The 114953-nt window shown below is 55.2% G+C and carries 105 protein-coding genes, 1 tRNA gene and 11 pseudogenes (2 of these 117 cut by a window edge); 54 read left to right on the top strand and 63 right to left on the bottom strand.

Annotation, left to right across the window (positions count from 1 at the left end):
- The 4 genes from JCM25354_RS04000 to aroE all read left to right on the top strand — a co-directional run.
- On the top strand, window positions 1–7 hold the end of the coding sequence (locus JCM25354_RS04000) for a cupin domain-containing protein (protein WP_243443879.1). The gene continues 497 nt to the left of window position 1, outside the view; the window shows 7 of its 504 coding nt (coding positions 498–504); its start codon lies beyond the left edge, outside the window; it ends in the stop codon at window positions 5–7.
- A 57-nt stretch (window positions 8–64) separates the two neighbouring features.
- Entirely contained in the window at window positions 65–748 is a 684-nt protein-coding gene (locus JCM25354_RS16485; RefSeq protein WP_243443878.1) for a LacI family DNA-binding transcriptional regulator, read from the top strand.
- Window positions 682–1083 (top strand): substrate-binding domain-containing protein, encoded by a 402-nt coding sequence (locus JCM25354_RS22125; RefSeq protein WP_369345722.1) that lies wholly within the window; start codon window positions 682–684, stop codon window positions 1081–1083. Before JCM25354_RS16485 ends, JCM25354_RS22125 begins: the two co-directional genes overlap by 67 nt.
- Before the next feature lie 95 nt (window positions 1084–1178).
- On the top strand, window positions 1179–2036 hold the full coding sequence (gene aroE / locus JCM25354_RS03990) for a shikimate dehydrogenase (protein WP_025885051.1): 858 nt from the start codon (window positions 1179–1181) through the stop codon (window positions 2034–2036).
- Window positions 2037–2086: 50 nt separating this feature from the next.
- Here the strand turns inward: aroE and JCM25354_RS22120 are convergent, their stop codons facing one another.
- On the bottom strand, window positions 2087–2467 hold the full coding sequence (locus JCM25354_RS22120; protein ID WP_243443877.1) for an MFS transporter: 381 nt from the start codon (window positions 2465–2467) through the stop codon (window positions 2087–2089).
- A complete protein-coding gene (locus tag JCM25354_RS16480) occupies window positions 2428–3384 on the bottom strand; it encodes an MFS transporter (protein WP_243443876.1) in 957 nt (318 codons plus the stop codon). The genes JCM25354_RS22120 and JCM25354_RS16480 overlap by 40 nt, the downstream gene beginning before the upstream one ends.
- A gap of 640 nt (window positions 3385–4024) precedes the next feature.
- Here JCM25354_RS16480 and JCM25354_RS03980 point away from each other — a divergent pair.
- A complete protein-coding gene (locus JCM25354_RS03980) occupies window positions 4025–4432 on the top strand; it encodes a hypothetical protein (RefSeq protein WP_025885050.1) in 408 nt (135 codons plus the stop codon).
- A 102-nt stretch (window positions 4433–4534) separates the two neighbouring features.
- A pseudogene (locus tag JCM25354_RS16470) lies at window positions 4535–5859 on the top strand (UDP-glucose dehydrogenase family protein).
- Between the two features lie 132 nt (window positions 5860–5991).
- Here the strand turns inward: JCM25354_RS16470 and JCM25354_RS03970 are convergent.
- Window positions 5992–7281 (bottom strand): DEAD/DEAH box helicase, encoded by a 1290-nt coding sequence (locus tag JCM25354_RS03970; RefSeq protein ID WP_025885049.1) that lies wholly within the window; start codon window positions 7279–7281, stop codon window positions 5992–5994.
- 386 nt (window positions 7282–7667) lie between these two features.
- Window positions 7668–8774 carry a phage shock protein operon transcriptional activator gene (gene pspF / locus JCM25354_RS03965; RefSeq protein ID WP_025885048.1) on the bottom strand — a complete coding sequence of 369 codons (1107 nt, stop codon included), beginning with the start codon at window positions 8772–8774 and terminating at the stop codon, window positions 7668–7670.
- A 134-nt stretch (window positions 8775–8908) separates the two neighbouring features.
- Here pspF and pspA point away from each other — a divergent pair, with 134 nt between their 5' ends.
- The 10 genes and pseudogenes from pspA to JCM25354_RS03915 all read left to right on the top strand — a co-directional run bounded on the left by pspA (window position 8909) and on the right by JCM25354_RS03915 (window position 19941).
- Window positions 8909–9595 (top strand): phage shock protein PspA, encoded by a 687-nt coding sequence (gene pspA / locus JCM25354_RS03960; protein WP_025885047.1) that lies wholly within the window; start codon window positions 8909–8911, stop codon window positions 9593–9595.
- Window positions 9596–9635: 40 nt separating this feature from the next.
- A complete protein-coding gene (gene pspB / locus JCM25354_RS03955; protein WP_025885046.1) occupies window positions 9636–9881 on the top strand; it encodes an envelope stress response membrane protein PspB in 246 nt (81 codons plus the stop codon).
- A complete protein-coding gene (locus JCM25354_RS16465) occupies window positions 9878–11197 on the top strand; it encodes a hypothetical protein (RefSeq protein WP_025885045.1) in 1320 nt (439 codons plus the stop codon). Before pspB ends, JCM25354_RS16465 begins: the two co-directional genes overlap by 4 nt.
- Window positions 11194–12387, top strand: coding sequence for a DUF4097 family beta strand repeat-containing protein (locus JCM25354_RS03945; protein WP_025885044.1), 1194 nt, complete (start codon window positions 11194–11196; stop codon window positions 12385–12387). Before JCM25354_RS16465 ends, JCM25354_RS03945 begins: the two co-directional genes overlap by 4 nt.
- A gap of 61 nt (window positions 12388–12448) precedes the next feature.
- Window positions 12449–13852, top strand: coding sequence for a DUF4097 family beta strand repeat-containing protein (locus tag JCM25354_RS03940; protein WP_148301366.1), 1404 nt, complete (start codon window positions 12449–12451; stop codon window positions 13850–13852).
- A gap of 98 nt (window positions 13853–13950) precedes the next feature.
- Window positions 13951–14736: an MlaE family ABC transporter permease gene (locus JCM25354_RS03935; RefSeq protein WP_025885042.1), complete on the top strand. Its 786-nt coding sequence runs from the start codon at window positions 13951–13953 to the stop codon at window positions 14734–14736.
- Entirely contained in the window at window positions 14733–15521 is a 789-nt protein-coding gene (locus JCM25354_RS03930) for an ABC transporter ATP-binding protein (protein ID WP_025885041.1), read from the top strand. The genes JCM25354_RS03935 and JCM25354_RS03930 overlap by 4 nt, the downstream gene beginning before the upstream one ends.
- A 75-nt stretch (window positions 15522–15596) precedes the next feature.
- A pseudogene (radA, locus tag JCM25354_RS16460) lies at window positions 15597–16978 on the top strand (DNA repair protein RadA).
- Between the two features lie 140 nt (window positions 16979–17118).
- Window positions 17119–17721, top strand: coding sequence for an IMPACT family protein (locus JCM25354_RS03920; protein ID WP_025885040.1), 603 nt, complete (start codon window positions 17119–17121; stop codon window positions 17719–17721).
- Window positions 17722–17859: 138 nt separating this feature from the next.
- Entirely contained in the window at window positions 17860–19941 is a 2082-nt protein-coding gene (locus JCM25354_RS03915) for a M3 family metallopeptidase (protein WP_243443888.1), read from the top strand.
- A 161-nt stretch (window positions 19942–20102) separates the two neighbouring features.
- Here the strand turns inward: JCM25354_RS03915 and JCM25354_RS16455 are convergent.
- Window positions 20103–22478 (bottom strand): annotated as a pseudogene (locus JCM25354_RS16455) (TonB-dependent receptor).
- A gap of 329 nt (window positions 22479–22807) precedes the next feature.
- Complete coding sequence (gene zapE / locus JCM25354_RS03905; protein ID WP_035446680.1) at window positions 22808–23938, bottom strand: cell division protein ZapE; 1131 nt, start codon at window positions 23936–23938, stop codon at window positions 22808–22810.
- A gap of 246 nt (window positions 23939–24184) precedes the next feature.
- Here zapE and sdhC point away from each other — a divergent pair, with 246 nt between their 5' ends.
- Genes sdhC through JCM25354_RS03885 form a run of 4 tightly spaced genes read left to right on the top strand, consistent with a single transcriptional unit; the run spans window position 24185 to window position 27641 of the window.
- The gene (sdhC, locus tag JCM25354_RS03900) at window positions 24185–24646 is read left to right on the top strand and encodes a succinate dehydrogenase, cytochrome b556 subunit (protein ID WP_148301365.1); all 462 of its coding nucleotides are present in this window, start codon (window positions 24185–24187) and stop codon (window positions 24644–24646) included.
- Window positions 24643–25047 (top strand): succinate dehydrogenase, hydrophobic membrane anchor protein, encoded by a 405-nt coding sequence (gene sdhD, locus JCM25354_RS03895; protein ID WP_025885036.1) that lies wholly within the window; start codon window positions 24643–24645, stop codon window positions 25045–25047. The genes sdhC and sdhD overlap by 4 nt, the downstream gene beginning before the upstream one ends.
- Complete coding sequence (gene sdhA / locus JCM25354_RS03890) at window positions 25047–26849, top strand: succinate dehydrogenase flavoprotein subunit (protein WP_025885035.1); 1803 nt, start codon at window positions 25047–25049, stop codon at window positions 26847–26849. The genes sdhD and sdhA overlap by 1 nt, the downstream gene beginning before the upstream one ends.
- A 12-nt stretch (window positions 26850–26861) precedes the next feature.
- Window positions 26862–27641: a succinate dehydrogenase iron-sulfur subunit gene (locus JCM25354_RS03885; RefSeq protein WP_025885034.1), complete on the top strand. Its 780-nt coding sequence runs from the start codon at window positions 26862–26864 to the stop codon at window positions 27639–27641.
- Window positions 27642–27950: 309 nt separating this feature from the next.
- Here JCM25354_RS03885 and JCM25354_RS03880 read toward each other — a convergent pair whose 3' ends face one another.
- The 6 genes from JCM25354_RS03880 to JCM25354_RS03850 form a co-directional block, all read right to left on the bottom strand.
- The gene (locus JCM25354_RS03880; RefSeq protein ID WP_148301364.1) at window positions 27951–29513 is read right to left on the bottom strand and encodes a hypothetical protein; all 1563 of its coding nucleotides are present in this window, start codon (window positions 29511–29513) and stop codon (window positions 27951–27953) included.
- Between the two features lie 28 nt (window positions 29514–29541).
- Window positions 29542–33285, bottom strand: a complete 3744-nt coding sequence (locus JCM25354_RS03875) for a glycosyltransferase (protein WP_084294624.1) — start codon at window positions 33283–33285, stop codon at window positions 29542–29544.
- Window positions 33286–33310: 25 nt separating this feature from the next.
- Window positions 33311–33871 (bottom strand): tetratricopeptide repeat protein, encoded by a 561-nt coding sequence (locus JCM25354_RS03865; RefSeq protein ID WP_025885030.1) that lies wholly within the window; start codon window positions 33869–33871, stop codon window positions 33311–33313.
- Between the two features lie 814 nt (window positions 33872–34685).
- Window positions 34686–35648, bottom strand: coding sequence for a tricarballylate/proton symporter TcuC (gene tcuC, locus JCM25354_RS16450; RefSeq protein ID WP_243443875.1), 963 nt, complete (start codon window positions 35646–35648; stop codon window positions 34686–34688).
- Window positions 35649–36085: 437 nt separating this feature from the next.
- A complete protein-coding gene (gene gmk / locus JCM25354_RS03855; protein WP_025885029.1) occupies window positions 36086–36715 on the bottom strand; it encodes a guanylate kinase in 630 nt (209 codons plus the stop codon).
- Between the two features lie 159 nt (window positions 36716–36874).
- Entirely contained in the window at window positions 36875–37939 is a 1065-nt protein-coding gene (locus tag JCM25354_RS03850; protein ID WP_025885028.1) for an SDR family oxidoreductase, read from the bottom strand.
- A gap of 100 nt (window positions 37940–38039) precedes the next feature.
- On the opposite strand from JCM25354_RS03850, the gene JCM25354_RS03845 reads away from it, so the two are divergent.
- On the top strand, window positions 38040–38414 hold the full coding sequence (locus JCM25354_RS03845) for a winged helix-turn-helix transcriptional regulator (RefSeq protein WP_025885027.1): 375 nt from the start codon (window positions 38040–38042) through the stop codon (window positions 38412–38414).
- 3 nt (window positions 38415–38417) lie between these two features.
- Here JCM25354_RS03845 and JCM25354_RS03840 read toward each other — a convergent pair whose 3' ends face one another.
- From JCM25354_RS03840 to JCM25354_RS23300, 3 genes are read right to left on the bottom strand one after another with little or no spacing between them, the layout of a single operon-like run.
- On the bottom strand, window positions 38418–39401 hold the full coding sequence (locus tag JCM25354_RS03840) for an aldo/keto reductase (protein WP_025885026.1): 984 nt from the start codon (window positions 39399–39401) through the stop codon (window positions 38418–38420).
- A 40-nt stretch (window positions 39402–39441) separates the two neighbouring features.
- Entirely contained in the window at window positions 39442–39651 is a 210-nt protein-coding gene (locus JCM25354_RS23305) for a cupin domain-containing protein (protein WP_243443887.1), read from the bottom strand.
- Window positions 39651–39830, bottom strand: a complete 180-nt coding sequence (locus tag JCM25354_RS23300; protein WP_243443874.1) for a hypothetical protein — start codon at window positions 39828–39830, stop codon at window positions 39651–39653. Before JCM25354_RS23300 ends, JCM25354_RS23305 begins: the two co-directional genes overlap by 1 nt.
- A gap of 128 nt (window positions 39831–39958) precedes the next feature.
- Between JCM25354_RS23300 and JCM25354_RS03830 the strand changes: the two genes are divergently transcribed.
- On the top strand, window positions 39959–40852 hold the full coding sequence (locus JCM25354_RS03830) for a LysR family transcriptional regulator (protein ID WP_025885025.1): 894 nt from the start codon (window positions 39959–39961) through the stop codon (window positions 40850–40852).
- Window positions 40853–40872: 20 nt separating this feature from the next.
- Here the strand turns inward: JCM25354_RS03830 and JCM25354_RS03825 are convergent, their stop codons facing one another.
- The 3 genes from JCM25354_RS03825 to JCM25354_RS03815 all read right to left on the bottom strand — a co-directional run bounded on the left by JCM25354_RS03825 (window position 40873) and on the right by JCM25354_RS03815 (window position 43067).
- On the bottom strand, window positions 40873–41613 hold the full coding sequence (locus JCM25354_RS03825; RefSeq protein ID WP_025885024.1) for an SDR family oxidoreductase: 741 nt from the start codon (window positions 41611–41613) through the stop codon (window positions 40873–40875).
- Window positions 41614–41615: 2 nt separating this feature from the next.
- Window positions 41616–41945, bottom strand: coding sequence for a carboxymuconolactone decarboxylase family protein (locus JCM25354_RS03820; RefSeq protein WP_025885023.1), 330 nt, complete (start codon window positions 41943–41945; stop codon window positions 41616–41618).
- Between the two features lie 147 nt (window positions 41946–42092).
- Window positions 42093–43067, bottom strand: coding sequence for a phytanoyl-CoA dioxygenase family protein (locus JCM25354_RS03815; RefSeq protein WP_025885022.1), 975 nt, complete (start codon window positions 43065–43067; stop codon window positions 42093–42095).
- A 115-nt stretch (window positions 43068–43182) separates the two neighbouring features.
- Between JCM25354_RS03815 and JCM25354_RS03810 the strand changes: the two genes are divergently transcribed.
- Entirely contained in the window at window positions 43183–44052 is an 870-nt protein-coding gene (locus JCM25354_RS03810; RefSeq protein WP_025885021.1) for a helix-turn-helix domain-containing protein, read from the top strand.
- A gap of 168 nt (window positions 44053–44220) precedes the next feature.
- Here JCM25354_RS03810 and iolG read toward each other — a convergent pair whose 3' ends face one another.
- The 5 genes from iolG to iolE (JCM25354_RS03790) all read right to left on the bottom strand — a co-directional run bounded on the left by iolG (window position 44221) and on the right by iolE (JCM25354_RS03790) (window position 48538).
- A complete protein-coding gene (gene iolG, locus JCM25354_RS03805; RefSeq protein ID WP_025885020.1) occupies window positions 44221–45222 on the bottom strand; it encodes an inositol 2-dehydrogenase in 1002 nt (333 codons plus the stop codon).
- Window positions 45223–45250: 28 nt separating this feature from the next.
- Window positions 45251–45787 (bottom strand): Gfo/Idh/MocA family protein, encoded by a 537-nt coding sequence (locus JCM25354_RS21570; protein ID WP_051537198.1) that lies wholly within the window; start codon window positions 45785–45787, stop codon window positions 45251–45253.
- Window positions 45784–46266 (bottom strand): Gfo/Idh/MocA family protein, encoded by a 483-nt coding sequence (locus tag JCM25354_RS21565; RefSeq protein ID WP_051537197.1) that lies wholly within the window; start codon window positions 46264–46266, stop codon window positions 45784–45786. The genes JCM25354_RS21570 and JCM25354_RS21565 overlap by 4 nt, the downstream gene beginning before the upstream one ends.
- 51 nt (window positions 46267–46317) lie before the next feature.
- The gene (locus JCM25354_RS03795; RefSeq protein WP_025885019.1) at window positions 46318–47493 is read right to left on the bottom strand and encodes a Gfo/Idh/MocA family protein; all 1176 of its coding nucleotides are present in this window, start codon (window positions 47491–47493) and stop codon (window positions 46318–46320) included.
- Between the two features lie 118 nt (window positions 47494–47611).
- Entirely contained in the window at window positions 47612–48538 is a 927-nt protein-coding gene (gene iolE / locus JCM25354_RS03790) for a myo-inosose-2 dehydratase (RefSeq protein WP_025885018.1), read from the bottom strand.
- Window positions 48539–48673: 135 nt separating this feature from the next.
- On the opposite strand from iolE (JCM25354_RS03790), the gene JCM25354_RS22930 reads away from it, so the two are divergent.
- Window positions 48674–49240, top strand: coding sequence for a substrate-binding domain-containing protein (locus JCM25354_RS22930; RefSeq protein ID WP_051537196.1), 567 nt, complete (start codon window positions 48674–48676; stop codon window positions 49238–49240).
- Window positions 49237–49686 carry a substrate-binding domain-containing protein gene (locus JCM25354_RS22925; protein ID WP_051537195.1) on the top strand — a complete coding sequence of 150 codons (450 nt, stop codon included), beginning with the start codon at window positions 49237–49239 and terminating at the stop codon, window positions 49684–49686. Before JCM25354_RS22930 ends, JCM25354_RS22925 begins: the two co-directional genes overlap by 4 nt.
- A gap of 16 nt (window positions 49687–49702) precedes the next feature.
- On the opposite strand, the gene JCM25354_RS16430 is transcribed toward JCM25354_RS22925, so the two are convergent.
- Genes JCM25354_RS16430 through JCM25354_RS19840 form a run of 4 tightly spaced genes read right to left on the bottom strand, consistent with a single transcriptional unit; the run spans window position 49703 to window position 53275 of the window.
- A complete protein-coding gene (locus tag JCM25354_RS16430) occupies window positions 49703–49915 on the bottom strand; it encodes a cytochrome c (protein WP_035446679.1) in 213 nt (70 codons plus the stop codon).
- A complete protein-coding gene (locus tag JCM25354_RS16425) occupies window positions 49891–51120 on the bottom strand; it encodes a c-type cytochrome (protein WP_051537194.1) in 1230 nt (409 codons plus the stop codon). Before JCM25354_RS16425 ends, JCM25354_RS16430 begins: the two co-directional genes overlap by 25 nt.
- Before the next feature lie 3 nt (window positions 51121–51123).
- Window positions 51124–52734, bottom strand: coding sequence for a GMC family oxidoreductase (locus JCM25354_RS03775; protein ID WP_025885017.1), 1611 nt, complete (start codon window positions 52732–52734; stop codon window positions 51124–51126).
- Window positions 52735–52741: 7 nt separating this feature from the next.
- The gene (locus JCM25354_RS19840; RefSeq protein ID WP_025885016.1) at window positions 52742–53275 is read right to left on the bottom strand and encodes a sugar dehydrogenase complex small subunit; all 534 of its coding nucleotides are present in this window, start codon (window positions 53273–53275) and stop codon (window positions 52742–52744) included.
- A gap of 200 nt (window positions 53276–53475) precedes the next feature.
- Between JCM25354_RS19840 and JCM25354_RS03765 the strand changes: the two genes are divergently transcribed.
- Window positions 53476–54516, top strand: a complete 1041-nt coding sequence (locus JCM25354_RS03765) for a LacI family DNA-binding transcriptional regulator (RefSeq protein WP_025885015.1) — start codon at window positions 53476–53478, stop codon at window positions 54514–54516.
- 10 nt (window positions 54517–54526) lie between these two features.
- Here JCM25354_RS03765 and JCM25354_RS03760 read toward each other — a convergent pair whose 3' ends face one another.
- The gene (locus JCM25354_RS03760) at window positions 54527–54895 is read right to left on the bottom strand and encodes a VOC family protein (RefSeq protein ID WP_025885014.1); all 369 of its coding nucleotides are present in this window, start codon (window positions 54893–54895) and stop codon (window positions 54527–54529) included.
- Window positions 54896–54949: 54 nt separating this feature from the next.
- Window positions 54950–55657 (bottom strand): helix-turn-helix transcriptional regulator, encoded by a 708-nt coding sequence (locus JCM25354_RS03755; RefSeq protein ID WP_025885013.1) that lies wholly within the window; start codon window positions 55655–55657, stop codon window positions 54950–54952.
- Between the two features lie 15 nt (window positions 55658–55672).
- Between JCM25354_RS03755 and JCM25354_RS23295 the strand changes: the two are divergent.
- Window positions 55673–57045: pseudogene (locus tag JCM25354_RS23295) on the top strand (tyrosine-protein phosphatase).
- 108 nt (window positions 57046–57153) lie between these two features.
- On the opposite strand, the gene JCM25354_RS22095 reads toward JCM25354_RS23295, so the two are convergent.
- The 13 genes from JCM25354_RS22095 to JCM25354_RS03680 form a co-directional block, all read right to left on the bottom strand.
- On the bottom strand, window positions 57154–57315 hold the full coding sequence (locus tag JCM25354_RS22095) for a catalase-related domain-containing protein (RefSeq protein ID WP_243443885.1): 162 nt from the start codon (window positions 57313–57315) through the stop codon (window positions 57154–57156).
- On the bottom strand, window positions 57315–58487 hold the full coding sequence (locus tag JCM25354_RS16415) for a catalase (RefSeq protein WP_279379538.1): 1173 nt from the start codon (window positions 58485–58487) through the stop codon (window positions 57315–57317). Before JCM25354_RS16415 ends, JCM25354_RS22095 begins: the two co-directional genes overlap by 1 nt.
- 1193 nt (window positions 58488–59680) lie before the next feature.
- Window positions 59681–60178: a hypothetical protein gene (locus tag JCM25354_RS03730; protein ID WP_025885010.1), complete on the bottom strand. Its 498-nt coding sequence runs from the start codon at window positions 60176–60178 to the stop codon at window positions 59681–59683.
- Entirely contained in the window at window positions 60157–60693 is a 537-nt protein-coding gene (locus JCM25354_RS16410) for a sigma-70 family RNA polymerase sigma factor (RefSeq protein WP_159103438.1), read from the bottom strand. Before JCM25354_RS16410 ends, JCM25354_RS03730 begins: the two co-directional genes overlap by 22 nt.
- 338 nt (window positions 60694–61031) lie before the next feature.
- Window positions 61032–61868, bottom strand: a complete 837-nt coding sequence (locus tag JCM25354_RS03720) for a TIM barrel protein (RefSeq protein WP_025885009.1) — start codon at window positions 61866–61868, stop codon at window positions 61032–61034.
- A 102-nt stretch (window positions 61869–61970) separates the two neighbouring features.
- On the bottom strand, window positions 61971–62360 hold the full coding sequence (locus JCM25354_RS03715; RefSeq protein ID WP_025885008.1) for a tautomerase family protein: 390 nt from the start codon (window positions 62358–62360) through the stop codon (window positions 61971–61973).
- A gap of 57 nt (window positions 62361–62417) precedes the next feature.
- Window positions 62418–63539 (bottom strand): Gfo/Idh/MocA family protein, encoded by a 1122-nt coding sequence (locus JCM25354_RS03710; RefSeq protein ID WP_025885007.1) that lies wholly within the window; start codon window positions 63537–63539, stop codon window positions 62418–62420.
- Window positions 63540–63555: 16 nt separating this feature from the next.
- Window positions 63556–65022 carry a sugar porter family MFS transporter gene (locus tag JCM25354_RS03705; protein WP_243443873.1) on the bottom strand — a complete coding sequence of 489 codons (1467 nt, stop codon included), beginning with the start codon at window positions 65020–65022 and terminating at the stop codon, window positions 63556–63558.
- Between the two features lie 171 nt (window positions 65023–65193).
- Window positions 65194–66207, bottom strand: a complete 1014-nt coding sequence (locus tag JCM25354_RS03700; RefSeq protein WP_025885005.1) for a Gfo/Idh/MocA family protein — start codon at window positions 66205–66207, stop codon at window positions 65194–65196.
- 24 nt (window positions 66208–66231) lie between these two features.
- Window positions 66232–67032: a 5-deoxy-glucuronate isomerase gene (gene iolB / locus JCM25354_RS03695; RefSeq protein ID WP_025885004.1), complete on the bottom strand. Its 801-nt coding sequence runs from the start codon at window positions 67030–67032 to the stop codon at window positions 66232–66234.
- Window positions 67029–67928: a myo-inosose-2 dehydratase gene (iolE, locus tag JCM25354_RS03690; RefSeq protein ID WP_025885003.1), complete on the bottom strand. Its 900-nt coding sequence runs from the start codon at window positions 67926–67928 to the stop codon at window positions 67029–67031. The genes iolB and iolE (JCM25354_RS03690) overlap by 4 nt, the downstream gene beginning before the upstream one ends.
- Before the next feature lie 52 nt (window positions 67929–67980).
- Window positions 67981–69837, bottom strand: a complete 1857-nt coding sequence (gene iolD / locus JCM25354_RS03685; RefSeq protein ID WP_025885002.1) for a 3D-(3,5/4)-trihydroxycyclohexane-1,2-dione acylhydrolase (decyclizing) — start codon at window positions 69835–69837, stop codon at window positions 67981–67983.
- Between the two features lie 17 nt (window positions 69838–69854).
- Window positions 69855–71780, bottom strand: coding sequence for a bifunctional 5-dehydro-2-deoxygluconokinase/5-dehydro-2-deoxyphosphogluconate aldolase (locus tag JCM25354_RS03680; RefSeq protein WP_035446678.1), 1926 nt, complete (start codon window positions 71778–71780; stop codon window positions 69855–69857).
- Window positions 71781–71981: 201 nt separating this feature from the next.
- Between JCM25354_RS03680 and JCM25354_RS03675 the strand changes: the two genes are divergently transcribed.
- Complete coding sequence (locus tag JCM25354_RS03675; RefSeq protein ID WP_025885000.1) at window positions 71982–72830, top strand: MurR/RpiR family transcriptional regulator; 849 nt, start codon at window positions 71982–71984, stop codon at window positions 72828–72830.
- A 106-nt stretch (window positions 72831–72936) separates the two neighbouring features.
- Here the strand turns inward: JCM25354_RS03675 and JCM25354_RS03670 are convergent, their stop codons facing one another.
- The 4 genes and pseudogenes from JCM25354_RS03670 to JCM25354_RS03660 all read right to left on the bottom strand — a co-directional run bounded on the left by JCM25354_RS03670 (window position 72937) and on the right by JCM25354_RS03660 (window position 78683).
- The gene (locus tag JCM25354_RS03670; RefSeq protein ID WP_025884999.1) at window positions 72937–73665 is read right to left on the bottom strand and encodes a glycosyltransferase family 25 protein; all 729 of its coding nucleotides are present in this window, start codon (window positions 73663–73665) and stop codon (window positions 72937–72939) included.
- Window positions 73666–73865: 200 nt separating this feature from the next.
- Window positions 73866–75004 (bottom strand): annotated as a pseudogene (locus JCM25354_RS23290) (TonB-dependent receptor domain-containing protein).
- Between the two features lie 62 nt (window positions 75005–75066).
- Complete coding sequence (locus JCM25354_RS23285) at window positions 75067–76965, bottom strand: TonB-dependent receptor plug domain-containing protein (RefSeq protein WP_369345721.1); 1899 nt, start codon at window positions 76963–76965, stop codon at window positions 75067–75069.
- 374 nt (window positions 76966–77339) lie between these two features.
- Window positions 77340–78683, bottom strand: a complete 1344-nt coding sequence (locus JCM25354_RS03660; protein WP_084294620.1) for an MFS transporter — start codon at window positions 78681–78683, stop codon at window positions 77340–77342.
- Between the two features lie 531 nt (window positions 78684–79214).
- Between JCM25354_RS03660 and tkt the strand changes: the two genes are divergently transcribed.
- From tkt to JCM25354_RS22920, 3 genes are all read left to right on the top strand, one after another.
- Window positions 79215–81236, top strand: a complete 2022-nt coding sequence (gene tkt, locus JCM25354_RS03655; protein ID WP_025884997.1) for a transketolase — start codon at window positions 79215–79217, stop codon at window positions 81234–81236.
- A gap of 64 nt (window positions 81237–81300) precedes the next feature.
- The gene (locus JCM25354_RS16400) at window positions 81301–81915 is read left to right on the top strand and encodes an SDR family NAD(P)-dependent oxidoreductase (protein WP_199899895.1); all 615 of its coding nucleotides are present in this window, start codon (window positions 81301–81303) and stop codon (window positions 81913–81915) included.
- Entirely contained in the window at window positions 81896–82066 is a 171-nt protein-coding gene (locus JCM25354_RS22920; protein WP_279379540.1) for an SDR family oxidoreductase, read from the top strand. Before JCM25354_RS16400 ends, JCM25354_RS22920 begins: the two co-directional genes overlap by 20 nt.
- Before the next feature lie 145 nt (window positions 82067–82211).
- Here JCM25354_RS22920 and glf read toward each other — a convergent pair whose 3' ends face one another.
- On the bottom strand, window positions 82212–83354 hold the full coding sequence (gene glf, locus JCM25354_RS03645) for a UDP-galactopyranose mutase (protein WP_025884996.1): 1143 nt from the start codon (window positions 83352–83354) through the stop codon (window positions 82212–82214).
- 349 nt (window positions 83355–83703) lie between these two features.
- Here glf and galE point away from each other — a divergent pair, with 349 nt between their 5' ends.
- Window positions 83704–84690 carry a UDP-glucose 4-epimerase GalE gene (gene galE / locus JCM25354_RS03640; protein ID WP_025884995.1) on the top strand — a complete coding sequence of 329 codons (987 nt, stop codon included), beginning with the start codon at window positions 83704–83706 and terminating at the stop codon, window positions 84688–84690.
- A gap of 193 nt (window positions 84691–84883) precedes the next feature.
- Window positions 84884–84960 (top strand) — tRNA-Asp (locus tag JCM25354_RS03635).
- A 106-nt stretch (window positions 84961–85066) separates the two neighbouring features.
- Here JCM25354_RS03635 and JCM25354_RS23695 read toward each other — a convergent pair.
- Both JCM25354_RS23695 and JCM25354_RS03625 read right to left on the bottom strand, forming a co-directional pair.
- Window positions 85067–85830: pseudogene (locus JCM25354_RS23695) on the bottom strand (ABC transporter ATP-binding protein).
- Between the two features lie 2 nt (window positions 85831–85832).
- Window positions 85833–86684, bottom strand: coding sequence for an ABC transporter permease (locus tag JCM25354_RS03625; protein ID WP_025884994.1), 852 nt, complete (start codon window positions 86682–86684; stop codon window positions 85833–85835).
- A 184-nt stretch (window positions 86685–86868) separates the two neighbouring features.
- Between JCM25354_RS03625 and JCM25354_RS22915 the strand changes: the two genes are divergently transcribed.
- Entirely contained in the window at window positions 86869–86994 is a 126-nt protein-coding gene (locus tag JCM25354_RS22915; protein ID WP_279379537.1) for a hypothetical protein, read from the top strand.
- A gap of 37 nt (window positions 86995–87031) precedes the next feature.
- Here JCM25354_RS22915 and JCM25354_RS22080 read toward each other — a convergent pair whose 3' ends face one another.
- Both JCM25354_RS22080 and JCM25354_RS22075 read right to left on the bottom strand, forming a co-directional pair.
- On the bottom strand, window positions 87032–87523 hold the full coding sequence (locus JCM25354_RS22080) for an MBL fold metallo-hydrolase (RefSeq protein WP_243443870.1): 492 nt from the start codon (window positions 87521–87523) through the stop codon (window positions 87032–87034).
- Between the two features lie 23 nt (window positions 87524–87546).
- Complete coding sequence (locus JCM25354_RS22075) at window positions 87547–88032, bottom strand: MBL fold metallo-hydrolase (protein WP_243443869.1); 486 nt, start codon at window positions 88030–88032, stop codon at window positions 87547–87549.
- 269 nt (window positions 88033–88301) lie between these two features.
- On the opposite strand from JCM25354_RS22075, the gene JCM25354_RS03610 reads away from it, so the two are divergent.
- The 7 genes and pseudogenes from JCM25354_RS03610 (at window position 88302) to JCM25354_RS03570 (ending at window position 94101) form a co-directional block, all read left to right on the top strand.
- Entirely contained in the window at window positions 88302–89234 is a 933-nt protein-coding gene (locus JCM25354_RS03610; RefSeq protein WP_159103436.1) for an aspartyl protease family protein, read from the top strand.
- Window positions 89235–89320: 86 nt separating this feature from the next.
- Window positions 89321–89962: a 7-carboxy-7-deazaguanine synthase gene (queE, locus tag JCM25354_RS03605; protein ID WP_025884992.1), complete on the top strand. Its 642-nt coding sequence runs from the start codon at window positions 89321–89323 to the stop codon at window positions 89960–89962.
- Window positions 89962–90663: a 7-cyano-7-deazaguanine synthase QueC gene (gene queC, locus JCM25354_RS03600; RefSeq protein ID WP_025884991.1), complete on the top strand. Its 702-nt coding sequence runs from the start codon at window positions 89962–89964 to the stop codon at window positions 90661–90663. Before queE ends, queC begins: the two co-directional genes overlap by 1 nt.
- A pseudogene (locus tag JCM25354_RS16385) lies at window positions 90650–91197 on the top strand (6-pyruvoyl trahydropterin synthase family protein). Before queC ends, JCM25354_RS16385 begins: the two are co-directional and overlap by 14 nt.
- Before the next feature lie 430 nt (window positions 91198–91627).
- On the top strand, window positions 91628–92248 hold the full coding sequence (locus tag JCM25354_RS03580; RefSeq protein WP_025884990.1) for an exonuclease domain-containing protein: 621 nt from the start codon (window positions 91628–91630) through the stop codon (window positions 92246–92248).
- A gap of 393 nt (window positions 92249–92641) precedes the next feature.
- Window positions 92642–92977, top strand: coding sequence for a hypothetical protein (locus tag JCM25354_RS03575; protein WP_148301362.1), 336 nt, complete (start codon window positions 92642–92644; stop codon window positions 92975–92977).
- Between the two features lie 407 nt (window positions 92978–93384).
- A complete protein-coding gene (locus tag JCM25354_RS03570) occupies window positions 93385–94101 on the top strand; it encodes an MgtC/SapB family protein (protein WP_025884988.1) in 717 nt (238 codons plus the stop codon).
- A 15-nt stretch (window positions 94102–94116) separates the two neighbouring features.
- Here JCM25354_RS03570 and JCM25354_RS16380 read toward each other — a convergent pair whose 3' ends face one another.
- The 5 genes and pseudogenes from JCM25354_RS16380 to folP form a co-directional block, all read right to left on the bottom strand.
- Entirely contained in the window at window positions 94117–94704 is a 588-nt protein-coding gene (locus JCM25354_RS16380; protein ID WP_279379536.1) for an SMP-30/gluconolactonase/LRE family protein, read from the bottom strand.
- Window positions 94705–94706: 2 nt separating this feature from the next.
- On the bottom strand, window positions 94707–95276 hold the full coding sequence (locus tag JCM25354_RS22910) for an L-dopachrome tautomerase-related protein (protein WP_279379535.1): 570 nt from the start codon (window positions 95274–95276) through the stop codon (window positions 94707–94709).
- Between the two features lie 67 nt (window positions 95277–95343).
- Window positions 95344–95894 (bottom strand): annotated as a pseudogene (gene folE / locus JCM25354_RS16375) (GTP cyclohydrolase I FolE).
- Window positions 95895–95995: 101 nt separating this feature from the next.
- Window positions 95996–96874, bottom strand: coding sequence for a 2-amino-4-hydroxy-6-hydroxymethyldihydropteridine diphosphokinase (gene folK / locus JCM25354_RS03555; protein WP_025884987.1), 879 nt, complete (start codon window positions 96872–96874; stop codon window positions 95996–95998).
- Complete coding sequence (gene folP / locus JCM25354_RS03550) at window positions 96871–97776, bottom strand: dihydropteroate synthase (RefSeq protein WP_025884986.1); 906 nt, start codon at window positions 97774–97776, stop codon at window positions 96871–96873. Before folP ends, folK begins: the two co-directional genes overlap by 4 nt.
- A gap of 110 nt (window positions 97777–97886) precedes the next feature.
- Here folP and JCM25354_RS21555 point away from each other — a divergent pair, with 110 nt between their 5' ends.
- Window positions 97887–98198, top strand: coding sequence for a hypothetical protein (locus tag JCM25354_RS21555; RefSeq protein ID WP_025884985.1), 312 nt, complete (start codon window positions 97887–97889; stop codon window positions 98196–98198).
- A 51-nt stretch (window positions 98199–98249) separates the two neighbouring features.
- Here the strand turns inward: JCM25354_RS21555 and JCM25354_RS03540 are convergent, their stop codons facing one another.
- Complete coding sequence (locus JCM25354_RS03540; protein ID WP_025884984.1) at window positions 98250–99347, bottom strand: branched-chain amino acid aminotransferase; 1098 nt, start codon at window positions 99345–99347, stop codon at window positions 98250–98252.
- A gap of 184 nt (window positions 99348–99531) precedes the next feature.
- On the opposite strand from JCM25354_RS03540, the gene panB reads away from it, so the two are divergent.
- The 5 genes and pseudogenes from panB to JCM25354_RS16365 all read left to right on the top strand — a co-directional run bounded on the left by panB (window position 99532) and on the right by JCM25354_RS16365 (window position 104479).
- Window positions 99532–100350: a 3-methyl-2-oxobutanoate hydroxymethyltransferase gene (panB, locus tag JCM25354_RS03535; protein ID WP_025884983.1), complete on the top strand. Its 819-nt coding sequence runs from the start codon at window positions 99532–99534 to the stop codon at window positions 100348–100350.
- Window positions 100347–101173, top strand: a pseudogene (gene panC, locus JCM25354_RS16370) (pantoate--beta-alanine ligase). Before panB ends, panC begins: the two are co-directional and overlap by 4 nt.
- A 111-nt stretch (window positions 101174–101284) precedes the next feature.
- Window positions 101285–102013 carry an SDR family oxidoreductase gene (locus JCM25354_RS03525; protein WP_025884982.1) on the top strand — a complete coding sequence of 243 codons (729 nt, stop codon included), beginning with the start codon at window positions 101285–101287 and terminating at the stop codon, window positions 102011–102013.
- Between the two features lie 216 nt (window positions 102014–102229).
- Complete coding sequence (locus JCM25354_RS03520; RefSeq protein ID WP_148301361.1) at window positions 102230–103492, top strand: PepSY-associated TM helix domain-containing protein; 1263 nt, start codon at window positions 102230–102232, stop codon at window positions 103490–103492.
- A 127-nt stretch (window positions 103493–103619) separates the two neighbouring features.
- Window positions 103620–104479 (top strand): annotated as a pseudogene (locus JCM25354_RS16365) (glucose 1-dehydrogenase).
- Window positions 104480–104501: 22 nt separating this feature from the next.
- On the opposite strand, the gene JCM25354_RS03510 reads toward JCM25354_RS16365, so the two are convergent.
- Window positions 104502–105437 carry a helix-turn-helix domain-containing protein gene (locus JCM25354_RS03510; protein ID WP_025884980.1) on the bottom strand — a complete coding sequence of 312 codons (936 nt, stop codon included), beginning with the start codon at window positions 105435–105437 and terminating at the stop codon, window positions 104502–104504.
- Window positions 105438–105695: 258 nt separating this feature from the next.
- On the opposite strand from JCM25354_RS03510, the gene JCM25354_RS03505 reads away from it, so the two are divergent.
- Genes JCM25354_RS03505 through JCM25354_RS03495 form a run of 3 tightly spaced genes read left to right on the top strand, consistent with a single transcriptional unit; the run spans window position 105696 to window position 108866 of the window.
- Window positions 105696–106661, top strand: coding sequence for a thiamine pyrophosphate-dependent dehydrogenase E1 component subunit alpha (locus JCM25354_RS03505; protein WP_025884979.1), 966 nt, complete (start codon window positions 105696–105698; stop codon window positions 106659–106661).
- 30 nt (window positions 106662–106691) lie between these two features.
- Window positions 106692–107720, top strand: a complete 1029-nt coding sequence (locus JCM25354_RS03500; protein ID WP_025884978.1) for an alpha-ketoacid dehydrogenase subunit beta — start codon at window positions 106692–106694, stop codon at window positions 107718–107720.
- A gap of 3 nt (window positions 107721–107723) precedes the next feature.
- Window positions 107724–108866, top strand: a complete 1143-nt coding sequence (locus JCM25354_RS03495) for an acetoin dehydrogenase dihydrolipoyllysine-residue acetyltransferase subunit (protein WP_025884977.1) — start codon at window positions 107724–107726, stop codon at window positions 108864–108866.
- An 86-nt stretch (window positions 108867–108952) separates the two neighbouring features.
- Here the strand turns inward: JCM25354_RS03495 and JCM25354_RS16360 are convergent.
- From JCM25354_RS16360 to JCM25354_RS16355, 3 genes and pseudogenes are all read right to left on the bottom strand, one after another.
- Window positions 108953–109818 (bottom strand): annotated as a pseudogene (locus JCM25354_RS16360) (sugar phosphate isomerase/epimerase family protein).
- Window positions 109815–110030: an alpha/beta fold hydrolase gene (locus JCM25354_RS22070; protein ID WP_243443868.1), complete on the bottom strand. Its 216-nt coding sequence runs from the start codon at window positions 110028–110030 to the stop codon at window positions 109815–109817. The pseudogene JCM25354_RS16360 and the gene JCM25354_RS22070 overlap by 4 nt, the downstream one beginning before the upstream one ends.
- Window positions 109979–110623 carry an alpha/beta fold hydrolase gene (locus JCM25354_RS16355; RefSeq protein WP_243443867.1) on the bottom strand — a complete coding sequence of 215 codons (645 nt, stop codon included), beginning with the start codon at window positions 110621–110623 and terminating at the stop codon, window positions 109979–109981. The genes JCM25354_RS22070 and JCM25354_RS16355 overlap by 52 nt, the downstream gene beginning before the upstream one ends.
- Window positions 110624–110766: 143 nt before the next feature.
- On the opposite strand from JCM25354_RS16355, the gene JCM25354_RS20545 reads away from it, so the two are divergent.
- Entirely contained in the window at window positions 110767–110949 is a 183-nt protein-coding gene (locus JCM25354_RS20545; RefSeq protein ID WP_084294618.1) for a DUF2256 domain-containing protein, read from the top strand.
- Window positions 110950–111026: 77 nt separating this feature from the next.
- On the opposite strand, the gene rpsI is transcribed toward JCM25354_RS20545, so the two are convergent.
- Both rpsI and rplM read right to left on the bottom strand, forming a co-directional pair.
- Entirely contained in the window at window positions 111027–111512 is a 486-nt protein-coding gene (gene rpsI, locus JCM25354_RS03480) for a 30S ribosomal protein S9 (RefSeq protein WP_025884976.1), read from the bottom strand.
- A 5-nt stretch (window positions 111513–111517) separates the two neighbouring features.
- A complete protein-coding gene (gene rplM, locus JCM25354_RS03475; RefSeq protein WP_023977905.1) occupies window positions 111518–111994 on the bottom strand; it encodes a 50S ribosomal protein L13 in 477 nt (158 codons plus the stop codon).
- Between the two features lie 232 nt (window positions 111995–112226).
- Between rplM and JCM25354_RS03470 the strand changes: the two genes are divergently transcribed.
- The 3 genes in view from JCM25354_RS03470 to JCM25354_RS03460 are tightly spaced (each overlapping or abutting the next) and all read left to right on the top strand, a layout consistent with a single transcriptional unit that may run on beyond the window.
- Window positions 112227–113636: a hypothetical protein gene (locus JCM25354_RS03470; protein WP_025884975.1), complete on the top strand. Its 1410-nt coding sequence runs from the start codon at window positions 112227–112229 to the stop codon at window positions 113634–113636.
- On the top strand, window positions 113633–114538 hold the full coding sequence (locus tag JCM25354_RS03465) for an SDR family oxidoreductase (RefSeq protein ID WP_025884974.1): 906 nt from the start codon (window positions 113633–113635) through the stop codon (window positions 114536–114538). Before JCM25354_RS03470 ends, JCM25354_RS03465 begins: the two co-directional genes overlap by 4 nt.
- A protein-coding gene (locus JCM25354_RS03460; protein WP_025884973.1) for a hypothetical protein crosses the window boundary here: on the top strand, window positions 114535–114953 show its 5' portion. It continues 67 nt past the right edge of the window; 419 of the gene's 486 nt are visible here — the first part of the coding sequence; the start codon lies at window positions 114535–114537; its stop codon lies off the right edge, out of view. Before JCM25354_RS03465 ends, JCM25354_RS03460 begins: the two co-directional genes overlap by 4 nt.

Genomic DNA, 114953 nt, shown 5'->3' with positions numbered 1-114953 from the left:
TTACTGAACTTTCCTGCCCAAGACTGCGATCGCATCGCACGCTTTGTCATGGCATCATGAGGCCATGACAAAGCGCGTGATCACTTCCATAGATGTCGCCCGTCTGGCAGGCGTATCGCAATCGGCTGTTTCCAGAGCGTTTTCTGCAACGGCGAGCATTGCGCCAGCCACCCGGGAACGCGTTCTCCGGGCGGCCGAGGCCCTGAATTATCGCCCTAACCGCATTCCCTCGATCATGCTGACGGGGCGCTCGGGAATGATCGGCATCATTGTCGGCGGAATGCGCAATCCGCTTTACGGCACGGCTCTGGAGCATCTGTCCTCCGGCCTGCATGATGCCGGATTTCAGGTCCTGCTTGTTCAGGTTGTTGATTCTGTAACCCTTGATGCGGCATTGGGGCAGCTTGCCGGGTATCGTGTCGATGCCCTGATAACAGCGCTTGCCATCGGCTCGGAAGAGACTGCTTCTGCACTCTCTGCTCTTTCTATCCCGATCATCGCCTTCAATTCCGTTATGACAGGACCTGGCATCTCGTCCATACAATCAAATAATCGGAAATCCGGTCGCCGCGTTGCAGAGATGATGGTGACAAGGGGTGTCCAGCGACCGTTCTGGCTCGCCGGCCCCAGCCAGAACGCTGCATCCCGGGCCAGGGAGAAGGATTTATTGAAGGCTGTGCCATGGCTGGCATGCATGTCACCACCCTTGAAGGGGACGACACCTATGAGAGCGGTTTTCAGGCAATGAAACAGAGCCTGCAGATGGGCCATCGTCCCGATGGGCTTTTCTCCAGTAATGATCTCATGGGGTGTGGCGTACTCGATGCCCTAGGTGAGAACGATGGCCTCTCCTGCCCTGAGGATGTGATGGTGATCGGATATGACAATATTCCGCAATCTGCCTGGCAGGCCTATCAGCTCAGCAGTTTCGACCAGCGTTCTGATGCCATGGCAGCAGCAGCACTGGACATACTGGGTCGTGCCTTCGCTTGTCCCGATGAGCTGCCGTCAGAAACCATCATGATCGAGGCGAGCCTGGTCCTCAGGCGCAGTACGGAAAAACCGACACGTCCTTCGGCCTGAAACAGGACCGGAACGCAACCATTGTCTGCTCCGACTCTTTGTTGCATAGCAATGCAACATCAAGGGATCGTGCTTGTGCACCTTGGAGGCCCCGTATGACAGATCGTTCTTTCCGCTCCATACTGACAGGATCGTTCTCGACACCCTGCGCTGAAAATCCAACGGTCGTGATGATGGAAGCCGGTTATGCAAAGGCCGGAATTGACGCCCGCTATATCAATTGCGACGTCAAACCTGCCCATCTCGCCGATGCCATCGCAGGCGCAAAGGCCATGGAATGGGCCGGTTTCAATTGCTCAATACCGCATAAAATCGCTGTTATTGAGCATCTCGACGACCTGGCTGAATCCGCGAGGATAATCGGCGCAGTCAATTGCGTTCAGATTCGCGACGGCAAGCTGACCGGCAATAATACCGACGGCAAAGGTTTTCTTGCCTCGCTACGCAAGCTGACCGACCCGAAGGATAAGACTGTTTTCCTTCTTGGTGCCGGTGGCGCCGCCCGTGCCATTGCGGTCGAGCTTGCCCTTGCAGGCGCACGCCACATCACCATTGCCAATCGCAGCATCGAAAAGGCACAGGCTATTGCCGATCTCCTGGCAAAAAATACCCGATGCAGCGCGGATGCCCAGGCATGGCCTGAAGGACTCCATATCCCCGAGGGAACTGACATCCTTATCAACGCGACATCAATCGGACTCGGCAACCGGGATGCCCTCCCCCCGATCGAGACTGACTCATTGGGTAATGCCACCATCGTCGCCGATGTCATTCCCAACCCACCCATGACGAAACTGTTGCGCGAGGCAAAGGCGCAAGGGTGCAAAACACTCGATGGGCTTGGCATGCTGGTCAATCAAGGCATCATCGGGGCCGAACTGGTGGTAGGCGCCACGCTTTCCGCCGAGATCATGGAAAAAACTCTCGCTGATATCTTTGGTGTGCAGGACTGACCGCATGACCATAACAGGGCGCCAGCCAGGTTCGGGCTGGCGCCCTGTTCCTACATGTCACGATGCGGCATCTCGCGTTTCTCGGCAGCACGACGCCAGAAATTGCACAGTACCATACCGAGAATACCGGCAAGCATGCCAAAGGCGGTCGAACTCAGCTTTGTCGGCGGGAGCAACGCCATGAGAATGCCGCTTGACCCACCAATGGCAAAAGCCATTGTACCAAGCAGAGCGGAAGCCGCTCCTGCCTGATGGCCGTGATGGGTAAGCGCCAGCACATTTGCATTCGGACCAATGAAACCAAGAGTGAAAGTGGTGGTGATAATAAGCGCACAGAGCGGCCAGGGGTCATTCTGCCCGACGATATGACTCGCACTGACCGCCAGCAAAATCAGCCCGGAAACCAGACAGGCCAGAAGACCTGCCTGCATGACGGAGGTGAACTTGAAGCGATGCGACAGACGCCCGTTGATCTGCGTCGCCAGAATGAACCCCCCCGCATTGATGCCGAAGAAGATTGCAAAGCGCGTGGCGTGAAGCCCAGCAGATGCTCGAACAGAAGCGGTGCATTGGAAAGATAGGCGAACATCACAAACGTACTGAAACTTGAAAGTGTGGCCGAAGACATGAAAACCGGCTCACGCACCAGACTGATATAGCGCCGCAGGATTTCGATGGGGGGTAAAGCGTAGCGTTTTTCTTCCGGCAGTGTCTCGGGCATGACCACCAGCCAGAGACCTGCCAGAAGGGCAGCAGCCACGGCACCCGCCCAGAAAATCAGTCGCCAGCTTCCGAATGCGAGAAAGACACTCCCCAGGCTTGGCGCCAGAATGGGACCGACCCCGAAAACAAGGGTCAGCTGGGACATCAGTCTTACCGCCTCATGACCGGTTGCCACATCACGCACAATGGCGCGCGGAATCACACTCGTAATGGCGCCACCCAGAGCAGCAACCAGACGCAACAGACAGAATGACCAGTAGGATGTCGTTGTGGCCAGTGCGATCGTGGCCAGAACATAAATGGCGAGCCCCACCACCATGGGCTTGTGTCGTCCGAAACGATCGGAAAGCGGCCCCAGACAGAATTGTCCGATCGCGAGGCCGATGAACCAGGCTGCCAGTGTAAGCTGTGCCGAGCCGGGCCCCTGCCCGAGATCGCGCTCAAGCTGGGGAAAAGCAGGCAGATACATATCGGTCGAAATCGGACCGATAGTACTGACAAGTCCGAGCAGAATGATCTGTCCGGTCGAAAACCGTATGGCAGGATGAGGCGAAGAGGTCAGCACGAGAGAACCAGGTCCAATCAGTCTTGTCCATCGAGACACGGAAACATGCCGAACGCGCATGGCACACGCTGGTCATCACCCGGAAAAGAGCGGAGCCCGGTTTCTCAGGGGGAGTCGTGTCTGTCAGACATATAAATCCTTTCTCCTCCTCCCCTGCCCGAAAGGCAACTGGCGTTTTTGCCCTGACCTTCCATGCACCTGCTTATAACGGGTTTGTGTGACGCCTTCTTTCCGCAGCCAAGCGTGTCGGACCCCGCCCCCGATGACAGAGCTCTCTCGACAACGCGACCGTATATGAACGCCTGTCAGTATCGATGCGCCTCATTATGGATTTCAAAACTCGGCCACCCACAGTTTTAATCATATATTAGAAAATTTATAATCTTATGTTAATTTCTCAATGTGTTGGATGTATTTTTATATTATTTTACTTTAGAATCTGAAAAAATTATTCAGTAAGCTTTATATAATGAAAATATTCACACCCACTATTGCGGCAATCATGATGGCTATTACAGGAGTGTCGGGCCATGCACGGGCCAATCATTTACCCTACTGTACCAATTCTCAAGAAGTTCTGTCCGGTACCCGACTGACTATCGGTAACGCTGAAGGATATTTCGACTAGGAAAGCACACGTGAGTTCTTCAGATTCAGGCCCGTCTTCCATCTCGATTTCGACTCCTGCATTCCCGATATTGTGTCGATCAATGCTGGCACGTTTGTCACGCGCGACCAGCAGGTCCTCGAACTCAGCCCGCAAGGATTAGTGCATCGAGGGATCGGCAGGGCCTTCAATCCCGCATTCGATGATCACAGTGAAAAGAGGCGTTGCGATCATCTCTCGACAACAGCCGATATCTGCCTTGAGCGCAGTGCCGACAACGCCATTGTTTTCATCAAAAACCATCGGCCGGCCATGCAGCGCATTCCGCTTGTTATCTCCAGAACAAAACCAGTGCAGAGATTCGCGTTTCTCCCCTCACCCGACTCTCCATCGGGCCTCGTCAGTCTGATGATCGACAGGCGCACCGGCTTTGATTTTATCATGTTCGATGTCTGGCATCTGCCAGAGCAATTAGGTTCCGGCCCAGCGCATGCGCAGTAAACCAGACAGACCTTCATCCGCTTTACATCCCGCAAGCTTTATCCCGCGCCCGGTTTGGGCTACGCCGTGCACGAAGAGAGTTCGCACAGGATTGAAGATTACATGCGCATAGCGATGATTGGCGGCGGTTATGTCGGACTGGTTTCCGGCGCCTGTTTTGCAGAATTCGGCACCGAGGTCGTCATCGTCGAGGCCGATCATGACAAGCTCGCTGCGCTCAAGGCTGGGTCGATCCCTATCTACGAGCCTGGTCTCGACAAGATCGTCTCAACCAATGTCACGGCAGGACGACTGAGCTTTACCGATGCGCTGGCAAGCGCGATTGATGATGTCGATGCCGTGTTCATAGCCGTAGGCACACCAACACGCCGTGGCGATGGTCATGCCGATCTGACCTATGTCTATGAAGCAACCCGTCAGATTGCCCGCCATGCCCGCAAAAATCTTCTGGTGGTCACAAAATCGACGGTGCCCGTTGGCACCGGTCGCGAAGTAGCGCGAATTCTGCGCGAAGAACGTCCCGATCTCTCTTTTGGTGTGGCATCAAACCCGGAATTCCTCCGTGAAGGCAATGCGATTGGCGACTTTATGCGTCCTGACCGCGTGATCATCGGCATTGACGATACCGCCGCCGATGGCGGCGCCCAGGCCCGCGCCTGATGCACCAGCTCTATCGCCCGCTCTATCTCATCGAGACCCCCATTGTCATGACAGGGCTCGAGACAGCAGAACTGACCAAATATGCCGCCAATGCTTTTCTGGCGATGAAAGTAACCTTCATCAACGAAATGGCGGATCTTTGCGAGAAAGTGGGTGGCAATATCCATGATGTGGCGCGCGGCATGGGACTGGATCAGCGTATCGGCCGCAAATTCCTGCATGCCGGACCGGGCTATGGCGGCTCGTGCTTCCCCAAGGATACACGTGCCCTGACTGCCATTGCCCGTGATGCAGGCAGTCCTTCCCTTCTGGTCGAGGCAACGGTTGCCATCAACGAAGCCCGCAAGTCCGCCATGGCCGAACGCGTGATCGCTCTCTGCGAGAGCTCGGTTCGGGGCAAGACCATCGCCATTCTGGGTCTGACATTCAAACCCGATACCGATGATATGCGCGAGGCCTCCTCGCTTCCACTGATTCATCGTCTGGTTGAGGAAGGCGCCATAATCCGCGCCTTTGACCCTGAGGGCATGAAAGCGGCTCGTCCGCTTCTGCCCGAAAGCGTGATCTATACAGGCTCTGCTCAGGAAGCCGCCACAGGGGCGGACGCGCTGGTTATATTGACGGAATGGAACGAATTCCGTGCCATTGCGCCCGATAAACTGAAATCAGCCATGCGCGGCTCTGTCATCGCCGATTTCCGCAATATCTGGGATCCTGCTGCCTTGCGCACAGCTGGCTTTACCTACCGCTCAATCGGGCGTCCCTGAGGATTCCGGGGTAAGCACCGGTAGGGCCTGAGATATCGGCCCTACCACGTCCAGATAATCACCGTTGCACCAGCTCTTGTTGTCCTGCCCAATTGGGCGAACAGCTTTCGGCTGGTGCCGGGACAGAATGGCTCAGTTCGCGCGGTTTGCCGTGGCAGCAGCGCGGGCAGCGGCCTTTTCCTCCTCGGTCCAGACCTTACGCTCACGTATTTTGGGCACCTTGATCTGCTTGACCGGTCCACCACCCAGGACAGGCGCACGTGCCGTAGAATGACGCGCCTTCTCGCAATGCCATTCATGATTTTCATGCACGGTCAGTGCACGGCCGATCGTGCGCTCTACATCATGCAGCCAGGCGCGCTGCTCGGCATCGCACAGGGTGATGGCCCGACCGCTCCGTCCTGCGCGACCTGTACGGCCAATACGATGAACATAGGCTTCAGGCAGGCTGGGCAGATCATGGTTGACCACATGGGTCACTGTATCGACGTCGATACCACGCGCAGCAATATCCGTAGCAACCAGAACGCGTGCACGGCCCTCGCGGAATGCTTCGAGCGCGCGCTCGCGCTGACCTTGCGACTTGTTGCCATGCAGGGCCTCGGCAGTGATGCCTGCTTCGGTGATGTGAGAGCAGACCTCGTTGGCAATGTTCTTCTGTAGCGTGAACACCACGGCCTGCCCGACATCGGGCGCACTCAGAAGCGACAGCAGAGCCGCCTTCTTGTGCTCTGCATCAAGGAACATGACCGTCTGCTCGATGCGATCAACCGTTGTGGAAGGCGGTGCGATTTCCACCTTTGCCGGATCACGCAAAAGACTGTCGACAAGAGCAGCAATCGATTTCGGCATGGTCGCCGAAAAAAGGATCGTGTGCCGTTCAGTCGGCGTAGCAGCGACAATCTGCTCGATAGGCTTGGCAAACCCCATGTCGAGCATCTGGTCGGCCTCATCCAGCACCAATGCCTCGAGGGTCGACAAGTCGCAGAGCCCCTGCTCAACCAGATCCAGCAGACGGCCCGGCGCAGCAACGATAATATCAACACCTTCTTTCAGCGCATTGACCTGATGAAACTGGCTGACGCCGCCGAAAATCGTGGTAACGCTGAAGTTCAGATAACGGCCAAATGCCTCGAACCCGTCAGCAATCTGGCTGACGAGTTCGCGCGTCGGCGCCAGAACAAGCACGCGGGCACCATTCTTCGGTGCAGGGCGTGGATCAGCCGCCAGACGATGAAGGAGGGGCAGCGCAAAAGAAGCCGTCTTGCCTGTACCCGTCTGAGCCATTCCCAGCAGATCGCGACCCTGCAACAGCAGAGGGATTGATTGTGCCTGGATTGGCGTAGGTGCCTTGTAGCCAGCCTCGGCAAGAGCCTTGAGAACAGCAGGCGCCAAAGCAAGGTCGTCAAATGTCATGGTCATGATAAAAGAGCGCCTCCGGCGCATAAAACTGGTTGCGCCTTGGCGGGCATTCAGACTGTGGGAATGCCCTTTTGGGGGCGAATTGATTTCACGTCAACGTGAACACAAACGCGTGCCCTGATAGCGATTCATTGTGACCACAAAAATGCTCTGGGGAAACACAACAAGCGCCGACGGGGCCTTTCTCAGAGCAAAAAAGCCAGCTGGATTTCAGGGGCAAAGATATGGAAACGGAACAGGCGCCCCAACTATTACAGATTGGCGTATTTTTCCATTTTTTATGAATAAGCGCCATATTGGGTGTGAGGGAGAGGCTACCTTTCTTTACTGCCAGGGTTTGGCACGGTTTTTGCACGATAGTGCTCATGCACAGCCTTTCGCCTTTCTCAGCCTTGCAGATCAACCGCCCTTCGCGCATTGCGATCGGCAAGGCCGTGTTGCCGCAGCAAATGCCGGAACTGATAATAGGTCAGACCGAGAGCTTCAGCCGCCTGCTTCTGGTTGAAGCGGGTGTCGCGCAGAGCCATTTCGAGCAGACTTCGCTCATAGGCGCGCGTGACCTCGGTAAAATTGAAACCTGCGGGCAGGGTTTCAGGCGGAACACTAGACAGGGCACCGGGCGCGACCTGAGAGGATGGAGCTTCACGCGCAGGCAGCGCAGCACGTTCAGGCTCGGGGGCCACGAGCGGTCGCAGCCAGTCGGGACCATTCCGGAACGGGTCGAACACGATGTCGTCGAGCGGTTTTTCGGGCCGCTCCATGCGGTAGACACTGCGCTCAACGACATTGCGCAACTCGCGCACATTGCCGGGCCATTCATAACGCATGAGACGGTCACGCGCGCGGTCGGAGAACCCGGCGAACACTTTGCGGCCAAGGCCTGCTGTCATACGGGTCGCGAAATGCTCGCACAGGATCAGGATATCCTCATGACGGGCACGGAGAGGCGGCAGCATCACTACATCAAAAGCAAGACGATCAAGCAGATCGGCACGGAAATCGCCTTTGCGCGCCATATCGGGCAGATCGGCATTGGTAGCACCGATGATACGGACATCGACATGGATGGTCTCATTGCCGCCAACGCGCTCGAAGCTGCCATATTCGATCACGCGCAAAAGCTTTTCCTGAACGGCCATGGAGGCCGAGGCAATCTCGTCAAGAAAAAGCGTTCCACCATGGGCCTGCTCGAAGCGCGAAAGCCTGCGGCGCTGCGCGCCTGTAAAGGCACCTGCCTCATGACCAAACAGTTCGCTGTCGAGAAGACTGTCCGGCAGAGCCGCGCAATTGAGCTTGATAACCGGCTTGTCCCAACGCGGCGAGAGAAGCGCCAGACGGGCGGCCACAAGTTCCTTGCCCGTTCCACGCTCGCCGATGATCAGGGCCGGCCGATCAAGCGGAGCCAGACGCGAAATATGATCGAGCATCTCCAGAAAGGCAGGAGACTGTCCGATCGGTGTCGGGTTTTCTTCACTTCTGGGGGATCGTGCCATTTTATGGCCTGTCTCGCATCTCACGCCTCGGGAGCACCATGTTTCTTCCCGTATTGCGTCGCTGACAAGAGAAGCTGGTGTTCTCCTGCGATCATTTCCTGTTAAAATCGTTTCAGCAAAGAAAGAGCATCACAATGGGTATCTTTTCCCGCCTTGCGGATATCGTGAATTCCAACCTCAATTCCATACTGGCCAGCGCTGAAGACCCGGAAAAGATGATTCGGCTCATCATCCAGGAAATGGAAGACACACTGGTCGAGGTACGCAGCCAGGCCGTAAGCATGATCGCCGAGCGCAAGGGGCTGGAGCGCCGCGCTCGCGTCATGGTGCAGGAAGAGGATGAATGGCTGCGCAAGGCCGAGCTTGCCCTTACCCGCGATCGTGAGGATCTGGCCAAGGGCGCGCTCGCTGCCAGGGCAACCGTCGAACAGTCACGCAAGACGCTTGAGCAGCAGATCGCGCAGGTGAATGAGAGCCTCGATCAGCAGCATGACGATATAGGCAAACTGCAAGCCAAGCTGGCCGATGCGAAATCACGCGAGAAATCCCTTTCCCTGCGTCACAAGGCCGCGACCAACCGCATCAAGACGCGCGAGCGACTTTACGACACACGCGTCGAAAATGCCTTCAACCGTTTCGAACAGGTTGAGCGTGCGCTTGACGCGCTCGAGGGGAAAGCTGAATCCTACGAACTTGGCCGCGGTGCGGGTGCTACGCGCAAACCGAGCCTGCAGGAAGAACTGGCAGGGCTTGAGACAGATGTGGCCGTTGAGAACGAGCTTGAAGCCCTTCGCGCCAAGATCAGAAACCGCCAAGGATGAATAAAACCATGAAACGCGTTGAAAGCAGGGGTGACCGGTCATGAATCATGGTTCGAGTATTGATCTGGTTGGCCTTGCGGCTGTCGTCCTGTTCTTCGTGACCATCATGTATATTACGACAATACGTGCCCGCTCGCGCATGACGGCCAGCAAACTGCAGGAATCCGATCTGGCAGCACTCAACATGGCCCACGTGCAGGCTCGTCGGCTTGAGGAACGCGTGGACCAGCTGGAACGGATTCTCGATGAAGACGTCCCGGGATGGAGAACGCGGAGCTCCTCATGATGTTAGCCAGCCTGTTCACACGTCCTCCGCGTCGGATCGCTCTGGCGACACTGCTCTTTTCGGGCCTCACCATTGCCGCACCGGTTTACGCCGCACCGCAGGTTGTGGATGCCGAGGATCTCGATCTCAGCGTGCCCTGTCTCGGGCGCTTCGAGATTACGGTCGATCCGGCCATGAGCGATGGCGTATCGGTTGACAGCTCCTCGACGGGAGGGGCGCATCTCACCGTGCGCACAGGCAAGACACAGGGATCATCCAAGGTCCTGATCACGAGCAAGAGCTGCGCCCCTGCAGCAAAAGTCTCTATTCTGATCGCACCCAGTGTTGGCGTTCTGATTCATGACAGCCACGACACGCATATCGTGATCAACGGTACACTGGCCTCACTTGAAGCCAGTCTTGAAGCCGGACAACTTGATGCAGACACTATCCAGTCGCTTGATCTCAGCCTCCGTGGTACCGAACAGGTACATATCGCCCATCTCAACCGCGCCGCTCAGGTCGTTGAAACAGGCGCTTCGGGACTCGTTGTTGATCATGCCGATCTCGATGCGTTTTCAGCCCAGCTTTCTGAAACCAGTCACCTTGCCGTAACCGATGGACGCTTTGACGTCCTCACCCTCATGGTCGAAAACGCTGCAAGCGTCCGTCTTGGCGGAACAGTCAATACGGCAACGGTCTCGGCCAGCGGTACGGGGCTTGTCGCAATCCCGACAGTCAGCGGTGTATTGACGCGCACCGGCACCGTACAGGTCGGACCAGTCCCGGCTGGCGCACAAACGCCCGTTTCACCCCCTCCGACCGCGACTCAACCAGCGTCGCCGCCCCGATCTGCGGATGCACAGCTACAAACAGGCCAGTCCCCGCCTGCACTGACGCAGGCACCCGCTGCGCCGGTCCCCCCTTCGGCATCCGTCAAGCCGACAGTAACGTCGCCTACCATCCCGGAGACCGACGCGAAACAACAGGTGCCTGCCGCATCATCCGCCCCGGCTGTCCCGGAGCCCCCTTCGACACCGGGTCAAGGACAGTCCTTCGCTCCAGCACCTGCTGCATCTGCGATTACCAATCCGACACCGTCACCCCAGTACGGATCGACGCAGAACGGACCCTCTTCAAATCCGGCTCCAGCGGCACCGACCACACCAAACGAACAGCCATCGGCTGGCGCGCCTGCGCGGAAGAACACCGCTGCCGTGAATATTCCTACGATACAGAACACGCCCACGGCAGAGAAAATGCAGCCTAATGCCTCTTCTGCGCAGACAGTGATTACCGTTCCGCCTCAGGCGGCAAAGGGAGATCCGGCAAGGTGATACGGCTAAGCCTGAGCCTCACGCTCGTCATCAGCACACTGCCGACACTCGCTCTCGCCAGCCCGGACACGCCTCAGGCGGCTCTGAAAGCGGCACCCTTCACCCTGATACTCAATGCGCCCTGCGCTTCGAGCATCACAGTCGATGGCGTTCAGGGACAGGAAGGCGCGGTCCTGGTACAGGAGGACAGCCAGACGCAGGCCGGACTTTCCTTTACCACAGAAGGCAAGACCGCCCGCCTCGAAGGTCAGAGTTGCGACGCCAACGCCCATCTGCATGTACAACCCGGAACAGCCATCATTGCCACCATGGCGCGTTTCAGCTCACTGCATCTCTCAGGCATCAACGGTCCGCTCTCCCTGACCCAGCGGAGCAGCAGCGATGTCACCGTCGATCAGGCAACCGCTCTTGTTCTTGATGAGAAAGGTTTTGGCTCTCTCAAGCTCGGCTGGCTCAATGGCCCTGCGTCACTGATACTTGGTAGCAGCGGGAATGTCGCAATAGGCCGCGTCGATGCCCCGCGCCTGACGGCGTCCTCGACCGGATTTGGCAATATTACCCTGTCCAATGGCAGAATCGGGGACCTTGAGGCCCGTATCCACAGCTCAGGCAATTTCTCGTTTGGCGGCATTGCGCAGACGGCAACACTCGAAGCGGACAGCTTCGGCAATATCGTGATTGAGGAAGTAACAGGCAGGGTTCGAAAGCAGGCCTTGCGTTCAGGCTCGATCACCATAAGCCACGAGACAAAACCACATCCAAGACATGAAACCGCCCCTTCGCTTCTCACCCTGCCCGATGGAACGGTTATTACGGCGCATAATCTCGTCAAACCTGATGGCACCGTAATTGCTTTCGACGACACCCAGTCCGACAACGACGAGACAACCGATGCGTCTGAAAGGCCTCACCGCCGCAGCCACATCTTCCGCTGGTTTCTGCTTTTATGCGCAATCCTCTTTTTCGTCCTGCGTCGCAGGCTTGCGCCTTATGTTTCAGGTATCACACGACCTTTTGGCCCTGCCACTGCCCCGGGAAACGCCCCCGGAGACAATCAGTCTCAGATCATGGATCTGACCGAACGCCTCAGGAAACTGGAAAAGCGCGTGGGAGAGGTGGAGCATTGTGTAACCTCTCGTGATTTTCACCTGCATCGCGAGCTGAATGCTCTCAGCCGCCGCGTCGGGTGAAACGCATGACGAAAGCGCCGATCCCGCGGGAACCAGAAAAAACAAAAGAAGGGAAAACGACATGAGCCGGTTCAGCCTGGGTGTTTTTCCTCTTGTTCTGGTCGTAGCCCTGCTCCCGAGAGCTGGCCTGGCACAAGGCAGCCCGACAGAAACTGTCGCCTCTGCCACGCCAGAGACTGTACTTGCTGCAGCCCCCTATACACTGCATGTCGAAACCAGCTGCGCCGCCAGTATTCACATACAAGGTGTCCCCGACCTCAAAAACCATGCCGACATGCAGGATGTTCCAGCGGGACTCTCCTTTCGTGCCGATACGCATGAGGCCTGGCTGACAGGGAGTGCCTGCCCTGAAGATGTAACCATTCAGCTCATACAAGGGGCCGCCATCGTTTCGACCTCCATGAATTATGACGAGCTGGTTGTTAAAGAGGTCGGGGGCCCGCTTTCACTCCGTCAGGGACGCGGCGACATTCTTGTCGACAGGGCGAGTGCCCTTCTTTATCGCGGCGACGGGCCTGGCGATCTGGCTCTGGACACTCTGGGTGGGCCTTCAATCATTGCCACTGCCGGACCGGGCGACGTCCATATTAATGCGATAACCGCGCCTTTTCTGGTGATCGGCACAACCGGGCCGGGCGACGTTGTAATACGCGGTGGCACGATAGATCAGCTGGCAATCAGCCTTTCTGGCCCCGGTGACGCCCTTTTCGACGGCATCGCGCGCAAGGCCGTGCTCCGGAGCAACGCATCAGGTGATATTCGTGTGCATCAGGTTCTGGAGGATGAACACATCCACTCCAGCGGCAGCGGCACGATAGAAATCACACAGAAAGCAGAGCATGGCCCTGCCACAGCCGTATCTGACCAGACCCGGCACGCAGATGGGGATACCAGCAGCCGGAAAGGCGACATAAGCCTGCCAGACGGAACCCGTATCAATGCCCATCGCATGATCAGGGCTGATGGCACGGTGATCGATTTTGACGCGTTGCACCATACCGGCAGCAACGTCCCACCCACACCGCCAGCGCCTCCCAGACCACCTGAACCACCAGCTCCGCCAGGCAGCACAGCCCAGATCCCGGATACGGAGCACACCGCGCACAAGCCCCCCAAGACCACCATAACCATTGAGGCATCCTCTGACGGTGGCGGTTTCACGTCCGGTACAATCGTTCTCATCGTACTGGCCATCGTCCTGCTGCGCCGCCGTATTATCCCGAGACTGATACCATTGCTTCACAGGACCAACCCGGCTCTCGCAAAGCGGCTGGAACCTTTCCTGCAATCCCTGATGGCTCGCGTCAGCGTCCCCATGCCGGAAACACAACTGCCCCAGCTTCTGGACCTGACACAACGTCTGCAGAAACTCGACAAAAGGGTAAGTGCGGCTGAAGCCTGCGTCACCTCGCGAGACTTCCATCTTCATACGCAGTTTCGCGATCTGAACCGCCATAGCGACTGACGCCTTCCGCTCCTTCCTGACCGGACGATGGCTTTGACGTGAAGCCCCAGTCAGGCTAGGGCTTGTGTCATGATCCTCCCTGATGGCGGCTGCTGACCGTGAACTTAATCCTCGATCCTGTCGCTGCCATTGGGCGTGCCTTTCTCGGCATTGTACGCAAGGCCGGTGCGCTAGCACTTTTTGCGCTGGCAGGGCTGTCTCATCTGCTTCGCCCCCCTTTCTACTGGGGTGTGTTCTTCAACAGCCTGATTGAAATCGCGTTCTACTCCCTGCCCGTCGTGGCACTCACTGCCATTTTTTCGGGCGGTGTCATTGCGCTCCAATCCTATGCCGGGTTTGCCCAGTATCACGTGCAGAGTGCCATTGCCGGTATCGTCGTGCTGGCCGTGGTACGCGAGCTTGGACCAGTTCTGGCCGGGCTGATGGTAGCAGGTCGTGTAGGTGCCGCCATGTCAGCTGAAATCGGCACCATGCGCGTGACCGACCAGATCGATGCCCTGCGTACGCTTTCCACCGACCCGATGAAATATCTGGTCACGCCGCGCCTTCTGGCAGGCACGCTGGCTCTGCCCTTTCTTGTGCTGATAGCCGATATTCTCGGCGTGCTGGGCGGCTTTACTGTTTCCGTCTCCAAGCTCGGTTTCGATCCGCAGAACTATATCATCGCCACATTCAACGCGCTCAAGCCGCTTGACGTCATGGTGGGCCTTTCGAAGGCTGCCGTATTCGGCTTCATCATCACTCTCATGGGCTGCTATCATGGCTATACAAGCCGGGGCGGCGCCGAGGGGGTGGGCTCTGCCACTACCGCCGCCGTCGTTGCAGCCTCGATCCTGCTTCTGGCTTTTGATTACCTCCTGACGGATCTGTTCTTCGCCTCATGAGCGCCCTGCCCAAGATCCGCATTCGCGGCCTGACCAAATCCTTCGGCTCAAAAACCGTGCTGGACGGCATCGATCTTGATGTCGAAGCTGGTACATCCTTCGTGGTCATTGGCGGATCGGGAAGCGGCAAGTCCGTGCTTCTGCGCTGTATCCTCGGACTGATTACGCCAGACTCCGGCACAATCGAAATCGATGGCGAGAATGTCCTTACCGCATCACCGGCACGGCGCATCGCACTGATCGAACAGATCGGCATGCTGTTCCAGAATGCGGCCCTGTTCGACAGCATGAGCGTGGCTGACAACATCATGTTCGGTCTGCGCGCCAAGGGGCGCAGCAAGGCGCAGCGCCTGAGCAAAGCCCAGGCACGCGAGCAGGCCGGTGAAATTCTCAAACAGGTGGGACTCGACCCATCGGTAGGCGCCCTTGCGCCTTCCGAACTCTCTGGCGGCATGCAGAAGCGTGTTGGGCTCGCCCGCGCCATTGCAGGAACACCCAATATCCTCTTCTTCGACGAACCCACGACCGGGCTGGACCCGATCATGGGTGCTGTCATTGACGGTCTTATTGTCGATTGCGTGAAACGCCTCGGTTCGACGGCCATTGCCATCACCCATGACATGGCCTCGGCCCAGCGTATCGGCGATCAGGCTGCCATGCTCTATCACGGCAAACTGGTGTGGAAGGGGCTCGCTTCCGAGCTGATGGACAGCGGTAATGCGATGGTCGATCAGTTCACTCATGGGCGCAAGGACGGACCGATCGGGATGGAACTGAGAAAATAAAGGGCTGACGTTCTTGTTACGTTTCCCCCTTTACCCTATCTTTCAGGCAGCCCCTCTCGCCTGAAAGACCTCCCCATGGCCAAGCGTCCCACTGCCCGTTTTGTGTGTCAGGCCTGTGGTTCGGTCACAAGCAAATGGTCAGGGCGCTGTGATGGCTGCGGCGAATGGAACACAATCGTTGAGGAAGCCGTAGAACCTACCAACCGCGAAAGCCGCAAGCGCGCAGGCAAACTGACGCTCATGCATCTTGACGGTGATCTGACACCCCCTCCTCGCGTAGAGACCTCGATTGCGGAATTTGATCGCGTTCTGGGCGGGGGGCTTGTACCCGCTTCCGTGGTACTGGTGGGCGGTGATCCAGGTATCGGCAAATCCACGCTCCTGCTGCAGGCGACCTGTGCTCTGGCAAAAGCCGGACGACGGGTGCTGTATGTCTCGGGGGAAGAAGCGGTGGACCAGATCCGCCTGCGCGCGCGTCGCCTCAAGCTGGATGCGCCGACACTCGATCTCGCAGCCAGTATCAATGTATCGGAAATTGCCAGCTCTCTGGAGCAGGACCGCGAACACAACGTGGTGGTGATCGACTCTATCCAGACCATGTGGCTGGAGACCATCGAAAGTGCTCCGGGTTCGGTGGCACAGGTGCGCGCCTGCGCCTTCGAGCTGATCCGCCTTGCCAAAACGGTCGGGTTCTCACTTGTTCTGGTAGGGCACGTGACGAAAGAAGGCGCTCTGGCCGGCCCGCGTGTGCTGGAACACATGTTGATGCCGTCATGTATTTCGAAGGCGATCGCGGGCATCAGTTCCGTATCCTGCGCGCGGCCAAGAACCGTTTCGGGGCAACGGACGAGATCGGCGTGTTTGCCATGACCGATACAGGCCTCACCGAAGTGCCCAATCCCTCTGCGCTGTTCCTGGCAGAGCGGCGCGGCAATATTGCAGGCTCGGCGGTGTTTGCAGGGATGGAGGGAACGCGCCCTGTTCTGCTGGAAATTCAGGCGCTGGTCTCGCCCAAGGCGGGAGAAGGCGCGGCAAGACGTGCCGTAGTGGGCTGGGAGACTGCAAGGTTGAACATGCTTCTGGCTGTTCTGGAGGCGCGATGCGGCCTCAAGATGGCCGGGATGGACGTGCATCTGAATATTGCAGGAGGCTTGCGTATCAGTGAGCCTGCCTGCGACATGGCTGTGGCTGCAGCACTGATTTCAGCCGCAACCGGCGTACCGACTTCGTCGGGTGCCACCTATTTTGGCGAGGTCGGATTATCGGGTGAGGTGCGTCAGGTCTCACAAACGGATCTCCGTTTGAAAGAGGCACAGAAACTCGGTTTTGCGCAGGCTATATTGCCCCGGCGTGTCGCCAGCGGTACCGCCCGCCCCAAACCTCCTGAAGGTCTGACACTCAAGGAGATCGGCCATCTCAATGATCTGGTGGAACTTTTCCAGCCGGTTGAGGACTGAACGACCAGAAAGACCCCCTCTGACAGCAAAGCTGTCCAAGCGGGTGGCGTCTGCTTGCAAAATTACGGCAATGCTGCTTCCTGACCCGCAGATTCAGTATCTCAACAAGATCCGCAAAGGACAATGGCAGGAGAAACCTCATGACCCAGACACTGGTCGCCGAAACGCAGCTGGATACGGTCGTGAAAAAAAGCCTGTTCCGCGTACATGCCACGCCAATAGCGCATGAAGATGATGCCGCCGCGTTCTTCGCCCGTATAAGCGTCCCCGATGCCACACATAATTGCTGGGCCTGGCGGCTTGGCGGACGCTATCGAAGCTTCGATGACGGAGAGCCCGGCGGCACGGCAGGACGACCTATATTGCAGGCGATCGATTCACAGGAATTCGATCGGGTCGCTGTCATCGTTGTACGGTGGTTCGGCGGAATCAAGCTCGGTGCAGGAGGGCTGGTGCGCGCTTACGGAGGCGCTGCAGCCTCATGCCTGAAACAGGCAGAAACGGTCGAGATCGTACCCATGCGGCGCATCGGCTTTCATGCCTCTTTTGGTATCCTGCCGATCATTCAGGCGCGATTGACCGAATGGGGCGCGACACAGGAAAGCTGCCAGTTTGACGAAAACGGTGCAGCTCTCGAGATTCAGGTGCCTGCGGGCAATCTGATCCCTGTCACCGGCAGCTTGCAGGATCTGCTGCGCGGCGCGACATTGCGGATGCTGGATGACGATGAAGCACAATCATAACAACCAATCGAAGAGGGAGCGTAACGGACGGGTTTGACGCTCTCGCCTTTCCTACCTACGGTAACGTATCATGTTACGATCGTAGGATCCCTTTTCATGTCCGTTTTCAAACATGCTGCCGCGCTGGCAGCTGTTGCCATGCCTCTTCTTGCCTCTACTGCTCTGGCCGCTCCGGGCAATCCGTTCTATCAGGCGAGCCCCCTTCCCTATCAGGCTCCTCCCTTCGACAAGATCAAGGACAGCGACTATGTGCCAGCCTTTGAAAAAGGCATGGCAGACCAGCTGAAGGAAATGCAGGCGATCGCCAACAACAAGGCGGCGCCGACCTTCGACAACACGATTGTTGCCATGGAGCGTTCGGGCCAGTTGCTGGACCGCGTGCAGAACGTGTTCTCCGGCGTCTATTCGGCTGACAAGGATGACGCCATGGACGCCATCGACAGCAAGGAAGCGCCCAAGCTCAGCCAGCATTCGGACGAGATCTTTCTCAACCCGAAGCTTTTCCACCGCGTGAAGACTCTTTACGACAACCGCGCCAAGCTGAACCTGAACCCCGAGCAGGCGATGGTGCTTGAGGTGACCTATCAGCAATTCGTCCATTCGGGCGCCGAACTTTCTCACCCTGACCAGCAGAAGCTGCGGGCAATCAACACCCAGCTCTCGAAACTGGAAACGGCCTATAACCAGAAGCTGATCGCCAGCGCCAAGGCTGGCGCCCTTGTGGTCGACAGGAAAGAGGCTCTTGCCGGGCTTGATGACGGCGCCATTGCCTCCGCCCAGAAAGCCGCCGAAGGCCGCAAGCTGAGCGGCAAATATGTTCTACCGCTGCAGAACACGACCCAGCAGCCCGATCTGGCTTCGCTGAGCGATCGCAGCACGCGTGAAGCCCTGTTCAATCAGAGCTGGACACGCGCTGAAAAAGGCGATGCCAACGATACGCGCCAGACAATTGCAGAAATTGCCCAGCTGCGCGCTGAAAAAGCCGCGCTCTTCGGCTATTCGAGCTATGCCGCCTATACGCTGTATGACCAGATGGCCAGGACCCCGGCGGCTGTGAACAGCTTCATCCACCAGCTCGTTCCCGCAACCGCAGCCGAGCAGCATCGCGAAGCCGCCGAGTTGCAGAAGGCGATCGGTGAGGATCATCAGAATTTCACACTCAAACCCTGGGACTGGGATTTCTATGCCGAGCGCGTGCGCAAGCAGAAATTCGACCTCAACCAGAATGACGTAAAGCCCTATTTCGAGCTGCACACCGTGCTGACTGACGGCGTGTTCTATGCAGCCAACCAGCTTTATGGAATTACTTTCGAACCGCGCAAGGATATCCCCGTCTATAATCCGGATGTCATGGTCTTCGAGGTGAAGGACAAGGATGGCTCGCCGCTCGGCCTGATGTATTTCGACTATTTCAAGCGCGACAACAAATCGGGTGGCGCCTGGATGTCGAATTTCGTGGGTCAGAGCGACCTGCTGAAGACGCGCCCTGTGATCTATAACGTGGCGAATTTCACCAAGGCGGCTCCGGGCCAGCCGCAGCTCATCACGTCTGATGACGTGACGACCATGTTCCATGAATTCGGTCACGCACTGCACGGCCTGTTTGCCAGCCAGACCTATCCGTCGCTTTCGGGCACGGAAGTGGCACGCGATTTCGTGGAATTCCCGTCCCAGTTCAACGAGAACTGGGCGATGGACCCGAAAGTGTTCGCGCATTACGCCCGTCACTACAAGACAGGGGCCCCGATGCCGGCCGAACTGGTCGAAAAGATCAAGAAAGCCGCGCATTTCAATCAGGGCTATGCGCTGGGTGAAATTGTGGCGGCTGCCCAGCTCGACATGTCATGGCATGGTCTGTCAGCAGACGCACCCCGTCAGGATGTTGATCAGTTCGAAGCCAAGGCGCTCAACGACACCGGTCTCGACGTCGCCAATGTGCCGCCGCGCTATCGTTCCAGCTACTTCCTGCATATCTGGGGCAATGGCTATTCAGCCGGTTATTACGCCTATCTCTGGACCGAGATGCTTGATCAGGACGTATTCTCCTGGTTCAAGGCTCATGGTGGTCTGACGCGCGAAAACGGCCAACGCTTCCGTGACATGATCCTGTCGAAGGGCCACACCATGGATTACGGCCCGATGTTCAAGGCCTTCTATGGCAAGGATCCGGAGATCGGACCCATGCTCGCTCATCGTGGCCTGCTGCCCGACGCGAAATAATATCAAAAGGCCTGCCTCCCGTCCTACAAAGAGGCAGGCCTTTTTTCCGCTCTCTATCCGCCCCTATGCCGGATGATCACTCAGCCGATAATCGGGAGGGGATCCCGCACTGCCCGATCATGAAAACCGGAGATTGCGGGTGCTTAAGAGAACCCCTCTGTTCAGTAGGTAGCCGCAATGTTGAACAGAAACGATCTGCCTATGCTTGGTGTCACACGATTGCTGAACAGATTACTGTAATTCAGGCGATTGCCCAGATTGTACCCGTTCATGGCGATCTTCCAGTGCTTGGAGATCGTATGCGAAATCACGGCATCGAAATTAACTGTCGCTGGGACACGCGCCGTATTGGCTGCATCAAGCCAGACACCCTGACGCCAGGTAATACCACCACCCACGCTGACATTATAAGGTGTTTGCGGCGCGATATCGTAGGTAGTCCATAACGTTGCGGAATTCTTGGGCACATATTGAATGCGTTTACCAAGATTGGCTGGCGTGTTCGACCCGGTAACGCTGCTGTCATAGAGCGCATAGGTCCCGATCACACTCCAGTGTTTGGTAATATTCCCTGATGCGCTCAGTTCGAGACCCTGGTTGCGCTGCTGATCGGATGAAGACGACACATCGCCAGTCGTCGGATCAGTGAGCGTCGCATTGCTTTTCTCCAGACGGAAAAGCGCCGCTGTAAAGCCCATGCGGCCATTGAAGGCGTTGTATTTCGCCCCTAATTCATAAAGTCTGCTGCGCTCGGGTGAGAAGCCGTTATCTGTCAGATAGGGCGCATTACTATTGGTGACGTACAGGCTTGTCGGAGTGGTTGATTCCGCCCAGTTGAAATACACCATAATGTCATCATTCGGCGTGTACATGAGGCTTACAGTCGGGTTCACGGTCAGTTCGGACTGTGAAAAATGACTGTCTGGCGTCGTCTTCACCCCACCTGTCGCAGAGTAGTCACTCCACCACTGATCGAGACGGAAACCGCCTTTGACCGAAAACCATTTCGTGAGCCAGATCTGATCAGAAAAGAAAAAACCGATATCCGTCGCGGCACCATGCTTGTAGCATTTCTTGCCGACACCGTTCGGTATATTGGCGAGCCCGGCAGGATTTTGCGCACAATTCAGACGTTCCAGCCTGGTACGATTGCCGACGGATCAAGCAGGTTCGTGCCGCCGCGGGTCATGTTATAGGGGTAATTCTTTCGATGATCCTCAACATGCTCGATATCAAACCCGCTGATCAGCTCGTGCCTGATCGAACCTGTCCTAAAACGCGCGACCCCTGAAAAGACATTCTGGATCGACCAGTCACTTTGCCTGTAAGGATTGGGACCGCCCAACCCGCCATTACGGACAATTTTTGCTGTCTGCGGCGCATCAGAGAAAAAGGCACGCGTACAGGCCACATTGCAATTCGACTGCGATGCGGAAAAATAGCGATGATAAATGCCGCCCTTCGTATCGTTGCTAAGCGTCAACCAAGGCAGAACCTTGGCGGTCAGACGACCCGTGATCATATCAGTGCTGATATTATCCTTGTCGAAAGTCGTACCGTACCAGTTGGTCCGCGGCAGCCCGAATTCTGTAAGGGGGCGACCTATCGACGTTCCCGGTTTTGTCACAACCCAGACACCATAATCCGGGATACGATTATCATTCTGATGAAAGTAATCGAGTGTATAGGATATTTTCTTTCCCACTCCGAAAGTGATCGAGGGCGCAATACCCCAGCGATGCGAAAACACGGCATCACGCCCGACAACGTCATTGCTGTTTCCCATGGCGGAAAGACGGACGGCAATCGTTTCAGTCAGCTGGCGATTGATATCAATCGTGCCGCGATAATAGGACCCTGTCCCACCCGAAAAATTCGCTGCATAGCTGTTGCCGCTATGCGGGGCCTTGGTCACAATATTGATGGCGCCGCCAGTGGTTCCATTGCCGAACACTTCGGATGACGGGCCTTTTATCACTGCCACATGATCGTAATAGAAGCTGTCACGCGTATAGACACCGAAATCGCGCAGACCGTTCTCATAAATATCGTTCTGCGCCTGAAATCCACGGATCAGGAACTGATCACCCGACATGCCGCCTTCACCCTCACCGACCGAGGCCGTGATACCGGGCACATTCCGGAGCGCCTCATCGAGCGATTTGACATTCTGCTGTTCCATCAAGGCCTGAGGCACGACATTGATGGTCTGCGGCGTATGCATCACATCCTCAGGCATACGACCCAGCCCGACAGGCTCCCGCAGAATGTTCATTCTGCTCCCGGTAACAAGGATATGTTCCTCCCCTGAAGGAACGGAGCCTTTATCCAGACTCCTGGTATCATTCAATGACCGGGCGTGGGTTATATCCTGAACTTCTTTGCCGGAACCCGCTTCCGGTTCTATACGCGGCTTCTGTTTTCCGTCGGACAAATCATTCGATGACGCAGCCTCAGCGGACGAAAGATATGAACCACTACAGAGAAACGTAAGACCAGCGACAACTGACGCCGATGATCGGAGTCGGATACGGGATTCCATTTTTACGGCCTTCATGAAGAAGATTTACCGCATCTTTACTTCGAGATGCGAAGGTGTATCATTCTCATCTATAAAGAGACCGTGACAAAAAATGTCACTTCAATTTCGAGTGTGAAAATATGCGGTCTTACTGCCGTGCCAGTCGTGTCGCCTGACCTGGACTAAAACAGACGATACGCACAAGCAGCAGCACCCCCATTCCCTGAGCAGGGTCTGACTGCAGAAACGGACCCTGAATAAAAACGCACGGTTTTTCTGGTAAATGTTCCGCCGAGACAGGGTCTAGGAATTCATGCGAGACAGGAATCGTTCAGACTTGCGTCCCTATTCCGTCTCCCGCCAGCCACTCGATCGCATCTCTTCAAGACGCGACACCGTGCGTTCGAAAGCCTTTGCATTTTCACCGCTTTGATAAAGTGTCTCGGGCTGGGAAGCTGCGGTCGCAAACAGGATCGTATGATTTTCATACATCACATCGATCAGATTGATAAAACGTCGCGCCTTGTCGAACTGATCAGGCACAAGCGCGGGAATATCATCAACAAACAGCGTACTGAAGCGGGCGGCAATTGCGAGATAATCCGCAGGTCCAAGCGCGGCTCCACAGAGATCCTCAAAACTGAACCAGGCAATGTTGCGGGAGCAGGACGGCACGACCACACGGCGTGACCCTATCATGACAAAGCCAGGCTCGGCTTTTCCCTCAGTCAGGACTTCAAATCGCTGACGCAGATGCGCGCTGTTTTCTTCTGAAAGCGGCGCAAGCCATCTCTCACTATCCAGTTCGCGTCCACGGCGATAATCACGCGCCGATTGCAGCGTCAGTACCGTCATATGCGCCGAAAACGCCTCCAGATAAGGCCTCATGGTCGAACGGTTCTGTACCTGGTTCTTCATGAGGTCAGCAGGCGCGGTATTTGATGTCGCCACCACGACCGTACCGAGCTCCATGATCATATCAAGCAGACGAAGCACCAGAACCGCATCTGACATGTCATTGATCTGGAACTCATCAAAACAGAGCAGGTCGTTCTGTTCATGAACCTTCTGGGCCAGTTCCCTCACAGGGTCTTCGCGGCGCTGCCCCTGCGTCTGCCCCTTGTGCAGAGCGCGCAGGACTTCCTGCATGAAGACATGAAAGTGAATACGCCGCTTTTTTGAAACGGCAACTTCCCGACAAAACAGATCCATGAGCATGGTCTTCCCACGCCCGACCTCGCCCACCAGATAGAGACCTCTGATCGGCGCCGGGCGCCGCCTAGAAAGTCGCGAGAACAACCCGTCCCTGCTCTCATGCCGCGTCTGCAAGGCCTGAGCCAGATTATCAAGCGCCTCGGCTGCACGTCTCTGGGCTGGGTCTGCCTCGATCTGCCCCTGCGCTATCAGGCGCTGATAAGCGCGAAATACACCGCTCGAAGTACCAGGGATTGCCTCGGCAAGATTCAGTTCTGACATCAGCCTCTCTCTGTCATCACGCAATTCAGCTTTCAACCTGTCCTATCACGCAAGATCGTAACGCGCGCCCGAAAAGGCGTCACGCCTTGGTGAGAGGTTTCAGATGCGAATGCGCCGAAATTGCATGATATATAAGACAAAATCAGTGCCGATTCTCACATCAATATGCACATGACGAACCACCCCAATGCGACTATGTGGGGTAAGTTATCGCTTGGATCGAAGACAGAATACCGAGGTATCGCCATGGCTTCCGACGGACGTGAAGCGTTCTATCACGGCACCGACACTGAGGGGCAGGCCATTCGGCGTCCCATGTCTCCCCATCTGGATGTTTATCGTTTTCGCCTTTCCATGGCGCTTTCGATAGGCAATCGCATGGCGGGCGTCGTCTCCTCTCTTGGTGCAGGACTAGCCGTTACGTGGCTGGCTGCCCTTGCACAGGGGCCGCGCGCCTTTTCCCGTGCGCAGCGGGTTGCGACCAATCCTCTCGGCCGTCTCATCTTTCTGGGCTGGGGCGTGGCCACAACCTATCATTTCGTTGCCAGTATCCGCCATCTGATATGGGATAGCGGCTCACGCTTCGAGAAAAAGGAAATTGACGCGGATGGCCGACGCTCGGTTTTTGTGACCGCCGGGCTCTGCGTCTTTCTGACCACAGCATTCGTGACCCTCACCCGGCTTCGTAACAAGGGAACTCGCGCATGAACCGCCTTTCCGATATGCGCACGCCTCTGGCGCGTGCCAAAGGGCTGGGTGGCCTGCCTGATGGGGCCGAACACTGGACGGCAGAACGTGTCTCTGCCCTGCTTCTGGGGCCGCTCTCAATCTGGGGGGTGGCGCAGATCCTGCGCCTTGCCGGGCGTGACCGTGAAGCTATTCTGGCCTGGGCAGGACGCGTGCATAACGCGGCTCCGCTGGGCCTGCTGATCGGGCTTACTGGCCGTCACGCCCAGCTTGGACTTGAGGTTATCGCCTCCGATTATTCACGGGGCTGGCGTCGTGTCTGGCTACGTCTGATCATTCGTCTGAGCACGCTGCTTTTCGTGGCTCTGGGCTGTGCCTCACTGGCCCGCATCCTCATGACCCGTACGCCGGAGGCAAAATAATGAGCGCGGATACCGCCAAGAACTACCGCATTGTCGATCATGCCTATGATGTGGTGGTGGTCGGCGCGGGGGGCTCCGGCCTGCGCGCGACACTGGGCATGGGTGCGGGTGGTCTGCGCACAGCCTGCGTAACCAAGGTATTCCCGACACGCAGCCATACGGTTGCCGCACAGGGTGGCATAGGCGCCTCTCTGGGTAACATGTCAGAGGATAACTGGCGCTGGCATATGTACGACACTGTCAAAGGGTCGGACTGGCTGGGTGATCAGGACGCTATCGAGTTCATGTGCCGTGAGGCCGAGAGCGCTGTTATGGAGCTGGAGCATTTCGGTGTGCCGTTCTCGCGCACCGAAGATGGCAAGATCTATCAGCGTCCCTTTGGCGGCCATATGAGCGAATACGGCAAGGCACCGGTTGCCCGTGCCTGCGCAGCGGCTGACCGCACCGGTCATGCCATCCTGCACACGCTCTATCAGCAATGCCTGAAACATCGCGTCGATTTCTTCGTCGAATATTACGTGCTCGACCTGATCATGGATGAGGAGGGCGCCTGTCGCGGTATCATGGCCTGGTGCCTTGATGACGGCTCGATCCATCGCTTCAACGCCAAGACGGTCGTGCTGGCAACGGGCGGCTATGGCCGTGCCTTCCAGAGCTGCACCTCGGCCCATTCCTGCACGGGCGATGGCGGCGGACTGGCCATGCGTGCCGGGGTACCGACACAGGATATGGAATTCGTCCAGTTTCATCCGACCGGTATCTTTCCGGCAGGGTGCCTGCTGACAGAAGGCTGTCGTGGCGAAGGTGGCTATCTGACCAATTCGGAAGGCGAACGCTTCATGGAGCGCTACGCTCCGACTGCCAAGGATCTCGCCTCACGTGATGTCGTGTCACGCGCCATGACCATCGAGATCAATGAAGGGCGTGGCTGTGGTCCGAAAAAGGATCACATCATGCTGCATCTGGAGCATCTTGGCCCTGAATTGCTGCATCAGCGCCTGCCTGGCATTTCTGAGACCGCGCGTATTTTTGCCGGTGTGGATGTAACAAAGGAGCCGGCTCCGGTTCTGCCAACCGTGCATTACAACATGGGCGGTGTGCCGACCAATCTGCACGGTGAAGTGCTGAGACCGACCGAGGAAAATCCCGAACAGGTCGTACCGGGCCTGATGGCCGTTGGTGAAGCGGCCTGCGTTTCGGTGCATGGCGCCAATCGACTGGGCACCAACTCGCTGCTTGATCTGATCGTGTTCGGGCGTGCGGCAGGCAAACGCGCAGCAGAGATCATTGATCCGACCACACCTGTCCCGCCTTTGCCGAAAAATGCGGGCGAGGCCATTCTCGAAGCCTTCGACAAGACACGCTACGCTTCAGGTAAATTCACTGTGGCAGAGCTTCGTGAAAGGCTGCAACGTCTTATGCAGAGCCATGCGGCCGTTTTCCGCAATACGAAATCGCTCGCAGAAGGGTGCGAGAAGATCCATCAGCTCTGGGAAGACGCACAGCACATGGGTGTGTCCGATCGCTCGCTCATCTGGAACAGCGATCTGATGGAAGCCCTCGAATTCGCCAATCTTCTGGCCAATGCCACGGTCACTATCGAAAGCGCTTATGCCCGTCACGAAACACGTGGCGCCCATGCGCATGACGACTACCCTGAGCGCGATGACGAACACTGGATGAAACATACCGTCTCCTATCTCGGTAAGGACGGTACGGTAAACCTGCTTTACCGGCCGGTGCGGATGCAGACCCTGACGAATGATGTCGAGGTTTTCCCGCCCAAGAAACGCGTTTACTGAGGGAGCTGTATCATGGTTGAACTTCGCCTGCCCAAAAACAGTACGACCCGCCCCGGCAAATTCTATCCGGCTCCTGCAGAAGCCAAACGCAAGGCGACTTTTCAGGTCTATCGCTGGTCGCCCGATGACGATTCCAATCCGAGCCTGGACAGCTACGAACTGGATCTCGACAAGATCGGCCCGATGGTTCTTGATGCACTGCTGTACATCAAGGACCATATCGACGCGTCACTGACATTCCGGCGCTCATGCCGCGAGGGGATCTGTGGATCCTGCGCCATGAACATTGATGGTGAAAATACCCTCGCCTGCCTCAAACCGATCAGTTCAATCAAGGGAACGGTCAGGATCAACCCGCTGCCGCATATGCCGGTCGTGAAAGATCTCGTCCCCAATCTGAATGGTGCCTATGCGCAGCTGGAATCAATCCAGCCCTGGCTGAAAAGCGACACACCACCACCGCCCGACACCGAACGTCTGCAAAGTGTGGAAGAACGCGAAAAACTGGACGGCATGTGGGAATGCATTCTGTGTTTCTGCTGCAGCACGTCCTGCCCGTCCTATTGGTGGAATGGCGACCGCTATCTTGGTCCCGCCACACTTCTGGCCGCCAATCGCTGGATCATGGATAGCCGCGACGATCACAAGAGCGAACGTCTCGAGGCCTTGGACGATTCCATGAAGCTCTATGCCTGCAGAACGATCATGAACTGTACGCAAACCTGCCCGAAGGGCCTGAATCCAGCAAAAGCGATCGCCAACATCAAGAAGCTCCAGGTCGAACGCGAATAATCATTATCCGCTCGATCTTGAGGGATGAGGGGGGCTATCAAAGCCCCCTTATTCGTCAGAGCAACTACAAGCATTCGACCGGAGCCAACCAGCTGTTTTGATACAATGTTTTTCAAACAATCAGGACACTGACGTAAAAAGTCTGAGCCTAACGTTCTAATACGCAAGCGGACAGTGAAATAAGCTAGTTGGAGCTACCTGTTTGGAGAGCTTTCTACAACCTCAGATAGAATACCCTTGCTATTCAATCGAACTTAAACAAACAGAGGTTGATTAAATATATATTTTGTCAGCTATTCTTATATGCTTTTACTGAAAAGATGATTGCCAAAACATATGAATGCTTTCTTTGCTAGGCCGTGTCAAATTTACCCGGAAACTCGATGACGTGATCTGATCAACATACCAGTTGCCGTCAATTGCTGTGGCAGGTGTCAGGGTCACAGCACGGGGAGGACCTGCTAGGTGGTGATATACGAGTGTAGTCTTTTGCCCTGGAGATAACTGAAGAACGCCACTAGAAGCTGTATTATATCCGACAACATCCGCAATTTTGGCCTGCTCTGGATCACGACCAAAATAAATACCACTTTTTCTGCTGAAACTTACATCGCTCGCAGTGATACTTACCCCCTTTCCGCTTATAAAGCAGAAGCCTCCTGCTTGCAGGCCAGAAAGCGGATTAGCATTCAAATTCCCTGATCGTGTTGCAGAGATAACAGTGCTCGTTCCTATTCTTCCGTTTTCTCCATTGTACCCACAAAGCCCATCGTTGACGATAGCGTTTCCGTAGAGTGTAGCCCCGGAAATGAGAGTGTGATACGCGCCGCTTGCAATTCCTGACTCACTGGAATGGGAAACAAGCGTATCGGATATGTGTATATCGGAGACATTTGTCGTAGCTACTATGCCACGCCCTTTATGGGTCGGTGCAAGGTGAAAACCACGCCCTGTCGCATGCTGCCCTGCTTCCTCCACGAAGGTTCCGCTACCGACTTTTATGTAGCCTGAGTACGTATCAAAGAAAATTTCGTCTCCTCCATCACTCGAAAATACGCCGGCCTCTATCGTAGCGCTGACAATGTAGCCACCATGTGAATTACCTGACATACGAACCCCACCGAGACCATTGGCGAAAGTTTCGTCATTGATCCAAGGGAGCAAAATAAGAGGATGGTCGCCAGACTCAACATAGAAACCATATCCGTCATTCGCCTGGCTCAGAGAATTTGTTATGGTCCATTGTGCAGGTTGTGTGGAATTCCTATTCGTTATGTAAAAACCATTCCCTGAGTTCTCTTGGGAAATGGCATTATTCAACCTTCCAAAAGCAATTGACCCTAGACAGAATCCATTCCCGCTTCTGGTAGATTCTATACCATCCAGATCTGCAAATATTTCATCATTACCTACGACGATTCCACAGATGCTCGAACTTGCAGCCTCCTGCGTTCGCGTAATCTTGACTCCTCTCACAGAGAAATTTCTCAGCCCCGCGGCGACTTCAATTACAGGTTCGGACGGCGACGAGATTTCTATCGTGGTTGAGGCCAGGCCATCACCGATAATGGAAGTCCCATTCACAGAGATATGGAGTGTATGCTTAATCTGGCAAGCACCACCGCGGTTCGAAATACGAATGCTATAACCATCGCGCAACAAAGCATTAAGCGATTCAGTCTCGTCGTGTATCCCATCACAAATCACTACGTGACTGGTGTCAGCCTCTTTCTTCGTATGTATCGGAGAAAGAGGACCAGACGACGATGCTTGGGCCGGCAATGTATCAAGCATCGTCCCTGTAAACAATGCCATGAGCAAGTGTCCAAATCTTGTTACGGTCTTACGGATTTGGGCACTTTGCTCAACCATTATGATGTTTTTTCCTTTTTGTTAGGGCTTATGACTGATAGGGCTTACTACTGAAGATTTTATCTAAAAGAATCTCCGTAGACTTCTGCCAAGTAATGGTCGTGGTATTGCGCGGATGCGGTGACCGGCCTTTTGCGTGAAGTTTGACCCATTCCTGTAACTCTACACTAATATCAACAGGTGTACGGCCTTTGAAATAAAATGCTCCGTCCCCTGCGACCTCACGAAAAACCGGAATATCGCGCGCTATTAGATGACTCTTATGGAGAGCTGCTTCTACGAGAGGAAGACCAAAGCCCTCGCCTTCAGATGCCGCAATTAAAGCAGAAGTCTCCTCATACAGACGATCCAAAAATTCGTCTGATATTCCCGAGAGCCAATAAAGCTTCTTATTATACTCTGGATCGGCTTCGATTTCAGCGCAGAATTCGTCCATCATCCAGCCCTTCTTGCCGACGAAAATTAGGATTTCGTCCCCCCCCTTGCGCCATAATATTCTCATGGCATCAAGAATGTCACGATAACCTTTTCGCGGCTCAATGGTACCAACCATTAGAAAGGACGTTTTAGTTTTCAGCCTGCGAAGAATCTGGTTTCCGTTTGGCGGAATTCCCTTTGACGGTTTGCTACTGGCGAGATCAGCGGCAAGCGGGAAATGATCAAGAGCGATTGGTCTAGCAGGCTCTACATCCAACGCATTCGCAAAGAATCCGACCATATCAGCAGTTGTACGCGAGACACAGACGATCTGAGACGCGACTCTAATAACACACTGGAACCAGCGCTCAGTAACTGTTTCCATAAAATCAGGAAAATATTGTGGGAGCTCAAGAGGGAGGAGATCATGGACACAAATCACGACCTTGCCACCCACTCGACGCAAGTCAAGAAGTACTTCTTCAATATTTACAAGCCTATCCGGCACCCAGTCGACTGACAGGTAAATATCATCCTTATCCATGTCGACCGGACAATCCGGATAAACCCAAGTAGGTGCATCAAAAACGTGAGTCGAGAATTGTCGTGCGTAAATAAGTCTATTTCCCTCCATCCGAACAGGCTCAATACGATACCCTTCAGGCGGGGCAGCGAAAAGACTTGCTAGCACCCCGCGTACAACGCGCTGAATACCTGTCTTTGCGTCCGATTCAGCAAGAACTGTGACATCGTACAGAATCTGCCGCTGCCGAATGGCAGGCTGCTGGAAGGTGAAAGCATGCGCAGTACGCTCCCAATCGTCTCTGTCAGGGCTTCTGGATGCAGTAAAATCTGCGAGCGCAGCAAGTGCGACAGCAGCACTACCGCCAGGCAAGGACGGAAAAGTATCTAGGAAATCTCGCATCTGATTGCCAACGTCGACCCCCTGATGAGATTCCAGGATCCTAGCTCTGCCTTGCTCGCCAAGAGCCTTGTAATCATTAGGCGCCAAGGCAACTGCATCGAGGACGCTTTTCAGCGTCTTGTGCCGGGCGTCAGAGCCGAAAGTAAGCGCTTCGTCAGGTGACATCTCAGAAAATGCGCCGTCGCCCTGAACAATCACAGGGACGCCGGATGCCATGCAATCCAAGATCGTGCCGGAGGTTTCTCCACGAGATTCCTTACGAAGCTGAATCGCAAGATCGGCTGCATCCACATAGATCTGATAGAGCGAGTCCGATGCATATCCGGTGATGAGAATATTATTCTCACGGCAGAGAGCGCTTATCTGGTCTCCAAGTGGTGAGCATTCCAGCTCTCCCACAAAGACAAGTCTAGCATTTTTGCGTTTGGGAAGATTCGAACTTATCCAAGCGTTAATGATTTCTTCAGGGCGCTTACGACTTTGGATATAGCCAAATGTGCAGACGAGATAAACGTCGTCGTCAATTTTGAGCGCTTGACGTGCTCGCGCACGTGCCAGACGGTCTCTTGTCTCCTTCAGATGAGGGACAACCGCAATTCTCTCTCGCATTACATCGCCATAAAGCGAGATCGCCTGATCACGAGCCCAACTGGAATGGACTATAATTCCTGCCGCATTTTCGAAAATTTCCGCATTACAAGGAAATTTGGTGACAGCATGATTTCTGCCTAGAGACCTCTCCTCAAGAAGCGCACTAATACCATTGGTCTTATACAGAACACGGAAAAAGTCTTCTTCAGGGAGCAGGCCTGTTGAAGATAAAAAATTATATAGGTCGGAAAGATAATAATCGTGCAAAATAACAGTGCCCGTTATTTCTTTAATAAGCTTAATGATATAAAAAGAATTCTCGTTGTTTCCGACGGAATATAATATTTTATTATATCCGTTTGAGTTTCTCTCAAAAAATCCGACATCCCGAATAACAAAATTGGCCAATATCCATTCATCAGATATTGTTTGTCCGGGAAGCGGAACGCACTCGATTTCGTAATGACAAGCAAGCTCTCGAAGTAGTTTTCCAGAGTACGTTGCAATTCCGGAATTTACTCCCGGAAGCGGTGAAACGAATGCGAGCTTGGGTTTCTGGCGCAAGAGGGGCACAGGTCTGACATACTGCCCTTTCCCGCTACGCAGTCTCGATGAACGTTCATAATGAAGTTTCTCGAACGCCTCCAAAGCAATATCGGCCGAACGCTCCCATGTCAGTTCTGTAGCTCGTGCTATCCCGGAAGACTTGAGTGTCTTACTGTATTTCGGATCATGCAGAAGGCGAGAGAGTTTCTTTCCCAGATCCTGAGGATCATAAGGATCAAATGTTTGTTCTGCTGATCCGACGACCTCGGGAAGGCTTGTGGCATTCGCAACGAAGGTTGGAGCCCCCGCTGCCATCCCTTCTAGAGCAGGCAGACCAAAACCCTCGTGGGTAGAAGGGAATACAACTGCAGCACACATCTGATAAAGCGTCACAAGATCAGTTTCGCTGACAAATTGACAGAAAACCAATCGTGACGAGTCCAGACCGCTTCGTACCGCCGCAAGTCGAAGGCGACTGACTTCTTCATCGAAAAGACGACCAACAAACGCGACCTGATAAGCGTTTTGATCATCTTGTGGCAGAGTAGTTAAAGCTCTGAAAATGTAGTCAACATTTTTTCTCGGATCAACAGCACCCACATGGAGGATGAAATTGTCGCGTAGCTTGAATTTCCGGCGCAGGATTTCATGCTCGATTGTAAGAGTGGTCGCAGGAACGAAATCCTGTGTTGCGCCCGCCATCATTACAGCAATTTTTTCTGCCGGTATACCAAGCCATTGAGTGGCCTCTTGCTTTGAGTATTCTGATACTGAGAGCAGGAGATCGGCTCGTTTGAGGAATTGTGCTCGTCGCAGCCAGTGTCTTCGGGGACGAAGTTCTGAAAGATAACGTTCAGGGTCGACAATTGGTATCAGGTCGTGAAGTGTAACAGCAGTAAGAAAATTCGTATCAAACAAGCCAACCGAAGTTACTGCGTCATCGACATAACCCTCAAAAAGAGAGCCAAGGTGTACGACATCGGGTGCAAGTTCAGCAATAAACCGTTCTCGAATCAACTCGGCTGCACGGGTGCGCCAAGCATTCTCCTCATAGCGCTCTGCAGTGCCTCCGGGGGGCATAAAAAAGTGGACATTCTCTGGAGCAATCAACGAGGCGTACTTCTGGAAAAGCTTTTCACGCCCGTCCGTCAGCCTATGATTGAAAACTATGTGGATGTCGTGTCGATTACGCGAGCGTTCGATAATGGCGTCGGCAAGAGCAATATTCTGTCTGCCAATGCCACGAAGGCGGCTCTCGGTCTGAGCGCCCTGCAGGTCGAGAATGATCTTCACAAATAACGTTCCATAATTTCAGGTTTCAGGCGCGACGGAATTTTAGCTTAAGGTGCAATTGACGCAGGATCATCTGATCCCGGAAGTTTGTCGAATCCGTCGGGTGCATTACACGCTCAATAGTAGGACTTTCATGGTGCGTTTTCACAACTTCCAGGTCCTCAGCTTCCAGATCATCACTCCCAGGAACACCCCGGAGAAATGCTTCCAAGCTAGCATGCTCGGCATGAGCAGGGTTATCATCTGCTTGATCAATAGAAATCGAACGTTGATACCATTCGAGAGCTTTTTGCAGATCACCCCGGGTTTTCATTAGATGACCAAACTGAAGTGCGACATCAGCATTTCGGGCAGGACCATCCCAGACTCGCTGATAGATAACCTCAGCCTCATCGAACGCCTCAGAATCTTTCAAGGCATTTCCAAGCTGCATAAGCAGGCCAGGTGTCTCCCCCCATCTGTCAACAACTGCCTTGTAAAGCACTGCCGCCTGCGCAGGATCACCATTATCCCTTGCATTATCAGCGTGGGAGATACTTTGTCGACGCCGCTGCCCAAAGACAGCATTATGAAATAGTTTGAGCATTTAGACTTAATTCACACTTTGGGTGGCAAATGTTTCGTTCGCTCTCCATCATACTCGCGGTTACTCCAAGAAGCTAGGGTCTGTGAGATCCTGAAAAAGTATTTGTGTTGCATCGCTTTCTGCAATGAATATCATGTAATTTGTAATTTCCGATAATAGACGGCGATCGTAACTACTCTCAACCGAAACCGTGCGTCCCAAGGAAAAATACCATCACGCAACTTACGTTCGAGGGCCACCCATATTCTGGCGTAGGTTGCGTAGTGCAAATGCTACTTTACTATATTGCATCTTGACTCGCATTGAACCCTGACTCAAATATTCACTTTTTGGATGAAACCTGGAGTCTGCAAGACGCTCTCCCAGACAATTACTTGGATATAATAATAATCCTTGTTAATATAAGTAATATTAAATAGAAATATAAGGTATCATGGGATAACCTATTCATATTAATTTCTATAATAATATTATAATCCGAAAATTGGCGTAGATGTACAGTCTGTTTTTACAATAATATGATTGTACATTTTTTTGTAAATATAACCTTTGTTTAATAGGGATTTATATATAAAGTCTGTAAATTCTGTTGATTTTGTAATTCATTGCTTTATACTTCCATTTTCTTTCGTAGATAAAATTAGACCAAATGCATAAAGATACATCCGCAACTGAAAACTCAATCAGCGCCCGGCCAAGCTCCTTTCAGCTGTTGCCGTGTACTTCCATTTCGCGATAGGGACGAGCAATAAACGCCGCGACCAGACCACATACTGCCGCGACACTCAGCCATATGGCAGGCATGGCGCGGTTATCAGTGATGTTTATCAGCCAGGTACAAACAGTTGCTGAACCCACCGATGCAGGTTGCAAGACTATAAGCGAAGGAAAATCCGGTTGTCCGGATACGCGGCGGTACAATCTCGGTAAGCCAGGCAATCGCCGCACCGTTATAGGCACTATACAACACGGCAAGCCAGATTTCGGCCGCCATAAGACGCCCCATATCAGGAGCGGCCACCAGCCAGTGCATGAGCGGATAAGCCGAACAGATCGCCAGGATCGTCGCGCCTTTGAGAAGCACACGACGACCGATACGATCGGACAACGCGCCAAATGCCGGGACGAGAAGGCAATTCACCAACCCGACGCAGAGTGTGACGAACAGGCTGTCCAGCCGATCAAGTTTCAGGATGCGCGTGCCATAAGCCGGCGTGTAAGCGGTCAGAACATAAAACGAGACCGTACTCATTATAGCTGTCAGCACGCCAATACCGCCCAGACGCCAGTTGACGTGCAAGGTAGTGAAGATTTCCCGCAGATCAGGGTGATTTTTCTCTGCCTCGAACGCCGCCGTTTCCTGCAGATTGCGGCGCAGAAACAGCAGTACCGGCACGATGAGGCAGCCAAAGAGCAAAGGCAGACGCCACCCCCACTCCGACATGGCCTTTGTGCCGAGCCAGGAGGTCAGACCAAACCCTACCGCCGCCGCAACAACAACCGCGAGCTGAATCGACGCTGACTGAAAGGAGACGACAAAGCCGCGATTCTTTTCAGTAGCAATTTCCGAAAGATAAACCGAGCTGGACCCGACTTCGACACCAGCAGAAAATCCCTGGATCAGCCTACCGCACAGAACGATTAGTGGTGCAAAAATACCAATCCTGTCATAGCCGGGTGTCAGGGCAAGAGTGATCGTACCAATCGCCATCAGGGTCAGCGTAAGGATAAGTCCCCGACGTCGTCCCAGACGATCGACATAAGCACCCAGAATCAATGCTCCCAGAGCGCATCAGAAACCCTGCCCCGAAGGTTGCAAAAGACAGCATCAGTTCAGCCTGGGCATTACCTGAAGGAAAAAAGGCCCTGCCAATATCTCCTGCGTAATAGCCGAAGACCATGAAATCGTACATTTCGAGCATGTTGCCGCTCGTGACCTGCCCGATGGCCTTGATCAACCCCGGCCTGGGAATTGTCTGTGATCGGGATACAGTATCACACAAGGCATTTTTCTGATCGGTACCAGTCATTTCAAGTTCCTGCTCCTTGCGACACTGTCAGGCAAGCCAGTACCTCTGCTCTGCCGTACAGACCTGTAGTCTGGTCACAAGTATGAACTATTTGCAATTTTTCTTCCTGATATCAGATCACCTCTCAGGCATCATCAGCGGAAAAACGGCAACTTCCTCTGAAATCACCGTTCACATCGCGACTTCAATGAGCCTCGTATTCTTTCATGAGCGCTGCCAGACCATGCTGGCGTCTGGTACGCAGTCTTGCCGCGATCAGAATTGACTGAGCTTCCCTCACTGCACGGTCAAGTTCCTCATTGATGATCACATGGTCAAACTCGCTCCAATGAGAGATCTCGGCAAGAGCTGCGCCCATGCGCTTGTCAATCTCAGCTGCATCATCCGACGCGCGCGAGCGCAATCTGCGGTCCAGCTCTTTCATCGACGGGGGCAGTACAAACAGACTCACCACATCATCAGGCAGCGCATCGCGCAACAGACGATGTCCTTGCCAATCGATGTCGAACACCATGTCGCGACCGCTCGCCAAGGCTGCCTCGACCGGTGCGCGTGGCGTCCCGTAGCCACGACCAAAAACTTCAGCCCACTCCAGCAATTCGCCCCTCTCCGCCATCGCCCGGAATTCTTCGAGGGAGCGGAAATAGTAATGCACGCCCTCTTTCTCCCCGGGACGAGGCGCACGCGTGGTTACTGAAACCGAATGTACGAGACTGGAATCTCCCGCGCGCAGGGCATTGGCAATAGTTGATTTGCCCGCACCCGATGGAGCAGAAATCACGAGACAGACGCCACGTCTTGGTACGGTCGTCATGTCATCCCTCCATCATTGTTTTCACGCGTCGTGTTGAGCCATAGCCGTTCGAACGTCTTTTGAAAACAGTCCGTCAGGCCAGACCAGTCGCATGACAGGAGGTTCCGCGCTCCAGCCCCGTCAGCAGAGAAACATCGTCGGTCTCATTCGAGATCGCCTTCAGGGAATATAGCGCTGAGCCCGCAGCAGGGTGAAGAGGTCGAAAAACGAGTTCCGCGTCGACTGATAGCCCGTAAAGCCCATTTCCCGGCTCTTGCTCATATCCGTAAGGCACTCGACCGGACGGCCAAGGTCAGCATCTGTGTGCCAGGCTGAGGCCAAACGATGAAGACCGGGTTCGACGAGCCCTGCTTTTTCGGCCAATGCCGCCCATTCATCTCCTTTATCTGCCAACACTGCCTCAAGCGAGCCTGCCTCTCCCGGATAAGGCGCAGCCTCGATACCGAACCAGGCAGCAAGTTCCGGCCAGAGTACGCTCCATCGAAAAACGTCGCCGTTGACAATATTGAAGGCTTCGTTCCGTCCCGCAGGACTGGTTGCCGCCCAGAAAATCTGTCGCGCCAGCTGTCGCGCATCCGTCACATCCGTCAAACCCGACCACTGAACGGGTGAACCGGGGAAGACGAAAGGCAAGCCGGTTTCACGGCAGAGTGAGGCATAGACCGCGAGCGTCGTACCCATATTCATCAGATTGCCGATTGCATGACCGATAATCGTATGCGGACGATGCACACTCCAGGAAAAACCGTGCTTTCTTGCGGCGTCAAACAGGACGTCTTCCTGCGCATAATAGAAATTCTCGATGTCGAGGCGCGGCAGGGTCTCACGGAACGGCGTCTGCGGCAGCACACCTTTGCCATAGGCCTCGAACGGCCCGAGATAATGTTTGAGCCCGGTGACGAGCCCCGCGTGAACAATCTGTTCCGGGTGTGGCAGAGTTTCGAAAACGTTGCGAAGCATGGCGCTGTTGGCGAGGATGTTCTCACGCTCCGTATCACGGCGTGTCCAGGTGGTGAAGAACACATGGCTTGGCGCAAGATCGACCAGAGCCTCGCGCAGGGCGACAGGATCGAGCGTATCGGCCTTGATGGGCAGCACGCCCGAAGGCAGCGTCTCGATCCGGCGTGCCAGACCGTATACGGCCCAGCCTTCAGCCACCAGACGATTTGCGAGATTTTGACCAACCATGCCGGTCGCGCCGATAATAAGAGCCTTATGGGTCATGTGACCCTCCAGATGTCGTTTGCGTCTCTCCGAAGCTGGGCAGTATGGAGATAAAACGCAATCCGGCACTTTCTGGTGCCCTGGGCACCAAAAGGGAACCATGACCGACAAGAAACCCGATCCTCTCGGCCGCTATCGTAAAGGCCCTTACCTTGAAGAATGCGCTCCACGTCGCCTGCTGCGCCTTTTTTCCGGCAAATGGGTGACAATGATCCTTCATGCCTTGCATATGCTTGGCGGTGCTGCACGACCCGGTAATCTGCAACGCAATCTGCCAGGTATCTCGAAAAAAATGATGACCCAGACTCTGCGCGAATTGCAGGATCTGGGAATCATCGAACGTATTGTGCTTCAGACTATGCCACCAGCGGTGGAATACCGCCTGACACCCCTTGGCCAGCGTTTCATAGAACCGCTCGAAGCGCTCTATTGCTGGGGTGAAGAAAACAGAACGCTGCTCGACCAGCTGGGCTGAGGATCAACGCCCGGTCCGCTCGCGCAGATGGGCCGGATAGCGTTCACCCACCACATCTATATGCTGCAAAGCAGCCTCGATACGCGCCAGCGCTCCGGAAGAAAGATGCTGCGTTGCCGCTCCGAGATTTTCCGTCAGGCGGGCCGGTTTTGTCGTGCCAGGTATCGGGGTGATCCAGGGTTTGCGCGCCATAAGCCAAGCCAGGGCTATCTGTGCCGGGGTGGCATCCATCTCGACGGCAAGCGCCTTCAGTGCCTCGACCAGAGCCTGATTGGCCGCAACGGCTTCAGCCGCGAAACGCGGGACGCTGCTGCGGAAATCATCCTTGCCGAACACGGTTTCAGGCGTGATTGCGCCTGTCAGAAAACCCTTGCCGAGTGGGCTGAACGGCACAAACCCGATCCCGAGTTCCTCAAGCAGTGGCAGGATTTCCTTTTCCGGCTCGCGCCACCACAGCGAATATTCACTCTGAAGCGCGGTGACAGGCTGTACCGCATGAGCCTTGCGAATAGACCCTGCACCGGCCTCGGACAGGCCGAAATGGCGCACCTTACCCTCCCAGATCAGCTCCTTGACCGCTCCGGCAACATCTTCCATTGGCACGTCAGGGTCGACGCGATGCTGATAGAACAGATCGATTGTATCCGTACGCAGGCGTTTGAGGGCTTCTTCAGCCACCTGGCGTATACGTGCCGGGTGGCTATCCATACCCTGTGCAACCTCGCCATTCCTGAAGCCGAATTTGGTCGCAATCACCACGTCCTCGCGGAACGGTGCCAGTGCCTCACCCAGCAGATCCTCGTTTTCAAACGGGCCGTAAGCTTCGGCCGTATCGAAAAATGTAACACCCTGTTCATAGGCGCTGCGCAAAAGGTCAATGGCGGCACCACGCTCGATGGCCGGACCATAGCCATAGCTCAACCCCATGCAGCCCAATCCAAGGGCGGAAACCTCGAGACCATTCTGGCCAAGACGACGCTTTTCCATCTGCACACTCCGTTTCTGATCGTTTAGAAAAGGATCCGGCTCAACGACGATATTGCGCGTCGCTAACCTTCTCCATCCAGTCGGTGGATTTGCCATCCTGCGTTTCAGTGATGGCGATATGGGTCATGGCGCACTCGGCCGAGGCCCCGTGCCAGTGCTTTTCGCCCGGTTCGAACCACACAGTGTCACCAGCCTGAACCTGCTCCACCGGCTCGCCATCGCGCTGCACCCAGCCAAGGCCGGTCGTGATCAGAATGGTCTGCCCCAGGGGGTGACTATGCCACGCCGTACGGCGCCTGGCTCGAATGTGACTGTGGCACAGGCCAGAGCGCCACTTCCGTTAAAAGGGCAATCAATACGCACTATGCCAGTAAACCAGTCTGACGACCCCCTGGCAGAGGGGGTAGAACCCGGATGTCTGATTTCCATGAAGAGGCTCTTTGTTCGAATTGAAGGGGGCAAAAAACAGAGCCCCATAGACTTCTGACAGAAGACCACAGACAGGATCATGAGATTAGATGCTATGATATGCACAAACCCATGTCGGAAATTCATGAATGCAACGCGAAGAACTGGTCGATCTCAGTGCCTTTCTGGCCGTGGCCGAAGAGCAAAGCTTTACCCGTGCCGCCGCCCGGATCGGTACCTCACAATCTGCCCTGAGTCATACAGTCAGACGACTTGAAGCACGCCTGGGCGTGCGTCTTCTCACCCGCACAACGCGACGCGTTTCGGCGACAGAGGCGGGAGAGCGTCTGCTCCGCACCCTTTCGCCGGCGCTGAGCAGTATCGCAGAGGAAATTGCCTCGATCAGCGAGTTATCTGAAAGACCCTCCGGCACTATAAGAATTACGACATCCGAGCATGCCGCCGCCAGTCTGCTCTGGCCCAAACTCAGAAGCCTGCTGCCCGATCATCCTGATGTTCATATCGAACTGTCGCTGGATTCCGGCCTGACCGATATCGTCGCTGACCGGTTCGATGCGGGGGTAAGACTGGAGGAGACCATTGCCCGCGATATGATTGCCGTGCCCATTGGCCCGCCCCTGCGCATGGCTGTTGTGGGATCGCCGGAGTATTTCTCAAGCAATCCCAGGCCTTTGCGCCCACAAGATCTGGCTCGGCACTGCTGTATCAATCTGCGTATGCGCAGTTCAGGGGGTATCTATGCATGGGAGCTGGAAAAAGGCCGACGCGCCCTGCGTGTCCGGGTGGAAGGACAGGTAACGTTTGACAGCGCCTCAATGGTGCGTCAGGCGGCGCTTGACGGTTTTGGTCTGGCCTGCGTGATGGAAGACCAGATCAGAGATCATGTAGAAGCAGGACGCCTGATCCGCGTTCTTGAAGACTGGTGCCCACCCTTCCCCGGTTATCATCTTTATTACCCGAGCCGCCGAAACGCTTCTGCCGCCTTCCGGCTCGTGGTCGAGGCGCTGCGTTATCGCGGCTGAAGGACCAGGGTCATTCGTCTTCAGTATTCCTGGGCAGTAGGTCGAAACAGGATCTCGTTGATATCAACAGCTTCTGGCTGGCTCATGGTGAAAATTACCGTATCCGCAAAGGACTCGGGCGGAATGGCCACCTGTTCGTAAAATGCCTTCATGCGCTGTGCGGTATCAGCATCCGTCACGCTACCGGTAAGTTCCGTTGCAACCGCACCAGGCGAGATAATGGTGGTACGGATATTATAATTCTTCACCTCCTGACGAAGTCCTTCTGAAAGGACGCGTACAGCAGTTTTGGTAGCGGAATAAACCGCGCCACCCGGCCCGACCTTGTGACCGGCAACAGAGGCCACATTGATGATATGTCCGCTCTTCTGACGCTGCATCTGCGGTAGCACGGCGGCAATACCATAAAGAGTACCTTTGAGGTTGATGTCGATCATTGCGTCCCAGGCAGCAATATCCCGCTTTTCAAGCGGTGAGGATGGCATAAGACCGGCATTGTTGATCAGCACGTCCACACGATCATACAGAGTGATGGCCCGGTCAACGAGCGCCTGGACCTGATCCACCTGGCTGACATCGGTCTTCACGATCGCCGAACGTTCGAGGCCCAGCGAGTCCGCCAGTGCTTCAAGTCGATCCATGCGCCGTGCACCAATCACAATCCTTGCACCTTCTGCCACCAGACGGCGCGCCACGGCCTCACCAAGGCCGCTGCTCGCGCCGGTAATGACAACAACTTTTCCGGCAATATTCTGTGTCATGATCAGGATTCCTTTTCGTCTGCGAAAACCTGCCTCGCAATGGCGAGCGCAGAAGAGGCTGTGGGCCAGCCTGAGTAGAAAGCCAGATGGGTAATGATCTCGATGATCTCATCTTTCGTCACACCGGTGTTCAGTGCTTTGCGCAGATGAAAACCCAGCTCATTGCCGCGATAAAGCGCAATCAGACAGGTGATGGTCACCATACACCGCTTACGTGGCGTCAGACCGGGCCGCTCCCAGACCTCGTCGAACAGGATCTGATCCGTATAACGCGCCAGATCTGGCGCCATATCGCCAAAAGCCCTCTGGGCAGTATGAGCTTTCCCAGACATGATGTGACCCTCCATATCCGTTTCATACGGCTTGAGAGAGCCTAACCTCACATCAGACAGCGCATTAGGTCATGAATTCAGCATGATCTAATGCGCTCCATTCATGAAACAGTTAAAAAGACAGGCAAGCACGAAAGACAGGATCCATCATTTCCAAGGATCAAGTCCAAGCAGCTTCCGGCCCAGAGAATCAAGAGTGGCAACAGGATAATGCGTTGCCTCGTAATTACGGGGATCGCCGGGAAAACCGTCCCCTGCCGGGGTCCCCTGCTCCCTCCAGACACGAATCCGGTCGTCTCTGAGACGCTCGTTCTCGTAATCAGCCGGAAACATCGATACATATTGCGCCATACGCACGTCGTGTTCGCTGATATTCGGCCTCACACCGTGAGCAAGAAGACTGTTGAAAAGAAGCAGATCCCCAGGTTCCATGTCACAATTGACAATATCATAGCCGGTGACATCAGGTTTGAACGGGTTGGAACCGGGAGGCTGTTTGTCCCACCACGTCTCGATCTCGGCAAAAACCCCTGGCACACACTGGAAACCACCGATTTTTCCTCCCTGCTTTTTCAGGGACAGAATGCCCTGCACAGAGACAGGTAGCGGTCGCTGAGATGGATCGATATCAAAATGAATAAATCCCTTTGTTCTGTTAGCTCTGCGAGCCTCCGCATTGGGTGGACTCAAATTCGCCCGATCCAGCGCAACCCATAGATCCTCTCTGTCCCAGATATCAACGAAGACGTCGTAGATCCTGGGTAACTGGCGAATATCCCAGAGACTTTGATGATTATAGACCTCGACCATCCCTGCACCGTTCAACTCGGTCATGCGATGCGGTCGACGATCCCTGATATGCCAGGTCTCCGGCCGACCGGGATCCATCTCCTGGAACTCCCAGAGCATGCTTACAACGGGTTCGACCTTTTCAGGCGGGGCCGCGTTGCGGATAATAACGAAGCCTTTGGTCACCCAGTGTTCCCAGTCTGCCTGACTCAGAACACGCAGGGGAAGCTTTTTCCTGATATCTTTCAGCTGTGTCGTATTGCCGCGCACACCGGGATGGTCTCCATGGCCGCCATAGAGTCCCTCTTCCCGCATCATAATATCATTTTTCATAACCAATATCACTCCAAATTGAGTGATTATCACTTTACATTAACCTGATCTTGGGGATCTGTATCGAAAAAGGCTTAGATTGATACTATTGCGGCGTTGAAAGAACAGGCGTGACATGAAGCCGTTTTTCGAGACAATCATCCCCCATCTGGAAACATCCTGGGCATTTCTCGATCGCCAGCTGCCTCATGGCATACCTTTCGAATGGCATTACCACCCCGAATACGAGCTGACACTTACCCTGAACAGTGCAGGCCATCGCTATATCGGCGAAGCAGTCGACCCTTATGATGACGGCGACCTCGCTCTCATCGGACCCAATCTGTTGCATAGCTGGGCGTCGGAAGGCTCCCCACTTTCGCCAGGCTCTCATCGAGCGCTCGTCTGTCATTTTACGCTTGATTGGGTAAAATCCCTGATCAGTCTCTTTCCGGAATTCGGCAAGCTCCATAATCTTCTTGCGCATGCAGGACAGGGCATAGAATTCGGAACGTCTATCAGACACGGGGCGCGGAACCTGATGATGCAGATGCAGGATGCCTCTCCTGCTCATCGCCTGGCCCTCATGCTGGACCTTCTGGCGCTGCTGAGCCAAAGCGAAGAATGGCGTCCTATCCTGCCAGAATCTACCGCACCCGTTCTCAGTCTTGAGCAGGACAAACGACTGGGTCGCGTTCTCGCACATCTGCATAGCGCCTATCGGGAACCCATACGGATGGAGACGCTGGCTGGACTTGCCTGCATGAGTGTATCGGCGCTGCAGCGTCTGTTCAAATGCCATATGAGATCGACAATCAGCAGTTATCTGATACGACTCCGTATCGGTTATGCCTGCACACGCCTGATCGGCGGCGTGACCTCCATCACCATTGTGGCCGGAGAGGCTGGCTATTCAAACCTGGCTCTCTTCAACCGGCACTTTCGGCGCTTGCATGGAGAAACACCTTCAGCATTCCGCAAGCGCCACAGCACCCTGTTTTTCTAGAATATATACCGGCTCAGTTACCGGATCAGCTTGTGCCCGAAAGACAGGAGGCTCCTGCTAGGCAAACAATAACGCTATTTGTCTGCGCAGACCGACCGCCTGACAAAATCAAAGACTCAACAGCGTACCGCTGCTGATACCGCTCTTCCTTATGCCGGGACAATGGCATTAATCGACCATCGAAACAGCAACAGGTCTGGACAACTCCAGGGATAAGGTCGCCGCCTCGGCCAGTCTTTGCGCCTCTACTCCATCACGCATTGTGGCAAGCGGTGGCTTTCCCTGCTGGATCAGGGCACGAAAAGCGTCCATTTCAGCACGATAAGCTTCCGCAAACCGGGCAATGAAATCACTCATGGGCCGGGATGACGTGAAACCCTGAATATCCGCACTTATGAAATTCGTGGCCGGTTGATTGGCAACATAAAAAACCCGCTTTTCACAGACAGCCTCAAGCCTCTGATCATAACCAAAAGCGGCATGTCGGGCGTTGATCATCTGAACCAGACGGCCACTTTCCGAGCGCAGCGTGATCATGGCGGTGTCGATATCACCCGCCTCGCCTATGGCAGGATCAATCAGGCAGGCCCCGGTCGCAGAAACCGACACGATCTCCTCGCCGAGCAGATAGCGCGTCATGTCAAAATCATGAATGGCCTGATCGCGAAACAGACCACCTGAGGATTTCACATAACTGACAGGCGGAGGGGATGGGTCGCGTGTATGCATCACGATATGCTGCACTTTCCCTGAGCGACCAGAGGCAATTTCCTCCTTTACATGCAGGAAATCCGGATCGTAACGACGCTGAAAGCCGAGCATGACAGCATTACCCGCAGACCCGATTTCACGGGCAATATCAATCACCTTCCGGAAATCAAGGCTTACGGGCTTTTCACAGAACACAGGTTTGCCGGTACGCGCAGCCTGACGCAGCAGCCATTCATGCGTGTCGGTCGGACTCGCAATCAGATAGGCATCAATTTCAGGATCAGCGAAAACAGCCTCTGCGTCACTCAGTCGTGCCTGACTGCGAGCCAGCAGATCTTCACGACCAGGCGACGGAACAGGATCAGCAATTGCGACCAGTTTCATATCCTGCATGGCCATCAGGTTTCGCGCATGGACCTGGCCGATACGGCCAGCACCGAACAAGGCTAGTTTTGTCACTTCGTCACTCTCCCGTGAGAGGTCATAATTACCGGAACAGACGCCCGGCTTCGCGTGCACGATCCATCGTTTCCAGCGCCAGCAACGACGCCGGAAGGGATCGGACAGGAGATTGTTTCAGCCCCTGTCCGATACACCAGGCCATATGCTCGACCTGATAATGAAGGCCGTCATAGGAAGAGCATGGCTCGTCGAAAACAAGATGAGTAGAAAGGTCGTTCGCTCGCACCACGAAAGGGCCGGGCGTGAAGAATTTACCCGCTATCGTGATCATACCCTCCCTTCCGGTGATAACCGCCTGACAGGGCGTGTGGGACAAAAGCGTCGTATGCAGAACTGCCTGCGCGCCTTTACGGTAGTGCAGTATCATGCCCGTCTGACCATCCACCCCGGTTTGCGCGGGAATGGTCTGAGCCATGACATGATCAGGACGCCCCAGAATGCCGGTCGCCAGTCCCACCACATAGGTCCCGAGATCCAGCATAGGCCCCCCTCCCAGATCAGCGCGCATGATACGGTGATCGGGTGGGAAAAATTCACCATGATCGGCAAGGATACTGGTCACTTCACCGATTGCTCGATCCCGCAATAACTTTCGCAGGACCGAGAATTTGGGCAGAAAATCTGTCCAGTAGCCTCCATCAGAAACACATCGTGTTTTCTGGCCAGTACAATAAGAGCTTCCAGTTCCACTGCCGAAACACAGATCGGTTTTTCAACCAGAACGGGTTTGCCCGATTCAAGGGCACGCCTGGCCATGTCAAAGTGAAAGGGATGAGGCGTCGCTATATAAACCGCATCAATTTCAGAATGATCGCTCATCCCTCCATCGAACGCGTGAGGGATCGCGAACCGACGCGCAAATTCCGACGCGCGCGCAGCATCACGAGACTCAACCCCCATAATCTTCTGGCGGGTAAAACGCTGTACCGCCATTACAAAACGCTCGGCGATCCAGCCCGGACCAATCACCCCCCATCTGAGGGAGGGAATACTGGCAGGATCGAGACGATCCGGTTCAGGTAAAGCAGAAGGAAAAGGCATTTTTCTCACTCCCTCTCAGGATGATATGGTGCCGGATATCCAGAACAGAATTTATACGGATGGAAGAGACTGCCAGCTCCGGCTCTGGAGAGAAGCCTCCATGGCATCCATGATTTGCTGATTACGCAGACCAAAATCAAAAGCCGGAAAACAATCCGCATCGGACATGATTCCGGTAATGAGGTCATGCACTTCGATGACTTTCACATCAAAATATCCGAGACCGCCGCCACCAAAATCAAAGCCAAAAAATGCAGAGAATTGCGGTACCTGACTGCCAACGAGCAAAGTACGAAAGCCGCGATCGGATTTTTCGTCACCAAAACGATAGAGCTTGAGTTCGTTGAACCGCTCTCCGTCCATGATGAGAGTCCCCTCTGTGCCCGAGACTTCCCAATATACACCGAAAATCTTGCCCGCCGCGATACGGGAGGCCTCGATCGTCCCTCCGGCCCCTGAAGCAAACTGTACCAGCGCCTGAATCTGGTCTTCATTTTCGACATCGGCTAGGGCTGCGTTTTTACCGATCGTTGCGCCATAGCCGGATCCGCTCTCGGGCACGGGTCTCTGTCGAAACATCGTCTGGCTTTGTGCGATCGTGGCAGTGATATCTCCCATCAGGAACTGTCCAACCGCAATCACGTGAGAACCGAGATCACCCAGCGCGCCGGAACCGGCCTCGCTCCGCCTCAGACGCCAGGAAAAAGGCAGATTCGGATCATTGTAAAATCCCTGATCGAACCAGGCCCGGAACCGTGTAGGACGCCCGATATCTCCACGCTCGATAATCTGTCTGGCATAGAGCGCTGCCGGTGTCTTGACGTTGTTGAATGCCACCATGGTTTTTACGCCTGCTTTCCGGGCGGCACGGGTCATTTCAGAAGCGTCCTCGGCGCTCAGGGCAAGCGGCTTTTCGCAATAGACATGTTTGCCAGCCGCAATCGCCTCCAGCGCCATTTCCTTATGAAACAGGTTGGGCGAAGTAATATCGACCACATCGATATCAGGGTCATTGACCAATGCGCGCCAGTCACCCGTCGAACGCTCAAAGCCAAAGCGACGAGCGGCATTTTCAGCCAGTTCCGGCGTGGCATCGGCCAGCATAGCAAGATGCGGCACTGCCGGGAGATTGCGGTACAGCATGGCAGCACGACGATAGGCGTCGGCATGCGCCTGCCCCATGAAACCTGATCCGATCAGACCAATATTGAGCTGCTTCTTCTTCATCGTGATCATCCTGGAATGTGGGACCCGATCTCCTCCAACCGGGCCACGCATTGCATTTTCTGTAATCGGGACACTTCCCGATATCCGGTCAAAGAATTCACCCTGACAGACAGGTCTCTCAGACCGCTGTCATGGCATTGGCAAAACAGGATTCGACCACCTGACGGGCACGGGTCACAGCCGCAAAAGGCGGTGCCTTGGCTGGATCCTGCTCGGCCTCGACCACCATCCAGCCCTGATAGCCGCTCTGAACCACAAATTCGGCGAGCGGCCTGAAATCGACACAACCATCACCCGGAACGGTGAACATGCCAGCACGCACGGCCGCATTAAAACTCATATCCTGGGCACGCACCTGTTCCAGAACGGCAGGACGAACATCCTTGAGATGGATATGGCAGATACGCGCGCTGTAACGGTCGATCAGGCGACGATAATCAAAACCTGCGGCCATGGCATGACCCGTATCCAGCAGCAGACCCACGTCAGCAGAAAGCGCATCAAAAAGCTGACTGATTTCCTGAAAGGTTTCCGCGACCATCATGAGGTGATGGTGATAAGCCAGTCTGATGCCATATTCGTTACGCAGACGTGCATCGAATGCTGCCAGACGGGTTGCGTAGGACGTCATCGCGTCACTGGAAAGGATAAGCCGGCGGGACATTTTCTCGTCCAGGGGCGAGGCCGAGGGAGTCATGGCACCGCACTCGCCATAGACCATGGTATTGCACCCAAGAGCCCGAAGAAGCTGGGCATGGCTGACCACCTCACTCCATTCCTCGTCAACAGAGCGATCAGCCAGCTGGCCGGAATACCAGCCGGAAGCCAGAGCCAAGCCATGTTCCTGCAAGATTGGTGCAAGGGCCTGCGCTGTACGCGGGTATTTCCGCCCGAGTTCAGTACCGGCATACCCTGCTTTTGCCATTTCACCCAGACACTGGGCGAGCGGTGTTTCATCACCAAGATCTTCAAGAACATCATTTGTCCAGGAGAGTGGACTGCACCCCAGCCTCACCCCGTACGGCATCTTGCCCTTATGGTTCATAGCCTGCTCCTGCATTCTGTCGATGCCCTCAGGCTAGGTCCGGACACCCTGTCCGACACGCGCATAATTGATGTGTTCGCATCAGATTATTGAGATAGATCACATGGATAACATCACATAACCGTTGGATCTTTCATGTCTCAACGCGCCACGATACTGGAAATAGCCCGCCATTCCGGGGTTTCGACTGCAACGGTTGATCGCGTCATCAACGGCCGTGGCGGTGTTCGTCTGGCAAAGGAACGGGTCGTGCTCGAAGCGGCACGCGCGCTTGGCGATGGGCGCAGACTCGTCGCGCTGCACGCACGACTGGCCCGGATCGCCGTCGTGACACAACCTCCCGGCAATCCGTTTCATGCGGCACTGCAGGAAGCCTTCAGAAGAATCATACCCGCTTATCGGGAGCAGAATATCGCCTGCTTCGAGCATCATTCACCCATTGCTCATCCGGAGCGTTCCGCAACGCTGATCCGTCAGCTCGCACGCGATTATGACGGGCTCATTCTCTGCCTGCCCGACCATCCTGCAATCCGTCAGGCCGTTACCGATGCCGGGCAGAAACTGCCAATCGTCACGATTGCCTCGGACATCACCTCTCCCAATCGCATGGCCTATATCGGCTCTGACAATCATCGCGCCGGGCGTATTGCCGCTGACATGATGGGGCGCCTGCTCGGCCCGCGTACGGCAGGGTCGCCTTGATTGCTGGCACAATGCATTATATCGGCCACCAGCAGCGCTATGCCGGTTTCATGCAGGCGCTTGATGAACGCTATGCTGCACTTTATGCGACGCCTGCTCAGGAATGCCTCGAGAACGAAGACCGCGCAGCAGATGCTGTTCATGCCCTGTTGCAGGAGCATCGCGATATTGTCGGCATCTATCATTTCTCTACAGGCGCCGATGCGATTGCCCGCCTTCTTGAGAAACTCGGTCTCTCGGACAGACTGATCTTCATCACCCATGAGCTGACCCCGCATCGCGCGGAGCTGCTCAAATCAGGTGTAATCGATCTGGTTCTGGACCAGAACCCCATGCTGGAAGCAAGAACGGCGCTTTCGACACTCAGTCATCATCTGGGACGCGCACCTGCGCCTCTGGATGGCCCCCTCATCCCGCTAAGCGTGCATACACGCGAAACAGTCTAGGCAGGATAAAGCTCGCTTATTGTGTCTGCGTCTGTTTTTCGCTTTTCATGTTCAGGGATGCGCTTCCTGCCGGGAGAGCCTGGGCCGGAAAATCCTCGGTATCGAAATGACGTAATTTCGTAATCTCAGCCTCGGTCAATGTCGTTTCACTTCCCGCAAGGCGATGCGTAACGAACTGGACAAGTGCCAAAATCTGCCGGTCTGTCAGATCATGCCGAAAGGCAGGCATGAAGCTTTGTGATCGGCACCGTTACGATGCACACCCGCCACTATGGTCATGACAAGATTACTCGACCGTGATGCCCTGACCGTCCCGCTCTTGCGGAGCGAAGGGTAGAAATCATCTGCCGTGCCAGAACCATCAAGCTGATGACAGGAAGCACAGGCAGCCATGTAAAGCGCCGCACCTCCTTCAATGTCGCGATAATTGCGTCGGTCAGCATACGGGCGTGGATCTGCATTACGTTGCTGACGGGCCAGATCGCGCGTTGCGCGAGCCTGTTCTGAATCGACGTCATAGATCCGCGAGACAGACACGGCAGTATCGACCCGATGGTGCGGCTGAACACGCCGTTTCTGCTCCCGCAGAAACGCGGTAATCGCCGCAAGATCCGGCTCACTCAGATAGCGCAGGGAATGCTCGACAGCTTCTCCCATCGGGCCAGCCGCCACTCCCCTGTCGCGCGCATGCCCATCGCGCAGATAGGCCATGATTTCGTTATCACGCCATGATGCAAGCGGCCCGTTCTCACCGGCTGCAATATCCGGTGCGTACCAGCCGCCAAGGGATGCGCCCTCCAGCTTGTGGCCGGATTTCGTCGCCATCATGAAATTGCGTGGCGTATGGCAGGTGCCACAATGGGCGACAGTCTCGACCAGATAGCGCCCACGTGACTGAAGCGGTGTCTCACCGGGACGCGGCGCAAACCGGCCCTTGTCGAGATACATCCAGTTCCACACACGCATCAGGCTACGCATGTTGTACGGGAAATGCAGCGCCGTGACCGGACCCACCGCTTGATCGACGGGTGTGATCTGCGTCGTCACATAGACATAGAGAGCGTGGATATCGTCGTCGGTCATACCCGCATAGGAATCATAGGGCATGGCCGGATAGAGACGATGTCCGTCCGCTGATTTTCCTTCACGTACGGCAGCGGCAAAAGCTGCTTCAGACCATCCGCCTATACCATGCGCCTGCGACGGGGTAATATTACTGGAATAGATCACGCCCAGAGGCGATTTTATGCCGTATCCTCCGGCAAATTCCGCACCTCCGGGTCTGGTATGACAGGCCACGCAATCAGCGGCCCGGGCGAGATAGGCACCGCGCTGTATCAGGGCCTGACCGTTTGCCTTCACGGCGGGAGAAAACAGCAGCACAACAGCCAGAGTGATGCCTGATGTCATGGCATGATGGAGAGAGCGATGCATGGCTCAGATCTCCTTCAGCATGATCGAGGCGGAACGCAGCGACAGTGCACATCCGGTCAGAGTCGGATTGACCACTGAGGCTGCGGGCATGATGCCGGTCGTCGCAATGAAGAGGTTATCGTGATCGTGGCTGCGCCCTTCGTGATTGACAACGGAATCACGCGGATCGTTGCCCATGATAACCGTACCCATGGGGTGATCACGATTCTCCCAGAGGCTGAGATTCTGATCAAAGATTTCGCCACCGAGCAGCTTCAGAAAATTCGCATAATCCTCTCTGATCACGTTGCCAGCTGCACGCGCGTAATCATTGACATCATAATAGATATCCATAAGCGGAAGACCGTAGAAATCACGCTTGCTGGCACTCAGGCTCATGCGGTTTGTCGGCTCGGGCAGCATTTCAATATTAGAGTCCATAAAGACCCATCGCGCTGCCATATGCCGTATTTTTTCGTCCAGTTCGGGGCCAATCACGCCCTGGGACAGAAGCCGCTCTGTAATTTGCACATTGCCGACAAAATTACCGACTTCATGACGTATGCAACCGTGCTTTTGCCTGAAACTGCCATCGCGCCATTTGAGCACATCGCCCTGCTGTACCGGCCCGCGCCCTGACCACATCGGCTCATCGGCAATCATGGCCAGGGAAAAGGCATTATGATCCATGAGATTTCGCCCGACCATACCGGATGAATTACCGACATCTGACAACAGCATAAGACGCGGCGTTTCGAGCGCATGGGCCGCAACCAGTACCTTGCGCGCGGTCAGACGAACAGAACGCTTATCGGGCGTGTAATAGTGTACTGCAGCAATACGCTTGCCATCAGGTGTTTTCTCAAGCCGATAGACCGTGGCATCACTGATCAGTTTTGCGCCTGCACGCTCTGCCTTTGTCGCATGACGGTCACCGCTGTATTGCGCACCAATCGGGCAAACAGGCGAGCAGTTATTATTGCCGACACAAGCAGGACGCTCCTCGTAAGGATCTGTCGCCCTTCCATTAGGCTGATAGGTAAAAGAATAACCACCCACGGCGACACGATCACGGAAGCGCTGACTGAAATAGCCAAGCGCCTGTGGTCTGACAGGGTAAGGCGCCTGACGTGGTGGAAAAGCCCCGCCATTCTGTCCGGAATAATCGGCGGTATCATCACCTGAAACGCCCATCTCGATTTCGACCTGATGATAGAACGGCTCGAGATCGTCATAGGAAATCGGCCAGTCGCGCCCCACACCATAAAGCGATTTCAGGTGAAAATCATTGGGGAGAAGACGCCAGCAGGCGCCACCCCAATGCCATGTGGTACCACCCACCATCCGCAGCATGCCCGGTATATAGTCGATCGGCCCGTGATTGGTGATATAATCCGGCACAAACGAACTTGGTGCCCAGGGTTCATTCGGATAAGGCTGATTGCGATTGCCAGCATCGGTGCTCACATTGCCGCATTCGCGAAAACTCTCGACGATCTTCCAGCGCGGCACGCGCGTACCTGCCTCAAGGATAATGACCGATTTGCCGTTCTTCGCCAGATGATGTGCAGCGAGACTGCCGATCACACCGGAGCCGACAACAATCACATCGGCATCATAGTCAGTTTGGGTCATGATACGGTCAGTCCGTTTTTACTGAAGATGGGGCTTCGGCCCAGAAACCCGGGCCACCACGCGCATAGGTCGGAATGACTGTGACATCGCGCGTGGAACGCCACATCAGAGCGCCTTCATAGGTAATGAAAGCAGGCGTATTGATCTCGGACCGGGGAAGAACCTCCCCAACCCGCCCCAGATACCAGGCACCAACCACAGCGACAGCAATGCTATGGATTTCCTTCTGCGCTGACAGACCGGACGCCTCATAATCAGGCCAGCTCCTGATTCGGTGCGCCGCCATTTCATCAGATAATCTGCGGTAGCGGGCCATAAACGCGTCATCTTTGGTGATGAGCGCGTGCCAGACACGCGGTGCCATTATTGGATTCAGCTCGGGCGATGCGGTTAATATGGCTGAGATAGCCAGAAAATCCGGTGGGCAACCTTTCTCTTTTTCCGTGAGTGCCCAGGACGGGCCTGATACACCACCCATCAGACACAAAGGAACGAAAGCTACGCCATAGCCAAGCAAACGCCGTCTGGTTGTTCTCATCATTACTTGCCTCTGCACGACTTCTTCATGCTTTTTTCGATCCCTGATATGACGCAAAGACAGATCAGAAACAGTATTGCCTGAGCCGTAACACCTGTTTGATCAGGCGTTCGCTGCATTAGGCGCTACTCTACAGGAGAGGATGAGGCACGGACGATCACCGTAATGATCTGATCTCATCACGGGAGATGAGGACGCTGATCATGAGCGAAATACAGACCGGGGAAACACCGCGCCGAAAACGGGCAACACTCCGCGACATTGCAGCTCTGGCAGGGGTAGGTACAGCGACTGTTGAGCGCGCTTTGAATAACCGCGGGAACGTCCGACCCGAGACCTGCCGCCGTATATTGAGTGTGGCCCGCGATCTTGATTATTTTCCGAGTCTGCCATCACTCCATCAGGGTGTTTTGCGTATTGATGTGCTGCTGGTACGCCCCGAAACCCTTTTCTACACACGGCTCAGCACAGCTTTCGAGCGGCTCGCCGCCTCACTGGGCAAGGATATTGTCATTCATCGCAGCTTCGTCAGGGAAAACGATATCGCTGATTTCGTCTCCCGCATACGCCATGCGCCGCATCGCAGAGCCGCATTGATCCTCGCCTGCCCTGCTCATCCCGCTATTCTGGACGCCTTGCGCGACATGGCAGCAAAAGAGCTTCCGATCATCCAGCTGATTACCCGCAATCTGCCTGATCTCCCCTATGTCGGTATCGATAACCACGCAGCGGGACGTACGGCGGCCCTTTGCATAACGCGCACTCTGGTACAGCGCCCTGGTGCACTGATCGCCCTGTGCCATTCCATGGCATACGCCAATCATCGCGAGCGTATTGACGGATTTTCAGAATACCTCGCCACCAGATCAGAACCCATTCATGTCCTTCGCGAGGTTCTGTTCGATCATGATGACCCGGAAGAAGCTGCCAGACTCCTTCATCAGGCCATTATCGATCATCCCGATCTCGTAGGCGTCTATACTGCAGGTGGCGATAATCTGCGTATTGGCGATGTTCTGCGTCGCCACACAACACGTCAGCTCTGCTGGGTGGGCCACGAGGTCAATCCTGTCACACGTCTCTGCCTGACAGAAGGCACCATGGCCTATGCAATCGACCAGAACCCGGAAACCCAGGCAGGGCTGTCCCTTCATCTCTGTTTGCAGAAACTCGGAATCATCCCCTCCCTTATAGGATTTGAAGCCCCGAAATTTCGCCTTGTTACGCCGGAAAACCTCAGCTGATCATGCTCGATCAACCCGGTGGCGCGATAATACGCAGACGATGACCATCAGGATCGCAGGCAAGCAGGGAAGAACCGAAATCAAGCTGGGTCGGTTCTTGCAGAATCGTCACGTCCAGAGTCCTGAGACGCTGATAGTGCCTCTCGACCTGTTGGGCATCCTCCACCACAAAGTCCAGCTCTGTGCGACACCCTGTGCCCTCGCAGGCAGGAACCACATCGCCTGTACGCCAAAGACTCAGACCAACGCCAGGGCGCAGCTCAAACTGTGCATAATTTTCGGAAAGATGGCTCGGCTTGCCATCGAGCAAGGCACTGTAAAACCGGGCGCTCTCTGCGACGTCGTGGACATAGAGTACCATAAGTATCTGATCATGCATGATGTTTTCTCCCCTCCCTGATTGGAGGCATCGCCTGAATAAACGGATCTTGCGTCAGTTTCTGTCAGTATCGCGCGTCGCTTCTGCAAGACGGACCTCATGCCATTCTTTCATGAGTATCTCCTTGCGACGGGTATAGCGTCTGGTCGTAAGCGTCACGGCCCCGATCCGATCGAGACGGAAATGGCGGTACTCCGCGCGCATGCAGCACCAGGCCACAAGAATCTGGACAGTTTCAAAATAGGCCATGGCAAATGGCCAGATTTCGCGCTGGGTGGTCTGGCCTCGGGCATCCCTGTACTCTAGGATAATCACCGTCTGGTCGCGGATGGCCTGACGCAGAGCTGACGGATCGACAAGCGAAGATGGACGTGACGCGGGAGGTCCCGTCATGAGCGCACCACATTCCACTCCGCGACGCAGCTCTTCAGGCAGAATCGCTGCGATACGTGTCAGAGCACTCTGCGCCGCCTGACTCAGCGCATGATCCGTACGCGAAGCGACATAATCCGCCCCCAGAACCAGAGCTTCGATCTCCTCGCAGGTGAACATCAGAGGCGGTAACAGAAAACCCGGTTCGAGGACATAACCAAGCCCGGCCTCACCCTGTATCGGGGCACCCATCGCCATAAGCGAGGCAATATCACGATAGAGTGTGCGCTGACTGACGCCAAATGTCTCTGCAAGTTTTCTCGCGCTGACCGGGTGGCGATACCCGCGCAGACACTGAAGCAGATCAAGCAACCGTGTGGAGCGGGACATGAATTATTCCAGACGATGAGACGTGACAGAAAACGAAATCAGTCTTATCCGAAAGACATGCCCGGATCCTGCAAGAAAACTTTCACTATCCATGACGTGATTGTGCAGCAATTCTCCGGTCCCGGTACTTTTACCCGATATTTCAGCCTGTCTGTCAGCCATTTTCTCCCTGACCTGTCTGTATTACCGTTTCTGACTGAAACAGCTTTTCAGGGCCGACTGTCTGGCAGAGCAACTTTTACCTGCCAGGTCCGGGCCTTCACTATCCGGCAGCCCCTGCAATGCAGGGCAGAAAGAAAACACATCATGCTTCTGAGAAAAACGCTTCTGGCTCTCACCTCGATTACAGCCATCACCTCTCTCAGCCCCTGTCGGGCCGAGACTGCCTCGTCTGACAGTGTACAGGCAGAGCTGACCATGGCACCGGAATATTCGCTGAGCTGGCCCAAAACCCTCGGAAAAGTCGATCTTTTTGCAGCTTCCGTACCTGATCAGGCTCAGATGACCCTGATCAGAAAAGATATCAGCGACAACGCCATCACGCTGGTTTCTCCATTACCTGGCAAAGGACGGGTCTATTTTTTCATCAAGCCTGAAAACGGGACGCCGGGACTATGGGTATCAAATCGGGTACTCCCCACTGAAGGCGTTGCCAACTTCCGCGATATGGGCGGCTATGAGACGATCGACCACCATCACGTACGCTGGGGCGAATTCTACCGCTCGGCCGCCCCGAGCGGCCTGACCCAGGATGATTATGCCTTTATCGATACACTTGGCATCAAGAGCGTGACTGATCTGCGTACGCAGGCTGAACAGAAAAAGCAGCCTACACAATGGCAGGGTACTGCGCCTGCTTTCTTTCCGTCTGAAAAACCGAGTCTGCCCTCGGATATGACAGACCGGAAGCGTCTCGCGACCATGAGCGATATTCAGGCCAGGGAGCTCATGGAGACTTTCTATGCAAAAATGCCTGACTACTATGCCCCAGAACTCAAAGCGCTCTTCGCACGCCTTCTTGCCCATCAGACGCCGACACTGACACATTGCACCGCCGGAAAGGATCGAACAGGCTTCGCTTCGGCTCTTGTTCTCTACGCACTTGGTGTGCCTGAGCAGACAATCCTCAGGGATTACGCCATGAGTGGCGATTTGCTACGCGCTCATATGACGCCAAGCTTCAAAGCCGCGATGTCCGATCACCAGAATGGCGGTGCCATGGCGCTTCGCCATCAATGCGCGCTCTTCTGGAATCTGATCCGGCCTATCTGAAGGCTGCGTTCGACGCTATCAGAAAACAGTATGGCTCGGTCGATATCTATCTGACAAAAAAACTCGGCATGGGGCCTCAGCAGCTGGCAACGTTACGCAGTCTTTATCTGGACTGACTGCAGAAAACCGCTGGGTGAAAAGACAGTCAGCCGGAAACAGTCAACGAAAAAGGGAGAGCCTTGTGGCTCTCCCTCTTCCCGTTACCCTGCAGAGAAAGATTGGTCTCAGCCTTTCTGGGCGAGAACCGCATCACGAATGCGCTGACCGATCTTTTCGTCCACATTGGACCAGTATTCAAACACGCGCGACAGAACCGGCTCTTCGACACCACCTGCAATATGACCGGCCGCATTCTGCACTAGACGCTCACGTGCCGCTTCGTCCATCACACGATTGACCAGATCATTGGCCTGGCTGAAATCATTGTCGTCCGGGCGCAACGTATAAGCTGCACGTACAAACTCGCCATCAGCAGCCCAGACCGCATTTTCCGGAAACGCTGGGCGTCAGCTACCGGGCCACCCTTCGAGTTCGGCACATAGACCGGATCGGACGCATTATGCGACCGCATGGTACCGCCCTTGGAATAGGAATGAACCGGACATTTCGGCGCATTGACCGGAATCTGCTTGTAGTTCACGCCAAGGCGGGCACGATGTGCATCAGCATAGGCAAAGGCACGTGCCAGCAACATCTTGTCGGGAGAAAGGCCCGTACCCGGTACGTGGTTGTTCGGCTCGAAGGCAACCTGCTCGATCTGGGCGAAGAAATCGGTCGGATTCCGGTCAAGCACAAGCTTGCCAACCTCGATCAACGGGTATTCGCTCTGCGGCCAGACCTTGGTCAGATCGAACGGATTGATGTGATAGGTTTTGGCATCTTCGTAGGGCATGATCTGCATCTTGAGTGTCCAGCTCGGGTGCTCACCGCGCTTGATCGCCTCATACAGGTCACGACGATGGTAATCGGCGTCGCTGCCAGCCAGCTTGTCAGCCTGATCCTGCGTCAGGCACTTGATGCCCTGATCGGTCTTGAAGTGATATTTCACCCAGAACCGTTCGCCTTCCTCATTGACCCACATATAGGTATGGCTCGAGAAACCGTCCATGTGACGCCAGCTGGCCGGAATACCGCGATCGCCCATGAGCCAGGTAACCTGGTGAGCCGTTTCCGGGCTTAGAGTCCAGAAATCCCACTGCATGTCATTATCGCGCAAACCGTTATCCGCACGACGCTTCTGCGAGTGAATGAAGTGCTGGAACTTCATCGGGTCACGCACGAAGAAGACGGGCGTATTATTGCCCACCATGTCAAAATTGCCTTCTTCGGTATAGAACTTTACCGAGAACCCGCGCGGATCACGCCAGGTATCGGGGCTGCCCGACTCACCGGCCACAGTCGAGAAGCGCACAACGGTTTCGGTCTTCGCGCCCTTTTGCAGAAACTTGGCTTTGGTATAGCGACTCAGATCATGCGTAACCTCGAAATGGCCAAACGCACCGCCACCCTTTGCATGAGGCTGACGATCGGGGATCATCTCACGATTGAAGGTCGCCATCTGCTCGATTAGATAGTGATCATGAAGCAGGATCGGGCCATCAGCCCGACGCTCAGCGAATAGTCGGTGCTGGCGACGGGGGCGCCAGCGTCGGTGGTGGCAGTTTTGAGACGTTCGTCAGACATCAGAGCTCTCCGATAAAGATGCGTGACACTATAAGAGCGCACGTCTTCATCGGTTCCCGAAGAGCTTTATCGAGAGATATTGCGGAAGCCAAAGAAACGGAAACAAAACCTATTAGCAATTGCGAATGATAATCATTTTTGATTGTTAATTATCCATATGATGTACTTATGAACGCAAATTAACCAACGCTCATTCTGCGCGGACGTTCCAATAAAGCGCTGCGCTGCGCTCATTTCCATGAAGCAAAGAAAAAATGGAAACACCCAGAAACAGGCTCTCATTTATGTGAACACAGAAAGCCGCTTCTTTCTGTCCAGAGATAAAAACTGCTTCGTATCAGAATAAAGAATCCTGATATGGACGATTAAAGATGGCGATAATTAATATAGCTCGGTGCGGTTCCGTTATGCACATTTCAGAAAGCGCCATAACAGAAATATTCTATACTCAGTTCATCAGCGTAACAGCTGCATTGACGCAGTCATGAGACACAAAAGACCTTTTCCCAGCCTTACTGGAGCACATGCCCGCTCCAGCAAGAGTCTTGCCTCCTTTCTGGAGGTTTATGAGCGGATCACCTGCTCAGTCACATCGCTCTTTCAGGACCACGAAAGATTCTCAATGGCACCGTGGCTTGTTAGGAAATGCGTTCACGAGGGCACGGCGTCCTTCAGGAGAAATCTGTTCGGAAGCAGTGATAAACGTCCTACCGAATACAGATATGAAATCATCCCAGGCGGTTTTCCACTCGTCAAAACTCTTCTGGACAGAGTCGATAGAGAAAGAAGGCGAAAGCACAGCTCGATCAAGAGCTTCCCGTTTCATTCCAACGTTCTGAAGTTGTGCCCGATATCTGGGAGTATCCTGTTTCAGTACATTGGTGAATTTCGACCGATCGGCGCGAGGTAGGCTCGCGATGAGACCATTTATCGTAATCCTGCGATCGATACAGACCGGGGACCGGTTTTGAAGATATCGTATGCCCAGGAAAGAAATGAAAAATACGTTGAGCATGACAGAGACGAGAACGATCCCACGCATAGGCCTTTTCACTCGGAACGGAGAACTCACAAACCGCCTCCATTGAGCGCCACAGTCAGCAAGGTAGCTGTCGTAGGATCGAGTAGATGGTCAGGGGTATCGAATCCCAGCCAGATTCCTCCCGCACCAGAGAGCATACACAGACCCGCCGTGGCAAAACGCCAGTCAAAACGTTCGGCGATGCGCCCATACGTAGCGTTAAGACGTCGCCATAAGCGCGTGCGTCTGTTGCCAGAAGCATTTTGTTGCAGTTCCATCTGTCTGATAGTTGTCATAACGGAATGGGTGAGTCTTTCTGCAGCTCCCGTCAAAGCAGCCTCATCGTCGCGAATCTTGAGAACAGAAGCTATATCGCGATCAAGACTGAGTTCGCTGGCTATGACCTCCTGAGCCTTGATACTTGTTGCGTACAAAGCCTGCGCCGCTGCCCTGTCGCGTTCGGGCCAGCGCTCGAAATCGCCGCCATAGGCTTCGGCCAGAGAGGTGAAGCGCTGAATATCCATCATGAAGACCTGCGATTCCATTTCGACCTCATTCCCAACATTTCTTTTCTGAGGCGTGAACGTCCCGATGTGAGCAGACGCTCGACCTTTTTTCTGGAGAGCCCCATCAGCCGGGCGGCTTCAGTTCCTGTTTTTTCCTCGCCATAGACAAGTGCGATTGCCTCTCTCTGTTGCAGAGGAATCCGGTCAACGGCTACGGCTAACATGGCTTCCCACTCCTTACGAGATACCTGCTCTTCAGGGTTTTCAGCCTCATCAATGAAATCGAACGCATCAGGCAAAGCCTCACATTTTCTTTTTCGTACAAAATCTATGCAGGTGTTGAGCAATATACGATATAGCCACGTAGAGAATTTTGAACGTGAACTTATATAGGACTCAGCGTTTTTCCAGATTTTAATGAAGAGCTCTTGTGAGATTTCTTCTGCAGACTCGACATTGCCTACGATACGTGCGGCTACTCTGACAACGTATTTGCCGTGACGCGACACGATGTGGCTGAACGCATTCTGATCTCCCTGGCCCGACCATTCCATCAGCTCTTCATCTGATGCTGCGGCATAGCACTCTGCCTGCCTGCTCATTCAGAAGTTTCCTGCGTTCTGCGTTGCCGCTGTCGTCAAAACCGAAATCGTCATTTTCACCTGCATATGGCGGATGCTTTATCTCGCACTCATCTTGAGCCAAGACGCCGCATCCCGCAGCTGATACGTCGCCGCCACGTGAACTGGCCGACATTATGACGGGGCATAACGAAAAGTTGAATAGACAATCAACATCTAACTGTCTTTTCGAGCAGAAGAACGGCCAAGCCTTCCGGATTGAGACAGATTCGCAAAAACGATAGACCGTCTTTCAAACCCAGATGGTTCAGTCAGTGCTCTGTCTGAACCTTTTCAAGGGTAAAGGCGGCGACAAAACGCTGCAACGCACGCGTACTGTCACCCTCTTCGGCCCATGCCTCAAGACCGATCACACCAGTATAGCCAAACCGGTCCAGTGCCCGTGCAATTGCAGGATAATTGATTTCGCCTGTCCCGGGCTCACAGCGCCCTGGTACATCCGCCACCTGTATCTCACCAATAAAAGGCATTGCTTTCTTGAGCAGGGCGATCAGATTTCCCTCGCCAATTTGCGCATGGTACAGATCAAGCATCAGGCGCAAAGCAGGGTGATCGACGGCCTGAACCAACGCCAGACATGCCTCAGCGCGACCGAATGGCACACCAGGATGGTCTACGGCAGCATTGAGATTTTCCAGAACGAAGGTGACATCATGCGCTGCGCCGAGATCGGCAAGGCGGCAGAGCGTGTCACGTGCTTTCATCCACATACCGCCATCGGGACCCGCCGGGCAGGATAAAACCGGCAGACCGCCCTCCCCCAGACCCGTGCCATGTAGATTGAGCCGGGGAATGCCGAGCTCCTTCGCGACCGGAATCGACAAAGCTGCCGTACGCAGCATCTCCTGCGCCCCGCACTCATCAGCCAGCGTACCGCTGACATATCCTGTCATGGACGAGAACTGTGCACCCGTCGCAGCCAGCTTACCGATATCATGTTGGGTCCAGTCCCAGATTTCGACCAGAAAGCCCTTATCTGCCAGATAGCGCACCCGATCGAGAAAAGGCAGGTCGCGCAGGATCATTTCAGCGCAGACAGCGAGCGGAAACGATGCTGGCGGACAGACAGAAATTTTATCACGCTTCATGACGCTCTCTTCAGAGGCAGATAAGGGAGGATGACCACATGCCTTTCAGGGGAGACACGCAGCCGCTCCGATAAGCACAACGCATGAATGATCGGGCATGCTCTACAGCTCTCCAGTCAGGAACTGGGCACGACCATGGCCAAAGGACCAATGCGCATCCTCATTCTCGACGACAGAGACCATGACATCCGAAGGCGCAATACCGCACTCTTTCTGCAGCCGCTCGGTCAGGCGTTGATAAAAGGCTGCATTCTTGGCTTCGCCTCTTGGCCTGCTGAACATCTGCAGCACAAGAACCTTGTCTGTTCTCGGAATATCGAGACCTGTATCCTCGACAATCAGGTGAGTCTTCTTGTGCTCCGAGACGATCTGATAGCGGTCACCACGGGGTACTTCGAATACTTCGAGCATGGCTTCATGCGCAGCATCGAGCATCGCTTTGATTTCAGCCTCGCTTCGCCCTTCGACAACATGAAAATGCAATAGCGGCATGGTTTTTCCTTAGTGTCAGGCCTTGCCCCGGCCATACGGCCGAGGCAGGGATGGAGTTCAGAGAGAGAGCCAGCTTCGGTCCTTGTGCGACATGACGGCAGCATCAATCAGACGCTGCACCTCCCATGCCTCACGGAAATCGGGACTTGCCGCCACACCCTGATCAATGGCGCGTATGAACTCTGCCATTTCGATCGTCTTGAGATCATTGAAGCCAAGATGGTGCCCACCCGCCACACAGAACGCTCCGTAAGGCTGATGCTGGGGGCCGGACTCGATGACACGAAAACCATTGCTGCGCGGATCTTCACCGGCCTTGAAATAATGCAGCTCGTTCATGCGCTCTTGGGAAAAGACCAACGTCCCTTTACTGCCCGAGACCTGAAACCCGAGCTGCATGTTACGCCCGGTTGCCAGCCAGTTTGCCTGAAGCGTGCCAGAGCATCCGCGCTCGAAACCGACGATCATGCGTGCAATATCGTCAACACCAACTTCCTTGCGCTCGCTGCTACCCGGTTTGACCGGGCGCGTCTTGATCGGCGTATCCAGCTGGGCAAAAACCTGCGTGACCGGACCAAGCAGGAAACGCGCAATGGCAATGATGTGACTTCCCACATCGGCAATGGCGCCCTGCCCCCCTGCAGGATCGCAGCGCCATGACCAGGGGGTTTCGGGGTCAGCCATAAATCCTTCGGCATGAATCCCGTTGAAATCAGTGATCTCTCCCAGTTCACCAGCAGCGATCATCTCACGCGCATATTTCAGAAGAGGGTTCTTGATGTAATTGAACCCGCTCGCAGTGCGTACGCCTGCTTTCTCAGCCGCAATCGTCATCTCAAGCGCATCAGCAGCGCTGATAGCCAGAGGTTTTTCGCAATGAACATGTTTGCCGGCGGCAATGGCGGCAAGCGCCATTTCCTTGTGAAACACCGTTGGCGTTGTAATTGAGACCACATCGATCTCAGGGTCTTCGACCAGTTTCCGCCAGTCGGTCAGTGCCTTCGCAAAACCGAACTGGTGTTTGAACATTTCGGCACGGGCGCCATCGATATCTGCCACGGCATGGAGTACAGGACGTGCAATATCGTCAAATACGCTTCCTGCTGCCTGGTAGGAGAGCGCATGAGCCTTGCCCATGAACCCGGTGCCGATCAGGCCGATACGGATTGTTTTTCTCATGGAGTCAGCTCCTGTCTTAGACATGTCGTGTTGAGTTGGCCGCAACCGATGAGGCCGAGGCAGAAGCCGTACGATGATTGATCATCGTATCTTCGATTTTCTCGAGCGAAATTCCTTTGGTTTCAGGCACGAACTTCATCACGAACCACAGCGCAAACAGTCCGAGAATAGCAAAGAGCCACATCGAGAAGGCACCGTGGAACTGCTCGGACAGATATTTGTTTTCGCTCAGCATCGGGAAGAACTGGCTGACAACAAAGTTCATGCCCCATTGTGATGTCACGGCAAGGCTGATGCCAACGGCACGGAAACGGTTCGGGAAAATCTCTGAAATCAGGATCCAGCAGACCGGGCCCCAGGACAGACCGAACATGAGCATGAAGACAAGCATGCCAGACAGTGCCATCAGCCCGGTGGATTGGGTGTAAAGCCCCCAGGACACGACTAGAAGGCCCAGAATCATACCAATCGACCCCCAGAGCATTAGCGGCTTGCGCCCGTGACGATCAACAATCCAGGCACCGATGATGCAGCCAAGAAGAAGGGCAAAACCGATCCAGATTGTCTGGAACAGTGCAGCCTGAAGGCTGCCGCTGGTCGATTTCAGCACCATCGGCGCATAATACATCATCACATTGATGCCGGTGACCTGCTGAAGAGCCGCAATGCTGGCTCCAACGAAGATGATCCAGCGTGCACGTGCATCGCCAAGCACCTTTGTAAAGCCCAGCGATGTCTCTGCCACTGCACCAAGAGACTCCCTGATTTCCGCGTGCAGATTACGCGCATGATTCTCGTTGGAAATACGCGTCAGCGTCTTCAGCGCCTCATCATGACGCCCCTTGAGCACATGCCAGCGCGGAGATTCGGGAATGAAGAAAATCGTAGCGCAGAAGAGGATACATGGCACGATTTCAGAGCCGAACATCCAGCGCCAGCCCATATCAAGCAGCCATTCCGGCGTGGCCGAACGTGCAATCAGATAGTTCACGATGAACACGACGACCTGACCGAAGACGATCGCAAATTGCTCCATGCTGAGCGCACGACCACGCATGTCCTTGGGCGAGACCTCAGACATATACATGGGCGACACGGCAGAGGCGACACCGACAGCAATACCGCCAAGCATGCGATAAATGACAAACCAGGTAAAATCGGTTGCAAGAGCCGTACCGATCGACTGGACACTGAACAGAACCGCACAAATGAACAAAGTCATACGCCGGCCAAGACGATCTGCCATGGTGCCGGAAATCATGGCACCGACCATGCAGCCGATCACCACGTTCGAGACAGCCCAGCCCGTCTGGGCCGGAGAAAGATGGAAATATTCCTGCAGGGGCGAAATCGCACCGGAAATTACCGAAGTGTCATAACCAAAAAGGATTCCGCCCAGAGCCGCAATTGCACAGATGCGAAGCACATAGCCCACATCATGGCGTTCTGATTGCACCATGACGACGTCTTTTACTTTTCTCATGGAATATTCTCCTTTCCCGGCGCTTCATCGCCGGGCGAGACCTTCATTAAATAGATTCAGACAGCCGTTACGGATCCGGTACGCTCCACGCTGCCATCATCCCCGTCCCGATAGCATGGCAGATCCTTACGGCTCTCTCTGTAGCGGCTTCTCCTTCCCGCTTTGTGAAACTCAGCCCCCATAAAGTGCAGGACGGGGCGTCATCTCGATTTTCTCGATCTGGCCAGTTTCCTGGGCCCTGACACAGGCATCGGCAGCGACGGAAGCGCAATATCCATCCCAGGAAGTAGCGCCGTTCAGCGCACCAGCCTTGACGCCATTGATGAAATCCTGAACCTCGACGTCATAGGCAGCAATAAATCGCTCTTTCCAGTCGGTCATGATCTCAGTCGAAAGAGCTGCCGATTTACGCAACTCGACAGCCGGGGGCATAGGCAGACTGGCTTCACCCAGCTCACCGACAACCGCACATTTGATGTCATAGCCATACTGGCAGTTTACAAATATTTCGACATCGATACGGATTCCCTTTTTCGTTTCCAGCAGAACGATCTGCGGGTCACGCATATGCTCCATGGCCTTGCCGCTACGCCGCGGGAAAATGACCTGAGCGCTCACATAGTCATCGCCCAGCATCCAGCGGAACACATCCAGCTCATGGACGAGCGTGTCGGTGATGCCCATATCAGTCTTGTAATTGGCTCCGACGCGCTGATTGCGATGTGCTGCATGAATCATCAGCACTTCGCCAATCTCGCCCTTGTCGATCAGAGCCTTGAGCGCGCGATAACCTGAATCATAGGGGCGCATGAATCCGACCTGTACCAGGCGCTTGCCATGAGCCGCTTCCGCCTCGACAATTTTCAGGCAGTCTTCAGCCGTGGTCGCCAGAGGCTTCTCACAGAAGACATATTTCCTGTGCCGGATAGCCTCGAGCACGTAACGCGCATGGGTACCACCCCATGAGGTCACAATCACAGCCTCGACTTCCGGCAATGCAATCAGGGCTTCACCGTCAGCCGGCACCTTGGCGCGCGGAGCATATTTTTCAGCCACTTCACGCGCCCGGTCTAGATTTACATCTGTCACGGCAACGATCTCGGCACCCGAGAGTGCCTGCATGCAGCGCCGGATATGGTCTTCACCAATGGCACCCGTGCCGATAACACCAATCTTGAGAGTCATGTCTCTGAACTCCGCTTTTCCGGATCAGTAGGGAAGAAAGGCCTGGTCAGGATCCATGGTGAATTTCCACACCCGGCGCGGCCCTGCCATCACATTGAGATAATAGAGGTCAAAACCATGCGGCGCGCCGACCGGGTGATAGCCCTTGGGCACCAGCACAACGTCACGATCCGCAACGGCCATAGCTTCGTCCAGAGAGCCGTCTTTCGTGTAGACACGTTGCAGTGCAAAACCGCTGCCCCGCTTCAGGCGGTGGTAATAGGTTTCCTCGAGATAGGTCTCGTTGGGAAAATCATCCGTATCGTGCTTGTGCGGTGGATAGCTGGACCAGTGACCACCCGGCGTGATGACCTCCACCACAAGCAGGGTTTCCGCCTCTGCCGTATCCGGCAGGATATTGCGAACGAAGCGCTGATTGGTGCCTGTGCCGCGTGTCAGTTCGCCAACATCCTGAGGCGGAATGACGCGGGCGGGATATTTCCCTTTGGCAGGCGATCCGCAAACGGCCAGCTCTACGGCAGTTTCAGCCTCTACGCGCCATTCGGCACCTGAAGGAAGATAGACTGACCAGGGCGCGCCACTGAACGGGTCCATACGTTCACCCAGCACCCCGAAATCCTGGCCGGCACCGATGATACGCGCCTTGCCGCTCACAAGTACGAGACAGGTTTCGTTCGGTCCCGTACGATCAGCAATCTGCTCGCCCGCCGCAAGAGATCTGACATTGAAATCAATATAGCCCCATCCCGCCGATTGCGGCGTAACAGAGACGGTACATTTTTTCTCGTCCGGCTTGTGTGAATGCACCAGAAGTTTGGAGCTCATGATGAAGCTCCCGTGATATGGCCCGTTGCGATCAACGTATCGACAAGATAATTGCGCCCCATGCGCGCATACACAAGCGGATTGGCAATTTCCGGATCCTGTTCGGCCTCAAGCACAATCCAGCCGGAATAATCAGGCAGTTCACGCATCACGCGGGCATAATCAATGCATCCGTCGCCCGGCACGGTAAAGACGCCAGACAGGACACTGCGCAGGAAGCTCCAGTCATACACATCGGCCTGGGCGCGCTTGAACGGACGGATATCCTTGCCATGCACATGGCGGATGCGATCCCGGTAGGAACGAGCCAGCTCAGCCGGATCAGACCCACCCCAGAGTGCATGTCCCGTATCGAGCAGCAATTTTACCGAAGGACCGGTCAGATCCATGAAGCGTCCGATATCCTCGCGCGACTGAACGACCGTGCCCATGTGATGATGATAAACAAGATCAATACCGTGATCGGCCAGAAAATCAGCCACGACCGTCATTCGGCGGGCAAATTCCTGCCACTCACCTGCAGCCAGATAAGGACGTGCAGAAAGCGGCGTGTCGATCTGGCCGTGAATGGCATTCGAGGTTTCTGCGGCGATGCAGACTTTGCATCCCATGCCCTTGAGCAGTTCAAGGCGTGGTCTGAGGGCTGCAATTTCTTCCTCTGCCGTACGGGTCAGCAATTCAGTCGACCACCAGCCGGAAATGAATTCAAGTCCGAACGGATCGAGTGCCGCTTTCATCCCGGAAACGGTCTGGGGGAATTTATGCCCCAGCTCCATACCCTGGATTCCGGCCTTCTTGGCCTGTGCCAGACACATTTCAAGTGTCGTGGAGGCACCAACCGACTGCATGTCATCATTGGACCAGATGATAGGATTGGCGCCGATCTTGATCGTCATACTCATCTCCTTGCCCCGTTGCTTCATATGGACGGGGAGAAATTGCTCTGTCTCAGTTACCGATGCGCTGTGTTCCGCGCTTGCGTTCGTAGCCCTCACGCGCCTTTTCCACCTGAGGTCTCGTCGACACTTCCGGTACGGCCACGTCCCACCAAGCTCCGCCATCGGTTGTCGTTGGTGCCGGATCGGTATCGATCACCAGAACCGTGGTCCGGTCGGCCGAACGTGCCCGCTCAACCGCTTCCGTCAGTGCAGGGAGACCGGATACCTTTTCGGCATGGGCACCAAGACCATGGGCCAGCTGTACGAAATCGATCTTGAACGGCCTGACCTGACGGCAATCTTCCCAGAGATTATTGAACGGCGCACCGCCGCATTCCTGCTGCAAACGATTGATGCAGCCATAGCCATGGTTGTCGAGCAGGACGACAATGAGCTTCTGATCGAGCAGAACCGACGTCGCGATCTCTGTATTCAGCATCAGCCAAGAACCGTCGCCCAGCATCACGATCACCTCGCGATCCGGGCATGCCATCTTGACGCCAAGCGCTCCGGCCAGCTCATATCCCATGCAGGAAAAACCATATTCCATATGGTATCCACCGGGCTGTTCGGCCTGCCAGTGTTTCTGCAGTTCAGCAGGCAGACCACCCGCAGCGCAGACCACCGTATCGGTCGGGCGCCCGGTGCGCTGCACGGCACCGATCACCTGCGCATCAGTCGGCAGGGTTTTCTGGCTGGCATCGGGCAGAGCCTGATAACGTGCTGAAATCTCCATCCAGTTCCGGTATTCGCGCTCGGCCTTGCCCGTCCATTCAGGGGCAGCCTTCCAGCTCTTCAGACCGGCTTCAAGAGCCTTGAGCGACTTGCCGGCATCGCCCACAACCGCCAGAGCCTGATGTTTGGCAGCATCAAAAGGCTGGATATTGAGCGACACGATTTTCATGTCAGGATTGGAGAACAGTCCCCATGATCCCGTGGTGAAATCGGCCAGGCGTGTGCCAACCGCGATCACGAGATCGGTTTCTGACGCCATGGCATTGGCAGCAGAACTGCCACTGACACCAATACCACCCATGTTCAGGCTGTTTGATGTTGGCAGGGAGGAACGCCCTGCCTGTGTCTCGCCTACCGGAATCCCTTTTTCGGCACAGAAGGCAGAAAGCTGTTTTTCGATACCGGCATAAAGGACTCCGCCGCCAGCAATTACCAGAGGCTTGCGCGATTTGCTGATCAGCGCAATTGCCTCCTCAAGCTCGACCTCATCAGCATGCGGGCGCCGAATGCGATGAATACGCTCGGCAAAGAAGCTCTCCGGATAATCGAAGGCTTCCGCCTGAACGTCCTGACACAGAGAAAGCGTTACCGGACCACATTCCGCAGGATCGGTCAGAACAGCCATCGCACGAGTGAACGCGGGAATAATCTGCTCAGGACGGGTAATCCGGTCGAAATAACGCGAGACAGAACGAAACGCATCGCTCGCACTTACCGTACCGTCACCGAAGTCCTCTACCTGTTGCAGGACCGGATCAGGAATGCGGTTGGCAAATACATCACCAGGCAGAAGCAGAACCGGCAGACGGTTTACATGGGCAACCGCGGCCCCTGTAACCATGTTGAGAGCGCCCGGCCCGATGGAGCTGGTACAGGCCATCGCCTTGCGACGACGGGAAGCTTTCGCAAAAGCGGTAGCGGCATGAACCATGCCCTGCTCGTTGTGACCGCGCAGGGTCGGCAACGTGTCACGATGCTCGTGCAGTGCCTCACCAATGCCGGCTACATTCCCATGGCCGAAAATAGCCCAGACACCGGCAAAGAACGGCTCGATGCGTCCGTCGATTTCGGTCTTCTGCGCCATCATGGCCCGCACAAGGGCCTGGCTCATGGTCAAACGGATTGTCTTCATTCCCCTGCTCCCTGACTTCAGGCACTTGCGCCAGACAACGCTGCCTGATCGCGCGATGTCCAGGCCTCGACAAAGGCGCTGAAACGACGCGCCATTTCAGCAACGGCCTGCTCATCGGTGGTCTTGTTCGCCAGCCAGTCACGGGCTGGCTGGGCAAAAATAGTACGCCCTATCGCGAAACCCTTGACCCAGGGCGTTGCGGCCGAGGCCTTGAACGCTTCCATAAGCTCTTCTGCCGGGGCATCGAGGCCAAGAATGACCACGCCACGGCAATGCGGATCACGCGTCTCGATCACGGCACCGATTTTTTGCCATGCCTCCGGGTCACGCTGCCCTTCGAGCTTCCACCAGTCCGGGCGCAGTCCGACGTCATAAAGACGCGACAGGATGGATGAGACGGTATCACTGGTGAGCGTACCATTCTTGCCCGCGATGATCTCGATCAGGATCTCCTTGCCCAGCTTGCGGCACGCATCCTGGGCGCGGATCAGTTCGCGCTCCTGGCGCTGCTTCAGCTCCTCGCTGTCATCAGGATGGTAGAAACACAGGCATTTGATGATCTGCGCACTCGGCCATTCCACCAGATGGGCACCGAGCGAGCCACCACATTCGAAGTCCAGCGGGCGAGAGCCCGTTTTTTCGATGGGACGTGCCGTCCAGAGCCCGGCATGGGAAGCATCGAACAGGGCATCCTGCCCGTAGCGACCATCCATGAAAACGCCAAATCCCGGACGCCCCTGTGCCACCTGCTTTGCCGCCTGGACAGCCAGTCTCTTGAATTTCGGCAGGCGGTCGAAGGAAGCACCGACTGCTGTCGCAATTTCTTCCAGTTGCAGGCGATGATCGCAGGCAAGCGCCATGATCGGGGTGGTCTGCTGACGCCGTGTCGTGACCCAGTGCAGATGATTGATGGCATCGTCGCGGCGCAGCGCGCGCTGGCTGCTGCCATTCTTGAGGAAATAGCTGAGCTCCTCCCATGTCGGAATTTCGGACGAGCAAAGCAGGCGAGAGACCGCAAAGGCACCACAGGCATTGGCGAAGCGGCAGCATTCGGCGATTTTCTCGCCCCTTACCCATCCGCGCAGGAAGCCCGACATGAAGGCATCACCGGCGCCAAGCGTATTATACACCTCAACAGGAAAACCGGGCCCCGAAATACCGTCTTCAAGCGACGGAGGAATGGCCCCCTCGAACACGACGCAGCCCATCGGCCCGCGCTTGCAGACAATTGTCCCCTTCGAGACAGCTCTGATGGCGCGAATGGCTTCGAGCGTATCCTCGCTGCCACCCGCGATGTGCAGCTCCTCTTCCGTCCCGACGATCAGATCGCAATGCGGCAGGATTTCCTTGAGATGCGCCGTGACGTTATCGGATTTGACATAGCGCGACTCCCCGTCGCCAATCCCGGCCAGCCCCCAGAGATTGGGACGATAATCGACATCAAATACGACCTTGCCGCCATGCTGGTGTACCAGATCCATCGCCTTGCGCTGGGCCTTGGCCGAGGCCGGACGCGAGAAATGCGTGCCGGTCACGACAACAGCTTTAGTGCGGGCAATAAGCGCCGGATCAATATCACCTTCATCAAGCGCCGCATCAGCGCAATCAGTACGATAAAACAGAAGCGGGAAGTTCTCGCGGTCACGCACCCCGAGAATGGCCAGCGCCGTGAAGCGATCAGGGTCTATCCGCACACCATCCGTGCAGACTCCTTCACGTTGCAGCTGTTCGGTAATGAAACGCCCGAAATGCTCCTGACCGACGCGCGTGATGATCGCCGATTTCAGGCCCAGCCGCGACGTACCGATAGCAATATTGGCGGGACATCCACCCACCGCCTTGCTGAAGCTGGCCATATCTTCCAGCCGGCCACCAATCTGCTGGCCGTAAAGATCAACTGAAGAACGCCCTATTGCGACGATATCGAGATCCTGTCCGCTCATCCCCGACTCCTGCAGCATGTTACGTTGCACATGATAAGAACATACATTCCGTTCTTGGTCACGTCATAGAACGTACATTCCCTAATTTTCTTTAACTCCGCACGCGTATGTGATTAACTCCTCCCGTCGCCCGGATCGTGGCTTTCGACGCTTCGCGTTCCGACCATGAAATGCTATGGAATTTTTATTCCCTGATCCGGATTGTGCTGCCTTGACCGAGTTTTTCGAAGATCCCTCACTCTCCCAATCCGATTTCGAGGCTTTTCATCAACGCTGCGCCTGTGCTATGAGGAATTGCCCAAAAGACTGGTGCAACTGGCTGATTTCGTCAGCAACGCTCCTGACGAGGTCGCCCTTGGCACTGTCAGCTCCCTGGCCAGTCAGGCTGGTGTACAACCCTCAACCGTTGTGCGTTTTGCCCGTACTCTCGGGTTCTCCGGATTTTCGGATATGCAGGCTGTCTTTCGGGACCGGCTGCGCGTACGCAATGTAGCCTACCGTGATCGGGTCAATGCCTTGCACCGTGTCGATGGCAAGGCTGTCGAGGCCTCTGTCATCTTCAACGGGTTTTATGAAGCGGCGCAGGACTCATTACGTGCCCTTCAGAACCAGCTCCTGCCAGACCGGCTCGAAGCCGCAGTCACGACGCTCTCACAGGCTGAGTGCCTGTATCTTCTCGGGTTGAGACGGTCGATGCCGGTTATCCGCTATCTGTCCTATCTCCTGGCCAAGCTCGATATCCGTCATCAGATCATCGGCCTTGAGACGGGAATGGAAGAAGAAAGCTTCGCTCATGCGGGGCCGGGAGATGCGGCGCTGGTCCTGAGCTACAAGGTCTACGCACCACGCACGATCGAATTATTCAAGGCTCTGGAAGCACGTCAGGTTCCTGTCATTTCCATGACCGACAGTGCTGCCAGCCCCGTAATTCCGCAGTCGGGGCACTGGCTTGAAGTGCATGAGGCGGATTTTCAGGGTTTTCGCTCGAACGCCGCCTCAATGGTCCTTGTCTCAACTCTGGCGGCAGCGGTCGCAGAACGCCGGGGTTGAGGAATAGCCATATTTTACCGCCATCTTGCCTCACAGAAAACAATCCTGTTTGCCTGGCGGAATATATTTTCTGACAGAGGATCCAGCAACGCTGCGCCCCGTGTACTCAGCCCGTCCTCTTGATTGTCGAAATGGTCTTGTCGTTTGGAGAAATCGCCAGAGGTGGGAAAGCACCATAGGCTTCAAGTCGTGCATAATAATAGGATGTTACAACATCGATTCCGACGTTACGGACCATCCTGTTCAGACCGAGTTGCTGATATTCCTGCGCACGCAGGGGAAGACAGCATTCCAGAAGCGCACGCGCGCCCTTGGGTGAGACGGCATAGGCGCAAAGGCCAAACGCCTGAAGCAACCGAAAAAATGATGCGTTGACATCCTGAGAGGCAAATGACGACGCATTTTTCTGCATCTGTTTCTCATCGAGCTCGACAGTTCCCCGTGTCACACCAGGTAAAGCGTCAATGGTTATCGGCGCGTTGAAATTATACCCCAGCAATGCGACGTCCCAGCCATCAGGCAGACCGGCGATCAACCGGTCACTTTCCATAGTGAAATTGCGACATAGAAGGGCGTCGTCTTCGAAAATAGTCAGGGGAATGTTCTGCTGTGCAGCCTGACTCCACAGGCCCAGATGAGACAGGGCAGCACCCAGCGCACCTTGCGTATAGCACAAGCCGGGATCGGCCACGCCACGTGCTGCCAGCTCGGCAAGAGAGATCTGCGATCCCTCCACCGCCTCACTTCGTTCGATCATTCCAACGTGATGATTGGCGCGTCTGAAACGATCGAGACGGTCAGTATCAACGGAACGATTGATAACAACACGACGCATGAACAACCCTTATTCCAGCATTGATACTGTCTTGCAGAGCTATTCTATCGGGCAGCGCCTCAAATACAAACCGTGTTGGTGATCAACACCTTCCACTCAGGAATGGCTACATTCTTACTGCTGCTGGATCGCTTTCCCGCCTTGTACCCTCCGGGTGACAATGCCCGGAGGGATCTGCCTTTTACATCGGCATGAAAAGCCTAGAGAACCACCTTCACACCGAACTGGAAGGAACGAAGGACGACACCGTTCTGCGACCAGGACGAGTTGTAAAGGTAACCACCATAGGTTCCAAAGTCGTAAGGCGACTTGAAGCCAAGCAGGTTATAGACGTTGGCATAGGCACTCCAGCGGCGATTGAACTGGTAGTTCACCGTCAGATCGACATCCCAGAAAGCCTTGACCTTGCACTGCCCGCTCGGAACGAAGCTGCTCGAGGTAAGCGCATCGGCGCAATTGCCTGCCGTGTTCGAACCCGTCTGGTCTTCTGCCGTCGTGCGATAGCCGCTGGTGTAATAAACCGTCGGCGTGACAGCCAGCTTGCGCCATGACAGCGTGTTGGACCAGTTGGCACGCCAGCGCGGAGTACCCGAACCAGAAACAGCACCGTACGGACCAAGCGTTCCTGCGTAGCGATAAACCGATCCATCCGGATTGGTCAGGTTCATGCGACGGACGAAGGTCGCCGTACCCTTGCTGTACCAGTGAACTTCACGCAACACGCCGGGAAGCTGCGTATTGGCTTCAAAGGTCAGATCGAAACCATCAGTCACAAGCTTGTTCGTGTTGACATAGCCCAGATTGATGATGCCTGGGCGAAGCTGGCCACTGGGGTTCTGCGGATCGGCAACATCCGGCGTAACTGTCACACCCGTGGGGAGCGCCTCGCCAGCAAGATAGGCATTGGCTACATTGATCGTCCCGACAGGATTCGGCGCGATGTAGTGGTTCTTGCGGATATAATAGTAATCGGCACTTAACGTCAGCCAGCGCGTTGGACGGAACATCGGACCGCCTGAGAAATTGGTCGATGTTTCAGGACGCAAGTTTGGATTACCGGCTGTATTGGAACCGATATTGTAATTCTGGGCATAATTATTGGGCGTGCCATTGGCATTCAGATGCTGGCTGATGAAAGTGGCGTTGGTCGGTGCGTAAGCGGTGTAACCTACATTGGACCCGCCCGTTTCAGCAAAGCTCGGAACGCGGAAGCCTTCTGGAACGTGCCACGCAGGGTCAGCTTTTCAGTCGGCTTGAACTGCAGACCGAATTTCGGCGAGAAATGGCTGAAGCCTTCGGAATAATGATCGTAACGGCCCGACGCTTCGGCATCCAGCATCTTCACGATTGGTGCATCTGCCTGGAAGAAACCTGACTCGACCCATCGACTGCCCTGAGCGTTCACCGGTTGATGATGCCGGTATACTGATTGGCCGGATTCAGCGTGTCGAGCGGGTTGGCATTGGGGTCATTCAATGCCTCGTAACGGATATTGCCGCCGATTGCGAGCTTGGCCATGCCACCCGGCAGACGGAACAGGCCCTTGCTGAGAGTCGCTTCGCCCGAATATTCCTGGGTGCGCGCATTGATTACATTACGCGGTGCAATCGAATTGAGCACAGACTGCGAATTGAGCGACGGATCGACAAAATTGTAGCTCCCGCTCGTAATCGCATTCTGGATACCGGCAATCGTGGGCACACCTGTGATGGTCTGGTTCAGAAGCGTGTTCATCCCGACGAAATTGACGTCGTAACTCCAGTCAGAACCCCAGCGCGAGGGATGCCAGCCGTTATAACGCACCGAGCCACGGAAATTCTGGCTGGTCTCGGTCGTGGTGGGCAGCAGATCGCCAAAACGGTAATTGACCTGGGCCTGCTCGCCAAGCGCTGCATACGGGTTGTTCGGGTTGAGCGAGCCGTCAGCCAGATAAACCGGCAGATAGGTGTTCTGCGCCGTGGCCAGCTTGGCCTGACTGTAGGACGAACCACCATAGGTGGAAGCCGGTGTACCGGTGCTGATCGAACGCGCCTGCGACCAGGTGAACATGGCCGTCAGCTGCGAACGTTCTGTGACATTGGCCGTGAAATGCGCCGTCGCGCTGACGCGACGCAGGTCGGGCGCCAGCTGGGCATATTTCTGTGTATTCCACGAGCAGGCCTGGCTCGTACCTGTCGTGCCGGAAACAGTGCCGGTTACCAGACCGTCGGTGCCGGTGCGGCATCCCGCCTGCTGGTTCAGAAGCTGCCAGGGACCTGCATTTGTGCCCGTGCCCGTCACCGGGCGAACAATAGCCGTTGTGGAAGGCGAGAAATTGGTGATTGCGCCTCCAGAAACGATATTGCCATTGCCGTTGCTGCCACCAATGCCGGTAAGGTCGCCGTTATTATAGGGCGCGTTCAGCTGACGATAATAGAGCGGGTCGTCCTGCTGATATTCCGAGTTGATGTAAAAGTTGTAGCCGTCCTTATGCAGATCACCATGACCCCAGGTGGCGTAGAGACGCTGATGGCCTGCATCACCGCGCTGGGTCAGACCGCCCTCGGCATTGCCTTCGAAACCCTTGATTTCTTTGCGGGTCATCATATTGACCACGCCAGCAACGGCATCGGCACCATAGGTGGCCGAACCGCCATCCAGCAGCACATCGACGCCCTGCATGATGGATTGCGGCATCCAGTTGGTATCGACGAAGTTACGTTCGCCGTCATCGGCCAGCGGGTAATAGGACAGACGCTGACCATCCATCAGGACGAGCGTCGAATCCGTGCTGAGACCGCGGAGCGATGGTGCGGAAGCACCAGCAGCAAAACCACCCCCTGCCGACCAGGCATTGGTCAGATTGCCCGCACCATTGGAAGACAGAAGCTGCAGCGCATCGGTGACAGTCTTGATGCCGCGCTGCTGCATATCCTTCATGGTGATATGCGTGATGGGCGAGGCGCTGGTCGTGTTGGGATCGCGGAACAGCGAACCCGTCACCATGATCGTTTCAGCACCTGCTGAAGGTGCAGCAGCATTGGAGACCCGAGCCGACACCGCCTTCGCGCGCGTGGCACTGCTGGTCGCGGGCACTGTGAGCTTGGACTTCGCCGGGCTCTTGGCCGCATTGGCAGGAATCGTGGATGTTTCAGGCGCTGAAACAGTTTGTGCCTGTGCCTCACCTGCGAAATGCAACAGGGCGACACATGCCGTCGCTCCCATCAATCCGGCAGCAAGTCCTCGTTTCCGTCGGTGTGACGGGGCAACCATGCTGCAATATCCTGCAGCTTCTTTCGTCTCTCGATTGAGCGGCGTCATGGGATGTTCCGTCAAGATTGGTTGTTTTGCGACAAAGATCGTCACAACATTCCTATTTCGTAACGGCGATCCGTTAATTCCCACAAGTCAGGTTACATAATTATTACATATTTTGACTACGATAGTGCAACAATGCCACACTGCCCGCCTATCATTTCCTACGAAAAAACAGCTTCTTATCAATGCTTTATCGTATTTTCTGAAGATATCGGCATATATTACGCGCCGTCATATACCGTTTCGGATCAGAAATTACTATTCAGATCTGTAATTTAGGGGAGAGGTAGGCGTTAATGAATTCAGTCATGCCCCAATCAAAAAAAGCGGGGCCTGACGCCCCGCTTTTCAGCTCTTCCCTGCTTCCAGCGAAAGATCTAGTGCAACTGCCCCTTTGCTGAAGCCCGTGTCGCATGAAGATGGGCTTCCACTTCCGGATCAAGCTTCAGGAAGAAAGTAAGAATTGCACTGATGAAGTAGATAATCGAGTAGACGATCATCACACCCAGTACGCCGAAGGAAGGTTCGAAGATATAGACGATAGCCGGACCAATCCAGACGCTCGCACCAGCTCCCAGATTCAGCAACGACATGGCAGCTGCTTTGTTCTCAGGAGCGAGATAGGGCATCAGAGCGGAAAGAGGCACATAACCAGCCAGCGTCATGCCATAGAAAGCACCGGCGATCATGACAATGAAAAGATGATCCGGTCCAAGAAGGGTCGGTGCAAAATACAGAGCCATGGTGCTGAGAGTCGAACCGATACCGCCCATGATCATGGTGGTGTAACGCCAGCTCAACCGGTCGCTGATAATACCGAGAAAAAGGTTGAAAAAGATATTGCTGATGAAAATAGCCTGAAGAACAGCCAGCCACTGCCCCATGCTGAAATGCAGCGTATGCGTGAAATAAAGCGGCATGAACACCAGAAAGCCGAATTCAGCAGAGGTATTGATTGCACGAACGATACAACCGATACCGACTTTCGGGCGCTGCCAGCCAATAGCGAGCGACATGAACAGGGTTTTCATCGCGCCCTGGTTGCCAACCTGGACACGAGGCACGCGCTTCATTCCGAGCAGAGCAAGGCAACCACCAAAAACCACAAAGCTGAGTGCCACCCAAAGCGTCGCATAGCCACCAATGATGGGAAGAAGAATACCGGCGATAGTCGTGCCCATCGTTGGCAGACCTGCTGTGAAGCAGAACCAGAACCAGCCAACTGCCGAACCAAGTTTCTGTACCGGGGCTGTACTCACGACCCAGACAAGAAAGCCAAAAGCAAAAAGCGGATAGCCAAAGCCACGCAACCCGTAAAACAGGGTAATCAGTGTCCAGGATTTTGACGGAAGGGCAAAACCAAGAAAGCCGATCTGAAAAGCAATCCAGATACTCAGCCCGATCAACATGACCGTACGGCTGCCCCACATCTCGGAAAGTGCACCGGATGCCCAGGCAGAAATGGCTGCGGTCAGGCCATAAATGGTGAAAAGACCAGCAACATCGTGCTCATGAAACCCCAGGGAGACGAGATAAGGTGAAAGGTAACCACTTTCCACACCGTCACCGATCATGAAGATCAGCGTGCCGACAAATCCCCAGATCATGACCGGGGGAATACCGGCCCATGACACGAACCGTTCAAAAACCGTTTTCGGTTCGACATCTTGCAGAGTGCCGGTTGCAGACCGCGCCCCTCCAACGAATGTTCCGCCTGCCATTCTGTTTCTCCTGAGTCTCATGACAGGCATCTGACTGCCTGCTGTGTGTCTGGCCTGTCCTCCTTTGCGCGGGTTGGGTAAGTCCGGCAAATCACAAAAAAGAGTTATATATATCATACAATGTGTTTTTATGGGATATTTTCTACGATTTGATTGAGATCATATCAGAAGAAGTTATTTCGATTATAAAATGTATATACCGAAATTCCGTTTGTGCGACATGGGTCAATATTTTCGTTTAGTAGCAGTTTTCATTTTCCGATTAATAGACGCAAAAAGATACAAATCTGTTTACAGGCTTATGTTCCGGCATATTTACTCACACTTATATGATTTTTCACCTTTGAACGATCGTCATATTCGATAGATAGCCATGATGACGACAAAGAACTTTTCATTCCTAATTTCTGCAAGAATGACAGGTTTCTCTTTGTCACATCCTGCTCATGAATAGAGTTTAATACATATCATTTCAGCTGAAATTGTAACACTCCAATCCCGTTCACTCCGGGACCAAACAAGGGTCTTCCGATGACCACACGTAGCCAGCGCGCCAATGCCATACGCATTCTCGCAATCGATGCCATTTTCAAGGCTCAGTCCGGCCATCCGGGCACACCGATGGGCATGGCGGATATCTCAGAAGTCCTGTGGCGTGACATCATGCGCTACAATCCGGATAATCCGGACTGGTGCAATCGAGACCGCTTTGTCTACTCCAACGGGCACGGCTCGATGCTGCTTTACGCCCTGCTGCATCTCTCCGGTTTCGCGCTCACGATCGACGATATCAGGCAATTCCGTCAGCTCCATTCCAGAACCCCGGGCCATCCGGAATTCGGCTATGCACCGGGAATTGAGACAACGACAGGCCCGCTCGGGCAGGGAATCGCCAATGCCGTCGGTATGGCCCTTGCCGAGAAGACCCTGGCGGCGCAATTCAACCGCCCCGGCCTGCCGATCGTTGATCATCATACCTATGCCTATGTCGGCGAAGGGTGCCTGATGGAAGGCATTTCACACGAAGCCTGCGCTCTCGCGGGCACGCTCGGTCTCGGCAAGCTGATCACGATCTACGACCGCAACATGGTCACCAATGACGGGCCCATCGACGGCGTTTATACGGACGATACACGCAAGCGGTTCGAAGCCTATAACTGGCAGGTGATTGGTGAGATCGACGGCCACGACCCGGTAGCCGTTCTGGCAGCCCTCAACCAGGCCCGCGCCGAGACGGCACGCCCGACCATGATCATCTGTCGCACCACTATCGGTCAGGGCTGTTCCGAAGGCTATGCGGGCACGCACAAGGTCCATGGTGGCGTCTTGCCTGCCGATGAAATTGCGAAAATCCGTGAGCGCCTGAACTGGGCACATCCGGCTTTCGAAATTCCGGAAGCGATCTATCGCGACTGGGATCATCGTCCTGCAGGACGCGAAGCCGAGGCAGCCTGGAATACCCTGTTTGCACGCTACAGGGATGCTCATCCCGAGCTCGCTGCGGAATTCACACGCCGCCAGAACAAGGGCTTTCCCGAAAACTGGCAGAACCTGTCGCGCGAGTTCGTGAATGGCCTGCAGAAAGCACCAAGAGACATTCCGTCCCGCAAGGCCTCGCAAAATGCCATCGAGGCCTTCGCGCCGCATCTGCCGGAGATGTTCGGCGGCTGTGCCGATATCACGCCAAGCTGTCTGACACGCTGGTCAGGCTCCTCATCCGTCTGTTTTGACGCAGCAGGAAATTACGTCGATTACGGCGTGCGCGAATTCGGCATGGTCGCCATGGCAAATGGCATTGCGCTACATGGCGGCCTCATACCCTATACCGCCACGTTCCTGATGTTCATGGAATATGCACGCAATGCCGTGCGTATGGCCGCACTGATGAAGCAGCGTCAGATTCTGGTCTATACACACGATTCCATCGGTCTTGGCGAAGATGGCCCGACCCATCAGCCGGTCGAACAGATAGCCAGTCTGCGTCAGACACCCAATATGGTCACCTGGCGTCCCTGCGATCAGGTCGAGGCGGCAATCGCTTGGGTCAGCGCGCTCGAACGCCTTGATGGGCCAACGGCCTTCTCTCTGTCACGCCTTCCCCTCAAGCAACATGATCGCACTGACGCCCAGCTGCGTGATGCATGGCGCGGTGGCTATGTGCTTTCAGAATGTGAAGGGACACCTGATCTGATCCTGATCGCAACAGGCTCGGAAATGACACTTGCAATCGACGCTGCCGACGCTCTGCGCGCGAAGAAACTTGCCGTGCGTGTGGTCTCGCTCCCCTCACCCGAAACATTTGACGCTCAGGATGCTGCCTATCGCGAGCGTGTTCTGCCCGATTCCGTGCGGGCACGTCTCGCCATAGAAGCGGCCAGCACACTCTACTGGGCACGTTATGTCGGCCTGGATGGCGATGTAGTCGGAATGACAGGGTTCGGTGAATCCGGCCCTGCACAGGATCTGTTCCGTCATTTCGGCTTCACCGTCGAGAATGTGGTGGCCCATGCCGAAGCCGTGCTGACCCGTCTCAAGAACCGCAAGACCTCCTGACGCCTTTTTTCATCCTTCGTGGCGTGCCCGAACCAGGTACGCCACAATGATACTGGATTTTCTCATGGATCTATTTGATCTCTCCGGCGACATCGCCTTCGTAACCGGCGCGGGCAGCGGTATCGGACAGCAGATCGCCATCGGCCTTGCCGAAGCAGGCGCCTCGGTTGCCTGTTTCGACCTGCCCGGCTCACGCAAGGGACTGGACGAAACTGCTGACCGCATTCGTGACCTCAAGCGTTCCGCTCTTGTCTGCACCGGCGATGCCACGGATGAAACGAGCCTTGCAGACGCTATCGCAGCGACACAGACAGAACTCGGCCTGCTGTCTGTTGCCGTCAACGCAGCAGGGATTGCCAATGCAGCCCCCGCAGAAGAGATGGGCCGTGAGCAATGGCAGCGCGTCATTGATATCAATACAACCGGTGTATTTCTTTCGTCGCAGGCTGAAGGCCGGGCGATGCTTGCCAATGGACGCGGATCAATCGTTAATATTGCTTCGATGTCTGGCGTAATCGTCAATCGCGGGCTGATGCAGGCGCATTACAATGCCTCAAAGGCGGCGGTCATTCATCTCAGCAAGAGCCTTGCCATGGAATGGGCAACCCGCGGCGTGCGTGTCAACACAATCAGCCCCGGCTACACCGCCACCCCCATGAATACACGTCCCGAATGCTGAGCGCACAAAGGTATTCGAGAACGACACCCCCATGAACCGTATTGCTGCTCCACGCGAAATGGTTGGACCAGCCATTTTTCTTTCATCGCGTGCTGCTTCATTCTGCACGGGTGTTGATCTGCTCGTTGATGGCGGCTTCTGCTGCTGGTGATTTCGTCCGGAAATCCATCCCGCTTGCGGCAGAGAAGCGCAAGCTTTTCTACCCGTAAGTGTAGAAATATAACAGCCTCCTTGCCAAAATCCCGGCGACAGGAATCTACTGCCAGCGTTCATCAAACGACGCTCTGACCTTCAGGCTATTTGATAAAAAAAGCCGGAAGAGTTCCGCCTGCCGAGAAGATTTCATCAATACGATCGCAGGCAGACAGTGCTTCTGCAATGGTGACATCCATATCCAGATAACGGTAAGTACCAAGCCTGCCGAGAAACGATACACCCCGAACGTTACGGGCGTGCGCAACATAGCATTCCAAGAGTTCAGTCTCCTTCGCCAGACGAATAGGATAATAAGGAATATCCTCTTCGCCGCACAGGCGACTATATTCTCTAAAGCAAACTGTTTTACTAAACTGATCTGCTTCCCAGGGTGCGAAATGTTTATGCTCTGAGATACGTGTATAAGGGATCTGCTCATCACAATAATTGATGACCGCTGCCCCCTGATAATCACCCTCTCCCTCGATACGCTCAAAATCCAGCGTTCTGTATCCCAGTCGGCCGAATTTGAAACCAAAATATCGGTCAAGAGGTCCAGTATAAAAAACGTGAATAAATTTCTCTTCCACGTCTTCAAATCTGGTGCCAATTCGAATTTCTACATTGGGTATTTCAAGAATACGCTCTATTATCGATGTATAACCATCTTTAGGCATACCCTGATAGGTATGACTGAAATAGTTATCATCGTAATTGAACCGCAAGGGTAATCTCTTGAGAATGGATGCTGGCAATTCACGCGGGTCCATACCCCATTGCTTGCGTGTATAACCGTAAAAAAAAGCATGATAGAGCTCTGGTCCGATCATCGACAGAGCCTGATCTTCGAAATTGTCAGGGTCAAAGATTTTCTGGTCCGCTTTTGTACGGATGAAATCATAGGCTTCCCGCGGTGAAAATGTCTTGCCGAAAAACTGATTGATCGTCAGCAGATTGATTGGAAGCGTGTAGACACGCCCTCCGGATACGGCTTTGACGCGATTAACATAGGGCTCGAAATCACCGAAACGATTGACATATTTCCAAGCCCTCAGATTGGACGTATGGAAAATATGTGGCCCGTAACGATGGAGCATTATACCCGTTTTCGCGTCGCGCTCGGTATGGCAATTTCCCGCGAGATGCGACCGTTCATCGATCAGAAGAACCCTGTATCCCTTCTCAGACAGGTGGCGTGCGATGATTGCGCCACTGAACCCGGCACCGACAACGCAAAATCTCATTTTCAGGTCCTGAACATCTCTGGATTATTGAGCAAAGAAGGCCGCTGATGATCAGTACACTGATTATCCGTTCTGGCGTCGTATTAAACAGGATGGCGCCCGATTGATCCATAGAGTGAAGCATGAGGCATGAAAAAGTTTATACGCCCCACCATCATGACAGCCCCCCTTTGTCTGAAACCTGTCCCCTTCATGAAAAGGCAAGATATATTTTCCCCTCGCATACCGGGGCAAGAAATTAATTCTTGCTGCAAAGAGCGATTGGGGCGACAGACAAACCTGATACCCTGCATGAACTCCTTAGCAGCCAAGCCACGAGCGATCACCACCAGCATAAAGACAGGGAAAGATGCGTTATCTTGTGACAGGTGGAGCCGGATTCGCAGGGAGCCATATAGTGCTTGCCTTGCTGGACGCCGGTCATGACGTCGTTGTTCTGGATAATCTGAGCACCGGCCATCGTCAGGCAGTCCCTTCAGGTGTGAAACTATATGAGGTTGATCTTCTCGACGCAGCTGCGACTTCTGCAATTGTTGCCCAAGGGCCATGGGATGGCGTTCTCCATTTTGCAGCGCTCTCCTTGGTAGGAGATAGTATGCGTGATCCGTTTCACTATCTGCGTCAGAACTATCTGACCGCTCTCAATCTCGTGCAAAGCTGCGTTGAGCACAAAGTCCGGAAATTGGTCTTTTCATCAACAGCTGCCCTGTTTGGAGGACCTGAGCGCTCTGATCCCGTTCCTGCAACAGCTCCCATCCAGCCGGAATCGCCTTATGGCGAGAGCAAATTCATGATTGAGCGTGTTCTGTTCTGGGCGGATGCCGTCTATGGGCTGAGAAGCGCCTGCCTGCGATATTTCAATGCAGCCGGGTCCGACCCCTGTGGACGTGCAGGAGAGGATCATCGCCCTGAGACGCACCTCATTCCATTGACTATCGATGCCATGCTTGGTCGTCGACCGGCTCTGAAAGTGTTCGGCACGGATTATCCCACACGCGATGGCTCCTGCATCCGGGATTATATTCATGTCACCGATCTGGCAGATGCGCATATTCGGGCATTGGGGCAAATCGATGACCGATCCGTAACCTATAACATAGGCAACGGACAGGGATACTCCACTCTGGAAGTCATACAGAGTGTCGAGCGAATCAGTGGTCGCAAGGTGCCATGGGAGGCTGCACCGCGTCGGGCTGGCGATCCAGCAACACTCGTAGCTGATTCCTCGACTTTGAGGAAAGAAACAGGGTGGACGCCGCATTTCGACACTCTGGATCGCATTGTGGAAACAGCCCTGATCTGGCGTGAGAAACACCCAACCGGTTATGGCATCTGATCCGAGCCATTCGGGGCTGCCTCTTCTTCAAAAGCCCGGCCTCCTTGCCTGGGCAGAAACAAGACAAGAAAAATGAAAAAAATCCGCCCTCCCCTGTTGCCAAAAGAAATCAGGACTGGTAGTTCCCCGTTCACCGAAGACGAGGACGTCAACGACCTCCTCCGAAACCGGTGCTGAAGCTGAAAAGCTTCATGCGGGTGTAGCTCAGTTGGTTAGAGCGCCGGCCTGTCACGCCGGAGGTCGCGGGTTCGAGCCCCGTCACTCGCGCCATTTCTCATGCAAATCCAGAAAAAGTGCTCTGTTCTTTGGGGTAAAGTCTCTTCCTCAACTTGATGAATAGAGGAACTGGAAATGTCGTATTTTCCGGCTGATGCATTCAGGTAGCCAGATACGCATCCAGAACCTCATTGGTTTCACCATCCATGCGAATGCGGCCCTTATCAAGCCAGATCAGACGCGTACACCAGCGGCGGATGATTTCAGGCTGATGCGAGGACATGACAAGTGTATCGGCATCCTGCACCAGATTTTCGATACGCTTTTTTGCCTTTTCGAGAAATGTGATGTCACCGGCCATAAACCACTCATCCATAAGCAACACGTCTGGCGTAATGGACGTTGCCAACCCGAATGCAAGACGCACCAGCATACCACTGCTATAGGTCTTGACCGGCAAAGCCAGAAAATCACCAAGCTCGGCAAATTCTGACACATCTCGCACAATCAGCCTGTCTGAGCCTTGCCGAAACCATGAGACAGACAACGCAGACGAATATTTTCCATACCCGTCAGCTCCATGTTCATGCCAAGCTGAGTGTCGAGCAAAGTGCCGATCGACCCGCATACCCGCACACGCCCCGAGACGGGCTCGTAAATCCCTGCAAGCGCACGCAGCAATGTCGTTTTTCCTGCACCATTGCCACCGATGAGACCAAGGCGCTCGCCCTTTCCGAGAACAAAGCTGATTTCCCTCAACACATCGACTGTCACGCGATGACGGGCATCTTCCACCAGAGCGCTGCCGGCACGCTGGCCGGTACGGTTAGCGACTGCATGAGCCATTGAGCGTTTCAGCGTCCGGTTTTCGGAATGATAGACCGGGAATTGAAGGCTCAGTCGGTCAACAAGAATTCTGGTCATGATCAAACCCAATAAGCAATACGGGCGCGAAAGCGGGCAAAAAAGAAAATAGCTGCCACCACCAACACGGCACTGTGAGCAAGAGCCGCCTCCCAGATAAGCAAAGGCAAAGACTCACCCAGCAACGGTGCACGGATGATGGCGAGCAAAGGATAGAACGGATTAAGCAACAGCCAGCCTGCCAGTGTTCCTACCAGCTCGGGCCTCCAGATCACCGGCGTAACAAAGAAAAAAACCTGAAGCAGCGAAATGACGATCGGTGGAATATCACGGAAGCGCGCGCCGAGAAGCCCAAGAGACAACATGACGGCGAAGCTGTCGATACTCCACAGAACCAACGCGGGCAGAACAAGCCAGCCCCTGCAGGGAACAACATGAAAGATCAGAAACACAACTAGCACCACAACGGCATTATGCGCCAGTACCAGCAGGTTTCTTACAATTGCCTGAAGGGCAAAGACACTGAACGGTGTACGCGCCGACTGGATCAGCCGGGATGATTGCGAAAAGACGGTCGTACTCTCCGCAAGCAGGGTAGAAATATACCCCCAGAGAACGAGAGACATTGCCAGAAACGGAAGATAATCCTTCAGGACCATCCCGAAGAGCTCGGCATAAAGAAAGCCCAGTGCTGCTACCATGACCCCGGTCGTGATCGTCAGCCAAAAAGGCCCGAGCATAGAACCACGATACCGCATTTTGATATCGAGCCAGCCAAGGGTCACAGCCAGCGGTAGAAGACGAAACCCCTGACGCATATCCTCGAATGCCGCCTTGAAGCGCGTCCATCCTGAAGCAGGAAACAGATCAAGTACCGTCTCCCTGTCGCCCGCCCTTGGCTGCGTCATGTCCATAGTTTAGTGCCTCATGCTTGACCGGAGCTGAAGCTCTAGCCTTTCAGGCGCATCCCTCCAAGAGCCAGCTTTCTGAACAATCGCCTTTCGTACACCGGGCATCTTCACCTGCCACCCGGGAGTTGGATCCTCTTAATGGCTTCGTCTATGATCCTGGTTCAACGCGCGAGGTTCTCCAACGGATATGACCGGTGCCGATTACTTCATGATCTGCTTCGTTTTTGTGGGCTACGCAATCGGTCCGCTTCTGGCTGGACTGCTCGTCCGCCGGATCAACAAGTCAGATATATTCGATTCATCCGATGACTAGAAACACGCTTTCTTTCTCAGAAAGGAGAAGAAAATCATCAAAAAACGACATTCATTCCCTGCCTGGCGATGATGAAGCGAAAACCGTCAGCATTACCGGCGTCGAGTTGCGCCTTGATACGGGCCTCTGCGGGGAGACCTGCCGTAAGCGATGGCTTGATATGAGACACCAGAACAGGGAAATCCTTCATGGGAACACCCGCAGTCATTCTGAGTGATGTCAGCTCACGCAACAGCCAGGCAGGGGTCATATGGCCATAGAGCTGCTTATCAGACCTACTGTTATCATAAGAGCATTCGATGATGATCCCATGGAGTTCATGGGCCCGGATCAGCGGCGCAACCTCTTTCCACAGCGCCTCCAGATCATGACTATGCTCGACTGTATCCGGCCCCGTATCACCAAGATAAAGCATCGCATCGGAGCCTGAACGCACCAGAAACGCGGTCGATTCCACACCGCCATGACTTAACGGATAGGCCACCGCACTTAACCCCGTTCCTGCCAGGGTCACGCTGTGCCCTGGCATCAGCTCATGATAGTGAAACAATCCTAATGTTGCTTTACGCCACGATCGGCCAGATTGGGCCAGACGCGATGATTGAACAGATGATCCTGCATGACAGACAACACCGAGGGGAGCGCGTAGATCGGCTTTCCCGGATCGTCCGGAGAGATCGCCATCAACCCCGCGACATGATCAAGATGGGCATGGCTCAACAGATAGCTCTGGATGACATGATGGATCAGCGCTCCGACACGTGAGGATGCCGGATCATAGGGCAGAGCGATACGATCGAAATCATGTGCTTCATCAGCCTTCATGATTCCGTTCATGACTGTGCCGGCATCAAGAAGCACCCCTACATCCGCACCTTGCTCGCGCAGCAGGTAGGCACTCAGATTGCCATCTTCGAGACCGCCATGCGCACCAAGGACCGTTATCTCGAAACCTCTCGCCAACGCATTTGCGGCAGAAAACATAACAAGGATAGCCAGACTAAAAAAGAGAACGATTTGTCTGAGCATGCTGCGCATATATTTTTTTTCCTGCTCCCTCTGCCAAAGAGGTTATCCCTTTCCAGCTATAGGCATCATTCGTTTCAGGCAAGAACAGAAGGCTTCAGACAGAAGCAACCCGGATTGACACTCATGAGAAGGAAAAACAGAACATATTGCCAAGATATCATAAATAATACAGAACAATCACAAAAAATTATTCGCACTTAAAGTAAAAATAATATGGAGCAATGGTGAGGTATCTTCCTTTTTACAGAAGAATTATATCCTTTATCAGCCCGTTTTTCGTGCTGTGCATCACCGCACTGAGCGGTTGTGATACGCCACAAAAAGACGGTTCCTGTACAATCAGTACCCTAGGGGTGTTACCCCTCTACACATCGCATCATTCACCGGTTGTAAAAGCAACAATCAATAAACAGCCGGTACTTTTTGAAGTCGATACTGGTGCGTTCAACAGCGTCCTGAGCGAGCAGTACGCCAGAAAGTTCGACGTCACCTACGCTTCCAGCATGGTCAGAACGGTCGGTGCCAAAGGGTCAGAATTCCAGCACGTTGTCCAGGTAGATGACATTGGCCTTGGCGGAGCGACAAACACGAACCATGCTTTCACCCTGACGTCACTGCAATTCGAGCCTACCAGACCACCCTTGCCCCCTCTGGTCGGTCTGCTTGGTGCAGAAATCCTGCTGGCCAGTGATCTCGTGATCGATATGCCCCATCACAACATGCAGCTGCTCGACATGAGGCAATGTCCATATCCGGCTCCGCTATGGAAGGGGACGATGCATATCATACCGATCGATCGTAACCTCGATGATATGAAACTTCACCTTCATTTCACACTTGATGGCGGCGCACCGATACGCGCCGTGTTTGATACAGGAGCCTCACACACTGTTCTGCCGGTCAGAATTGCCCACAGACTTGGTGTCACCGATGAAATGTTGAAAAAAGATCCCTCTACCACCAATTTCAGCGCCATTGGCGATGATAAAACCACCGTTTATCGTCATCATTTCAAGACCATGACCCTTGGCGATTTTACAATCTCCGATCCGGAAATTCTCATCAACGATAATGATATACTCGATTATGCCCTGTTCGGTGCGGATTTTCTCCGCCAGCACCGTGTATGGATCACAACCGGCCAAGTCATGTACGTACAGCATGTCTCTGAAATTCCGCCAGGCAACACGGATCAACCTTCTGCCCGCTAGGCCAGAGACAGACACCAAATGGTGCTGCACAGCAGAAAGCACCATTTTTCACTTGCATCAGGCGCCCGGCTCGCGACATGCGGTGCATGCCATACGCCGTAAAGGAACTCTTCGCGACACTTCAGGGGGAAGGTGCCCATACCGGGCGTGCCTCCGTATTCTGTCGCTTTGCCGGATGCAATCTCTGGTCGGGCCGTGAAGAAGACCGTCACAAGGCCGCCTGCCAGTTCTGCGACACCGATTTCATCGGCACAGACGGCGAAGGCGGCGGTCGTTTCGCCAATGCAGAGGACCTTGCCCGGGCTCTTGTCACATGCTGGGAAGCAGCTTCTGCCGATTCTGAACGGCGTTATGTTGTCTTTACCGGAGGTGAGCCGCTTCTGCAGATCGATGCAGCCCTCGTTTCAGCCGTGCACAAGGCCGGGTTCGAGATTGCCATCGAAAGTAACGGCACGATCCGGGCCCCGGAAGGCATAGACTGGATTTGCATCAGCCCCAAACCGGCCAGCACCCTCGTGCAATGTTCGGGACAGGAGCTGAAACTTGTCTTCCCACAGGAAAGCCTGCCGCCGGAACTGTTCGAAAGCTGGGACTTTACCCATTTCTGGCTCCAGCCCATGGACGGTCCGGAGCGAGTGGCAAATACGCAAAAAGCTGTGGCCTATTGCCTGAAAAATCCGCGCTGGCGCCTGTCGCTGCAAACCCACAAGCTGATCGGGATTCCCTGATGCTCTCCAACGACAAGGCGATCGTTCTGTTTTCCGGTGGTCAGGACTCTGCCACCTGCCTTGCCTGGGCGCTCGACCGCTTTACCCATGTCGAGACACTTGGCTTTGACTACGGGCAGCGTCACGCCATCGAACTCGAATGTCGGGACCAACTGCGTGACTCCATGATCCAGGCAAAGCCGGAATGGGGTGAGAGGCTGGGTGACGATCATACGCTTGATCTGTCCGTTCTGGGTCAGATTTCCGACACAGCGCTTACGCGCGAAGCTGCCATCGAAATGAACGAGAACGGCCTGCCTTCAACCTTTGTACCAGGCCGAAACCTGCTCTTTCTGAGCTTTGCCGCCACGCTGGCCGTAAGACGCAACGCACGGCATATTGTCACAGGCGTCTGCGAAACCGACTATTCCGGTTATCCGGACTGCCGGGATGATACGATCAAGGCATTACAGGTTGCACTCAATCTCGGTATGGAAACACGCTTCGTTCTGCACACGCCGCTTATGTGGCTCGACAAGGCAGAAACCTGGCAGCTTGCCGAGAAACTGGGGGGCAAAGATCTGGTTTCGACGATCAATCGTGACAGCCATAGCTGCTACATGGGCGATCGCAGCCATAACCATGACTGGGGATATGGGTGTGGCACTTGTCCTGCCTGCGAACTGCGTGCTAGGGGATGGTCAAGCTATGTCAGCGCTTGAACTGAGCTTTACCCGTCGTTTCAGCATGGGGCATCGTCTGATCGCAGGGAGCTCGGAGCGTTGTGCCGTACCTCACGGCCACAACGAATTCGTCACAGTCACCCTTCAGGCATGCACCCCGGCCAGGCTTGATGGCAAATGCAATATGGTCGTGCCTTTTGCCGAAGCGAAAACACGCTGGCACGATTTTATCGACACGCGTCTGGATCACGCCTTTCAAATTTCTTCTTCTGACCCCCTGCTGGCATGGTTCATCGAGAATGAACGGCCCGGACTGACAGACTTGTCGTAACGCCAGGCGATCCTACTACCGAGCTGATGGCGGCCCTGCTCTATGCCAAGCTGCAGGCTTTTCTGCATGAAGACGGGGACATACTTTGCTGTACCAGCCTTACGCTGGAAGAGACTCCGACGAATACGGTCAGGCTGACAGGCTCTCCTGATGCCTATCTTCCATCAACGTCAGGCCCTCCCGAAAAGTATTGGTGGCACCGCGCTGATTTGTCTCTTTCAGATCTGGCCGGCACATCCTGACGCGTAGGGCGGAACACTGAGACCAGGATTCAAGACGCTCAGTGTGACTGAGACCATTCCTGACCAAGCAGCTGGACGTGAACACGAAAGGCTCCATGATCATCTGTCTTGACGTCCGGGAGTGTCTGGGAAGACGCCTTGATCTCTTTGCCAGGTGTCAAACCATTATTCCGGGGGGGGCGTCGCGTTTTCGCTCATGACCCTTCTCCTTTAATATAAGACAGTGAAGGAACATGGCGCCATTAAAGGTCTTCATGCAGCAAGGGTGCATGGCAACTGTCGCGTTCCTTGCCATTGAAACGTCGAATTATACGCGAGGTTCGACAGATAAATGACCACTCCTCGTTATTTTCCTTCATTATCCTCTCCCGGCAAGGAAACGAGCAGATCAGGACCTCATCTGTCCTGAGAAAAGGAGCCATACGACTCGATGCGCCTGCGTGTTATTGATCTGGAGACTTCGGGAAGTCATCCCGCCTCTTCGGAAGTCATCGAGTTTGGCTCGGTAGATCTTGTTCTGCATGAATCAGGCTGGCAGATAGAGCCACCCCATACGCAGCTCTTCTGCCCTCAGGCTCCGCTGACACCAGAAACACAGGCCGTCCATCACCTGATGGAAGAGGATTTCAACACGGAACTGCCCTGTGCAACGCCAGAAACACTCTCCGCACTCATCCAGCGTGCCCCCGCCCCGTCTATGCTGGCCGCACATCATATCGCTTTCGAGCGACATTTCCTGACGGATGAGATGACTGGCGGCCTGCCTTGGCTCTGCACCCTGCGTGCCGGACAGAAACTATGGCCTGACGCGCCTCGTCACACAAACCAGATCCTGCGCTACTGGCTCAGGCTTGACCTTGACCGTCATATGGCGAGCCCGGCCCATCGCGCAGGACCCGATGCCTATGTGACGGCTCATATCCTTCAGCGCCAACTTGCCCTGGCCTCACCAGAGGAGTTGCTGAGGCTTACCCAGGCACGACATATCCGGCGCGGTGTTGCACTACGTGCAGGGAGAGACCTGCATCGTCAGGAACAGCTGTTTTCCTGATCTCTTTCTTCGCATCAGCGGGAAGAAAACTGAAAAGGTCACATATCATCCCGTATGCCAGATTTTGCTGCCTCCCGGGCAAGAGACAAGCGGGTGATGTCACGTCAACCGACCTCAAAAGAAAGCGCTCACAGATTCCTTGAGTCATCCTAAAAGATACGAATTTTTTGACGATATACCCCGTGACACTCTGGGTATCCGGGATAAAGAAAATCAACAGGCAATTTTCTTTCAGCCCAACCCCAGATTAAAAGATGGCAACTTCGGAACAACAATACGTCCTGCACCTAGGAGGCCGTGGCTAATCGATAGGGTCAATGAGAAATGAGTAAATCCGGTTCAATCAAACTTACTCTCATTCCGAAAGACGTTCTCATTATAAGGTATATTCTTATGACGAGCGTTCTCGATCCCGACGATGCTCGAGATGTAGAGGCGATAAATGGTTTCACATTCAAAGAACTTATGCCTGTTATATCAAAAGTCGATAGCGCTATTTATCCGCTCGGCCGAGAGACAAACAATCTTTCTCTTACAATTGACGAATGGCTTATCCTGAGAGACTGCTACATTACAAGTGTTGGAGGTATAGGCATATGGAGAACTTATGAGAGCATTTCTCCGTTCACGGAGGATGATTTCAACGAATGCGAGGAGAGATTTTTTCTTGCTCGAAAATTAGCGGATGAAGACGATTACTGTGATGAGAAGCTGCCGGAAAATGAGTGATCCATCGCCGCCGTTTTTACGTTAACCGACTTCAGTCGAGTGTCTTGTGTTTATGCCGAGATCTGGCTCCATCAACAGATCGTCTCATACGAGACCGCAACGCCCGCTCGAGCAGCATCTCCTATGTAAGACGAAAGCTCAGCGAAAACGGAAATCCAGCCACATTGCATGAGTGATCGACTCACGCGGAAATCGGTGCCGTTTGTAGCTCACAGATGATGCTTTCATTGCCCCCCATGCCCAACTTAACGGGACAGCACCGAACCGGGAAACAGCTTACATTCACGTGACTTAATATTGCCACCACGCCTTTCATCTTTCGACCTGACGCGCGCAACGGGTGGGCGAACGGCTCAAAACCGACTAGACAGACCGGGCCAGCCCACTTGCATCAGACTGGATCAGCCGTGCGCTTCATCGACACATTCGACATCCATTCTTTCACGGATTCGAGCATCAGCCTGCTCAGCGCCTTCGTTTTTGGCACACTGATCGGCGCTGAAAGGCAATACCGGCAACGCACGGCAGGAGTGCGCACCAATGCACTCGTTGCCCTCGGTGGGGCGGCCTTCGTCGATCTGGCACAGCGCCTTGCGGGCGATGTCGAATCGCTGCGCGTTATTGCCTATGTCGTCTCGGGAATCGGGTTTCTGGGAGCGGGAGCGATCATCAAGGAAGGCGCCACCGTGCGCGGCATGAATACAGCGGCAACACTCTGGTGTTCGGCTGCTGTCGGTGCCTGTGTGGGAAGCGATATGCTGGCAGAAGGGTTTCTGCTGACCTTTTTCATCATTGCGGGCAATACCCTGCTCCGACCTATTGTGCGCGCCATAGATCGTATTCCTCTCCAGACCAAATCGATGGAAGCCGGTTATGTGCTTCGCGTCGTGACCTGCCGCCAGTCTGTCCAGGAAATGACGGCCCTGCTCAAGGAACAGCTCGAAGAGGCCGATTACACAATCGGCAAGCTCTCCCTGAGTGAAGAGGAAGAAGAACAGGCTGCCATCAATGTCAGCCTCATGGTCTCCTCAAATGGACCTGTTATACTCGAAACGCTCATTTCGACTCTCATGAGCGATAGTCGCGTTGTCGCTGCATCGCTCTCTCTCAACGCTGATACCTGAAAACCAGAGCCGGATTCAGGGAGCCGGTGGTGGAACAGCGATCCTGACTAGGAGCCAGGGACGCTGCTCCTTGTTCACCCCACCATGAAAGGCGGGCTGACGAGACCATTGGCCAATCGTGGCATAGAGCGTGTTGTTGCTATAGGCCAGGCCATCGGGCGCAATCAGACGGGGATCATGGGCAACAACCGAGATTGTGCCATCAGGTGCCCGGACAAGAATGCCATGACGCTCGATATCTGTAAGAAACAGGCGTCCATCCGGTGCGGTGGCCATACCGTCACCCATGCCGGCCTCCCCCTCATCCTTCACGCTGAACTCAATCTCGGTTTCTGTCGCCTTGGGGTCGGCAAGGACAGTGGTAGGCGCAGAATAGAGTTCGCGGCTGGTCAGTGGCTGCCAAAACAGGGTCTGCTGGTCGGCACTCAGCCCGATCCCGTTTGCCCCGGCCTGCGCCATTGTCGGATGATCAGGATCATATCGTGAGGCCCTGCCATCAAGCACGGCCAGAAAACCGCGACGTGGCATGACAGGGATGGTATCTGCCAGAATGCGCCGCTGTGTTCCGTTCGCGATATCCACCACAATAAGCGCTGGATGCACAGTCAGGAGGAATCTGTAATGAACGCCGTGCCGCGATCTCCGTGAGTCAGGTCAATACGCAGATCATTCGGATGACTGTCCGAACGCAATGCAGGCGCCGACAGAGGAATTTCCTCAACGATACGCGCTGAGCCCGGATCGATGTGAATAAGTCTCGCTGCACCCGGTACCGTGCCTTTATCGGCCAGAATACCTTCATCGAGCACCCAGAGCTGACCATTGGCATCGACAGTCATGCCAAGGGGAGAGACAAACCTCGCCTGACTGTCAGCATCGGGAAAAGGTGTAATCGTGCCATGATCAAACAGGGCAAGTCTCGGCCCCTGATGATCATGCAGACTGCGCGGAAATCCAAGCACAAGGCGATGATCGGGAAGTATGGCGATACCTGAGGGTTGCGCCTCCTGAAACCGGCCGATCACCTCAACATTGGTTGACGGTGCATAACCCTCGTCAATGCTGTCGCCCCCTATGGGAGCGGGCATACCACCCTGTGCCCAGGACAGTGCGGGGCAGAAAACGGCAAGTGCCGCTGACATCATCAGTGTATTCAAGGCAAGACGCGTTTTCATATTCCCTCTTCCTGTCCATCATGAAAGAGATCGGGGGCCTTCGCGTCAAACCACAGCGGCGTGAAACTCAGCCCTTGAGTAAGGACATGATCTCGGCACGTAACGCAGCATCACGCTGCCAGGTGCCACGCACTACGGTCGTTACCGTGCGGCTGCCCACATTGCGTATGCCGCGCATGGCCATGCACATGTGCTCGGCCTCGACCAGAACCATGACAGCCTTGGGTTCCAGCACCTCGATGATGGAGGCAGCAATCTGATCCGTCAGGCGTTCCTGAAGCTGTGGACGGCGCGCCAGCACATTAACCGTGCGCGCAATCTTGCTCAGCCCGGTCAGACGACCACCTTCCGGAAGATAGGCACATGCGCCTTGCCGAAGAACGGTAGCAGATGATGCTCGCACATGGAGTGAAAGCCGATATCGCGCACAATCACGGCACCTTCATGCTGATCGGCCAGAAACTGCTTGTGCAGATGCTCGCGCGGATCTTCATGCAGACCGCCCAGCACATCGAGATACATGCGCGCCACGCGGCCCGGCGTCTCGAACAGACCTTCGCGATCAGGATCTTCACCCAGAGCCTGAAGGATCTCACGCACCGCCCCGGCAATGCGCATTTCAGCATCTTCAGGTTTTGCGATCGGTGCGATGGGGCGTTCCCCACCCTGCCCCTTGTGGCGGGCGGCATCCAGCGCCACGAGATCGGCAGTCGGTTTGGTCATTTCTGGTCCTCGGCAATGCAAGACGGATCTTCCGCGCAGGGGACAACGTCATCAGCCTCGCGGGGGAGCCTGTCCAACATGTCCGATACGGAAAGTCCACTGATTTTCTGTGCTGATGCGATTTCGGCAAGGGGAACAAGTACGAAGGCCCGCTGCGCGATGCCCTGATGCGGGAGGGTAAGAACAGGATTCTCGATCTCCTGCGCGCCCAGATAGAGCAGATCGACATCCATCGCTCTCTGTCCCCACCGTACGGAAGGCACACGGCCAAGACGGGTTTCGATCTCCTTGCACACACGCAAGAGCGCCATGGCATCAAGACTGGTCCTGCCCGTAACGCAGAGATTGTAGAAATCCGGCTGTTCCACCCCGCCCCAGGGGGCCGTGCGATAGAGGCTGGATACAGCTTCGATTTCAAGTCCTGGCGTCAGACCAAGCCAGGTCACGGCAAGCTCAAGTGCACTTTTGCGATCGCCCATATTGCAGCCGAGCGAAAACCCGACCGGCAGAAAGCGCTCTTGCGTCGTCTCGACGCTGACCATGCCAAAAGGATGAGCAATCGGCGCGCCCGGCTTGTTCACGCGCACTGTCAGGCGTGCAATGGTCGGAAAATGCGCAAGAAGATCCTGTGCAATACGATCGGCGAGCGTCTCGATCAGACGCACCGGTTCACCGGCAGCAAGCGCAATCACCCGATCGCAGAGTGAGGCGTAGCAAACGGCAAACTGGTAATCATCATCGCGCGTTGCACGCGCCGTATCGACAGTGACCACAAGGTCGATGAGGAATTTCTGACCGAGCCGGGTTTCTTCAGGCAGAACGCCATGCCGCCCGAAAACCTGGAGGCCATCGAGACGGATGATTGACTGACTCATGACACTGCTGGCTTCCTGCTCTCGGCACCCGGCCTTCCAAGCAGAGAGGCAATCCGCACCGCATCAACATGCGGCGCAACATCATGTACGCGCAGAATGGACGCACCACGAGCCATACCGCAGAGATTGGCTGCCAGTGTCGCGGCAAGACGTTCATCCACTGCACGACCAAGTAAACGGCCGAAAAGGGATTTGCGTGAAAGCCCAAGCAGAACGGGCATGCCATACTCTTCACGCAATGCGCTGATCAACCGGATGCTTTCAAGATTTTGCGGGTCAGTCTTGCCAAACCCTACACCCGGATCGAGCATGATATGCTCACGTCGGATACCTGCACGCATGGCCTGCGACAAAAGCGCATCAAAATAGCGCCGGAATTCGTCATGCAGATCAAGACCCGGATCGATGGTCTCACGATTATGCATCAACACGGCAACAGCACCGCTTTCTGCCATGACAGAGGCCATGGCAGGATCGCGCTGCATCCCCCAGACATCGTTGATCATGACTGCCCCGGCACGGACGGCCTCGCGAGCGACACTGGCCTTGTAAGTATCTATGGAAAGAAATTGCGGTTCATCGCGTAACGCCAGAATAACCGGGCGCGTTCGGGCAATCTCCTCGGATGCAGGGACAAAATCTGCGCCGGGCCGCGTTGATTCCCCACCGATATCAATCAGTGCGGCTCCGTCTGTCACCAGGCGCCGCGCATGGGCCACAGCCTGATCCGGGCCATCGTGCTGTCCGCCATCGGAGAATGAATCGGGCGTCGTATTAAGGATACCCATGATGAGCGGGCCATAGGTCTCATGCGCGGCCCGTACCGCTGCAACGAGCGCATCACGCCTGTCTTGCCATCGAGCCTTCTGCATCGCGGAACCCGCCGCCACCATACCATCCATTCATATCAGGACCCGGAAAGATCACGCTCATAAAGTATGGGAGCAGACAGGTCCAGAAAAACGAACCGTCTCCGGCTGACGCTGTTCTAGAAAGAAGAAGGAGACGCCCCATGACCAATGACCAGTTTGACACCCCCTTGTTCGACGGTGAAGACAACAAGCACCAAAGTGCTCGTGCCTTGGCAGAAGCTGCCTTGCGCGCCGAGGAAGAAGGGGACCAGGAAAAGGCTGAACAGCTTTTTCGTCAGGCGGAAGCCGCTGATCCGTCTGCTCTGGAGAGCGTTCTGCTCGAACGGCGCAGTGAGCATCCCGGCTTCACGCCACAGCCCGCCTCAAAGGATGAGGAGATTGCGGCCATGAGCCGTACGATAACCCCGGAGCGCCATAGCCCACCCTCCGAAGCCATAGACGAAAACTACTGAACCGCTCGCCTGTCACCGGTCCAGTACAGAGCGGTCCTGCATCCGGGCTGGTCAGACGATCGAATGAATCCATCCATGAACATCGTTCGTCTTGCCCGACTGGATCTCGGTAAGTGTTTTCTTGAGACCAAGCGAGACGTCGCCAGGTGTCTTGCCATCGCCGAAAACGGCTTCTCCCTGACGTCGGCGCAACGAACCGATCGGGGTGATAACGGCAGCAGTTCCACAGGCAAAAGCTTCCCTGTAGCGGCCTGACGCGGCACCGGCAAAGACCTCATCGATCTCGATCGGCGTCTGCTCGATTTTCAGACCATGATCCTTGGCAAGCTGAAGAATGGCATCACGCGTAATTCCTGGCAGGATGGTGCCGGTCAGAGGCGGGGTAACAAGCGTGTTGTCATCGCGCAGGAACATGACATTCATACCGCCCATTTCTTCAACGAAGCGCTGTTCACGACTGTCAAGAAACAGAACCTGATCACACCCATGACTCTGGGAGTCCCGCTGGGCCACAAGGCTGGCAGCATAATTGCCGCCACATTTGGCAGCACCCGTACCACCAGGCGCGGCGCGGGTATAATCCTCGGACACCCAGACCGATACGCAGCCTGAACCAAAATAGGCACCTACAGGACAGGCGATAACAACAAAGAGATATTCAGAAGCGGGTTTCACGCCAAGGAAAGCCTCGGTCGCAATCATGAACGGGCGCAGATAGAGGCTCTTGCCTTCTCCTTCAGGCACCCAGTCACGATCCATTTTCACCAGCTCGTCCACGGCCTGGATGAAGATTTCCTGCGGCAGATCAGCCATGGCCATCCGAGCTGCAGAGGCACGGAAGCGTTTGGCATTCTCTTCCGGACGAAAAGTCACAATGCTTCCGTTTCCGGTACGATAGGCCTTCATGCCTTCGAAGATTTCCTGAGCATAATGCAGAACAGAAGCAGCAGGATCGAGAGAAATCGGTTTGCGTGCTGTAATCCTTGCATCATGCCAGCCACGACTTTCACTGTATTTCACGACGGCCATGTGATCGGTGAAAATACGGCCGAAAGCGGGGTTGGCAATAAGATCTGCACGATGATCCGCAGGTGTCGGATTACTCGTTGGCTCTATATTGAAATGCGGTGCTGCGCTTTCGGAAACCATGGTCTGTTCCATCTTCTGGTCGATTATGGGGGCACTCTATCCCGTTCGCCGCATCTTGACACCCTTTGATAGGCAGAGAGAAGAACGCGATCTGTGCCTGACCGTATCGTGATGCCGGGATTTCATACCGGCAGCGCCTCATCCGGAAATCGCAAAACGGCCAGCAAAATCTGAAAGGGCCTTCATGAGCGCATCGACCCCCATCCGGACCCTCACACCTCTTGCCATAAGAGCACAAAAGGGCAAGACGCCTCTCGTCTGCCTGACGGCCTATACTACCCCTATTGCTCGCCTCGCCGATGCCACCTGTGACATCGTTCTGGTAGGAGACAGTGTTGGCATGGTGTTGCATGGTCTGCCTTCGACGCTGGGCGTCACGATGGATATGATGATCATGCATGGCAAGGCCGTCATGCGCGGCATGGACAGAGCGCTTTGCGTGGTGGACATGCCATTCGGAAGTTACGAGGAAAGCCCTGCCCAGGCTTTTCGCAATGCCTCACGCCTTCTGGCGGAAACGGGTGCAGCGGCCGTCAAGCTTGAAGGTGGCGTTCATATGAAGGAAACCATCGCTTTTCTGGTTGCGCGCGGTGTACCGGTAATGGGTCACATAGGGCTGACCCCGCAGGCTGTGAATGTGCTGGGAGGCTACAGGGTGCAAGGGCGTAACGAAGACGCCCAGCGCGTGATGGACGATGCACATGCAGTCGAAGAGGCAGGCGCCTTTTCTATCGTGCTTGAGAAGCTGCCGCGAAACCTCGGTTCTGCTATCACAACCCGCCTTGGGATCCCGACGATCGGTATCGGCGCCGGGCCGGAATGCGACGGACAGATTCTTGTAATCGATGACATGCTGGGCCTTTTTGCCGAATTCAAGCCGAAATTCGTCAAGCGATATGCCTCGCTTGCCGATAATGCCGCGACAGCCCTTGCAACCTATGCCCAAGAAGTACGCGAGCGCAGCTTTCCCGGGCAGGAACACAGCTTTGGAGACAATGCGTGATCTATCGCTCTATCGAGACATTGCGGCGCGCCATTGCCACAAGACGCGCCGAAGGGGATCGGATCGGGCTGGTACCCACCATGGGTGCCTTGCATGAAGGCCATATAAGTCTCGTGCAGGAAGCCGAGAAAACATGCCAGCACGTGATTGTCTCGATCTTCGTCAACCCGCGCCAGTTCAACAGCCAGACCGATCTGGCCCATTATCCACGGACAGAAGCAGATGATATCGCCCTGCTTGACGGGCGATGCTCACTGTTCATTCCCTCTGTCGAAACCATGTATCCCTCGGGCTATTGCACCAGCGTACAGACAGGAGGCTGGCGGAACGCCTGGAAGGCGCCCATCGCCCCGGCCATTTCGACGGCATGGCAACAGTGGTGACCAAGCTGCTGACCATCACTGGCCCCGACCAGGCCTTTTTCGGCGAAAAGGACTGGCAACAACTCCAGATTGTGCGTCGCATCGTGCAGGATCTGAATCTGCCTGTCGACATTGTCGCCTGCCCGACTCTTCGTGAACCTGACGGTCTGGCCCTTTCATCACGTAACCGTCGTCTTTCGCATTCGGCGCGAGAAATCGCCCCGAAGTTACATACCATCATGCAGGATACGGCTCTGGCAATCCGGACAGGTATGGAGACAGACGCGGCACTCGCTGCAGGAAAGGAAGCATTTGCTCATGCCGGGTTTGGACCGGTCGATTATCTGGAATGCTGCCACGCAGAAACGCTGGAACCTGCCAGACCGGGCTCTGCCCCCCTGCGTCTGCTGGCTGCGGCTTTTCTCGGATCTGTGCGTCTGATTGACAATATCGTTATTTAGCACAGGCTAAATCACATGCCATCATAAGCTCATGGTGAGGCCCGGTCATTGATACCGGGCCTCCGGCCTCCCTCTCGGAGGGACGCTCATGTACAAGATAGGTATGCAAGCATGTCGCTTCCGCTTCAGGACAAGATCGCTGCCGTAACAGGTGGCGCTTCCGGCATCGGTCTGGAATGCGTCCGTCATCTCATCGCCAGTGGCGCTATCGTCTATATTCTCGACCGTGACAAAGCCGGGATGGACAAGGCCCATGCCGAGCTGGGCGAAAGGCTGCACGGTATTGAGGTCGATCTGTTCCGTCATGCCAGTATCCAGCAGGCTGTAGACAAGATCCTTTCCAGTCAGGGCCGCCTCGATATCATGTTCGCCAATGCCGGCGCCTATGTTGGTGGCGATGCGTGGGAAGGTGATCCGGATGCATGGGATCGCATGCTCAACCTCAACATCAATGCCGCGCTCCACTCGGCGCGCTGCGCCATGAAACCCATGATGAAACAGGGCAGTGGCGATATCATCATCACTAGCTCGGTTGCCGGCGTCGTACCGGTCGTGGCTGAGCCAATCTATACTGCCTCAAAACACGCCATTCAGGCTTTTACCCATACCTGCCGTCGTCAACTCGCTCCTCATGGTGTACGTGTCGGCGCCATCCAGCCCGGTCCGGTCGTCACCCCCCTGATCGATGACTGGGACCCCGAGCGCCGCAAGGCTGCACTCGAAGGCGGCGGCATGATGCAGCCTTCTGACGTGGCAGAAGCACTGATCTTCATGCTCACACGCCGCCGTGGTACGACCGTGCGCGATCTGGTCCTCCTGCCCACAGGCTTTGATATCTGATCGCCTCTGCAAGCCGGATATTGCCCTGAAACAACAATAAGACCCCGCCTTTCACGGCGGGGTTTTTTATTCTCTGTCGACCGGATTTCAGCTCCTCAGAAGAAGCAGGCAAAACACACATGCTTCTTCTGACATACAAGAGGCAATAAATGCGATTGACTCTCAGTTGCGCAGTCTCTAGAGCCTCTGCCGATCCCATGGGGTCGGAGCACAGGCTTGCGTCAATGGAGTGCGCCCATCCTCAGCAGATCGAACCGCGCAGCGTCGCGTCCGAAATCAGGTCCGAACGGAAGCAGTCCATTCTGGCCGTTGCGTCAGTCGCGCCGTGCCATGGTGACCATGCATCGGTATGTCGGACTCATCCTGGCACCACTTCTGGTTGTAATCGGGCTTACTGGCAGCATCAGTGTATTTCGCACCGAACTTGATCATCTGCTGAATCCCGATCTCTGGATCACGCACAACGCCGATCGGCAATTACCCCTTCCCTTCATTATCGAGACGATCGCCAGAACCCATCCCGATCAGCCCCTGGTGGCCATCGAGTATCGTCCGGCTCCCGGGGGCACTCTTCATGCCTATCTTGCCCCGGCACGCACTCTTGCAGGCCTCCCGAAACCTGACGAGATCTTTCTCGACCCTGGCGATGCCCATGAGCTGGGAGGGCGCGTGGCAGAAGGATGCTGCCTGAACCGGCGCCTCCTCATGCCTTTTATCTACAGGCTTCATTATTCGCTGGCAGCTGGCTCGACAGGCCTCTGGATTGTCGGAGTCACGGCACTCATCTGGGCCCTTGATTGCGTCAACGGGTTCTTGTTGACCCTGCCCCCTGTAACGCCACCCTGGAAAAGAAAGTTCTGGACCGGCTGGAAACCAGCCTGGCAGATTGCCCACCCCAGAAACATGCTGCGCCTGTTTTTCGATCTGCATCGCGCTTTCGGATTATGGCTCTGGCTCATTCTGTTTGGCATGGCAATCAGTGGTGTCGCACTGGCCCTGGGTCCGCAGCTGTTCCAACCAGTCATCCGCACCTTCTTTCCTGTCGCAGCCATGATGCCTGAAATACCCTGCCCCAGCGGCGCGCATGCACCAGATCTCGAAGAAAGCGAGGCGCTTGTCAGAACCCATGCCCGTGAACATGGCTGGGACGCACGCCCCGCCGCAGTCATGCTGACCCATAACCCCGAACGGGCGCTCTTCTATCTGTTCAGCGATACGGGAGAGATCCCTTCAGGTTTTGGCAGCCCGCTTATTACCATCGCACTGGATACAGGGGCGATCGTACAGACAACCATTCCACCGGAAGGAAAACTGGGTGATCTGATCCTGCAGTTTCAGGATCCGTTCCATAGCGGGCGTCTTGCAGGAATGGTCGGGCGCATTCTGGTTTGCCTGAGCGGAATCGTGACTGCTCTCCTCTCGGTTACGGGAGTTCTGATCTGGGAGCGCAAGAGACGCGCAAGGCGCTTCCGGAAATGACAGCCTAGATAGTCTGACATCACAAAATCTTGAGGAAAAATGGAAAACAGGAACATTCATGTCCGGGGAGACTTTCTCACATATTCGTGAAGTTTTGCCTGTCCGAGGCAGAAAAAAGGAGCATTCCATGCCCGAACATATCCCCCCCCAGTCGCAATCCCATCAGCCAGGCATCGAGGCCCCGATGCGTCCCGCTGCCATTCATATACGAGACAGCTATCGCGGTAGCGGCAAACTGGACGGACGCAAGGCACTCATCAGCGGAGGCGATAGCGGTATCGGTCGTGCAGCGGCTCTCCATTTCGCACGTGAAGGCGCCGATGTTGCCATTCTCTATCTGGAAGAACACGAGGACGCGCAGGAAACGGTACGCCTTATCGAAAAAGAGGGACGCAAGGCGCTCGCCATTGCTGGTGACATACGTTCGAGCCAGTTCTGCAACGACGCCATAGCCCGGACAGTCAAAGCATTTGGCGGCCTCGATATTCTCGTCAACAACGCGGGCTGGCAGGTCGTCAATCAGGACAGCGCGACAATCACCGATGACGAGTGGCAACGTCATATGGACACGAATATCAACGGCTACTTCTTTCTTACCCGTGCCGCGCTCGCCCATCTGGGCCAGGGAAGCGCGATCATCAACACGTCCTCGATCAACGCCTATCATGCAGTGCGGGCCTGCTTGCCTATTCGACCACCAAGGCCGCAGAAATGGGATTCACGCGTGCGCTCGCTCTTGAACTCGCCCCCAGATCCATCCGCGTGAACGCGGTGGCACCGGGTCCGGTCTGGACACCACTCCAGCCCGCAAGCTGGGGACCGGTCGACCCGAACGAAGTCTCCCAGCTCGCCAATTCTGTTCCCATGAACCGCTGTGGTGAACCGGCGGAGCTTGGTCCTGCCTATGTCTATCTGGCAAGCGAGGATGGCTCTTTCGTCACGGGTCAGACCCTGCATGTCAATGGCGGTACAATCATCAACGGCTGACTCCCGCGACAGACAGGCCAGTTCAGCTTCGCTCGATACCCAGCCCCCTGACCTTGCGATGCAATGTCGAGCGGCTGATACCCAGAAGTCGCGCTGCCGGGGCAATCTTGCCCTGGCTCAGTGCCAGAGCCTCTTCAATCGTGTGCACTTCAGCTCTTCTGAAATCGGGTCTGGTTCTGTCATCACGGCCTGACAAAGCCGGCCAGGACAGTTCCTCGGATTCAAAAGCCTGATCTTCCAGACGCAGGCGATCCCTCACAGCACGGGTAGCACCGAGGATTCTCCCTGCCTCATCAAGGGCAACAAGCGGCTGGGAAAGGCCTTCACCCTCATCAAGCGACAGAATGCGCCACATACCGAAGCGTCGGTGAAACAGGGTGTATTCAATGCTGCGCGCCGCACTGAACAGCAACGCTTCCATGATGCCGGAAATTTTCGGATCTGTGCCAGCCGCACTGACATTCAGCGCTCCCGCAACCCGGCCATCGCTGTCAAAAAAAGGCATCGCAGTACAGGTCAGGCGATGCAGCTCAAAACACCAGTGTTCGCCCCCGCTGATCGTAACCGGCTTTCCTTCGACAAGGCAGGTCCCCAGCCCGTTTGTGCCGACCTCATCCTCTGACCACAGGGCGCCCGATCTCAGATTCCATCTTTTCGTACGGTTATCGCCTTCTTCGTTATTGCGATGCGCCACCACTATCCCTCGAGAATCCGAGAGAAGGGCAATATACCCCAACGGCAAGACCAGAGATGCCAGACGATCCAGCTCGACACAGGCAGAACGCATGACGGCACCCATCTGATCGCGCGCCTGCTGCAGTTCGGCGGAACAGAGCCGCTCGCCCAGCCCGCTCCTGCGTGAAGCAAGACCTCGTTTCCGGCTACAGCGCAGCCAGGATTCCTGCAGCATGGCAGGCAGGGATGCGGGCATATCACGACGGGTCACCATGTCGGCCATGGTCTTTCCTCCAGGACAGCCCTGATCCCACCCTGTGGCTTATGCCTCTGACCGGGCCTGACTGGCGCAATCCTGCGACAGTTGAAGCCAGATGATAACACTTATCTGTTATTGATAACACATAAATGTTCTCACCTGTCCCGCTTCATGATGATGCTGCCCCAATCGGGACGCGGAGCCCTGATCTCACAAGGCTCCATGGCCCCCGGCTCAAAAAGGCGGGCGCCAGACCATGTGGTGCCCAAGGGAGACTATCTCATGCAGATTTCCCATGACATCCTTCTGCGTTCCTACCGGGCGATGCGTACCATCCGGGATTTTGAGGAGCGGCTGCATGTCGAATTCGCCACTGGCGAAATTCCTGGCTTCGTACATCTCTATTGCGGCGAGGAAGCCTCTGCAGTGGGCATCTGTGCCCATCTCAGCGAAACAGACACGATCGCCAGCACACATCGCGGCCACGGTCATTGCATAGCCAAAGGCGTCGCCGTCGAGGGCATGATGGCCGAGATCTATGGCAAGAAAAGCGGCGTCTGCGAAGGCAAGGGCGGCTCAATGCATATTGCCGATCTGTCTCTGGGCATGCTGGGTGCAAACGGCATTGTTGGCGGCGGTCCCCCTCTGATCTGCGGGGCTGCCCTCTCGCACAAGCTGCTCAAGGACGGGGGCGTTGCCGTTGCCTTTTACGGTGACGGGGCTTCGAACGAAGGCACAACGCTTGAAAGTCTGAATCTGGCAAGTGTCTGGTCGCTGCCTGCGGTTTTCGTGCTCGAGGATAATGGTTACGGCGAGGCAACCGCCTCGTCCTATGCCTGTGCAGGGTCGCAACGCGCCCGTGCAGAAGGCTTCGGCATGCCGTATGTCGAATGCGACGGTACGGATTTCTTTGCTGTGCATCAGGCTGCCGCAGAAGCCATAGGTCACGCACGTTCAGGCAAGGGGCCAGTCATGATGCATGTGCATCTGGCGCGCTGGTACGGCCATTTCGAAGGTGAGGCCGCAAGCTATCGCCGGCCGGAAGATGTTGTTCGTCTCCGCGCCGAAAAGGACTGTCTCAAGAATTTCCGTGAGCAGGTAGCCTCAACCAGCATGATCGAGGCTGCCGAACTGGACGCCATCGACAAGGCGGTACGGGCCGAAATCGATCAGGCCGTGAGCAAGGCCAAGGCCGACCCCATGCCGGAGGCCGCCGATCTGCTTGAAAATGTCTATGTCAGCTACTGAGCCGGCTCCTGTCAGGGAAAGGGAATAACCATGTCCAGAAAAAGCTTCAGACAGGCCATAAACGAGGCGCTTCGTCAGGAAATGCGCCGCGATGAGCGTGTCATCCTGATGGGAGAGGATATTGCAGGCGGCAAGGGCGGCACCTCAGGGGTCGAAGAGGCCTGGGGTGGAGTCCTTGGCGTAACCAAGGGCCTTTACACCGAATTCGGCCCAGATCGCGTACTTGATACGCCTATTACCGAGGCCTCCTATATTGGTGCCGCAGCAGGGGCAGCCGCAACGGGACTACGCCCTGTTGCCGAGTTGATGTTTGTCGATTTCGTCGGGTGCTGCCTCGACCAGATCATGAATCAGGCGGCCAAATTCCGCTACATGTTCGGGGGCAAGGCGCGCACACCTCTGGTCATACGGGCCATGTACGGCGCAGGCTTCTCGGCAGCAGCCCAGCACAGCCAGGCGCTCTACCCCATCTTCACCCATATCCCCGGCCTCAAGGTCGTCATTCCCTCGTCAGCCTATGAGGCCAAAGGCCTGCTGATCGAGGCCATACGTGATGATGATCCCGTTATCTTCCTCGAAAACAAGCTGATGTATGACGAGGAAGAAGAGGTCCCTGACGAGCCCTATACGATCCCCTTCGGTGAGGCGAATCTCACGCGTGAGGGTGATGATGTCACCATCGTGGCATTCGGTCGTATGGTCGCGCTCGCCAATCAGGCCGCTGATCTTTTACAGAAACAAGGCATATCCTGCACCGTCATCGATCCGCGTACGACATCGCCACTTGATACCGGCACCATACTGGACTGCGTGGCAGAAACCGGGCGTCTGGTCATCGTTGATGAATCAAGCCCACGCTGCAACATGGCGACTGATATTGCTGCCCTGGTGGCTGAAGAGGGGTTCGATACGCTCAAGGCGCCGATACGACGCGTGACGCCCCCCCATACACCGGTACCGTTCTCAACGGCGCTGGAAAAACACTACATGCCTGACGCTGACAAAATCGCCGCCGCGGTACGATCGGTCATGGCTTATGCGGCAAAACAGGAGGCATGAGCCATGGCTGAGCGTATTGCCCCGATCACCATGCCCAAATTTGGTCTGGCGATGACAGAGGGGACAGTGGTCGGCTGGCTGGCAAAGACCGGAGATAACATCACTGCCGGTCAGGAGCTGGTGGAAATCGAAACCACGAAAATCACCAACGTCTATGAGAGTCCTGTCTCGGGTATGTTGCGTCGTCAGATTGCACAGGAAGGTGAGATACAGCCTGTCGGCGCGCTTATCGGCGTCGTGGCGGATGCCACGGTGCCCGAGGCGGAAATCGATGCTTTCATTGCCGGTTTCGAGGCTGAAACAACCAGAAAATCCGATGATGGCGACACAACCGCTACACCTGCCAATACGATCATTGAGGTTGGTACGCTTCGTTTGCGCGTCCAGGATAGTGGCAACGCACATTCCGGGAAGATACCGGTCGTGCTGATTCACGGCTTTGCCGGATCGCTCGAGAACTGGATGTTAACACAGCCTGTTCTTGCAGAGCAGACCCGGGTCATTGCCTTTGATTTGCCTGGTCACGGAGAATCAAGCAAATCGGTCGGCGATGGTACAACCAGAACCATGGCCCGGACCGTGCAGGATCTGATGAACACCCTGTCGATCGACAGGGCCCATATTGTCGGTCATTCGTTGGGTGGCGCCATTGCACTGGAGCTGGCGGCCCTCGGCCCTGACCTTGTGGCCAGCCTGACCCTGATCGCACCTGCCGGACTCGGACCGGCAGTCAATGGGGTCTTCATTGAGGGCATATTGACCGCAGACCGGCGTAAGACCCTCGAACCGGTCCTGTCCCTTCTGGTGCATGACAAGACGTTGATTTCGCGCCAGATGATTGAGGACATGATCCGTTTCAAACGTCTCGATGGCGTGCTGCCCGGCCTGAGAACCCTTGCTGCGGCAAGTTTTGAAGGCAACAGGCAAAGCATCTCGCTTCTTGCAGCCCTTGAGAATTACGTCGGTCCGGTCAGTATTCTTTGGGGTGAAAATGACGAAATCCTGCCTGTAGCCAATGCAGACATCATACCCGATCAGGGAATGGTCACACGCTACGCCGGAACAGGTCATATGCCCCAGCTCGAACGCGCAGGTGAGGTTGCAGAACGACTTGCGACGATCGTCACCGGTCAGGACAATCCCTGACCGGGGCTAACGGATCCTGGCCTTCCCGGCAATGCTACTGTCGTCCGAATTCGCAATGGCACCAGTCATTCGGCGTCATTGCGGATTTACCCGGTGATTTTCTCCCGATGATCATACCAGGCACGCCCAAGCCCTTCGCGTGAGAGCCGTATTACCTCGTGCAGATCCTGCTTATAGAGACTGTCCGGAACATCCGACGAGAAAATCTCGAGGGTACAAACGCCGCGAAACCCAGCTTCCCATGTGGCGTGAAGCAAACCACCCAAGGGAATGATTCCCGACCCGGGTATCAGACGGTCCATGGCTGACAGGGGCGTACGCCAGTCACTGGCCTGTACCACAAAGATACGTGATCCCGCGCGGCGTATCGCAGCCTCGCATTCGGGCTGTTGCCAGATATTCCAGTAATCCAGACAGAGCCGCAGGCCTTGTGACCAACAGCATCGAGCAGATCAAGTGCCTGGTCTATGGTCCAGATCGCCGTTTCAGCGTTGATGGATGTGGGATTGAGCGGCTCAACTGCCAGGGTCACTCCAAGATCGGCAGCAAGCGGAGAGAGGCGGCGCAGGTAATGCACCGTCTCATCCAGGCAACGCTGCATGTTCCCCTGAAGCGGTGCACCCGTATTCATGACGAAGGCCGCCCCTTCGGCATGAGGGGCCAGAGTCTTCAGACTGCTGGCAAAGGCGTCAACACGGGCCTCCACAGCCTGTGGCTGAGGAGTCATCTTGCTGCCAAAAAAGGTCCGGATGCGAGGCTGGACCGCGCTGATTGCCAGACCTGCCTCTCTGGCCATGCTGATCTGCCGTACCGCGTCCTGCGGATCCAGCTTGGCTTCACAGATCTCGATCGCCTCAACCCCGAGCGCGGCATAGCGCGCTACATCTTCCTCATAGGACCAGGGCTGGGTGGTGAATTCATTGACCCCAAAACGAAAAGGAAATTCGCTCATCGCGCCATGAACTCCATGACAGCCTGATTGAATTTCTCGGTCTCGTCGATGAACAGCATATGCGAGCTCTCGGTAAAGCGCAGAGCGCGGCATTGGGGCATGTGATCCGCCACCCATGCTGGTCCTTCCGGCACAAGGACAGCGTCTTTTTCGGCAATCATCATGAGAGCTGGCAGATCGAGATACGGCAGAACGTCACGCCAGTCATGCACAGTGTGATCTGCATCATGGCTGCGCGGGCATGGGCCGGACTCTTCGCCATTTCTGACAGAAGCATTGCACGCTCATCATCCGGCAGAACTGAAGCACAGCAGTCAGAAAGATTCTGCCTGTCAAAAGCCTCGGGAGTCAGGGTCAGCTTCTGGATTGTCTCTGCCAGCCCGGCCTGATCGTAACAGGCTGCATGACCATGTTTCCATTCGGATGAGAAATACTGTTTTGGAGTCTGCTGCACAAAAATGGCATCGCGAAGCCTCTCCTTGCCGAAAAGCTCCAGATAGGACCAGATGATCGGACAACCGATCGACCAGCCCAGCACGGTGACATCATCAAGATCAAGCGCCTGCAATAGATCGCGAAGGTCGGCAGCAAGACGCGGGATACGGTAAGAGTGATCGGGTTTTCCGGACTCGCCATGGCCACGAAGATCCAGCGTGATTACGCGTGCGTTCTGCGCCAGAGACGGCACATTGCGATGAAAGAAACGCCCGGAGAAGGTCCAGCCATGGATCATCACCAGAGGGCGTCCTTCTCCCTGTTCCTGATAATGCAGCTGTATTCCGTCACTTGTCGTAATATAGGGCATGGAGCGTTTCTCGCGATTACGTGATCAAATCAGGGAGTTTCTCGCAAGCGCGTGAGAAGGAGACAGGTTCCCTCGGTGATCCGGAATGAAACACTCCCCTCATGCTGCGTTGTGACCGTTTCCGCAGATGAGGGCATCTGAACATGAGTCGCGGCAAGGGGCGAGTCCCTTCGAAGCCTGACAAGGCCAATCTTCCTTCCAGAGTCTGCCCGGTCTGTCAGCGCCCTTTTACCTGGCGGAAGAAATGGGCTCGCGACTGGGAAAACGTGCGCTACTGCTCCGATGCCTGCCGCCGGGCAACGGGAACTTCCGGCTCTGAAACATAAAAAAACCCTGCCCTCGTGAGAGAGCAGGGTTTTTTCGATACACAGCATCGGTCGAGGCCAGAGGCCCCGACAAACGATCAGCGCTTCGAGAACTGGAAGGAACGACGTGCCTTGGCGCGACCGTACTTCTTGCGCTCGACAACACGGCTGTCACGCGTAAGGAAGCCTGCAACCTTCAGAATACCGCGCAGAGCGGGATCATAATGGGTCAGGGCACGCGAAATGCCATGGCGCACTGCGCCAGCCTGGCCGGACAGACCGCCGCCCTTGACCGTGCAATACACATCGAACTGGTTGTAGCGATCCGTCAGCAGGAAGGGCTGCGTGATCAGCATGCGCAGAACCGGACGGGCGAAATACGTCGTGACCGCACGGCCATTGACGATGATGTCACCCTTGCCAGGCTTGATCCAGACGCGTGCAGTGGCGTCCTTACGACGACCGGTTGCGTAGGAACGACCCTGTGCATCGCGCTTGACTTCGTGAACCGGAGCAGCCTGCGTGGCAGGAGCGATGCCGGCGAGGTCCTGAAGCGTACCTGTGCGCTCTTGAGTTTCAGACATATCTCTCAGGCCTCGATCACATTGAGGGTGTTCTTGCGGTTCATGGACGCAACATCCAGCTTGACCGGCTGCTGGCCTTCATGCGGGTGCTTGTCACCGGCATAGACGTACAGGTGCTTCATCTGAGCGCGCTGCAGCGGGCCGCGCGTGATCATACGCTCGACTGCCTTCTCGATCACGCTGCCGGGGTTCTTGCCCTCGAGGCGCTGCGTGATGGTGCGCTCCTTGATGCCACCGGGATGACCCGTGTGGTAGTGAAACAGCTTCTGGCCAACCTTGTTGCCGGTCAGGACGATCTTCTCGGCGTTGATCACGACGATGTTGTCGCCGCAATCGACATGCGGGGTGTACTGAGGCTTGTGCTTGCCGCGCAGGCGGGTCGCGATGATGGTGGCGAGGCGGCCAAGAACGAGCCCTTCGGCGTCGATCAGGGTCCAGCCTTTCGTCACCTCTGCAGGCTTCAACGAAAGTGTGGTCTTCATGGTTCGGACTGATCCAGCAACATGTGTTGGTATTGGGCGCGCCTTATGGGACCCTATGCGTGACAGGTCAAGCTTTTTCGACTCATTCCTCCCATCAATAAATGGCGGTTTTCTGCGCCAAACGGGAATATGGTATCATGATACCACAAATCTTTGCATTATTGTTGTTGGTCTCAACTCGGTCTAACATGCACCAAGCTTATCAGGATGGCTGGATTAAGGATTATCTGCCGTGAGAAGACCCTGGCTGGTAACAAGCCTTTGCATTGTAGTTATTGGTCTTGGTGGCATAGGCTTGCGCCATGAATCGAAGGCTCAACTGCAGCGGGCTCTGGCAAGCTTTCGGGCCAGCCTGCCTCCGGATGCCAGATTTGAATATGACCGGGCCTATCCGAGATTCTTTGCACAGGGCGCGGGGTTTGATAATGCCCGCTTCATCAACGGTCCTTACAAGATTACGGCAAAGCTGCTGACCGTTAACAACCCGAGTGGCTTTATCGGCACCGGACTGAGCTTTTCACGTATCCATGCAGAAAACATCACCGTTGACGGGCCAATACACGGGACGATCGGTGATCTACATATTCACAAATTGTCTCTGCCAGCTATGAATGTCGAAAAGCGCGATCTGACAGCATTGCTTTATGTATCGGACATCCGCTTCGAACGCAGCCATCTGCGTGCTCTGATACTGGACTCCGACACCCTGGACTGCTCCACGAGTCTTGATGAAGGCAGTCTCGATAATTTTGGCAGTGCAGAGGGTGACACTCTTCAGTTGAAGAATGCCAAGGTCAGTTGCCGGAAAACTCGTTCGCTACGCGGTCTGCTTCCCGATGCGTTCTTCTTTCGCGATGGCCCGGTATCATTGGGTGTCGATTCACTCAATGAAGCCGGTTATGATCTCACTGCACTCATAAGAATGTTCGAGAAACGCAAAAAAGCGGATGAAAAACGTTCTGAGCCGGAAAAACTCCGTATCGCTTCACAGAAAATCAATCATCTCGTCTTCAGGCTTGGTACAATCAGTGGCGAAGCTGCTCATTCGGAGGAAACCCGAAGAACAGAAGGTACTCTAACCAGTAGTACCTATACCGTGTCGCAATTTGCGCTTGCACTCCCTCCGGAAAGTGACGCTGCCGTCATATTCCCGAACCAGATCCGTATTCCGGTGCTGAACACCCAGTCAAGCTACGATTCCAGAACCCACATCAATACGGGAACGACGCATCTCTCTGCCCCCGATGCCGGTATTGTCGATACGTCAGTGACGATGCAGTCTATGAACGGCAAGTCAGGAAAACCGGGTCTGAGATTCATCGATGTGACATTTTCATATCGTGATCTTGGGGGTATCCCCCTGGCCCAGCAACGTATCGCCACCAAAATGGGTCGTTCTGTTGTTGATCTGAAGAATGATATCACATCGAAACTCTCCCTGATCGGCATGATTGTCCCGGGACTGGCTCCCCTCCCTGCCTATCTGACAGATCCCAACGGACGAACCCTCACGATCCGATGGCACCCTGAAGGGGGTATTACGGTAGATGCCCTGGCAAACTATTTCCTGCATGATTTCTCCCCCGCAAAACCTGCGGCCGCCTGGCTCTCTCCTCCAGGTCTGACAACAACCATCCAATGAACGCCCTCCCCCCTGTTCATGTCATCGGTGCAACCGGACGTTCGGGACAAGCGCTGACAGCGGCGCTTCATGCCAGAGGGCGGACAGTCATACCGGTTGTCCGTTCGATCGGAAAAATATCCGCTGCCTTGAGACCTTACGCCAGACAGGCAGATCTGGAGCATCCAGAAGCATTAGCAATGGCCTTGCATGATGCCCAATGTGTGATTTCTACGGCCCATGCACGGTATTTCCCGACTCTCCTTACTGCCACAACCGACAAGGTTCGTTTGATCGGCCTTGGCAGCACCAGAAAGTTCACCCGTTGGCCGGATGAGCATGGCAATGGGGTACTTGCCGGTGAAAAAGCGCTGCTTGCCTCCGGACGCCCCGGCATGATCCTGCATCCAACCATGATTTACGGGGCGCAGGGCGAGGATAATGTGCAACGCCTGGCTGCATTGCTGCGCCGTCTTCCAGTCGTGCCGCTACCCAATAGCGGACGTTCTCTCGTACAGCCCGTTTACCAGGACGATGTCACACGGGCTCTTCTCGCCGCACTCAATCTGGCCGATAGCGGAGATCTGGACGGACCGGAATCCCTTGTCGTCGCCGGGCCGGAGGCAATGACTTACAGAGAGTTCATCGAGTCCATTCTGAAAGCTGCCGGGTTAGGCAGAAGGATTTTCCTCCCTGTATCCGGAGGCATTCTCGAATTTCTGGCCCCTGTTGCCGCAAAATGTCCCGGCTTTCCCTCCATAGGACGAGCAGAAATCAGACGTCTTCTGGAAGACAAGGCTTTTTGTATAGAGCCTATGCAAACCCGACTGGGTTTTAACCCCCTTCCCCTGAAAGATGGACTGTCCCATCTTTTCAGAACCTCGAACGAAACGTCCACCCTCCCTGCCGGAAAATGCTCATGACACGTCTGATCCGTACCTTGTCCCGCCTCGGCACATTGACGATCGCCATTGCCACGCTAGGGACCCTGACAGGCTGCGCCGATCCGACAGGACCGGTCCTGGGAGACTGGTACGGATTCAATCCCCTGCCCACACCGCAGGGAAATGTTTCAATTGAGCTTGTGCTGGACGGCGCACCGACAGATCACTCCGGCCGTTACCGGCTGCATCGTCAGTCTTTCTGGGCAGAAGACATGATGTTCAATCGTTCCGATACGCTTGATGGAACCTGGACGCTCAAGGAATACACAGTCAACGGCAAGATCTGGCGCAATATCTTTCTGAAGGGGCCAGAACTGAACATCGATCATTATGTCCTGCTCCCTAATGGCTATCTGACGCCAGCTACAGATCAGAACATACCGGATATGGGTGA

The organism is Asaia prunellae JCM 25354 (genome assembly GCF_000613885.1).
GTDB classification, from domain to species: domain Bacteria; phylum Pseudomonadota; class Alphaproteobacteria; order Acetobacterales; family Acetobacteraceae; genus Asaia; species Asaia prunellae.
Note: the sequence above shows the minus strand (reverse complement) of the source record. Positions and strands in the feature narration are given on the sequence as shown.

Excerpts from the sequence above, each read along its gene's own strand:
- JCM25354_RS03915 (WP_243443888.1), top strand. The coding sequence starts at position 17,860 with ATGCCTCTTCTTGCCTCTACTGCTCTGGCCGCTCCGGGCAATCCGTTC.
- JCM25354_RS03930 (WP_025885041.1), top strand. The coding sequence starts at position 14,733 with ATGAGCGCCCTGCCCAAGATCCGCATTCGCGGCCTGACCAAATCCTTC.
- rpsI (WP_025884976.1), bottom strand. The coding sequence starts at position 111,512 with ATGTCTGAAACTCAAGAGCGCACAGGTACGCTTCAGGACCTCGCCGGC.
- JCM25354_RS03720 (WP_025885009.1), bottom strand. The coding sequence starts at position 61,868 with ATGAAGCGTGATAAAATTTCTGTCTGTCCGCCAGCATCGTTTCCGCTC.
- JCM25354_RS03715 (WP_025885008.1), bottom strand. The coding sequence starts at position 62,360 with ATGCCGCTATTGCATTTTCATGTTGTCGAAGGGCGAAGCGAGGCTGAA.
- JCM25354_RS03510 (WP_025884980.1), bottom strand. The coding sequence starts at position 105,437 with ATGGCCGACATGGTGACCCGTCGTGATATGCCCGCATCCCTGCCTGCC.
- JCM25354_RS03830 (WP_025885025.1), top strand. The coding sequence starts at position 39,959 with ATGCAACGCGAAGAACTGGTCGATCTCAGTGCCTTTCTGGCCGTGGCC.
- JCM25354_RS20545 (WP_084294618.1), top strand. The coding sequence starts at position 110,767 with ATGAGTCGCGGCAAGGGGCGAGTCCCTTCGAAGCCTGACAAGGCCAAT.
- sdhC (WP_148301365.1), top strand. The coding sequence starts at position 24,185 with ATGGCTTCCGACGGACGTGAAGCGTTCTATCACGGCACCGACACTGAG.
- glf (WP_025884996.1), bottom strand. The coding sequence starts at position 83,354 with ATGAGATTTTGCGTTGTCGGTGCCGGGTTCAGTGGCGCAATCATCGCA.
- JCM25354_RS03670 (WP_025884999.1), bottom strand. The coding sequence starts at position 73,665 with ATGCGTCGTGTTGTTATCAATCGTTCCGTTGATACTGACCGTCTCGAT.
- galE (WP_025884995.1), top strand. The coding sequence starts at position 83,704 with ATGCGTTATCTTGTGACAGGTGGAGCCGGATTCGCAGGGAGCCATATA.
- folP (WP_025884986.1), bottom strand. The coding sequence starts at position 97,776 with ATGGATGGTATGGTGGCGGCGGGTTCCGCGATGCAGAAGGCTCGATGG.
- JCM25354_RS03755 (WP_025885013.1), bottom strand. The coding sequence starts at position 55,657 with ATGTCCCGCTCCACACGGTTGCTTGATCTGCTTCAGTGTCTGCGCGGG.
- JCM25354_RS03845 (WP_025885027.1), top strand. The coding sequence starts at position 38,040 with ATGACCGACAAGAAACCCGATCCTCTCGGCCGCTATCGTAAAGGCCCT.
- JCM25354_RS22915 (WP_279379537.1), top strand. The coding sequence starts at position 86,869 with ATGACCGGTGCCGATTACTTCATGATCTGCTTCGTTTTTGTGGGCTAC.
- gmk (WP_025885029.1), bottom strand. The coding sequence starts at position 36,715 with ATGACGACCGTACCAAGACGTGGCGTCTGTCTCGTGATTTCTGCTCCA.
- JCM25354_RS21565 (WP_051537197.1), bottom strand. The coding sequence starts at position 46,266 with ATGCCTTTTCCTTCTGCTTTACCTGAACCGGATCGTCTCGATCCTGCC.
- queE (WP_025884992.1), top strand. The coding sequence starts at position 89,321 with ATGCCATACGCCGTAAAGGAACTCTTCGCGACACTTCAGGGGGAAGGT.
- iolD (WP_025885002.1), bottom strand. The coding sequence starts at position 69,837 with ATGAAGACAATCCGTTTGACCATGAGCCAGGCCCTTGTGCGGGCCATG.
- JCM25354_RS03920 (WP_025885040.1), top strand. The coding sequence starts at position 17,119 with ATGACCCAGACACTGGTCGCCGAAACGCAGCTGGATACGGTCGTGAAA.
- JCM25354_RS22125 (WP_369345722.1), top strand. The coding sequence starts at position 682 with ATGGCTGGCATGCATGTCACCACCCTTGAAGGGGACGACACCTATGAG.
- rplM (WP_023977905.1), bottom strand. The coding sequence starts at position 111,994 with ATGAAGACCACACTTTCGTTGAAGCCTGCAGAGGTGACGAAAGGCTGG.
- sdhA (WP_025885035.1), top strand. The coding sequence starts at position 25,047 with ATGAGCGCGGATACCGCCAAGAACTACCGCATTGTCGATCATGCCTAT.
- JCM25354_RS03760 (WP_025885014.1), bottom strand. The coding sequence starts at position 54,895 with ATGCATGATCAGATACTTATGGTACTCTATGTCCACGACGTCGCAGAG.
- JCM25354_RS03820 (WP_025885023.1), bottom strand. The coding sequence starts at position 41,945 with ATGTCTGGGAAAGCTCATACTGCCCAGAGGGCTTTTGGCGATATGGCG.
- JCM25354_RS03850 (WP_025885028.1), bottom strand. The coding sequence starts at position 37,939 with ATGACCCATAAGGCTCTTATTATCGGCGCGACCGGCATGGTTGGTCAA.
- iolB (WP_025885004.1), bottom strand. The coding sequence starts at position 67,032 with ATGAGCTCCAAACTTCTGGTGCATTCACACAAGCCGGACGAGAAAAAA.
- JCM25354_RS19840 (WP_025885016.1), bottom strand. The coding sequence starts at position 53,275 with ATGATGAGAACAACCAGACGGCGTTTGCTTGGCTATGGCGTAGCTTTC.
- JCM25354_RS23285 (WP_369345721.1), bottom strand. The coding sequence starts at position 76,965 with ATGACGCCGCTCAATCGAGAGACGAAAGAAGCTGCAGGATATTGCAGC.
- JCM25354_RS03505 (WP_025884979.1), top strand. The coding sequence starts at position 105,696 with ATGCAGATTTCCCATGACATCCTTCTGCGTTCCTACCGGGCGATGCGT.
- queC (WP_025884991.1), top strand. The coding sequence starts at position 89,962 with ATGCTCTCCAACGACAAGGCGATCGTTCTGTTTTCCGGTGGTCAGGAC.
- JCM25354_RS16355 (WP_243443867.1), bottom strand. The coding sequence starts at position 110,623 with ATGCCCTATATTACGACAAGTGACGGAATACAGCTGCATTATCAGGAA.
- JCM25354_RS03680 (WP_035446678.1), bottom strand. The coding sequence starts at position 71,780 with ATGAGCGGACAGGATCTCGATATCGTCGCAATAGGGCGTTCTTCAGTT.
- sdhD (WP_025885036.1), top strand. The coding sequence starts at position 24,643 with ATGAACCGCCTTTCCGATATGCGCACGCCTCTGGCGCGTGCCAAAGGG.
- JCM25354_RS23300 (WP_243443874.1), bottom strand. The coding sequence starts at position 39,830 with ATGGAAATCAGACATCCGGGTTCTACCCCCTCTGCCAGGGGGTCGTCA.
- JCM25354_RS03495 (WP_025884977.1), top strand. The coding sequence starts at position 107,724 with ATGGCTGAGCGTATTGCCCCGATCACCATGCCCAAATTTGGTCTGGCG.
- JCM25354_RS22080 (WP_243443870.1), bottom strand. The coding sequence starts at position 87,523 with ATGCCAGGGCACAGCGTGACCCTGGCAGGAACGGGGTTAAGTGCGGTG.
- iolE (WP_025885003.1), bottom strand. The coding sequence starts at position 67,928 with ATGACGATCAAGATCGGCGCCAATCCTATCATCTGGTCCAATGATGAC.
- iolE (WP_025885018.1), bottom strand. The coding sequence starts at position 48,538 with ATGAACCATAAGGGCAAGATGCCGTACGGGGTGAGGCTGGGGTGCAGT.
- JCM25354_RS16480 (WP_243443876.1), bottom strand. The coding sequence starts at position 3,384 with ATGCGCGTTCGGCATGTTTCCGTGTCTCGATGGACAAGACTGATTGGA.
- folK (WP_025884987.1), bottom strand. The coding sequence starts at position 96,874 with ATGAGTCAGTCAATCATCCGTCTCGATGGCCTCCAGGTTTTCGGGCGG.
- JCM25354_RS03580 (WP_025884990.1), top strand. The coding sequence starts at position 91,628 with ATGCGCCTGCGTGTTATTGATCTGGAGACTTCGGGAAGTCATCCCGCC.
- JCM25354_RS03700 (WP_025885005.1), bottom strand. The coding sequence starts at position 66,207 with ATGACTCTCAAGATTGGTGTTATCGGCACGGGTGCCATTGGTGAAGAC.
- JCM25354_RS16415 (WP_279379538.1), bottom strand. The coding sequence starts at position 58,487 with ATGGCGACCTTCAATCGTGAGATGATCCCCGATCGTCAGCCTCATGCA.
- pspA (WP_025885047.1), top strand. The coding sequence starts at position 8,909 with ATGGGTATCTTTTCCCGCCTTGCGGATATCGTGAATTCCAACCTCAAT.
- aroE (WP_025885051.1), top strand. The coding sequence starts at position 1,179 with ATGACAGATCGTTCTTTCCGCTCCATACTGACAGGATCGTTCTCGACA.
- JCM25354_RS03775 (WP_025885017.1), bottom strand. The coding sequence starts at position 52,734 with ATGACCCAAACTGACTATGATGCCGATGTGATTGTTGTCGGCTCCGGT.
- JCM25354_RS22075 (WP_243443869.1), bottom strand. The coding sequence starts at position 88,032 with ATGCGCAGCATGCTCAGACAAATCGTTCTCTTTTTTAGTCTGGCTATC.
- JCM25354_RS03865 (WP_025885030.1), bottom strand. The coding sequence starts at position 33,871 with ATGCTCAAACTATTTCATAATGCTGTCTTTGGGCAGCGGCGTCGACAA.
- JCM25354_RS22910 (WP_279379535.1), bottom strand. The coding sequence starts at position 95,276 with ATGAAAACGCGTCTTGCCTTGAATACACTGATGATGTCAGCGGCACTT.
- JCM25354_RS03730 (WP_025885010.1), bottom strand. The coding sequence starts at position 60,178 with ATGGAATCGCAGGTCTTCATGATGGATATTCAGCGCTTCACCTCTCTG.
- JCM25354_RS16400 (WP_199899895.1), top strand. The coding sequence starts at position 81,301 with ATGGATCTATTTGATCTCTCCGGCGACATCGCCTTCGTAACCGGCGCG.
- JCM25354_RS03810 (WP_025885021.1), top strand. The coding sequence starts at position 43,183 with ATGAAGCCGTTTTTCGAGACAATCATCCCCCATCTGGAAACATCCTGG.
- JCM25354_RS21555 (WP_025884985.1), top strand. The coding sequence starts at position 97,887 with ATGACCAATGACCAGTTTGACACCCCCTTGTTCGACGGTGAAGACAAC.
- JCM25354_RS03885 (WP_025885034.1), top strand. The coding sequence starts at position 26,862 with ATGGTTGAACTTCGCCTGCCCAAAAACAGTACGACCCGCCCCGGCAAA.
- JCM25354_RS22930 (WP_051537196.1), top strand. The coding sequence starts at position 48,674 with ATGTCTCAACGCGCCACGATACTGGAAATAGCCCGCCATTCCGGGGTT.
- JCM25354_RS03970 (WP_025885049.1), bottom strand. The coding sequence starts at position 7,281 with ATGACCATGACATTTGACGACCTTGCTTTGGCGCCTGCTGTTCTCAAG.
- pspF (WP_025885048.1), bottom strand. The coding sequence starts at position 8,774 with ATGGCACGATCCCCCAGAAGTGAAGAAAACCCGACACCGATCGGACAG.
- JCM25354_RS03880 (WP_148301364.1), bottom strand. The coding sequence starts at position 29,513 with ATGGTTGAGCAAAGTGCCCAAATCCGTAAGACCGTAACAAGATTTGGA.
- JCM25354_RS03625 (WP_025884994.1), bottom strand. The coding sequence starts at position 86,684 with ATGGACATGACGCAGCCAAGGGCGGGCGACAGGGAGACGGTACTTGAT.
- JCM25354_RS03765 (WP_025885015.1), top strand. The coding sequence starts at position 53,476 with ATGAGCGAAATACAGACCGGGGAAACACCGCGCCGAAAACGGGCAACA.
- JCM25354_RS22120 (WP_243443877.1), bottom strand. The coding sequence starts at position 2,467 with ATGCAGGCAGGTCTTCTGGCCTGTCTGGTTTCCGGGCTGATTTTGCTG.
- JCM25354_RS03540 (WP_025884984.1), bottom strand. The coding sequence starts at position 99,347 with ATGGTTTCCGAAAGCGCAGCACCGCATTTCAATATAGAGCCAACGAGT.
- JCM25354_RS03575 (WP_148301362.1), top strand. The coding sequence starts at position 92,642 with ATGACGAGCGTTCTCGATCCCGACGATGCTCGAGATGTAGAGGCGATA.
- JCM25354_RS03840 (WP_025885026.1), bottom strand. The coding sequence starts at position 39,401 with ATGGAAAAGCGTCGTCTTGGCCAGAATGGTCTCGAGGTTTCCGCCCTT.
- JCM25354_RS03815 (WP_025885022.1), bottom strand. The coding sequence starts at position 43,067 with ATGAAAAATGATATTATGATGCGGGAAGAGGGACTCTATGGCGGCCAT.
- JCM25354_RS03705 (WP_243443873.1), bottom strand. The coding sequence starts at position 65,022 with ATGAGAAAAGTAAAAGACGTCGTCATGGTGCAATCAGAACGCCATGAT.
- JCM25354_RS16485 (WP_243443878.1), top strand. The coding sequence starts at position 65 with ATGACAAAGCGCGTGATCACTTCCATAGATGTCGCCCGTCTGGCAGGC.
- tkt (WP_025884997.1), top strand. The coding sequence starts at position 79,215 with ATGACCACACGTAGCCAGCGCGCCAATGCCATACGCATTCTCGCAATC.
- JCM25354_RS16410 (WP_159103438.1), bottom strand. The coding sequence starts at position 60,693 with ATGGAATGGTCGGGCCAGGGAGATCAGAATGCGTTCAGCCACATCGTG.
- JCM25354_RS03500 (WP_025884978.1), top strand. The coding sequence starts at position 106,692 with ATGTCCAGAAAAAGCTTCAGACAGGCCATAAACGAGGCGCTTCGTCAG.
- pspB (WP_025885046.1), top strand. The coding sequence starts at position 9,636 with ATGAATCATGGTTCGAGTATTGATCTGGTTGGCCTTGCGGCTGTCGTC.
- JCM25354_RS03660 (WP_084294620.1), bottom strand. The coding sequence starts at position 78,683 with ATGGCAGGCGGAACATTCGTTGGAGGGGCGCGGTCTGCAACCGGCACT.
- JCM25354_RS03940 (WP_148301366.1), top strand. The coding sequence starts at position 12,449 with ATGAGCCGGTTCAGCCTGGGTGTTTTTCCTCTTGTTCTGGTCGTAGCC.
- JCM25354_RS16425 (WP_051537194.1), bottom strand. The coding sequence starts at position 51,120 with ATGCATCGCTCTCTCCATCATGCCATGACATCAGGCATCACTCTGGCT.
- JCM25354_RS16465 (WP_025885045.1), top strand. The coding sequence starts at position 9,878 with ATGATGTTAGCCAGCCTGTTCACACGTCCTCCGCGTCGGATCGCTCTG.
- JCM25354_RS16430 (WP_035446679.1), bottom strand. The coding sequence starts at position 49,915 with ATGCCTGCCTTTCGGCATGATCTGACAGACCGGCAGATTTTGGCACTT.
- JCM25354_RS03795 (WP_025885019.1), bottom strand. The coding sequence starts at position 47,493 with ATGAAGAAGAAGCAGCTCAATATTGGTCTGATCGGATCAGGTTTCATG.
- panB (WP_025884983.1), top strand. The coding sequence starts at position 99,532 with ATGAGCGCATCGACCCCCATCCGGACCCTCACACCTCTTGCCATAAGA.
- JCM25354_RS03825 (WP_025885024.1), bottom strand. The coding sequence starts at position 41,613 with ATGACACAGAATATTGCCGGAAAAGTTGTTGTCATTACCGGCGCGAGC.
- JCM25354_RS03710 (WP_025885007.1), bottom strand. The coding sequence starts at position 63,539 with ATGAGAAAAACAATCCGTATCGGCCTGATCGGCACCGGGTTCATGGGC.
- JCM25354_RS03525 (WP_025884982.1), top strand. The coding sequence starts at position 101,285 with ATGTCGCTTCCGCTTCAGGACAAGATCGCTGCCGTAACAGGTGGCGCT.
- JCM25354_RS03465 (WP_025884974.1), top strand. The coding sequence starts at position 113,633 with ATGAACGCCCTCCCCCCTGTTCATGTCATCGGTGCAACCGGACGTTCG.
- zapE (WP_035446680.1), bottom strand. The coding sequence starts at position 23,938 with ATGTCAGAACTGAATCTTGCCGAGGCAATCCCTGGTACTTCGAGCGGT.
- JCM25354_RS22095 (WP_243443885.1), bottom strand. The coding sequence starts at position 57,315 with ATGGACGAAGCGGCACGTGAGCGTCTAGTGCAGAATGCGGCCGGTCAT.